The organism is Streptomyces sp. Sge12 (assembly GCF_002080455.1).
Lineage (GTDB): Bacteria > Actinomycetota > Actinomycetes > Streptomycetales > Streptomycetaceae > Streptomyces.
In genome coordinates this window covers 1,191,334-1,306,676 of record NZ_CP020555.1, presented here as the reverse complement: position 1 = coordinate 1,306,676, position 115,343 = coordinate 1,191,334, and the positions used below count along the sequence as shown (strand labels likewise).

At 73.7% G+C, this 115,343-nt stretch carries 76 protein-coding genes and 1 pseudogene; 40 read left to right on the top strand and 37 right to left on the bottom strand.

The genetic code is table 11. The features are described from left to right. Window positions 1-61 precede the first annotated feature (61 nt). The 3 genes from B6R96_RS05925 to B6R96_RS05915 all read left to right on the top strand — a co-directional run bounded on the left by B6R96_RS05925 (window position 62) and on the right by B6R96_RS05915 (window position 4,926). Window positions 62-955 (top strand): carbohydrate ABC transporter permease, encoded by an 894-nt coding sequence (locus tag B6R96_RS05925; protein WP_203351596.1) that lies wholly within the window; start codon window positions 62-64, stop codon window positions 953-955. Next, window positions 952-1,797, top strand: a complete 846-nt coding sequence (locus tag B6R96_RS05920; RefSeq protein ID WP_053168617.1) for a carbohydrate ABC transporter permease — start codon at window positions 952-954, stop codon at window positions 1,795-1,797. The genes B6R96_RS05925 and B6R96_RS05920 overlap by 4 nt, the downstream gene beginning before the upstream one ends. A gap of 105 nt (window positions 1,798-1,902) precedes the next feature. Continuing rightward, window positions 1,903-4,926, top strand: coding sequence for an alpha-mannosidase (locus B6R96_RS05915; RefSeq protein WP_081521848.1), 3,024 nt, complete (start codon window positions 1,903-1,905; stop codon window positions 4,924-4,926). Here B6R96_RS05915 and B6R96_RS05910 read toward each other — a convergent pair. Beyond that, on the bottom strand, window positions 4,901-5,758 hold the full coding sequence (locus B6R96_RS05910; protein ID WP_203351595.1) for a hypothetical protein: 858 nt from the start codon (window positions 5,756-5,758) through the stop codon (window positions 4,901-4,903). The genes B6R96_RS05915 and B6R96_RS05910 overlap by 26 nt on opposite strands. A gap of 182 nt (window positions 5,759-5,940) precedes the next feature. Between B6R96_RS05910 and B6R96_RS05905 the strand changes: the two genes are divergently transcribed. Both B6R96_RS05905 and B6R96_RS05900 read left to right on the top strand, forming a co-directional pair. Continuing rightward, window positions 5,941-7,965: an NADPH-dependent 2,4-dienoyl-CoA reductase gene (locus B6R96_RS05905; protein ID WP_081521847.1), complete on the top strand. Its 2,025-nt coding sequence runs from the start codon at window positions 5,941-5,943 to the stop codon at window positions 7,963-7,965. 46 nt (window positions 7,966-8,011) lie between these two features. Continuing rightward, complete coding sequence (locus B6R96_RS05900; protein ID WP_030388782.1) at window positions 8,012-8,425, top strand: PaaI family thioesterase; 414 nt, start codon at window positions 8,012-8,014, stop codon at window positions 8,423-8,425. Window positions 8,426-8,433: 8 nt separating this feature from the next. Here B6R96_RS05900 and B6R96_RS05895 read toward each other — a convergent pair whose 3' ends face one another. Continuing rightward, window positions 8,434-9,615 carry a serine hydrolase domain-containing protein gene (locus B6R96_RS05895; protein ID WP_237291341.1) on the bottom strand — a complete coding sequence of 394 codons (1,182 nt, stop codon included), beginning with the start codon at window positions 9,613-9,615 and terminating at the stop codon, window positions 8,434-8,436. Between the two features lie 139 nt (window positions 9,616-9,754). Here B6R96_RS05895 and B6R96_RS05890 point away from each other — a divergent pair, with 139 nt between their 5' ends. Continuing rightward, window positions 9,755-11,149 (top strand): MFS transporter, encoded by a 1,395-nt coding sequence (locus B6R96_RS05890; protein WP_081521845.1) that lies wholly within the window; start codon window positions 9,755-9,757, stop codon window positions 11,147-11,149. A 21-nt stretch (window positions 11,150-11,170) separates the two neighbouring features. Further along, complete coding sequence (locus B6R96_RS05885) at window positions 11,171-11,623, top strand: SRPBCC family protein (RefSeq protein WP_030388785.1); 453 nt, start codon at window positions 11,171-11,173, stop codon at window positions 11,621-11,623. A gap of 134 nt (window positions 11,624-11,757) precedes the next feature. Here the strand turns inward: B6R96_RS05885 and B6R96_RS05880 are convergent, their stop codons facing one another. The 5 genes from B6R96_RS05880 to B6R96_RS37640 form a co-directional block, all read right to left on the bottom strand. After that, on the bottom strand, window positions 11,758-13,332 hold the full coding sequence (locus B6R96_RS05880; RefSeq protein ID WP_081521844.1) for an alpha/beta hydrolase: 1,575 nt from the start codon (window positions 13,330-13,332) through the stop codon (window positions 11,758-11,760). A 196-nt stretch (window positions 13,333-13,528) separates the two neighbouring features. After that, the gene (locus tag B6R96_RS05875; RefSeq protein WP_081521843.1) at window positions 13,529-14,095 is read right to left on the bottom strand and encodes a hypothetical protein; all 567 of its coding nucleotides are present in this window, start codon (window positions 14,093-14,095) and stop codon (window positions 13,529-13,531) included. A gap of 102 nt (window positions 14,096-14,197) precedes the next feature. Continuing rightward, window positions 14,198-15,187, bottom strand: a complete 990-nt coding sequence (locus B6R96_RS05870; protein ID WP_081521842.1) for an SCO0930 family lipoprotein — start codon at window positions 15,185-15,187, stop codon at window positions 14,198-14,200. 136 nt (window positions 15,188-15,323) lie between these two features. Continuing rightward, a complete protein-coding gene (locus tag B6R96_RS05865) occupies window positions 15,324-16,775 on the bottom strand; it encodes an NADH-quinone oxidoreductase subunit NuoF family protein (protein ID WP_030388789.1) in 1,452 nt (483 codons plus the stop codon). Further along, a complete protein-coding gene (locus B6R96_RS37640; RefSeq protein WP_203351594.1) occupies window positions 16,772-17,584 on the bottom strand; it encodes a hypothetical protein in 813 nt (270 codons plus the stop codon). Before B6R96_RS37640 ends, B6R96_RS05865 begins: the two co-directional genes overlap by 4 nt. 597 nt (window positions 17,585-18,181) lie before the next feature. On the opposite strand from B6R96_RS37640, the gene B6R96_RS37950 reads away from it, so the two are divergent. Further along, entirely contained in the window at window positions 18,182-19,525 is a 1,344-nt protein-coding gene (locus tag B6R96_RS37950; RefSeq protein ID WP_234437649.1) for a PucR family transcriptional regulator, read from the top strand. A 251-nt stretch (window positions 19,526-19,776) separates the two neighbouring features. Here B6R96_RS37950 and B6R96_RS05850 read toward each other — a convergent pair whose 3' ends face one another. The 4 genes from B6R96_RS05850 to B6R96_RS05835 form a co-directional block, all read right to left on the bottom strand. Beyond that, a complete protein-coding gene (locus B6R96_RS05850; protein WP_030388792.1) occupies window positions 19,777-21,159 on the bottom strand; it encodes a DUF1996 domain-containing protein in 1,383 nt (460 codons plus the stop codon). Between the two features lie 9 nt (window positions 21,160-21,168). Then, window positions 21,169-21,807 carry a DUF4142 domain-containing protein gene (locus B6R96_RS05845; RefSeq protein WP_234431918.1) on the bottom strand — a complete coding sequence of 213 codons (639 nt, stop codon included), beginning with the start codon at window positions 21,805-21,807 and terminating at the stop codon, window positions 21,169-21,171. A 567-nt stretch (window positions 21,808-22,374) separates the two neighbouring features. Continuing rightward, window positions 22,375-23,085, bottom strand: a complete 711-nt coding sequence (locus B6R96_RS05840) for a sigma-70 family RNA polymerase sigma factor (protein WP_107475472.1) — start codon at window positions 23,083-23,085, stop codon at window positions 22,375-22,377. Between the two features lie 150 nt (window positions 23,086-23,235). After that, a complete protein-coding gene (locus tag B6R96_RS05835) occupies window positions 23,236-23,937 on the bottom strand; it encodes a hypothetical protein (RefSeq protein WP_237291340.1) in 702 nt (233 codons plus the stop codon). A gap of 244 nt (window positions 23,938-24,181) precedes the next feature. On the opposite strand from B6R96_RS05835, the gene B6R96_RS05830 reads away from it, so the two are divergent. The 3 genes from B6R96_RS05830 to B6R96_RS05820 all read left to right on the top strand — a co-directional run bounded on the left by B6R96_RS05830 (window position 24,182) and on the right by B6R96_RS05820 (window position 27,229). Beyond that, window positions 24,182-25,387 (top strand): MFS transporter, encoded by a 1,206-nt coding sequence (locus B6R96_RS05830; protein WP_237291339.1) that lies wholly within the window; start codon window positions 24,182-24,184, stop codon window positions 25,385-25,387. Next, window positions 25,384-26,514, top strand: coding sequence for a sugar ABC transporter permease (locus B6R96_RS05825; RefSeq protein ID WP_081524996.1), 1,131 nt, complete (start codon window positions 25,384-25,386; stop codon window positions 26,512-26,514). Before B6R96_RS05830 ends, B6R96_RS05825 begins: the two co-directional genes overlap by 4 nt. Before the next feature lie 91 nt (window positions 26,515-26,605). After that, entirely contained in the window at window positions 26,606-27,229 is a 624-nt protein-coding gene (locus tag B6R96_RS05820; protein ID WP_081521840.1) for a histidine phosphatase family protein, read from the top strand. A gap of 20 nt (window positions 27,230-27,249) precedes the next feature. Here B6R96_RS05820 and B6R96_RS05815 read toward each other — a convergent pair whose 3' ends face one another. The 3 genes from B6R96_RS05815 to B6R96_RS05805 all read right to left on the bottom strand — a co-directional run bounded on the left by B6R96_RS05815 (window position 27,250) and on the right by B6R96_RS05805 (window position 30,354). Beyond that, window positions 27,250-28,752: a hypothetical protein gene (locus tag B6R96_RS05815; RefSeq protein WP_203351593.1), complete on the bottom strand. Its 1,503-nt coding sequence runs from the start codon at window positions 28,750-28,752 to the stop codon at window positions 27,250-27,252. Window positions 28,753-28,820: 68 nt separating this feature from the next. Then, window positions 28,821-29,210, bottom strand: a complete 390-nt coding sequence (locus B6R96_RS05810) for an ASCH domain-containing protein (RefSeq protein ID WP_081521838.1) — start codon at window positions 29,208-29,210, stop codon at window positions 28,821-28,823. Between the two features lie 10 nt (window positions 29,211-29,220). Continuing rightward, window positions 29,221-30,354 (bottom strand): acyl-CoA dehydrogenase family protein, encoded by a 1,134-nt coding sequence (locus tag B6R96_RS05805; RefSeq protein WP_237291338.1) that lies wholly within the window; start codon window positions 30,352-30,354, stop codon window positions 29,221-29,223. Between the two features lie 144 nt (window positions 30,355-30,498). Between B6R96_RS05805 and B6R96_RS05800 the strand changes: the two genes are divergently transcribed. The 4 genes from B6R96_RS05800 (at window position 30,499) to B6R96_RS05785 (ending at window position 35,491) form a co-directional block, all read left to right on the top strand. Continuing rightward, complete coding sequence (locus B6R96_RS05800) at window positions 30,499-32,385, top strand: CoA transferase (protein WP_081521836.1); 1,887 nt, start codon at window positions 30,499-30,501, stop codon at window positions 32,383-32,385. Next, window positions 32,382-34,043, top strand: coding sequence for a class I adenylate-forming enzyme family protein (locus tag B6R96_RS05795; RefSeq protein WP_081521835.1), 1,662 nt, complete (start codon window positions 32,382-32,384; stop codon window positions 34,041-34,043). The genes B6R96_RS05800 and B6R96_RS05795 overlap by 4 nt, the downstream gene beginning before the upstream one ends. 114 nt (window positions 34,044-34,157) lie before the next feature. Beyond that, window positions 34,158-35,129, top strand: a complete 972-nt coding sequence (locus B6R96_RS05790; RefSeq protein ID WP_081521834.1) for a MerR family transcriptional regulator — start codon at window positions 34,158-34,160, stop codon at window positions 35,127-35,129. Further along, window positions 35,126-35,491: a hypothetical protein gene (locus tag B6R96_RS05785; protein ID WP_081521833.1), complete on the top strand. Its 366-nt coding sequence runs from the start codon at window positions 35,126-35,128 to the stop codon at window positions 35,489-35,491. Before B6R96_RS05790 ends, B6R96_RS05785 begins: the two co-directional genes overlap by 4 nt. A 78-nt stretch (window positions 35,492-35,569) precedes the next feature. Here the strand turns inward: B6R96_RS05785 and B6R96_RS05780 are convergent, their stop codons facing one another. The 3 genes from B6R96_RS05780 to B6R96_RS05770 are packed head-to-tail and all read right to left on the bottom strand — an operon-like array spanning window position 35,570 to window position 37,838. Continuing rightward, complete coding sequence (locus B6R96_RS05780; protein ID WP_081521832.1) at window positions 35,570-36,370, bottom strand: metal ABC transporter solute-binding protein, Zn/Mn family; 801 nt, start codon at window positions 36,368-36,370, stop codon at window positions 35,570-35,572. Continuing rightward, a complete protein-coding gene (locus B6R96_RS05775; protein WP_237291337.1) occupies window positions 36,328-37,206 on the bottom strand; it encodes a metal ABC transporter permease in 879 nt (292 codons plus the stop codon). Before B6R96_RS05775 ends, B6R96_RS05780 begins: the two co-directional genes overlap by 43 nt. Further along, complete coding sequence (locus B6R96_RS05770) at window positions 37,203-37,838, bottom strand: metal ABC transporter ATP-binding protein (RefSeq protein WP_030388808.1); 636 nt, start codon at window positions 37,836-37,838, stop codon at window positions 37,203-37,205. The genes B6R96_RS05775 and B6R96_RS05770 overlap by 4 nt, the downstream gene beginning before the upstream one ends. A 286-nt stretch (window positions 37,839-38,124) precedes the next feature. Here B6R96_RS05770 and B6R96_RS05765 point away from each other — a divergent pair, with 286 nt between their 5' ends. Further along, entirely contained in the window at window positions 38,125-38,544 is a 420-nt protein-coding gene (locus B6R96_RS05765; RefSeq protein ID WP_053168651.1) for a TOBE domain-containing protein, read from the top strand. Window positions 38,545-38,558: 14 nt separating this feature from the next. On the opposite strand, the pseudogene B6R96_RS05760 reads toward B6R96_RS05765, so the two are convergent. The 3 genes and pseudogenes from B6R96_RS05760 to B6R96_RS05750 form a co-directional block, all read right to left on the bottom strand. Beyond that, window positions 38,559-38,885 (bottom strand): annotated as a pseudogene (locus B6R96_RS05760) (molybdopterin-dependent oxidoreductase); the annotation flags it as partial. A gap of 11 nt (window positions 38,886-38,896) precedes the next feature. Beyond that, window positions 38,897-41,665, bottom strand: coding sequence for a molybdopterin-dependent oxidoreductase (locus B6R96_RS05755; protein WP_081521831.1), 2,769 nt, complete (start codon window positions 41,663-41,665; stop codon window positions 38,897-38,899). Beyond that, window positions 41,662-42,486, bottom strand: a complete 825-nt coding sequence (locus B6R96_RS05750; protein ID WP_053701710.1) for an FAD binding domain-containing protein — start codon at window positions 42,484-42,486, stop codon at window positions 41,662-41,664. Before B6R96_RS05750 ends, B6R96_RS05755 begins: the two co-directional genes overlap by 4 nt. A gap of 235 nt (window positions 42,487-42,721) precedes the next feature. On the opposite strand from B6R96_RS05750, the gene B6R96_RS05745 reads away from it, so the two are divergent. Further along, a complete protein-coding gene (locus B6R96_RS05745) occupies window positions 42,722-44,191 on the top strand; it encodes a PucR family transcriptional regulator (RefSeq protein WP_081521830.1) in 1,470 nt (489 codons plus the stop codon). 27 nt (window positions 44,192-44,218) lie between these two features. On the opposite strand, the gene B6R96_RS05740 is transcribed toward B6R96_RS05745, so the two are convergent. Then, window positions 44,219-44,617, bottom strand: coding sequence for a TOBE domain-containing protein (locus tag B6R96_RS05740; protein WP_081521829.1), 399 nt, complete (start codon window positions 44,615-44,617; stop codon window positions 44,219-44,221). 166 nt (window positions 44,618-44,783) lie between these two features. Here B6R96_RS05740 and B6R96_RS05735 point away from each other — a divergent pair, with 166 nt between their 5' ends. Genes B6R96_RS05735 through B6R96_RS05725 form a run of 3 tightly spaced genes read left to right on the top strand, consistent with a single transcriptional unit; the run spans window position 44,784 to window position 46,515 of the window. Then, window positions 44,784-45,134 carry a hypothetical protein gene (locus B6R96_RS05735; RefSeq protein ID WP_037861092.1) on the top strand — a complete coding sequence of 117 codons (351 nt, stop codon included), beginning with the start codon at window positions 44,784-44,786 and terminating at the stop codon, window positions 45,132-45,134. Continuing rightward, a complete protein-coding gene (gene sigK / locus B6R96_RS05730) occupies window positions 45,128-45,766 on the top strand; it encodes an ECF RNA polymerase sigma factor SigK (protein ID WP_257789487.1) in 639 nt (212 codons plus the stop codon). Before B6R96_RS05735 ends, sigK begins: the two co-directional genes overlap by 7 nt. After that, the gene (locus B6R96_RS05725; RefSeq protein WP_081521827.1) at window positions 45,763-46,515 is read left to right on the top strand and encodes an anti-sigma factor; all 753 of its coding nucleotides are present in this window, start codon (window positions 45,763-45,765) and stop codon (window positions 46,513-46,515) included. Before sigK ends, B6R96_RS05725 begins: the two co-directional genes overlap by 4 nt. 81 nt (window positions 46,516-46,596) lie before the next feature. On the opposite strand, the gene B6R96_RS05720 is transcribed toward B6R96_RS05725, so the two are convergent. Together B6R96_RS05720 and B6R96_RS05715 are read right to left on the bottom strand one after the other, a co-directional pair. Beyond that, a complete protein-coding gene (locus B6R96_RS05720) occupies window positions 46,597-47,061 on the bottom strand; it encodes a GNAT family N-acetyltransferase (protein ID WP_030388818.1) in 465 nt (154 codons plus the stop codon). A 422-nt stretch (window positions 47,062-47,483) separates the two neighbouring features. After that, complete coding sequence (locus B6R96_RS05715; protein WP_237291336.1) at window positions 47,484-48,995, bottom strand: hypothetical protein; 1,512 nt, start codon at window positions 48,993-48,995, stop codon at window positions 47,484-47,486. A gap of 205 nt (window positions 48,996-49,200) precedes the next feature. Between B6R96_RS05715 and B6R96_RS05710 the strand changes: the two genes are divergently transcribed. Continuing rightward, window positions 49,201-51,267, top strand: coding sequence for a SpoIIE family protein phosphatase (locus B6R96_RS05710; RefSeq protein ID WP_081521825.1), 2,067 nt, complete (start codon window positions 49,201-49,203; stop codon window positions 51,265-51,267). 7 nt (window positions 51,268-51,274) lie between these two features. Here B6R96_RS05710 and B6R96_RS05705 read toward each other — a convergent pair whose 3' ends face one another. Beyond that, the gene (locus B6R96_RS05705; RefSeq protein ID WP_081521824.1) at window positions 51,275-52,030 is read right to left on the bottom strand and encodes a DUF4118 domain-containing protein; all 756 of its coding nucleotides are present in this window, start codon (window positions 52,028-52,030) and stop codon (window positions 51,275-51,277) included. Window positions 52,031-52,395: 365 nt separating this feature from the next. On the opposite strand from B6R96_RS05705, the gene B6R96_RS05700 reads away from it, so the two are divergent. Further along, entirely contained in the window at window positions 52,396-54,333 is a 1,938-nt protein-coding gene (locus B6R96_RS05700; RefSeq protein WP_081521823.1) for an APC family permease, read from the top strand. 30 nt (window positions 54,334-54,363) lie between these two features. On the opposite strand, the gene B6R96_RS05695 is transcribed toward B6R96_RS05700, so the two are convergent. The 4 genes from B6R96_RS05695 to B6R96_RS05680 all read right to left on the bottom strand — a co-directional run bounded on the left by B6R96_RS05695 (window position 54,364) and on the right by B6R96_RS05680 (window position 58,672). Beyond that, window positions 54,364-55,476, bottom strand: a complete 1,113-nt coding sequence (locus tag B6R96_RS05695; RefSeq protein WP_107475471.1) for a mechanosensitive ion channel family protein — start codon at window positions 55,474-55,476, stop codon at window positions 54,364-54,366. 194 nt (window positions 55,477-55,670) lie between these two features. Beyond that, entirely contained in the window at window positions 55,671-56,945 is a 1,275-nt protein-coding gene (locus tag B6R96_RS05690; protein WP_081521822.1) for a hypothetical protein, read from the bottom strand. 133 nt (window positions 56,946-57,078) lie between these two features. Beyond that, complete coding sequence (locus B6R96_RS05685; RefSeq protein WP_081521821.1) at window positions 57,079-58,476, bottom strand: Asp-tRNA(Asn)/Glu-tRNA(Gln) amidotransferase GatCAB subunit A; 1,398 nt, start codon at window positions 58,474-58,476, stop codon at window positions 57,079-57,081. Further along, on the bottom strand, window positions 58,463-58,672 hold the full coding sequence (locus B6R96_RS05680; protein ID WP_081521820.1) for a hypothetical protein: 210 nt from the start codon (window positions 58,670-58,672) through the stop codon (window positions 58,463-58,465). The genes B6R96_RS05685 and B6R96_RS05680 overlap by 14 nt, the downstream gene beginning before the upstream one ends. Window positions 58,673-58,842: 170 nt before the next feature. On the opposite strand from B6R96_RS05680, the gene B6R96_RS05675 reads away from it, so the two are divergent. Then, the gene (locus B6R96_RS05675; protein ID WP_081521819.1) at window positions 58,843-59,772 is read left to right on the top strand and encodes an MBL fold metallo-hydrolase; all 930 of its coding nucleotides are present in this window, start codon (window positions 58,843-58,845) and stop codon (window positions 59,770-59,772) included. A gap of 47 nt (window positions 59,773-59,819) precedes the next feature. On the opposite strand, the gene B6R96_RS05670 is transcribed toward B6R96_RS05675, so the two are convergent. Together B6R96_RS05670 and B6R96_RS05665 are read right to left on the bottom strand one after the other, a co-directional pair. Continuing rightward, window positions 59,820-60,392 carry a TetR/AcrR family transcriptional regulator gene (locus B6R96_RS05670; protein WP_081521818.1) on the bottom strand — a complete coding sequence of 191 codons (573 nt, stop codon included), beginning with the start codon at window positions 60,390-60,392 and terminating at the stop codon, window positions 59,820-59,822. A gap of 76 nt (window positions 60,393-60,468) precedes the next feature. Then, the gene (locus tag B6R96_RS05665) at window positions 60,469-61,302 is read right to left on the bottom strand and encodes an alpha/beta fold hydrolase (protein ID WP_053168686.1); all 834 of its coding nucleotides are present in this window, start codon (window positions 61,300-61,302) and stop codon (window positions 60,469-60,471) included. Window positions 61,303-61,630: 328 nt separating this feature from the next. On the opposite strand from B6R96_RS05665, the gene B6R96_RS05660 reads away from it, so the two are divergent. The 10 genes from B6R96_RS05660 (at window position 61,631) to B6R96_RS05615 (ending at window position 85,622) form a co-directional block, all read left to right on the top strand. Then, window positions 61,631-69,040: an amino acid adenylation domain-containing protein gene (locus B6R96_RS05660; RefSeq protein WP_159396289.1), complete on the top strand. Its 7,410-nt coding sequence runs from the start codon at window positions 61,631-61,633 to the stop codon at window positions 69,038-69,040. A gap of 163 nt (window positions 69,041-69,203) precedes the next feature. Beyond that, window positions 69,204-70,772: an argininosuccinate lyase gene (locus B6R96_RS05655; protein ID WP_237291335.1), complete on the top strand. Its 1,569-nt coding sequence runs from the start codon at window positions 69,204-69,206 to the stop codon at window positions 70,770-70,772. Next, window positions 70,738-71,712, top strand: coding sequence for a GHMP family kinase ATP-binding protein (locus B6R96_RS05650; protein WP_081521815.1), 975 nt, complete (start codon window positions 70,738-70,740; stop codon window positions 71,710-71,712). The genes B6R96_RS05655 and B6R96_RS05650 overlap by 35 nt, the downstream gene beginning before the upstream one ends. 2 nt (window positions 71,713-71,714) lie before the next feature. Continuing rightward, window positions 71,715-73,982 carry a pyridoxal-phosphate dependent enzyme gene (locus B6R96_RS05645; RefSeq protein ID WP_081521814.1) on the top strand — a complete coding sequence of 756 codons (2,268 nt, stop codon included), beginning with the start codon at window positions 71,715-71,717 and terminating at the stop codon, window positions 73,980-73,982. Between the two features lie 74 nt (window positions 73,983-74,056). After that, a complete protein-coding gene (locus B6R96_RS05640; RefSeq protein ID WP_030388971.1) occupies window positions 74,057-74,281 on the top strand; it encodes an MbtH family protein in 225 nt (74 codons plus the stop codon). Continuing rightward, window positions 74,274-76,076, top strand: a complete 1,803-nt coding sequence (locus B6R96_RS05635) for a condensation domain-containing protein (protein WP_081521813.1) — start codon at window positions 74,274-74,276, stop codon at window positions 76,074-76,076. The genes B6R96_RS05640 and B6R96_RS05635 overlap by 8 nt, the downstream gene beginning before the upstream one ends. After that, window positions 76,073-79,297 (top strand): non-ribosomal peptide synthetase, encoded by a 3,225-nt coding sequence (locus B6R96_RS05630; RefSeq protein WP_107475470.1) that lies wholly within the window; start codon window positions 76,073-76,075, stop codon window positions 79,295-79,297. The genes B6R96_RS05635 and B6R96_RS05630 overlap by 4 nt, the downstream gene beginning before the upstream one ends. Window positions 79,298-79,319: 22 nt before the next feature. Continuing rightward, on the top strand, window positions 79,320-82,586 hold the full coding sequence (locus B6R96_RS05625; RefSeq protein ID WP_081521811.1) for a non-ribosomal peptide synthetase: 3,267 nt from the start codon (window positions 79,320-79,322) through the stop codon (window positions 82,584-82,586). A 145-nt stretch (window positions 82,587-82,731) separates the two neighbouring features. Then, on the top strand, window positions 82,732-84,273 hold the full coding sequence (locus B6R96_RS05620) for an amino acid adenylation domain-containing protein (protein ID WP_081521810.1): 1,542 nt from the start codon (window positions 82,732-82,734) through the stop codon (window positions 84,271-84,273). Window positions 84,274-84,320: 47 nt separating this feature from the next. Further along, window positions 84,321-85,622 (top strand): MFS transporter, encoded by a 1,302-nt coding sequence (locus B6R96_RS05615; RefSeq protein ID WP_199829342.1) that lies wholly within the window; start codon window positions 84,321-84,323, stop codon window positions 85,620-85,622. Here B6R96_RS05615 and B6R96_RS05610 read toward each other — a convergent pair. After that, window positions 85,616-85,843, bottom strand: a complete 228-nt coding sequence (locus tag B6R96_RS05610; protein WP_030388977.1) for a response regulator transcription factor — start codon at window positions 85,841-85,843, stop codon at window positions 85,616-85,618. The two genes, B6R96_RS05615 and B6R96_RS05610, sit on opposite strands and share 7 nt — an antisense overlap. Before the next feature lie 244 nt (window positions 85,844-86,087). On the opposite strand from B6R96_RS05610, the gene B6R96_RS05605 reads away from it, so the two are divergent. Both B6R96_RS05605 and B6R96_RS05600 read left to right on the top strand, forming a co-directional pair. Continuing rightward, complete coding sequence (locus B6R96_RS05605) at window positions 86,088-87,149, top strand: response regulator transcription factor (RefSeq protein ID WP_081521809.1); 1,062 nt, start codon at window positions 86,088-86,090, stop codon at window positions 87,147-87,149. A gap of 104 nt (window positions 87,150-87,253) precedes the next feature. Then, entirely contained in the window at window positions 87,254-87,769 is a 516-nt protein-coding gene (locus tag B6R96_RS05600) for a hypothetical protein (protein WP_159396288.1), read from the top strand. Window positions 87,770-87,876: 107 nt separating this feature from the next. Here B6R96_RS05600 and B6R96_RS05595 read toward each other — a convergent pair whose 3' ends face one another. The 5 genes from B6R96_RS05595 to B6R96_RS05575 form a co-directional block, all read right to left on the bottom strand. Next, on the bottom strand, window positions 87,877-88,128 hold the full coding sequence (locus tag B6R96_RS05595) for a hypothetical protein (RefSeq protein ID WP_053169753.1): 252 nt from the start codon (window positions 88,126-88,128) through the stop codon (window positions 87,877-87,879). A 169-nt stretch (window positions 88,129-88,297) separates the two neighbouring features. Then, window positions 88,298-89,650, bottom strand: a complete 1,353-nt coding sequence (locus B6R96_RS05590; RefSeq protein ID WP_081521807.1) for an MFS transporter — start codon at window positions 89,648-89,650, stop codon at window positions 88,298-88,300. Window positions 89,651-89,735: 85 nt separating this feature from the next. Beyond that, window positions 89,736-89,936 carry an MbtH family protein gene (locus B6R96_RS05585; protein ID WP_237291334.1) on the bottom strand — a complete coding sequence of 67 codons (201 nt, stop codon included), beginning with the start codon at window positions 89,934-89,936 and terminating at the stop codon, window positions 89,736-89,738. A gap of 62 nt (window positions 89,937-89,998) precedes the next feature. Continuing rightward, complete coding sequence (locus B6R96_RS05580; RefSeq protein ID WP_081521805.1) at window positions 89,999-100,537, bottom strand: amino acid adenylation domain-containing protein; 10,539 nt, start codon at window positions 100,535-100,537, stop codon at window positions 89,999-90,001. Then, window positions 100,534-108,459, bottom strand: coding sequence for a non-ribosomal peptide synthetase (locus B6R96_RS05575; protein ID WP_081521804.1), 7,926 nt, complete (start codon window positions 108,457-108,459; stop codon window positions 100,534-100,536). Before B6R96_RS05575 ends, B6R96_RS05580 begins: the two co-directional genes overlap by 4 nt. Before the next feature lie 298 nt (window positions 108,460-108,757). Between B6R96_RS05575 and B6R96_RS05570 the strand changes: the two genes are divergently transcribed. The 5 genes from B6R96_RS05570 to B6R96_RS05550 all read left to right on the top strand — a co-directional run bounded on the left by B6R96_RS05570 (window position 108,758) and on the right by B6R96_RS05550 (window position 113,657). Next, window positions 108,758-110,323, top strand: coding sequence for an alpha/beta fold hydrolase (locus B6R96_RS05570; protein WP_081521803.1), 1,566 nt, complete (start codon window positions 108,758-108,760; stop codon window positions 110,321-110,323). A gap of 472 nt (window positions 110,324-110,795) precedes the next feature. Beyond that, on the top strand, window positions 110,796-110,999 hold the full coding sequence (locus tag B6R96_RS05565; protein ID WP_008734853.1) for a cold-shock protein: 204 nt from the start codon (window positions 110,796-110,798) through the stop codon (window positions 110,997-110,999). A 315-nt stretch (window positions 111,000-111,314) separates the two neighbouring features. Further along, a complete protein-coding gene (locus tag B6R96_RS05560) occupies window positions 111,315-112,829 on the top strand; it encodes a DEAD/DEAH box helicase (protein ID WP_081521802.1) in 1,515 nt (504 codons plus the stop codon). Window positions 112,830-112,875: 46 nt separating this feature from the next. Continuing rightward, on the top strand, window positions 112,876-113,292 hold the full coding sequence (locus B6R96_RS05555) for a CBS domain-containing protein (protein ID WP_053169839.1): 417 nt from the start codon (window positions 112,876-112,878) through the stop codon (window positions 113,290-113,292). A gap of 50 nt (window positions 113,293-113,342) precedes the next feature. Then, window positions 113,343-113,657 (top strand): SCO5918 family protein, encoded by a 315-nt coding sequence (locus B6R96_RS05550; RefSeq protein ID WP_053169764.1) that lies wholly within the window; start codon window positions 113,343-113,345, stop codon window positions 113,655-113,657. On the opposite strand, the gene B6R96_RS05545 is transcribed toward B6R96_RS05550, so the two are convergent. Next, window positions 113,647-114,966 (bottom strand): PP2C family protein-serine/threonine phosphatase, encoded by a 1,320-nt coding sequence (locus B6R96_RS05545; protein ID WP_081521801.1) that lies wholly within the window; start codon window positions 114,964-114,966, stop codon window positions 113,647-113,649. The genes B6R96_RS05550 and B6R96_RS05545 overlap by 11 nt on opposite strands. Window positions 114,967-115,343 lie beyond the last annotated feature (377 nt).

Sequence of the window (115,343 nt, the reverse complement as noted above, 5' to 3'; positions counted from 1 at the left end):
CGGCGCCGCGGCACACCGGCGGCGACATGGAGCAGCGCAGCGGCGGCGCGCCCTGCGGGCCATGGAGACCGATACCGGGCTGGTCCACCGCAGTTGGTGGACCCCCTACCTGTTCCTCGCCCCGGGCCTCGCGATGGTGGCGCTGTTCAGCCTCTGGCCGTTCGTCAACACCGTCATCCTCTCCTTCACCGACGCCCAGATCCTGCGCGGCGGCAGCTTCGTGGGACTCGACAACTACCGGCGCGCCTTCGCCGACCCCGACTTCTGGGTCGCGACCGGCAACAGCGTGCTCTACCTCGTGGTCGTCGTCCCCTGCCTGGTGCTGCTGCCGCTGGCCCTCGCGGTCCTGGTCCGCACGAACATCCCCGGCATCGGCTTCTTCCGTTCCGCCTTCTACACCCCGGTGATCGCCTCCGCCGTGGTCGTCGGGCTGATCTGGCAGTGGGTGCTGCGCAGCGACGGCCTGGTCAACACCGTCTTCCAGCGGCTGCACCTCGTCTCCGAGCCGGTCCCGTTCCTCACGGACTCCACGATGCTGCTCGTCTCCGCGATGATCGTCACCGTGTGGAAGGGCCTCGGCTACTACATGGTCTTCTACCTGGCGGCCCTCGGGAACGTCCCGGCCACCCTCTACGAAGCGGCCGCGCTCGACGGGGCCGGACCCGTCCGCCGCTTCTTCAGCATCACCGTCCCCCAGGTGAAGCCGATGATGCTGCTCGTCGGCACCCTCTCCGCCATCTCGGCGCTGCGCGTCTTCACCGAGATCTACATCCTCGGCGGAGAGAGCGGCGGCCCCGGCGGCGGCTCCCGCACCCTGCCCTTCCTGATCCGCCAGGTCGGCCTCGGCTTCTCCGGCGAGACCGGCTACGCCTCGGCCATCTCCATCCTGCTGTTCCTGCTGACGCTGGTCTTCAGCCTGATGGGCCGCCGTCTGTCGAAGGGAGACGAGAGGTGAGCACCTCCTCCGCCGCCGCCCGCCGGCGGCACCGGATCGGCCTCGCCGGGCGGTACGCCACCCTGGTGCTGATGCTCGTGGTCATGCTGGGCCCGATCGTCTGGCAGTTCCTGACCTCGATACGCGGCCGCACCGAGAACGTGTACGACGGCGTGCTGCCCTCGCAGCCCACCCTCGACAACTACGTCCGGGTCGCCGAGTCCTTCCCGCTGCTGCAGTACGTCGGCAACACCCTCACCGTCGCCGTCCTGGCGGTCACCTCGAACCTGCTCTTCGCGGCGATGGGGGGCTACGCCCTCTCCCGGGCCGCCTGGAAGGGCCGCCGGGTCGTCTTCACCGTGCTCGTGGCGACCCTGATGTTCCCCTTCGAGTCCGTGATGATCTCGATGTTCCTCACGGTCCGCGAAATGGGGCTGGTCGACACCCTCATCGGCGTCTGGCTCCCCGGCGCGGTCTCCGTGCTCAACATCATGGTGATGCGGGCGGCCTTCCTCGCCGTACCCAAGGAGATCGAGGAGGCCGCCGTGCTGGACGGGGCGGGCGAATGGACGCGCTTCACCCGGGTCTTCCTCCCCGCCGCCAAGGGTGCCCTCGCCGTCGTCTGCATCACCAGCTTCATGGGGGCCTGGGACGACTTCCTCTGGCCCCTGCTGGTCCTCACCGACAGCGACAACTACACCCTGCAACTGGGCCTGAAGACCCTGGCCGGCGCCACCACCGTCAACGACCAGCGCCTCGTCGCCGCCGGCGCGATGGCCGCGCTCCTGCCGATGATGCTCCTCTTCTTCGCCCTCCAGCGTTTCTTCTTCAAGGGCGTGGGCGAGGGAGCCGTCAAGATCTGAGTCCACCCGGTCCATCCCGGCCCCTCCCGGCCCCTCCCGGTCCCTCCGGGTCCGCCCGGGTCCCCTGCCCGTCCGTACCGACCACCCTCCCCTGGAGCAGCCGTCATGCACGACGACCGCAGCATCACCGAACACCGCCTCCGCCGGGTTCTCAAGGAGCGGGTCAAGCCAGCCGTCCACTCCCGCGCGATCCCGCTGACCGTCGAGCGCTGGGAGGCTCCCGGCGAGCCCGTGCCCGTCGCCGAGGGCCTCGCGGCGAGCTACGGGCCCTGCGCCGTCGGCGACCCGTGGGGCCCGGCCTGGGGCACCACCTGGTTCAAGGTCACCGGCACCGTCCCCGCTGACTGGGCCGGCCGTACCGTGGAAGCCGTCCTCGACCTCGGCTTCGACCGGATGATGCCCGGATTCCAGTGCGAGGGCCTGGTCCACCGGGCCGACGGCGGCGAGATCAAGGCGCTCAACCCGTACAACGACTGGGTGCGCGTGGCCGACCGCGCCGAGGGCGGCGAGCAGGTCGAGTGGTACGTCGAGGCCGCCTCCAACCCGGTCCTGGTCGACCACGCGGTCACGTACGAGGGGGACCTGCCGACCAGCGGCGACCAGCCCCTGTACCGGCTCGCCCGGATGGAGCTCACCGTCTTCGAGACACAGGTCTGGGAACTGGTCCAGGACCTGGAGGTGCTCTACGACCTGATGGTCCAGCTCGACACCGCGGACGCCCGCCGGTACGAGATCCTGCGGGCCATCGGCGCCGCCCTGGACGCGCTCGACCTCTGCGACGTACCCGGCACCGCGCCCGCGGCCCGCGCCGCGCTCGCCGGGGTGCTCGCCGCCCCGGCCAACGCCTCCGCGCACCGCGTCAGCGCGGTCGGCCACGCCCACATCGACTCCGCGTGGCTGTGGCCGCTGCGCGAGACGGTGCGCAAGGTCTCGCGCACCGCCTCCAACATGGTCAACCTGATGGACGATCACCCGGAGTTCGTCTTCGCGATGTCGCAGGCCCAGCAGCTCGACTGGATCAAGACGTACCGGCCCGAGCTCTTCGAGCGGATCAAGAAGAAGATCGCGGACGGGCAGTTCGTGCCCGTCGGCGGCATGTGGGTGGAGTCCGACACCAACATGGTCGGCGGCGAGGCCATGGCCCGCCAGTTCCTCTACGGCAAGAAGTTCTTCCTCGACGAGTTCGGCATCGAGACGCAGAACGTCTGGCTCCCCGACTCCTTCGGCTACACCGCCGCGATGCCGCAGATCGTCAAGCTCTCCGGCTCCAAGTGGTTCCTCACCCAGAAGATCTCCTGGTCCCAGATCAACAGGTTCCCGCACCACACCTTCTGGTGGGAGGGCATCGACGGCACCCGGGTCTTCACCCACTTCCCGCCCGTCGACACCTACAACTGCGATCTCGGCGGCGCCCAGTTGGCCCACGCCGCACGCAACTACCGCGAGAAGGGGCACGGTTCGCGCTCGCTCGCCCCCTTCGGCTGGGGCGACGGCGGCGGCGGCCCCACCCGCGAACACCTCGCCCGGGCCCGCCGCCAGCGGGACCTGGAGGGCTCCCCGAAGGTCCGGATCGAGCGCCCGGACGCCTTCTTCGAGAAGGCCCACGCCGAGTACCAGGACGCGCCGGTCTGGGCCGGCGAGCTCTACCTGGAGCTGCACCGCGGTACGTACACCTCCCAGGCCAAGACCAAGCAGGGCAACCGGCGCAGCGAATCCCTGCTGCGCGAGGCCGAGTTGTGGGCGGCGACCGCCGCGGTGCGGATCGCGGGGTACGCGTACCCGTACGAGGACCTGGAGCGGATCTGGAAGACGGTCCTGCTCCACCAGTTCCACGACATCCTGCCGGGCTCCTCCATCGCCTGGGTGCACCGGGAGGCGCGCGAGACGTACGCGGCGCTGGGGGAGGAGCTGCGGGCCGTCACCCTCGCCGCGCAGCAGGCGCTCGCCGGCCAGGGCGGCGAGGAGCTCGTCTTCAACTGCGCCCCGCACGCCCGCCGGGGCGTCCCGGCCGGCGGAGCGGGCCGCCCGGTCGCGCCCCGGGAGCCGGTCACGGTGGAGGAGCGGCACGGCGGCGGGCACGTCCTGGCCAACGGCCGCCTGCTCGTGCAGATCGACGGCCGGGGGCTGATCGTCTCCGTCTACGACCTGGAGGCGCGGCGGGAGTCGGTCGCCCCGGGCGCCGCGGCCAACCTGCTCCAGATCCACCCCGACTTCCCGAACATGTGGGACGCCTGGGACGTCGACGCGTTCTACCGCAACCGGGTCACCGACCTCGTGGAACTGGACCGGCTGGAGGTCACCGAGGGCGGCCCGCGGGCCGCGACCGTCCGCGTGACCCGCTCCTTCGGGCGGTCCGAGGCGGTCCAGCAGATCACCCTGCGAGCCGGGGCCAAGACGGTCGACATCGTCACGGACGTGGACTGGCACGAGACGGAGAAGTTCCTCAAGGCGGCCTTCCCGCTGGACGTGAAGGCCGAACGGACCGCTACCGAGACCCAGTTCGGGCATGTTCACCGGGCCACCCACACCAACACCTCCTGGGAGGCGGCCAAGTTCGAGATCTGCGCCCACCGCTGGATCCACGCCGAGGAGCCCGGCTGGGGAGTGGCGCTGCTGAACGACTCCACGTACGGGCACGACGTGACCCGGGACGTCCGGGCCGACGGCGGCCAGACCACCACGGTCCGGCTGTCGCTGCTTCGCGCGCCGCGCTACCCCGACCCGGAGACCGACCAGGGGTCCCACACCCTGCGGTTCTCGCTCGCGCCCGGCGCCGGGATCGGCGACGCCGTCCGCGAGGGCCACGCGCTGAACCTGCCCGAACGAGTGGTCCGCGGCGCGGGCCCGGTCGCCCCGCTGGTCGCCGTCGACGAGGACGCGGTGGTGGTGGAGGCGGTCAAGCTGGCCGAGGACCGCAGCGGCGATGTGATCGTCCGGCTCTACGAGTCCCGCGGCGGCCGCGCCCGGGCCACCCTCAGCGCCGATTTCCCCGTGGCGGCGGCCGTGGAGAGCGACCTGCTGGAGCGCCCCCTGCCGGGCACGGCGGTGGGGGTCGCCACCCCGGAGGGCCTCGTCCCGCTCACCCTGCGCCCCTTCCAGATCGTCACGCTCCGCCTGCGCCGTCCCTGACCACCCCGCCCCCGGCCCCCGCCCCGGCTCCCCGGGGCGGGGGCCCTGCCGCCAGCGCGGTGCGCAGTGCGGCCAGGCGCTCGGTGCCCGGCGGGAGTTCCAGGGAGGCGAGGAGGGCGAGCCCGTCGGCGGGGTCGACGCTCCCGTAGGTGTCGTGGTGGCTGCGCAGGACGGCGCGGAAGACGGCGTGGTGGAGGGCGGGTACGCGGGCTGCGGCCCGGTAGGTGTCGATCTTGGTGGCCCAGGGCACGGGGCCCGAGTGCTCCAGTACCCGCCGGGCCCTGCGCAGCAGCGGTTCGGGAGCGTCCGGCAGCAGCCGTGCGCGATCGTTGCCGAGGACCTCGGCGAAGGCCTCGGCCGCGGTCGGGGCGTACTCGAACCAGTCGAACCAGAGCGAGCAGGTGACCGCCTCGTGCTCCGGCACGGCCTCGAGCCGCCGGCGGTAGCCGCCCCACAGCAGGTCCGGCGGGAGCGGGCCCTGCGGTCCCAGGTGCGCGGTGTGGATCTGATCCGTCACCAGGGGGTGCCATCCCAGGAGGTCCATCAGCCCGAGGGCCACCCGCAGCCGGCCGGCGACGTCGAGCCTTTCGTCGGTGAAGGCCATCGAGCCGAGTCCGTTGCACAGGTCCTGCGTGGTGAGGACCTGTGCGGGCGGCTCGGCGTCGTACCAGGTGCCGGGGCCGGTCTGCGTGATGCCGTCCTCGGCGAGCCAGCGCCGGGCCCGTTCGCTGTCGGGCAGCTCGCCGGGGAACGGCCGATCGCCGTCGGCGCTCCCGGACGGTGGGTGGGTCGGCCGGACGCCGTCCACGGGCGGGGTACGGTGCTCGGTCATCCGGCCGACGGTACGGGGGACGGCGTGAACTCCGCCACAGGGTTGCGGGGTGCCCGCGCCCCCGCCCCGGGATTTCGGGGGCGGATGGTCCCCGGCCGTCCGCTTTGGTTATGCACTTAGTTGCAAAACCTGCCTCCCCTCGCTAGAACAGGTTCATCACCCCCGCGCGAGGAGGCGCCCCCATGAGTTCCCAGAGCCGGTACCCGCACCTGTTGAGCCCCCTGGACCTCGGCTTCACCACCCTGCCGAACCGCGTGATCATGGGCTCGATGCACACCGGCCTCGAAGAGCACCAGGGCGGCTTCGAGCGGCTCGCCGCCTTCTACGCCGAGCGCGCCCGCGGCGGCGCCGGCCTGATCGTCACCGGCGGCATCTCCCCGAACGACGCCGGCCGCCCCTTCGAGGGAGGGTCCCGCCTCACCACCGAGGACGAGGCCGCCGAGCACCGGGTGATCACCGAGGCCGTGCACGCCGAGGGCGGGAAGATCGCAATGCAGATCCTCCACTTCGGCCGCTACGCCTACCACAAGGACCTGGTCGCGCCGAGCGCCATCCAGGCCCCCATCAGCCCCTTCGTCCCCAACGAGCTCACCGACGCCGAGGTCGAGGGCACCGTCGAGGACTTCGTCCGCGCCGCCCGCCTCGCCAAGCTCGCCGGCTACGACGGCGTCGAGATCATGGGCTCCGAGGGCTACCTCGTCAACGAGTTCATCGCCGCCGCGACGAACAAGCGCACCGACCGCTGGGGCGGCGCCTACGAGAACCGCGTCCGCTTCCCGCTGGAGATCGTCCGGCGCACCCGCGAGGCCGTCGGCGAGGACTTCATCATCGTCTACCGGCTCTCGATGCTCGACCTGATCCCCGGTGGCTCCACCCTCGACGAGGTCGTCCACCTCGCCAAGGAGATCGAGGCGGCCGGCGCCACCATCATCAACACCGGCATCGGCTGGCACGAGGCCCGCATCCCCACCATCGCCACCTCCGTCCCGCGCGGCGCGTACACCTGGGTCACCAAGCGGCTGATGGGTGCGGTGAGCGTCCCCCTCGTCACCAGCAACCGCATCAACACCCCGGAGATCGCCGAGGAACTGCTCGCCGACGGCCGCGCCGACCTGGTCTCCCTGGCCCGCCCCTTCCTGGCCGACGCCGACTTCGTCGCCAAGGCCGCGGCCGGCCGCTCCGAGACGATCAACACCTGCATCGGCTGCAACCAGGCCTGCCTCGACCACACCTTCAGCGGCAAGATCACCAGCTGCCTGGTCAATCCGCGGGCCTGCCACGAGACCGAGCTCGTCCTGTCCCCGACGCGGACGAAGAAGCGCGTCGCCGTCGTCGGCGCCGGTCCGGCCGGCCTCGCCTGCTCCGTCTCCGCCGCCGGCCGCGGCCACGCCGTCACCCTCTTCGAGGCCTCCGGCCACATCGGCGGCCAGCTCGACGTCGCCCGCCGCATCCCCGGCAAGGAGGAGTTCGAGGAGACCATCCGCTACTTCGGCACCCAGCTGGTGGAGTCCGGCGTGGAGGTCCGCCTGAACACCCGCGCCGACGTGGAGACCCTCCAGGGCTACGACGAGGTCGTCATCGCCACCGGCGTCACCCCCCGCACCCCCGACATCGAGGGCGTCGACCACGCCAATGTCGTCAGCTACCTCGACGTGCTGCGCGACGGGGCCCCCGTCGGCGAGCGCGTCGCCGTCGTCGGCGCCGGCGGCATCGGCTTCGACGTGGCCGAGTTCCTCACCGACAGCGGCGAGGGCGCCTCCCAGGACCCCGACGTCTACTTCCGCCACTGGGGCGTGGACACCACGTACGCCGGCCCCGGCGGGCTCACCGCCCCCGAGCGCCCCGCGCCGCCGCGCCGGGTCCACCTCCTCCAGCGCAAGGCCACCAAGGTCGGCAAGGACCTGGGTACCACCACCGGCTGGATCCACCGCGCGGAGCTCAAGCACCGGGGCGTCGTCTCCGTCGCCGGGGCCACGTACGACCGCATCGACGACCAGGGCCTGCACATCACCGTCGGCGGCGAACAGCACCTCGTGCCCGCCGACACGGTGGTCCTGTGCACGGGCCAGGAGCCGCGCCGCGACCTGTACGAGGCGCTGCGCGAGGCGGGCATCCCGGCCCACCTGATCGGCGGCGCCGACGTGGCGGCCGAGCTCGACGCCAAGCGGGCCATCCGGCAGGGCACGGAACTGGCCGCCGCTCTCTGACCGAAAGGGGATTGTGGCGGTCCGGCCGGACCGCCACAATCGCCCGGTGACGATCTCACCGGCAGACGCAGACAAGATCCTTTCCGACAACTTCGCCCCCTGGGTGCTCGCCCTCGGACTGACCGTCCAGGAGACCGGGGAGCGGCACGCCGTACTGCGGCTGCCCTGGTCCGACGAGCTGGCCCGGGACGGCGGCGGCCTCTCGGGCCAGGCCATGATGGCGGCCGCCGACACGGCCACCGTCATCGCGATCTCCGCCGCCCGCGGGACCTACGGGCCGATGACCACCGTCCAGCAGTCGACCAGCTTCCAGCGGCCGGTGGTCGGGGCCGACGTGCTGATCCACGTACGGGTGACCAAGCTCGGCAAGCGGATGGCCTTCGCGGACATCACCCTCACCCCCGAGGGCTCCCCGGACCCGGCGGCCACCGCCTCCACGGTGTACGCCCTGCTCGGCTAGGCCGCCCGCTACTTCCGGCTCGCGCCGCACAGGGCCGTGTCCACGACGTCGTCGACGCGCTTCGCGGTCTGCGCGTCGGCGGGGACGGCGGTCACCGTGACGTTCGCCGCCGCGCGGCCGTCCTCGGTGATCCCGCCGCGGGTCTCGTACCCCATGATGTCGCCGCCGTGGCCCCAGTAGACGCCGCCGCACGACAGCGGCCTGCTCATGATCCCCAGTCCGTAGCCCGCGCCGGTGTCCCCGAGGGGGACCGTGGTGCGCATCTCGGCGAGCTGCGCGGCCGGCAGCAGCTTGCCGGCCAGGAGTGCGGTGAAGAACCGGTTGAGGTCGGAGTTGGTGGAGATCATCTGGCCCGCCGCCCAGGCCGCGGACGGGTCGATGTCCGTGACGTCGCGCCAGGGCCCGCCCGCCGGCTCCTGGCGGTAGCCGCGGGGATGCCGTTCCCTGATGCTCGTGTCACCGGCGGCCGGGAAGTAGGTGTGGCGCAGTCCGGCGGGCCGGACCACGCGCCTGTCGATCTCCTCGGCGAGCGGCCGGCCGGTGACCTTCTGGACGATCAGGCCGGCCAGCACGTAGTTGGTGTTGCTGTAGCCCCAGTCCGTCCCGGGGGCGAAGACGGCCTTGTTCCGCAGGGCCTTGTCCAGGATGTCGCGGGGCTCCAGGTACCGGCGCTGGAGCAGGTCGTCGTCGACGTCCTTCTCGTAGTCCGGAACGCCGCTGGTGTGCTGGAGCAGTTGACGTACGGTGATGTTGCGGCCGTCGATCCCCTCACCGCGGACGAGGCCGGGCAGATGGGTGTCGACCTTGTCCTTGAGGGCGACCTTGCCCTCGGCCACCAGTTGCAGGACGACCACCGCGGTGAAGGTCTTGGTGGTGCTGCCGATCCGCACCTGCCCGTCGGCCGGCACCTTCGCCCCGGTGGCCAGGTCACCCACGCCCGCCGTGTAGGTGCGGGTGCGGCCCGTGCCGTCCTGGACGCTCGCCAGTGCGGCGGGCAGGCCGTCGGAGCGCACCAGCGCGGTCAGACCCTGCTGGACCGCCTCGGGCCGGGCGCCGGCCGTCGCGGGCGGCGCCAGGGCGCCGAACGCCAGCGCGCACAGGGCCGTCGCGGCCGCTGCCGTCGCGGCTCTGCGCCCGCCGCCCTGCGGTCGACGGGAGGAACGAAGCGTGTGCCGGGTCTGTGCGTGCACGGGCCAACTCCAAAGAAGACGTCGGGAATCCATCGGTGTGTTCCGCACCCAGCCTCTCCGGGGACGCCCGTCCGCCGCGATCATGCCTCCCGGCCCGTTCCGGGTGGGGACAACCCCCGGGACCAGGGGGCGGGCCGAAATGTGTTGGCGGGAGGCGGACCGGGTCTCCTACGCTCGCAGCCGTCCACCGGCCGCGAGGGCGGCCGCACGGAAACGGGGGAGCGGGACCATCGGCGGAGCCATCCCGGCGCAATCCGGAACCGACGGCGCGAGGCCGCCGCTGCGGCGGAACAAGGACTTCAACGTCTTCTGGCTCAGCCAGGCGCTGTCCGTCCTGGGCGGGTCCGTATCGCTGATCGCACTGCCCCTGCTCGTCCTCGACGCCACCGGGTCCCTCGTCCAGCTGGGCCTGGTCACCGTGGTCTCCGGGGCCACCGCCATCGGCACGGGAGTGTTCGCGGGGTACGTGGTCGACCGGGCGGACCGCCGCAGGCTCATGATCGCCTGCGATCTGGCGCGGGCCGTGCTGCTCGGCGCGGTCCCGCTGGTCTGGTGGGCCGCGGGGCCGCAGATCTGGCTGCTGTACGTGCTGACCGCACTGGTCGCCGTACTGAAGACGCTGTTCGACGTCGCGTACGTGACGGCCATCCCCAACCTGGTGCGTACGCAGGACCTCACGGCCGCCAACGGACGGCTGATGGGAACCTTCGCCCTCGGGAGCCTGCTCGGGCCCATGGTGGCCGGTTTCCTGACGGCCGCAGCGGGCGCCGACCGGGCGCTGGCCGTGGACGGGGCGACCTTCCTGATCTCCGCCGTCGGCCTCGCCCGGGTGCGGTTCACCTCCCGGCGCGCCGGACAGCACACCGGCACCGGCGGCGCCGGGGTGTTGCGTGAGATGTTCGTCGTCGGCTTCCGCTTCCTGTGGAGCCACCCGCTGCTGCGCCCGCTGACCGTCCAGCTCACCCTGCTGACCTTCGTCACCATGGGCGCCACCGACCTGCTGATCTACCGGGTCCGGCACGACCTCGGCCGGGACGCGGCCACCCTCGGCTACGTGATCGCCGTCGGCGGGGCCGGCTCCGTCGCCGCGGCGCTCGCAGCGGGGCGGCTGCGCCGGATCCTCGGTTTCGGCACGTGCTGGCTCGCCTCGATCGCGATGGTCGCCGTCGGGGTGACCGTGACCGGCGTCAGCGGCAGCGTTCCGGTGATCGCCGCGCTGTCCGCCGTGTTCATGTTCGGGATCACCCTGGGCGGGATCTGCACCATGACCCTGCGCCAGGAGGTGACCCCGGACCACCTGCTCGGCCGGGTCACGTCCGCCTTCTGGACCGTGCACAACGCCTCGGGCCCGGTGGGCGTGGCCGTCCTCACGCTGCTGGCCGCCCGCCACGGCGTGCCGGCCGTCAGCCTGGCGGGCGGAGCGCTGTGCCTGCTGGTCCTCGTCGGCGGGCTGCTGACCCCGCTGCGCGGCAGCGGCCGTACGGCTCCCGACGCGCGCCCGGAGTCCGCGTCTGAGATCGTGGATCACAGGTAGCCCGCCGCCCGAGGAGCCGACATGTCCGGACAGTTCGAGTCGAGCATCGAGATCGACCGGCCGGTGGAGGCGGTCTTCGCCTATCTCGCGGACGGGCGGCACGACCCCGAGTTCAGCCCCCGGGTCCAGGAGATCACCAAGACCCCGGACGGTCCCACGGCCCTCGGCACGGTCTTCCGCAGCACGGTCAAGGACGCCGGGATGAAGACCGGGCGTGAGTTCCGCATCGTCGGCTTCGACCCGCCGCAGCTGATCCGGTGGACGGAGCAGACCCGCAACCTCGTCACCGCGGAGGGCGGCTACGACCTCGAAGCCCTCCCCGGCGGCCGCACCCGTGTCCGGATCTTCAACACGCTCGAAGGCCACGGCATCGGCAAACTGCTCGTCGGCCTCGCGGCCGGCGCCGCCCGCAAGGACGCCCCCGACTTCGGCCGCCGCATCAAGGCGGCCGCGGAGGCCGCGCTCCCGGCGTAGCCGAGCCCTCGGCAGACCTGACGCGACCGACCAACCGACCGACCGGCCGGCCGGACGGACGGACGGACGGACGGCCCGGCCCGTATCCGCGCGGCGGCGGTTCGGGCCGGGCCGTCCGTCGGCCACCGGGCGGTTCAGAACCGGGCGGGACCGGACGGGAGGGGCAGCGGCCTCGACGGCGCCGCCGCATCACGCCGCTCGGCAGCAGCCGGCGGGTTCTGGCAGGTCACGTCCTGGGCGGGCAGCCGGCCCGTGGTCAGATAGGCGTTGACCGGGGCGTTGGCGCACGAGGTGGTGTCGAAGAGGTACACGCCGTGGCCCTCACCGCCCGCCGCCAGCACCATCCGCGAGCCCTTGAGGGCGCGGTGCAGGCCCTGGCCGCTGACCAGCGGGGTCTGCGAGTCCCACTCGTTCTGCACCGTCAGTACGTTCGCCTTCTTGTTCATCGGCGTGGCCGCCTCGGCCGGCCGGTCCCAGAACGCGCACGGCTTGATGTTGGACGCGAAGTCCCCGTACAGCGGGTACCTGGCCTTGTCCTTCGCCGCGTCCCGCTCGTACTGCTCCGTGTACCGGGGCCAGCTGCCGGTGTCCCCGCACACCACGGCCCAGAACACGGCGGTGGTGTTGTCCGTGGGCTCGGGCTCCTCGCCGCCCGTCAGCAGCCGCTTCAGCTGGGTCACGGTCATGCCGGCGGGCAGCGGCCGGCCCTCGGCCGCATCCTTCAGGGCCACGACCATCGGGGTGGCCTGCGCCGGGTAGAAGAACACCCCGCGCGCGGCGCGGATCATGTCCCCGTCGACCTTCAAGCCGTCGAGCTCGATCGGCTCCTTGTCGGCGCGCGCCACCAGCCCCCAGAAGGTCTCGGACACGGCCTTCGGGGTGTCGCCCAGCCCGTACTCCGCGGACCGCTGCGCCGCCCACTGCGTCCAGCGCGCGAAGGCCGGCTCGGCCTCGGTGGCCCAGACCTGGATCATGCCGCGCCAGATCCGCTGCGGATCCACACCGCTGTCGAGCACGAAGCGGTCCGTGCGGTCCGGGAACATCTGCGAGTAGACCGCGCCGAGGTAGGTCCCGTACGAGTAGCCCAGGTACGAGAGCTTGCGCTCGCCCAGCACCGCGCGGATGGTGTCCATGTCCCGGGCCGTGTTGCGGGTGGTGATGTGCGGCAGTACCGAACCGGCCTTCTCACGGCACTTGTCGGCGACGGTTCGCGCCCAGGTCACGTCGGAGCCGAAGGTCTCCGGGCGGTAGGCGCGGTTGAAGTTCTGCTCGGTGTCGGTCAGTCCGCAGGTGAGCGGGCTGCTGGCGCCGACCCCGCGCGGATCGAAGCCGATGAGGTCGTACTGCTCCCGTACGTCCTTCGGCATCGCCTCGTTCATCACCAGCGGCAGATCGAGCCCCGAACCGCCCGGGCCGCCCGGGTTCAGCAGCATGGCCCCGTGCCGTTTGGCCGGATTCTCGCTCTTCATCCGGGATATGGCGAGGTCGATGGTGCTCCCGTCGGGACGCCGGTAGTCGAGCGGGACCTTGAGCGTCGCGCACTCGTACGAGGCCGGCAGCTCGGGACTGCAGCGGTGCCAGGCAGGTTTCTGCCGCAGGTGGTCCGAGGCCGGGGCGGCCGAGGCCTGGGTGGCGGACAGCAGGGGCACGGTGGTGGCGAGGAGTCCGGCAGCGGCGAGCAGTGGTGCGAGGCGTCGTTTCAGGCGCACTGAGCCGTTCCTTTCGGTGAAGTCACTGACGCGTCCACCTTGTTGCACGCCGAGCCCCGCCGAATCATCCCGAAGGTCGTACCTTGTGCTCCTCACGAACGAGCCGATAACAGGACAAGTGGCCGACACGCCGCAGTCGGCCCCCGGTGGTGTACCGGGGGCCGACTGCGGCGTGTGGAGGGGGTGGGGAGACGGCCTATTGGCCGGAGTGGCCGCCTTCGTGGGTCTCGCCGCCGGTCCCGCCCTCGGGCTTGCCGTCCGTCTTGCCGTCGGTCCCGCCGTGGGTCCCGCCGTGGGTCTCACCGGTCTGCAGTTCGCCGCCGAGCCGTCCGCGCAGCGTGGTCAGGGCTTCCTGCGTCTGCGCGGTGACCACCCAGCGGTCGCCGACCAGATAGATGCCGCCGTACATGCGGGCCTCGGTCAGCCAGGAGTGCAGTCCCTGCTCCGCCGCGAAGGTGACCATGCGGTAGATGACCTGGCCGGCCTCACAGCCGCCCTGGCGCAATTCCTCGGCCTCCACGTTCACTTCGGCGGTGCAGCCGATAGCCGTGGCGATCTGCTCGATCGAGGTTGCGGGTCCCGCCGCCGCGGCCCCCTTGGCCGTGTCCGCGGCCGTTTCCTTCGCACCGGCCGGGGTGTGGTGCGCCGAGGCCTTCGCGGCGCAGCCACCGCACAGCAGGGCGGCGACGCACACCGCGGCAACGGCCGGAAGGGACGGGCGGATCCGCCGGGCGCGGCGGGTGCGGCGTTCGGTGGACGGCATGACGACCTCTCAGGCTGATCGGGAAGGGGTCGTGGCGCCCGGGCGGGGAGGTACCCGGGCACCACGCGTTTTCGGGGCAGGACCGGTGCGCCGCGGAATTCCCTAGTTGACGACCTTCGCCTTCTTGCCCTTGTCGGTGATGGCGAACCAGAGACCCTTGTTGTTGTGCCCGGTGGTGTCCCCGGGCTCCTTGTCGCCGGTAAATGTGTAAACCGGCCAGCAGTCGATGGTCAATTGCTCGGTGCCGTCGGGGCGCTTCACCTTCCCGATCAATTCGGGAGCGACTCCGTTCACATTCGCCTTGTCGACGGGCTTGGCGGGCTTCCAGGTGTCCGTGCAGGCGTCCACACAGCCGATCTTCATCGGCCACGCGCTGTCCTTGTCGAACCGGTAGAGGGTCTTGCCCTCCGCGTCCTCGACGAGCGTGCCGAGCTCCGGGTTCTGCACGGCGGTGAGTCCGGAGGCCTTCGCCTCCTCCGCGGGCTTCTCCTCCTTCTTCTCCTCCTTCTCCTTCTCGGCACCGGCGGCCGCGCCCTTGCCCGCGGGCTTGCCGCCGGGACCCAGTGCGTGCCAGGTGCCGCCGACGCCCTCGCCGAGCGCGTCGCCCGCCTTGGCGTCCTTGGCGTAGCGGTACACGGGCCAGCCGGCGACCGTGAGCTGCTTCGTACCGTCCGACCGTTCGACGGAGCCGAGGAGGGCCGCGTCGATCCCCGCGCTGACCGAGGCGCCTTCCGCGGCCACCGCGGGCCAGGTCGCCGCGCAGTCGCCCTCGCAGTTGGACTTGGGGGGCTTGGGCGTGTCCTTGTCGAACCGGTAGAGCGTGAAGCCCTCGCTGTCGGTGACCGCGGCGCCCAGGCCCTGGATCTCGCTCACCTTCATCTGGCCGGCCGGCCCGGTCTTGCCGAGCTGGCCCGCGGGTACCGCGCCGCCTCCGGCGCCGCCTCCGTAGATGTCGTCGGCGGATCCGGCCTGTTTGCTGTCGCCCACCGGCTGAACTGCGGGTGCCTTTCCCCCGTAATTGTCCGAGCTTCCGCATGCGGCCGTCATCATCAGTACCGCGACTGCCGACACGGCGAATATCTCGCGACGCATTTTCTTCACGATCTCTCCTTCAGGTTCGGTTCCGCGTTTCCTTGCCCCCGGTAATTGATACGGGGCCCGCACCGGCGGAAGCGAATATCCCCGGGAATTTGTCAGATCGCGCCAACATTGAACCCGGGGCATTGGTTCAGTCCTGGATGCGCAGCGCGAGGGCCGGGCAGCGGCGCACCGCGCGCAGCGCCTTCTGCCGCAGCTGGCGGGGTACGGCCATGGACGCCTCCGCAGGGAAGCCGTCCACGTCGAGCCGGACCACATCGGGCAGGACGTCCACGCACAGCCCGTGGCCCTTGCACAGGGTCCAGTCGACCAGCAGCCGTTCCGGGCTCTCGTCGTCCTCGGGCAGCGGAAGGGCGCCCAGGACCCGTCGGCCGCAGCCGCTGCCGAGCGCGTGGTCCCTGAACTCGTCCGGGAAGGTCCTCAGCGCCGAGGCGACGAAGGCCGAGGTTCCGTCGGGGTGGCTGCACGCGCCGCGCCGCAGGACGGCCTTCATCCGGATCTCCAACATCTCGAGGGCGGGTCTGCCCCCGCCCCGGATGGCGTCATCCAGTACGTCGGCGATCGCGGGCAGCCCCCGCACGCAGGGACCGCACTGGCCGGCCGACTCCTTCGCCATCCAGCGGGTCACCCGTGCCACTTCGCCGGCCGGGCAGGTGTCCATGGGCAGCGGCAGCACCGCCCCCGCCCCCAGCCGCGCGCCCAGCCTGTCGAGGGACTCGCGTGAGATCTCGGCGGCACGTGCGGACGCCGGATCGAGCCATTTGCCGTGATAGCCGCCGACCAGGACGCCCTGGCCCGGATCGGTGCCGCACAGCTCCAGGATGTAGGAGAGCGCGGCTCCGCTCGGCGTCTCGACGACCGTGGTGCCCGCGACGGTCAGCAGGACGGTGCCCGGCTCGCTGGGCAGGCCGGTCGTCCGGTAGTCCAGCGCGCCGAGCCGGGCGGCGACGGCGAGCTGGGCGAAGGTCTCGGTGTTGGAGAACAGGGTGGGCATGCCGTTCAGGCCCCGGTCACTGGTGCGCACCTTCTGTCCGGACGGCAGCGTCGGTCCGCCGTTCAGGCCGTTCACGTGCGCCGTTCCCTCGCCGGTGACGAAGCGTTCGGGCAGCCGGGTGATCTGGACCCGGCGCCCTGCCGGGCCGCGTTCCGCGACGGCCTGGCGCAGCGACTGCTCCACGTCCCCCCGGGTGACGCCCACCACGACGTCCTCCGAGTTCAGCGCGGCGGCGGCGAGCAGGGCCCCGTCGAGCACCAGATGGGGGGCGTGCAGCAGCAGTGCGGTGTCCTTGAGGCAACTCGGCTCGCCCTCGCTGCCATTGACGACGACTGCGGTCTGCCCGTCCCCGGCGCGTGCCGCGCGCATGACGGCGCGGAGCTTGCGGGTGAAGGGGAAGCCCGCACCTCCGCGGCCGCGCAGGTCGATGTTGTCGGCGAGGTCGACGAGTTCCTCCGGCCGGTAGCGGGGCATCTGGCCGTGTGTCGTCAAATGGGCCACGCGGTCGAGCCGCGCGGCCTGGTCGAGTCCGGCCAGCAGCCGGGGGGCGCCCACGCAGCCGAGGCTGGGGCGCGGGTCGCCGCTCACATCTGCCGCCCTCGGGTGGCGAAGTCCTCGCCGTCGGCGGGACCACCGGCCCGGATGGGCGCGTACACAGCGGTACGCGGTGGCTCTTCGGACAGGGGTGGCGGAGCCGGTGCGGCGGTCACGGCCGCTGCTGCCGGCCGCGTCGAGCGCCTCGGCCGGGGGACGGTGGCCTTGACGGGTGTCTGCGGCACGGGCGCGGGTACCGGCGGCAGGGAGGCCGCGTACTGGATCCGGGTCCTGACGCGCAGTACGAGCACACCGACGATGCCGAGCAGGGCCAGCCCGTAGGCGGCCGTGACCCAGGTGTCGGCGGCGCGGCCCGACTTCAGGCCGTGCACCAGTGAGGCGCCCCATGCCGGATAGGCGCCGAAGTGCAGGGCGCGCCACAACACCGAGCGGCGGTTGGTGGCGAATGCGCTGCGCGCCGCGCCTGAAATGGCCACCGCTATGAAGAGGTATCCGGCCAAGGTGCCGAGTCCGACCAGAACGGGCCGGGCTTGGTCCGTGAAGGGGACGAGCGCGGACGAAGCGGTCGTCCGCTGGCCGGCGATCTTGACCCAGATGTGCAGGGCGAGGAAACCGAGGCCCGACACGGCGAGGCCGCGGTGTGCCGCCTGGGCGACCAGCCGGTGGCCCGAGCCCAGGATCACCCGGTCGGTCGCGGCCAGTCCCCACAGGACGGTGGCGGTGAGCGAGACGAGCGACAGTACGCCCGCCCCGAAGTCGAGGAACTCCCATAGCTTGCTGAAGGCGCCTGCGCGGGCAGCCACGGTGATGGCCACGATGGCCGCGCCCGCGGCGCAGAGCACGCCGGGACTCAGCCGTCCGGGCGTGGAAAGGAGGGAGGGCCGCCTGACGGCCCTCCTTCCGGCCGCCGGAGCCGCAGCCGCGTGGCGGCTTCTGCGGCGGGCTCTGTGTGAGCTGGGCATGTGAGGCTGGGGCAGGGGCATCCAGTTCTCCTGTGCGCCTGGGCTCCGAGCACTCCACCTGGCGCTCGGCACCCGGGGGTCGATGTCGTCGTGCCCGGCAGCGCTGTGAAACTCCGCGCCGGCCGAGGGAACTTGGGGCAGCCGGAGTGCAGCAGCATCGTGGAGCTGCACAGCAGCTCCACAGGATTTATCGAAACGTGATAATTTCTCGCACCGCGTCTACGGCGCATCGAACAACACCGGAAGATTCCCCTCCAGCGGAGGTTGCGACAGGCCACCGCGCCGCCCGCCACCTACGCGTCCCCGACGGCAAAAACAAGGCAAAGGAACGGGACCGTAAGTGGCTGGACCTCTCCAGGAGGGAGTACGAGGGCCGCAACTCTCGTGTCAGACAAGGATGTTGACACGGGGGGCAACCTCGGCGGGCTTGTCGCTCTTCCCCGGACAAGCCTCACCCCGGCACGAACGAGGAAAACGATGTGCGAACTTCTGAACCGCATCTGGTCCCGCCCACGTGGCGAGTGGACGCGCGTCCTGCGCAGGGAACTCCCCGCGCTGGCCGCCGAGATAGTGGAGGAGCTTCTGCATGGAATTCCGGAATTTTCCGCACTTATCGATGACAACGATGCCATTGATGACGAGTTGTTCCGGCAGCGGGTGGAAGAGGCACTCCTCACCGTCCTCGGCTACCAGGAACAACCCCGGGAACAAGCACCGGACGGGCACGATGAACAGGCCGAGAGCGAGGACGAGATCGAGAACCACGTCAAGGTCGAGAACAAGTTCGAGAGCAAGGCTCGGCACGGGACCGCATCCGGGTCCGCATCCGGGATCGAGCCCGGACTCGCGGCCCGGGAGGAGTGCGAGGTCACGCACGAGGGCCGGCACGAGGGCCTCCGCGAGGTCCGCGCCGACGGCGTTCGCGAGGTCCGCCCCGTCGGCCTCCGCGAAGCACGACTCGAAGCCCGGCACGACGCCCGGCACGAGGGCCGCCACGACGGTCGCCGCGATGGCGTCCGTGGGAGCGAGCAGGCACGCCAGGACCTCTTCAAGACCCTCACCGATGACAGGGCCGCGTCCGAGATGTCCCTCAGCGAGCTCGCGGAGGCGGCCGGCTGGCCCCTCCCGCCGGCCGTGCGGGCCATCGTGCCGGCCACGCCCGGCGAGACCCAACAGCTCGCCGCCGTACTGGACCACGCACTGGTCGGCATGTTCGCGGGCCGTCCGTGCCTGCTCGTCCCCAGCACCGACCCGGACAACCGCGCCCCATTGGAACACCTGCTGCGCGGCCGGTTCGCGGCCGTGGGCCACGCCGTGCCGCTCCGCGACACGGCCTCCTCGCTGCGCTGGGCCCTGCGCCTGTCCGCACTGACACCCGCCCGCCCGGGTGTCGAGGTCAGGCCCGTCTTCGTGGACGACCACCTCTCGACCCTCCTGCTTCTCCAGGACGAGCCCCTGGCCCACGCGCTCGCCGCCCGCTGGCTGCGCCCGCTGGCCGACCTCACCCCCCGCCAGAGCGAGCGGCTGGAGGTGACCCTGCTCGCCTGGCTGGAAGGCGGCGGGGCGCCCGAGGCCGCCAAGGCACTGAGTGTGCACCCGCAGACGGTCCGGTACCGGATGCGTCAGCTGGAGAAGCTCTTCGGCACCGGCCTGCGGGACCCCCGTACCCGCTTCGAGCTGGAGATGGCCCTGCGCAGCCGCCGGCTGATGGCCCAGGTGCGCCGTCAGCACTCGCGGGTGGGCCGCAGGGCCGCCCGCGTGATCCAGGCCGACTTCACCCCCCTGGTAGTCGGCCGGATGGCCCGCGTCAACGGTCTGTAGTACCGAAGGCAACAGCGGCCCACCACACCCTCGCACCGCACACAGTCCGGCCCGGCCCCGTATCACGGGGCCGGGCCGGACTGTTCTGTGTGTGCGGTGGCCGGGACGCGGTCAGGACGCCGGGGCTCCGTACACACCTGCGGTGTTGGCCCGAAGTCGGCTCCGGGCCAACACCTGTCCCGGACCGGACGCGGTGGTGGAGGAGGGGGAGCGTCCGGCCCGGGAGTGGAGGGGGTGTAATGCCGCCGGTATCAGCGGCAGTTGCGTCCTTCGTTGATGCAGCCGACGGCCTTGTTCATCAGGCCGTTCGACATCACGTTGATGAAGTCGTCGTGGTCGGTCACCGGCTTGTGCAACTGCTCGGGGAAGCTGTCGACGGCGAAGCGGGCACCCGGCGCCACCCCGTAGGTGAGGCGCATCACCAGCTGCGGAATGGCCTTGAAGCCGTTCTGGCAGCGGCCGTTCTTGTCGGGGAAGGCCACGTGCGTCCGGTGGTTGGCGCTGTCGATGTTCTTGCCGTCCCAGCAGCTCTGGAAGGTGAACGAGCGCACGACGTCGCTGCCCTTGGGGCAGACCGGGTACTTGTCCTTCAGCTGGCGGTTCTCGAATCCGGTGCAGCTCCACGAGGCGTTGGCGTTGGCCGTGCCGTTGGTGAAGGCCTTGGCGTCACCGGTGATGATGCGCAGGAAGCGGGGCATGGCCGTGACCTTGCCGGCGGGGCTGCCCTTGAAGGTGATCGACACCTGCTTCGGCTGGAGGATGGTGCCGACGTTGCCGTCCTGGCCGCCGCCGGGAGCCTTGGCGTCGCGTTCCACCTTGCCGTCGCGCAACCGCAGCACGGGCCAGTAGTAGCTGGACTGGTCGCCGTTGCCGCAGGTGGTGCCGGACTTGGCGAGGCTGTCGTTGGTGGAGAAGGCGTCGGTGGAGTTGTTGCCCACGTAGTCGTGCATGTGGTGGGCGCCGTTGGAGACACCGGGGGCGACGATGACGTTGTCGGGGTTGAAGTGGCCGTTCTCGTTGCGGCCGCACTGTGAGGTGAAGGATCCCTTCGAGGCGTTCCCCCCGGCCGCGGGGGTCTTCACGTTCGGCCGGATCTTGGTGATGTTGACGAAGTCGTTCTTGGCCGGACCGCCCTTCTGCCCGGCGGCCTGGGCGGCGACGCCCTGCTCGCCCTTGCTCGCGGCCGCGGCAGCGGCGTCGTCCGCCGCGGGAGCCTGTTTGACCGTGCACGCGCTCAACTTCTGCAGCTCCGCCGGAGCCTGGCCGGCACCGCCCATCGCATCGGTCATGCCCTTGATCGTCTTGTCGCGCTGCTGTTTCAGATCGCCGAGGAGGGCGGCGTCGCCCTTGGCCTTGCCCGCGGCGAGCCTCTTGTAGGCGTCGGCCACCTGGTTGTCCAGCTTGGCGAGGTTCTCGTCGACCGCGGGCTTGGCCTGATCGGGGACCGCGGTGAGCTTCTCTCCCACGTCGGGGCAGTCGATGGTGGTGGTCATCTCTTGCGCACGATTGCCCCCTTGGCCGGCGGACGCGTTTCCGGCGACGACGGCGACCCCGCCACCGCCCAGTACGAGCGCGGATATCACGCCCAGGACCTTGTTCGACAGCCGTGGGCGTTTGTGGCCCTTTTTACTCATGCGATCACTTCACTTCGTCGGTTGGACATTGTCGGAAAGCGCGTCGAAGTCGACGAGTCCGGTGTCTTCGAGGACCGTGATGTGGTCCAGAACCGTGGCATTGGCGGACGTGGCGAGGGCCCGGACCATCGAGTTCTTGGTCTGTGACCGGATTCCGGCCAGCAGGGCGAACACCTTTCCGTGAGCTCGGCGCAGCAGTTGGACGAACAGTCGTTCGTACTCCTCTCCGCGTGCGCGGTTCATCTGGCCCAGCCAGTCCTGCTGTTGCGCGGACGGCTGGTTGGGCAGATCGACACCGAGGGCCTGACCGACCTGGATGACCTGTCGGTCCAGTTCGGTGTGACCGTCGATGAGGTGCTGGCCGGCCGTCTTGATCGCGGGTCGGGACCCTCGCTGCTGGGCCTGGCGGCCGGCGGGCAGCTCCCACAGTCCCGCGAGCCGGACCTTGCGGACGAAGTCGCGGTCCGCGGCCGTCAGCGGGCCGTAGGCGGTGCTCACGGTGCCACCGCCGTCGTCATCGCCCGCCGGACCCGTGACGGCGGCCGAGGCACGGCTGCCGAAACTGTCCACGGGTATCAGCAACGCGATCAGCGTGAGGGCAAGGGCGCTGATGACGAGGCCGCTTCCGATCGTGTATCTCGTCGCCATCGACAAGCTGCTGATGGATCTCCGCCGCATTGACAGCACAGTGCCTCCTCGCTCCAGGGGCCGGGAGGGGGTGGCGGGGCAGGAGGGGCCGCACTTGCCGTGCGGTGCACACCCGCATTCCCGGGGTGTGACGGGACGCTAGTGCCGGGCGCGCCGCCGCTGCCGGAGGACATCACCATCGGACAAACATCCCGGCGACTCCGCGGAAGGCTGATATCTTGCCGCGCGTCCGCCCATGTGGCCGGGCGCCGCCGCGGCATGTCTGCGTGCCGCGCCGTCATGCCGCCGCACCGCCCGTGTGGCGCATGCATGCCCCACATGTGCGCGCGGTGGCCGAAGGCCAGGTCAGCGTGCGCGCCCCTGCCCGACGACTACCTGCCCGGACGCCGCTCCGCGCGGCCGCGGACCACTGCCGGCCGGCCCCGCCCGGCGCCCCGGACGGCCGTCGCGTTGTGCCCGCGCGCCCGTGCCGGGCCGGGAAACGGTGCGCGAAGACGCGGGAGGGGCTGCGGAGCGCCGTGTGCGCCCCGCAGCCCCTCCCACCCTCCCGCCCGTCCGTACGGAGGATCAGGTGGGGGCCACCGCCGTGAGCGTGCGCTCGACCGCAGTCCGGGTGGTTCCGGAGGCGGTGCGGTCGGGCCGCGGAGCCGGCGGCTCCGGCACGGGATCGGACGTACGGGTGTCCGTCAGCAGCGCGATGAGCGACGTGCGGGCACGGGCCACGCGGGAGCGGACCGTACCGATCGGGCAGCCGACGGCCGTGGCCGCCTCCGCGTAGGACAGCCCCAGCAACTGGGTCAGTACCAGGGCCTCCCGGCGCTCGGACGGGATCAGGGCGAGCAGCTCCGCCAGGGCGATGCCGTCCTCGAAGCCCGGCACGTCGTACGGCTGGGTCTGCTCGGCGGCCGTCTGCCAGTCGCATCGGTCCGAGAGTCTGGGCCGGGCCGCCGCGTGCCGGAGGCTGTCCACCACCGTGCGGCGGGCTATGGACAACAACCAGGTCCGCGCGGAGGAACGGCCCTCGAAGCGGTGCAGGCTCGCCAGCGCGCGCAGGAACACGTCCTGGGTGAGGTCGTCGGCGGCCTGGGTGTCCGCGCTCAGGTAGGCCACGTAGCGCCAGACGTCACGCTGGAGCGCGCGGACGAAGCGGTCCGTCTTCACCGGATCGCCGTCCCGGGCTTCCAGCGCCAGCCGGGTCACCTCCGCGTCGGAGTCGGGGGTGCGCCGGGCCGGCCGGTCGCCGGCGGTACAGGAAGGGGTCGTCAGGGCAGCAGTCATCGCCACAAGGTCCTTACGGGCAAGGGGTGTCCGGCGCCCGCGAGCGGGCGGGGCCGGTGGGGGAGCGGCCTGCCGGAGGGCATGGCCGAGGCCCGAGGCGCGGCATACGGGTGCGGTAGCGGTCGCGGACGCGGCTCGGGGAACCAGCTGTCAGAGGACAGCGGTTCCCACGGGCGGACCGCGTGAGGTGATGGCGTGGGCGAGGAACAGCCGGCGCGGTGCGCGGTGGGCCCGCCGCCGGCTCATCCGGCCGGCCGGCCGGCGTACGGGTACGGCCGTACGGAGCAGCAGGCGCAGCGGAGTCCAGAGGCGGGCGGCGACGGCGCGCACCACGCGGAAGGCGGCCCGCTCGCCGTGGGCGAGCCACAGCCCGCACAGCACGGCGGCCAGCACGTGGGCCGCGAGCATGCCGGTCGGTGACATGGCGGCCGCTTCGTGCATACCGCCCGGCAGCGGCCCGCCGGTTGCGGCGGTCGCACCGGTCGCACCGGTCGTCACGGTCAGGGAGGTCAGGGAGGACGCGGTGTCCGCGGTCCCGTGCATCGCATGGTGCGCGTGAGCAGCGGCTTCCGGCATTCCGACGCCGGACGGCGGCTGCGGCATCTGCCCGGATCCGGCCGTCGGGGCGGCCGGCACGAGGGACTGGGCGAGGGTGAAACCGGTGTGGAGCACGGCCTGGACGGCGACGGCCGCCGCCGTGACGGCCGGCAGCCCGCGCTCCCGCCCGGCGAGGGCCCACGCGGTGGCCGCCGTGCCGGGGAGGGCGACGGCCAGGGCCCACCAGGGCACTGCCGCGCCCGACATGAGCAGGTGGCCGGTGGCCGCGAGCAGCACACAGAGGGCTGCGAACATCGCAGCCCTCACGGCACGTAAACAGCGGACCGGGTTCATGGAGGGCTCATCCTTGCACCGGCCGCTCGAGCCACACATCAGGGTGCGCACTTCCGGACAAGTTCCCGCGTCCTGCCGTGTCATGGCGGGGGCCGCCCGCCTCGTGTGGTGCAGGGCACAAGGGACCGGGGGAACCGCCCCGCCGGTCCATCCGACTGCCTACCCGCTCGGTCGAAGAGTTCAACGTCCTGGGAAGGGAGACTTCGTGGCCGCGGAGGGGACGGCGACCGCATCGCCGACGGAGGAAGAGGACGGGGCGGGACGGCAGTTGACCGTACTCCTCACCTGCGCCATGGCGTTCTCCATGCTCCAGCTGTTCCTCCTGGGGGCGTTGGGCCCGCGCCTGGTGACCGAACTCGGCGTGTCACCCGCGGTCCTGGGCCTGACCACCACGATCGGATTCGGTACGGCCGCCGTGCTGTCCCCGGCGGGCGGCCGCATCGTGGACCGGATCGGCCCGCGACGCTCGCTGGTGGTCCTGTTGCTGCTGTCCGCGGCGGCGCTCGCCCTGATCGGCGCCGCCCCCGGCGCCGGTCTGCTGCTCGGCGCCGTCGCACTGGGCGGCGTACCCCAGGCACTGGCCAACCCGGCCACCAACAAGGCGGTGCTGCGCGCCGTCCCGCCCGCCCGGCGGGGCGCGGTGACCGGGCTCAAGCAGTCCGGTGTGCAACTGGGCGCCTTCGCGGCCGGCCTGCCGCTCGCCCTGCTCGCGGGCGGCATCGGCTGGCGCGGCGCCGTCTGGACCGGCTCCGGCGCCGCCCTGCTCGCCGGGCTGTGGGCCCTGCGCGTCCTGCCGGCCGACCCGCCCCCGCCGCCCGCCGGGCCCCGGACGGCGCTCGTGCCGCACGGCATGGTGGCCTGGCTGGCAGTGTTCTCGCTGTTCCTCGGCGCCGGCATCGCCTCGGTCAACACCTACCTGGCCCTCTTCGGCGCGCAGCGGCTGGGCATGGGGCCGACGGCGGCGGCCGCCCTGGTCGCCGTACTCGGCGTGGCGGGGATCGTGGGCCGGGTGGGATGGTCGAAGGCGGCCCGGCCCGGGCGGGCCGAATGGCTCCCCGGCTGGCTGGCCTGCGGGGCCCTGGCCGCGGCGGCCCTGCTGGCGGCCGCCGTGGTGGCGGGCCCGCTGGTGTGGGTCGGGGCGATCGCCGTGGGCGTGTTCGCCGTATCGGGCAACGCCGTCTCGATGGTGCTCGTCATGCAGCGGGCCGCGCCCGGCCGGGCCGGGCAGGACTCGGCGCTGGTCGCGGCCGGGTTCTTCGGCGGATTCGCCGTGGGCCCGCCCCTGTTCGGACTGCTCGCGCAGAGCGGCCGGTACGGTCCGGGCTGGCTGCTGGTGGCGGCGGAGTTCGCGGCGGCGGGCGCCGTCGCGTTCCTGTGGGCCGTACGGGACCGGCGCGAGGGCGCGGCATGAGCGCCGCCGGGGCCGGGCTCGGCCCGGCCCTCGAAGCCGTCATGGAACGGGTGGCGGTGACCGCGGAGGCCGTGGGACCCCGCTTCCCGCTGTACGCCGCACCGGACGACGGGCGCTGGACGACCACCGGACGGGGCTCGTGGACCGGCGGGTTCTGGGCGGGCCTCCTCTGGCTGCGGGCGCGGTACACCGGCGCGGAGGCCGACCGGCGCGCCGCGGCCGCGTGCACGGCTCGGATCGAACCGTGGGTCGCGGCCGACACCGCCACCCGCGGCCTGATCCTCTGGTACGGGACCGCACCCGCCGGCGACGACGCCGGGGCCGCCGCCCTCCGGACCCGGGCCGCCCGGGCGGTACTTGCGGCCCACGACCGTGAACTGGGGCTCGTTCCCTGGGGGGACGCCCTCGGCGGGCCGCGCCTGCTGGCCCGCGTCGACGGCGTGCCGGGTACGGTGCCGCTGCTGGCCGGGGCCGGACCGCAGGGCGTCGCCGCCGCGGCCGAGCACCTCCACCGCCACCTCGACCTCTGCCTCGGAGCGAACCCGGCGGCGAAGGCTCCCGCAGCCAAGACTCCCGGGGCGCCGGCTCCTGCGGTGCTCACCCCCGCCCTGCGCTTCGACGCGGGCACGGGCTGGCAGCCCTGCGCCGACCCGCCACCGGGCTGGAGCCGCGGACGGGCCTGGCTGCTCCTGGCGGTGGCCGACGCCCGGGTGCGCCCGGAGCTCGCGGCGGCCGGCCCCGCCCGCGCCGCCGACCGGCTCGACACGGTTTCCGAACTCCTGCTCGCGCAGGGGGCGTTCCCGGTCCCGGCGGCCGACGACGCCCGGCCGGGCGGGCCGCTCGACACCTCGGCCGCCGCGATCACCGCGGTCGCCCTGCTGAAACTCGCCCGGGTGCCCGGTCCCCGTGCGGCGCAGTACGCGGACCGCGCCGGGGTGATCCTCGACCGGCTCGTGGCGCGCCATGTCAGCGGCCCGGGCTCCGGGCGCCCGCCCGGAATGCTGCTGGACGGCTGCTACGACGCGGGCAAGGACCTGGCGGTCCGGCACGAACTCGTCTGGGGCGACTTCTTCCTGGCCCTCGCCCTCGCCGCCCTGCACGGCGTCGTCGACATCACCCGTATCTAGCCCGTCTCTCGGACGGGCGGAGGGAACCGGCGCCGTAAGCGGCGGCGTCCATCGATGCACAAGATCGTCAGTGGGCGCAGAGGAGTGTGTGATGACCGGCACGGCTACCCGTTACCTCTATCTGGTGCGGCACGGCGAGGCAGCCTCGGAGGAGGGCGGGCTGACGGAAGGCGGCCGTCGGCAAGCGGTGCTGCTCGGCCAACGCCTCCGGGGCGTCCCTCTCGCAGCTGTTCACCATGGCCCGCTGCCCCGGGCGGAACAGACCGCACGGCTGATCGGCGAGCAGCTGGAGGACATTCCCCTGCGTGTTTCGGACGTTGCCGGCGACTACGTTCCCCACATGCCCATGAGAGAGGAACTCCCGGCAGAATCAGCGGACTTCTTCCTCCGCTTCCTCGCCGGCGCCACCGCGGAGGAGCGGGAGCAGGGACCTGCGCTGGCCCGGCAGGCGCTGGACATGTTCACCGGGCCGGTGGACGGCGAGGAGGACCGGCACGAACTGGTCGTCACCCACAACTTCCTCGTCGCCTGGCTCGTCCGGGACGCCATGCATGCGCCGCAATGGCGCTGGCTCGGTCTCAACCACGCCAACGCCGCTCTCACGGTCATCCGATACGCGCCCGGCCGGCCGGCCTCCGTCCTCATCTCCAACGACATGCGGCACCTGCCCCCCGAGCTGCGCTGGACGGGCTTTCCCCCCGAGGTGCACGTCTAGGCCGTCTCTTCGGGGGGTGTCTATCGGCGTCCGGCCGCCGCCTGCGCGGTGGCGGCGCCGTTCAGGCAGTGGTCGAGGAGTGCGTGCATGCGGTCGGCCGGGAGGGACGGGTTGGCCGCGGCGCCCTCTGCGGTGCGGAGGTCGGTGAGGAGGGTCTCCAGAGTCTCCGGTGCCAGGGACGGGTTGGCGGCGGCCGCCCGGCGTACCGACTCGTCCGGGTCGTCCACCGGCGGTCTGCGCAGGTCGGGATCGGCCGCGGCCAGGGCGCGTACCTCGGGGTCCGGGTGGCCGATGAGGTGGGTCAGGCCGGTGCGGGGGAACGCGGACAGGGTCAGCAGGTGCGGGCGGTGGGCGGGGCGGGTCACGAAGACGTCCAGCAGGAGGTGCGGCGGAGCCAGGGGGTGGTGGCAGGCCAGCCGGATCCGTACCCCCTCGTCCTCGTCCTGCGCGAGTGCCTCGACGAGATCTGCGGGCAGGCCGGGCCGGCTCGCCGCAACGCGGCGGAGCACCGGTTCCCCGGACGCCGCGCAGGCGGCGAACCAGTCGGGCGACGGCTCGGTGGCCGGCTTCGTGATCGGGCAGGTGCAGTCGCGACCGTGGTCGACCACACGCTGGACCGCGTCGAATTCGACCCAGGTCCGGATGGAGGGCTGGAGGCGGGCACGCATCCGCACGTCCGCGTCCGGATCCTGCCTCAGCTCCGCCGCCGCCGGTCCCAGGTCGGGCCGGGTGGCGATCAGCCTGCGGATCTCCGTATCGGGGTGGCGGGCGAGCCGGGCCAGGGCGTCGGCCGGGGTATGGCGGTTCCGGGCCAGCGGGTTCACCAAGTCGTGCGCGAAGCACAGCTCGACGACTGCCGGTGACAGGGCGTAGCTGCAGAGCACGGACACCGCGTGGCGTGATCCGATGGGAGGCAGCCTGGCCTCCACCGCCTCCGGGTCCAGCACCCAGCTGCTCTCCCGCGCCGCCTTCCGCACCCCGGGGTCGGGGTCGTCGAGCAGGGCGTCCCGCTGCGCAGCGCTGAGCGACTGCCACTGGTAGGCGGCGCTCGTGCGGAGTGCGGGGTGGTCGTGACCGGCCATGTCCTGAGCGAAGGACAGCGGGATCTGCCGGGAGCACCAGAGCTCCCCGATGATGTCCTGTTCGCTGAGCCTGCCGTCCTCGCCTCCTTCCCGGGCGGTCAGGAAGGTGGCGAGGATGTCGTACGGCAGGGGCCGGACCCACCGGGGCTGGTGCCGGCTGCCGCGGGCGAAATTCGCGCGGACGAGTCCCGAAGGGTCCGATGCCAGGGGAGCCAGCCGTGCGGGGTCGACGTGCAGGTTGTGGGCGAGGGCGCGGCGGATCCGCTCGACGGGGTGGTGGAGGGCTTCGTCGACGACGGCGTCGGGCAGGTCGCGCCCCTCGCACATCAGCAGGCCGGCCTCACCGGCTGCTTCCTCCAGGAGACGTACGAGCACGTCGGCGGGCGCCGCGTCGTTGAAGGCGAGGCCGCGCAGCCACAGTTCACGCAGAGTTTCGGGCACCACGTCATCCTGCCACCCCGCCTCCCGAGCCGGGCCGCCGCACGCAGCCCTGCCGGCCCGCCGGACGATCAACCCGTCAGACGGAAGTGGACGATGGTGGCGTCGTCGGTCGCCTCGATGCGGGGGTAGTGGAACCGCAGCCTGTCCTGCAGCTCGGCCAGATCGCGGAATCCGTCCGCGACGGCGTCCGCGTCGGTCAACTCGCCGACGCGCTTGGAGGTGACCCGAGTGACCTCGCCGGGCAGCACCATCTCGTCGTCCAACTCGAACACCAGGTCCACCGGGCCCGTCCCCACCGTGTTCCGGAGCCGGACGGTGGTCGTCTTCCGCCCGGTGCGAACAGCATCGAGATAGCTGTGATGGAAAGGCAGGGACTGCGTCGCGGCAGGGGCGGCAGGCGCGGCACGCCCGGCCGGCTCCAGGTCTTCTTCCGTCGGCTGATACATCGCGTCGTCCATTCAACCGACCCTACTCGTACGGGCGCAGGACGCGGCGGGCCACGGAGGTGATGTGGAGTTCGTCCGGGCCGTCCAGGATGCGGGCGGCGCCGTGGACCTGGATGGCCGAGTCCGCCACCTGCTGGAGCATGCGCGCGGCCGCGACCTTGGCGAGCCCCACCTCCGTACGCGCGTCCCGCCCGGCGTCGATCAGGGCCACGGCCTCGTGGACGAGGGGGCGGGTGGTGCGCAGGGCCAGTAGCGCGTCGAAGACGTGACTCTGGATCAACTGCTGGTCGGCGAGGGGCCCGCGGGATCCGCTGCGGGCGGCCGCCCGCGCGCACATGAGGTCGAAGGCGCGCTGCGCCTGGCCGAGCCAGCGCAGGCAGCGCAGCGTACGGCCGAGCGCCAGCCGCTCCCCGGCGATGGCGAGGGCGTCCCCGGGTGCGCCGAGGAGGTGGTCGGCCGGGACGCGCACCCGGTCCAGTTCGATCTCGTACTGGCCCCCCGCCCCGAGGACGGGGAGTTCGCGCACGACGCGGAAGCCGGGCGACGCGGTGGGTACGAGCAGCAGCGACAGCCCCTCGCGGTCACCGGGGCTCCCACCGGTGCGGGCCATGACCGTCACCAGGTCGGCCCCGGCGGCGCCGGAGGTGAACCACTTGCGGCCGGTGACGGTCCAGCTTCCGTCCGGCCCGGGCTCGGCGCGCGTGCCGGTCCCGAACGGGTCGGTGCCGGGGACGTCCGGTTCGGTCATCGCGTAGCAGGTCCGCACCTCCCCGGCGACCAGCGGTTTCAGGTACGCCTCGCGGACCGCGGCCCCACCGTGCCGCGCCAGCATCGTCACATCGAGGAGCGGGGCGGACCCCAGCGCGGCCGGACCGTGGTCGCTGGCCCCCTCCACCTCGGCCAGGCCGGCGTACGTACGGAAGTCCAGCCCGCCGCCGCCCAGTTCCACGGGTAGCGGCAGCGCCCACAGCCCCTCCTCCCGGGCCCGGCACCGCAGTTCGGCCAGTGCGGCGGCGGCGGCCGGGCCGCCCCCGTCCAGCACCGCCTCGCGGGGGACCACCCGGGAGCGGACGAACCGGTCGATCCGGCCCTTCACATCGCCTCCATCAGACACCTGTTGTGTGTGCGAGGTGTGGTCCGTGGCTGGATCCGTCACTTCTTTCCTCCTCATTGCCGGGAACTCGCGGGAACGGCCGCCCGACTCCCTGTCCGTGGAACTGGTCGGGCGCGGACGCTCCCGGGTTCCCCGCATTCGGTAAGACCCGGGCGCCGGCCACCGCCGGGCCAGGAGAGGAGAGGCATGGCGTCACCAGCAACCACGCAGACGGTCCGGCCGCTCGACACACTGCGCTTCGACACCTCGGGGCCCCCGCAGATCACGAGCGTCGTCGCCGACCACCTGCGGCTGCTCGGCGCACGGACGGACCGCCCCGTACCGGGGGAGGTGCCCACCGGCACCGGCACCGTCACGGGCGGCACCACCGGCGGCACCACCGTCACCGGAGGCGGCTTCGCCCCGGCGCACGCGACCGCCAGCTGGGCCGATCACGCCGGTGGCCTTGCCGGCGGCCGCGTCGGCGGGCTCGTCGACGAGGCCACCGTGCAGGCCGCCACCGGCGTCATGGCCGTGCACGGCCGCCGCGACGGCAGCCCGCGCGGCCTCGCCGCCGACTACGCGGCCACCGCCACCGGCATCCTCGCCGTGCAGGGGCTGCTCGCGTCCCTCGTGGGCCAGGCCCGCGGCGGACCCGTCCGGGCGGTCAGCACCGGCGCGGACCGGGCGGGCCTGCTCGCCGTCTCCCAGTACCTCGCCGCCGCCGGGGCCGAGGAGGGCGAGGCGGCCGAACTCGCCGCCGGAGGGCCGCCGTTCACCTCCGCCGACGGAGTCCACTTCGAACTGGAGACGCTCGATCCGGAAGTCTGGGCGGCCTTCTGGAAGGCGCTGGAGGCGCCCGTGGAGGCCCTGCGGGCCGGCTGGCGGCCCTTCCAGTTCCGCTACGCCACCGCCTGCGCGCCCTTCCCGGCCGCCCTCCACCTCACGGCGCGCAGCCACACGTGGGAGCGGATCCGCCGGGCCGCGGCCGCCTACGGCGCCCAGGTGTGCGCCCTGCACTCCCTCGCGGAGCGGGCCGCCGAACACGACGGCGCCGCTCCCTGGTCCCTGGTGCCGACAGCCACCGGGCGGCTGGCCACCGGGCGCCTGGCCCTCGGGCCGGGCCGGCCGGCTCCCGGCGCCCCGCCGGGTGCTGCCTCGCCCGGTGTAACGGCCGGCGGGCCGCTGGCCGGGCTGACCGTGCTGGAGGCCGGCCGGCGCATCCAGGCACCGCTCGCGGCGCATCTGCTGGGGCTCCTGGGCGCCGAGGTGATCCGGATCGAACCGCCGGGCGGCGACCCGCTGCGCGGCATGCCCCCGGCCTGTTCCGGGATCTCGGCGCGCTGGCTCGCCCTCAACCGGGGCAAGCAGGCCGTCGAGATCGACATCAAGAGCGAGTCCGACCGGCGACGGCTGCGGGAGATGGCCGCCGGGGCCGACGTCTTCCTGCACAACTGGGCGCCGGGCAAGGCCGCCGAGCTCGGCCTCGACGCCGAGGACCTCGCCCGGGTCAACCCCGCGCTCGTCTACGCCTACACCAGCGGCTGGGCTGACCGGATCGAACACGCCCCCATGGGAACCGACTTCATGGTCCAGGCCCGTACCGGCGTCGGCGAGGCCGTCCGCCCCGAGGGCGAGGCCCCGGCGCCCTCCCTGATGACCCTGCTCGACGTGCTGGGCGGACTGCTCGGCGCCGAGGCCGTCCTCGCGGGCCTGCTGCTGCGCGAGCGCACCGGTCGCGGCGCACGGGTGGACTCCTCCCTGCTCGGCGCGGCCGACACGCTGACCGCCCCGGCCCTGCGCCGGGCGGCCCGCGGCGAGAACCCCCGGCGGCCCGCCGGGTTCCGGGTGCCGCGGCGGACGGCGGACGGCTGGCTCGCGCCCGCCGACGCCGATGCCCGCGCCACGGCCGCCCACGACCTGAGCGGCCTGACCACGACCGAGGCCTTGGCCCGGCTGCACGAGCACGGATTGACCGCCACCGCGGTCACCACCGAGCTGTCCGACCTGCACCACGATCCGCGCTTCACCGGTTCGATCAGCCGCGACGCGCACGGCGCCCCCGCAGTCCCCGACCCCTGGAGCTTCGTATGACCGCCGACAGGCTCGTACTGCACGATCTGCTGCCCGCCGAACTCCGCCGCTCCTGGGTGGTCGACGGGACCTGCCCCGACCTCGACCTCTACAGCCTCTTCCGGGCACGTCAGATCGCCGACCTGCACCGGACGGCCGTGATCGATGCCAAGGGCAAGCTCTGCTACACCGCGCTGGACCGCAAGGTCCGATGTCTGGCCACCGGCCTGCGGGAGCTCGGGATCGGCCCGGGCGACGTGGTCGGCGTACAACTGCCCAACAACCGGACCGCCGTCATCGCCGATCTGGCGCTGGCCGCGCTCGGCGCGATCGCGCTCCCCTTCCCGGTCGGCCGGGGCGTCCTGGAGGCCGAGTGCCTGCTGCGCCGCGCCGAGGCCGTCGCCGTGATCGCGGCGACCGAGCACCGGGAGTTCCGGCACGCCGCCGATCTGAGCACGCTCGCGGGGTCGCTCCCCGCGCTGCGCCACGTCATCGCCGCGGGGCCCGGGACCGCACCCGAAGGAACGGTTCTGCTCTCGGGGCTGCTGCGTTCCGACCCCAGCGGATTCGTCCCCGCCCGGCCCGACCCCGACAGCGCCGCCCGCATCCTCGTCTCCTCCGGCTCCGAGGCCGAGCCGAAGATGATCGCTTACTCCCACAACGCGCTCGCCGGCGGACGGGGCAACTTCCTCGCCTCGCTCATCCCGGACCGCACCCCGCCGAGCTGTCTCTTCCTCGTACCGCTGGCCTCCGCCTTCGGGTCCAACGGCACCGCCGTCACCCTCGCCCGGCACGGCGGCACGCTCGTCCTGCTCGACCACTTCACCGCGGAAGCGGCGATCGAGGCGGTACGCGCACACCGGCCGACGCACATCCTCGGCGTGCCCACCATGGTCCGCATGATGCTCGAACGCCTCGAGGGGACGGACGAGAAACCGCCCGCGCCCACCGCGCTCGTCCTCGGCGGCGCGCCGCTCGACGAGACCACCGCTGCCGCCGCGGCCGAGGCCTTCGGCTGCGCAGTGGTCAACCTCTACGGCTCCGCCGACGGCGTCAACTGCCACACCGGGCTGGGCCGTACGGTGCCGCCCACCGACGGGACCGGCGTCGTCGCCGGGCATCCCGACCCCCGGGTCGCCGAGATCCGGATCGCCGACCCGCAGACGCACGAACCACTGCCCGACGGCGCCGTCGGCGAGATCATCTCCCGCGGCCCGATGACCCCGCTGTGCTACGTGGGCGCCCCCGACCTCGACGCCCGCTACCGGACGCCCGACGGCTGGGTCCGCACCGGGGACCTCGGCTACCTCGACTCCGACAGCGTCCTGCACGTCGTCGGCCGTCTCAAGGACATCGTCATCCGCGGCGGCTCCAACATCAGCCCGGCCGAGGTGGAACGCGAACTCACCGCGCACCCCCAGATCCGCGACGTGGCCTGCGTGGGCATCCCGGACCCGCTGATGGGGGAGCGGCTGGCCGCCTGCGTGGTGCCCCGGGCCGGCATGCACCCCACCCTCGCCTCCCTCGGCGAACACCTCACGAAGCGCGGGCTGGAGCGGCGCAAACACCCCGAGCGGCTCCTGCTGGTCGCGGAACTGCCGCTGACGGCGGCCGGCAAACCCGACCGGGCGGCGCTGCGCGAACGCCTGACCGAGGCCCCGCTCGCCCAGGCGGGCTGACGTCCACATCCCGACGGGAGACTCAACCGGCCGCCGGGAACCCACCGCGCCACTGCGCGGCAGGCTCCCGGGCCCGGTTGAGTCTCCCGTCGGGGGAGACACCAAGCTGGGGTCATGGACAGCGACAGCAGAGGCGACACGCTCCATTCCATCGGAGACCTGTCCCGCCGGACCGGCCTGACCGTGAAGACCATCCGGTTCTACTCCGACCGGGGCATCGTCCCACCGGCCGGCCGCAGCCCGGCGGGCTACCGCCGCTACGGCCCCGACGCGCTCGCCCGCCTGGACCTCGTCCGCACCCTGCGCGCCCTCGGCCTCGATCTCGCGACCGTGCGCAAGGTCCTGGACCGGGAGGTGTCCCTGCCGGACGTGGCCACAGCACACGCCAACGCCCTGGACGTGCAGATCCGCACCCTGCGCCTGCGCCGGGCAGTACTCCGCGCGGTCGCCCGGCGCGGCTCCACACCCATGGAAATGGAACTCATGCACCGACTCGCCACGCTCTCCCAGGCCGAACGACACCGACTCGTCTCCGGATTCATCGACGACGCCTTCGAAGTCCCGCACGAAAACCCCGAGTTCGAGATGCTGATGCGCTCCGTCACGCCCGAGCTGCCCGACGATCCCACGCCCGAACAGGTCGAGGCCTGGGTGGAACTCGCCGGACTCTGCCAGAGCGAGGACTTCCGTGCCGCGCTGCGCCGCATGGCCGAGGACCAGGCACAGGAGCCCGCCCGGCACGACGTCGCCGCCTTGCACGACGCCCTCAACCGGGCGATGCGCGAACGGATCGCCGAGGCCGTCTCCGCCGGCCTCGTGCCGGCCTCGGCGGGCGGCGTGTTCCTCACCGATTCACTGGGAGGCCTCTACGCCCATGCCTTCGAGTGTGCCGACGAGGGCGATCTGCGCCGCTGGCTCCTCGCCCGGCTGCGGACGACCGCCGATCCCCGGTCCGAGCGCTACTGGCAGCTCCTGGCCACGGTCAACGGCTGGCCCCCGTCACCGACGCTCGCCCCCGTGTACTCCTGGTTCTCCGCCGTGTTCGCCAAGGGCGACGCCGACCACCAGGGAGGCCTGACGCGATGAGGACGCGCGCACTGACCTTCGGCCTGTACGCGGACGAGCAGGGGCTGGACTGGGTCAAGAGCCTGGTCGCGGACGCCGTGCACGCGCGCAACGCCCGCGGCACCCGGATCGTGGGCGCGACCGTCGCGCACACCGTCCCCGGGAGCGAGCTGCCGACCGCCGATCTGTACGACTTCCTCGCCGAGCAGTGGGCCGTGGAACATCCCGGGCGGAGCAGCGGGGAACGGCGGGCAGTCGAGCTGCGGGTGCGCCTCGTGTGTTCCGCGCGGACGCGCCGGGCGGTCCGCCGCGCGGTGATCAGTGCCTTGTGTCCCGAGGGGACGGCCTCCCACGCCTGCCGTGTGCCGTGGATGGCCGGCTGAACGCCCGAACGCCCCACGCCCCACGCCCCACGGCACGCCGAGTGCTCGGCGTGCCGTGGGGCGGTCCGGGCCGCAGGATCAGGAGGCGCCCATGGCCTTCTTCAGCTCGGCCGCCGCGTTGCGGTACACCGTCAGCAGGTCCAGGTCCTCACCCGGGTAGTTGACGATCTTGACCTGCTTGGCGCCGGAGTCGGGCAGTACCGTGCCGGTGGACATGTGCGCGTTGTCCAGCACCAGCTCCGGCTTCTTCGCCCCGAGCTCGGCCAGTTGCGCCGGGGTCACGGCCTCGGGTCCGTACGTCCCCACGGGGGTGGCGCCGGCGAGCTTCGCGGCCCAGGTCGTGAAGACCTGGGAGACGACGGAGGGGCTCCTGCCGCCGGGCCAGGCCGCCTGGACGTCCTTGTTCAGCTTCCCGTACTCCGTGTCGAAGCCGGTCTTCCACTGCGTGGCGGCCTCCGCCGTGCCGAACAGCCCGGCCAGCCGGCCGACTTCGGCGGACACCTTGGTGGGATCGTTGTCGAGCTCCACCTCGACCAGCTTCGCCTTGGAGCCCGCCGCCTCCTTGATCTTCGCCGCGTACGGCTCGAAGGGCGCGTACAGCACGAAGTCGGCCTTGGCCACGGCCGCGAGGTCGGAGGGCTTGGGGTCGTAGTCCGGGGCGTGGTGGACGGACTGCGGCACGATGACCTTGATGTCCTCGGCGCCCGCGGCCTTGGCGAAGGCGCCCTCCCAGGTGGTGGTGACGACCACGGACGGCTTGCCGTCCTGCGGGCGCACGGCGTCCACGGGCGAGGGGTCGTTGTTCCCGCAGGCGGCGCTCAGGAGGAGCGCCGCGCTCAGTGCGAGGAGGGAAGGGATTCGGACGCGGGTGCGCGCCATGAGCTGATTCTCCGTTCGGGTATGAAATGCACCGCGAGGACCAGTGCCCCCGCGGTCAGGACGAGGACCGGGCCGGGCGGCCAGTCCAGCCACAGGGCCAGCAGGAACCCCGTCAGATTCACCGCGACGCCGATGCCGATCGCCCACAGGGTGATCGACTTGAGCGAGCTGCCCAGACGGCGTGCGGCGAGTGCGGGCAGCAGGGTCAGGGCGTCGACGAGCAGCGCGCCGGTGAGCTTGATCGCCCCGGCGACGGCGATGGCGACGAGCACCAGCAGCGCGGCCGTCAGCGCCCGCACCGGCACGCCGGAACACAGGGCGAGCTCACGGTCGTACAGCAGCAGGCCGATCTCGCGCCGCCGCCACCAGAACAGGCCAGGGACGACGACGGCCAGTACGCCGAGCACGATCAGGTCGGCGGTGCCCACCGACAGGATCGAACCCCACAACAGGGCGAACGCGCCGGAGGCGTTGACCCCCGACACGGCCAGCAGCAGCAGGGCCGCGGCGATGGCCAGGCTCATCAGCAGGCCCATCGCCCCCGACAGCCCGTCCGGGGTCCGGGCGAGCGGGGCCACGCCCGCACCGGCCAGCGCGCAGGCCACCAGGGCGCACAGCATCGGGTCGAGCCCGGTGAGCAGGCCGACGGCGATGCCCAGCAGCGCGACGTGCATCATCGCGAACCGGACCGGCATGATGTCGAGCCCGACGATGACCACACCGATGACCGGGAGCCCGATCGCGGCCAGCAGCAGGGCCGCACCGGCCCGTTGGACGGGCAGCAGCCGGAGCAGTTCGCCGAGGTCGGCGGTGGCCAGGTGCACGGCCGCGGTCACCGGACCTCCCGCAGGCGGCCCGCGGCCATTTCCAGTACGCGGTCGCAGCGGTCCGCCAGCGCCCGGTCGTGCGTCACCACGATGAGGGTCACCGGCAGGGAGGTCAGGACGTCGGCGGCCTCGGACTGCCCGTCGAAGTCGAGGGCGGCGGTCGGTTCGTCCGCCAGCAGCAACTCGGCCCCCGCGGCGATGCAGCCGATCGCGCGGGCCAGGTACATCCGCTGCAACTGGCCGCCGGAGAGGGTGTGCAGGGGCCGTCCGACGAGCGGACCCACCCCGAGGCGCTCGGCGGCCCCGGCGGCATCCGCCGGAGCGCCGCTGCCGGCCAGCAGTTCGGAGCCGAGCAGCGGGAAGCGGCCGGCGGCCGGCTTCTGCGGGATCCAGGCGCAGGCGCGCCGCCGCCAGGCCCACTCGGCGGGTGACCGGCCCTCCCGGCCGCCGACCCGGATCGAGCCCGTGGTCTGCCGGTGCAGGCCGAGGACGGCGCGCAGCAGCGTCGTCTTGCCCGAGCCGTTGGTGCCGGTCAGGGCCACGCGTTCACCGGCGGCGATCTCCAGATCGACGTCGGCGACGGCCTCCGTCCGGCCGTGCCGGCACACGACGTCCCGCATCCGCACATCCAGCCCGCCCATCACACACTCCCGGCGATCGTCCTCCGCTGCGAGGGAAGGCGAGACTGCGCCTCCCACGTGGCAGTAGTCGGATGCCGGGCGCCCGCAGTTCCCGGCCGCCCGGAATCCGTGCCGGCCGCCCCGAATCACTCCCGGGCGGGCGGGCCCGTACGGGGGCCAGCCGGTCGGGTGGTTCTGGCGCGGTGCCGCGCGAGCGTCGGCGCGGGCCGCATCGGGCGGGTCCTACGGTCGGTCCGTGCGGCCCCTTCGGACCGTGCGCGGCATCGAGACGCGAGGTCGAACCGTCATGAGTCTGAGCATCCGCAACCAGCTCGCGGGCACCGTCACCACCGTCACCGTCGGGGAGGCCATGGCGACGGTCAAGGTCCGGCTGGCCGGCGGCCAGGAGATCACCGCGGCCGTCACCGCGGAGGCCGTCAAGGAGCTGGGCATCATTCCGGGCTCGGCGGTGAACGCGCTCGTCAAGGCCACCGAGGTGGCCCTGGCCACCGCCCCGGTGGCGAACCTCTCCATCCGCAACCAGCTCACGGGCACGGTGGCCGAGGTCACCGCCGGCCCGGCCATGGCCGCCGTGAAGGTCAACGTGAGCGGAGGCGGCCTGACCGCGGCGATCACCGCCGACGCCGTGGCGGCGCTGGGGCTGTCCGCCGGCTCCTCCGTCGTGGCGCTGATCAAGTCGACCGAGATCTCCCTCGCCACCGCCTGAGCCGCGGGCGGTTCTCAGCGGACCGGCGCCGCCAGGGAGCCGAACCACACGTGCGTGACGGCGCTGACGTAGCGTGCGCCGCACCGGTCCGAGGGGACCACCAGCTGGGCTCCCGAGGCGTCCAGGTCCTGCCCGTCCAGGCGGGTGGCGAGCAGCACCGGGCTGTCGCCGAAGTCGGCGTCCAGCTCGGCCCAGGCGAGGACGGTGTGGTGGCCGTCCCCGCCGCTGACGGCGAGCAGGAAACGCGAGCGGTCCTTGCGGCGCCGGGCGTCGAAGGCCGGCCCCGCGCTCGTGACCACGTCGCGCAGCAGCACGCCCTCGAAGACGTGCTGCTGCGGTCCGTCGGCCACTTCTACTTGCTCGTGGCTTGCATCTTCTGCCAGACGGCGTCCCGCGTCACCGGCAGCTCGGTGAAGCGCACCCCGGTCGCGTCGCGCAGGGCGTTGGCGAAGGCCGGGGCCACCGGGTTGAAGGGGCTCTCGCTCATCGACTTGGCGCCGAGCGGGCCGATCGCGTCCGAGGTCTCCATGAAGTGGACCTCGGTGCGCGGGACGTCCGCGTACTGCGGGAGCCGGTAGCGCCGGAACGCTGCCGTGGTCACCTCCCCGCGCTCGTCCACCCGTACCGTCTCGAAGAGGGTGGCGCCCAGGGCCTGGGCCACGCCGCCCTCCACCTGGCCGCGGCACTGCATCGGGTTCATGACCTTGCCCGCGTCCGCCGCGTGCACGCTGCGCAGGATCTTCATCTCCCCGGTGTGCGGGTCGACCGCCAGGCGGAACCACTGGGCGTTGAAGGCGACCGAGCGCGGTGAGCCGGTCCAGTGGCCGTCCGCCGCGACCTCCTCCAGCCTGCCCTTGTCGTACGCGGCCTCGTACAGCTCCTTGAGGGGCACGATGCGGCCGGCGCAGTCGAAGGACTCGGGGCCCGGCGTGCACAGGTGCCGGGCCACGCCCGTGTGGCGGGCCGCGAAGGTCTTGAGGCGCTCGGCGAGCGAGTCGGCGGCCAGCATCACGGCCTTGCCCGCCACCACCGTGCCGGCCGAGCCGAAGGCGCCGGTGTCGTGGCGGACGACGTCCGTGTCCGACTGGCGGACCGTGATCCGGTCGACGGTGGTGTTCAGAGCACCGGCGGTGATCTGCTTGTGGACGGTGGTGGTGCCGTTGCCGAACTCGGCCGTGCCGACGGCTATGTCGTACGTCCCGTCGCGCAGCAGGCTGACCCGCGCGTCGGCGAAGTGGCCGCCCGGGGGACCGGTCGCGATCATCGCGACCGCCGAGCCCGTGCCGGTGAGCCAGCCCTCCGGCACGTCCTCGTGGCTGCGGTCCTCGGCGATGGCCTTGCGGACGACGTCCATGCACTGCTTCATGCCGTACGAGGCGATGAAGAGGTCGGGCTCGTGGCCGATCGGGGTGACCATGTGGTCGCCGGCGCCGATGACGTTCTTCTCGCGCAGTTCCAGCGGGTCCATGCCGAGCCTGATGGCGAGTTCGTCCATCACCGATTCGAGGGCGAAGAGGACCTGGCCCAGGCCGTAGCCGCGGAAGGCGCCGGCCGGGACGGTGTTGGTGTAGACGGAGTAGGCCTCGACCTCCTTGTTCGGCGCCCGGTAGACGGCGAAGGACTCGCCCACGCTGTGGAACATGACCGCCGGTCCGTGGTTGCCGTAGGCGCCGGTGTTGGAGACGACGCGGATGCGCAGGGCGGTGAGGGTGCCGTCGGCCTTGGCACCGATCTTGATGGTGATCTTGAAGGGGTGGCGGGTGGTGGCCCCGTAGAACTGCTCGGCCCGGGTGAATTCGAGTTTCACCGGCCGGCGCAGCTTCAGGGCGGCGAGGACGGCGATGTCCTCGGTCAGCATCTCCTGCTTGCCGCCGAACCCGCCGCCCACGCGGCCCGCGACGACGCGGACCTCGTCCTCGCCCAGGTCGTAGAGGGCGCACAGCGCCCGCCGGGTCAGGAAGGGCGCCTGCGTGGAGGAGCGGACGGTGATGCGCTCCCCGTCGCCCTCCTCCTTGGGCTCGAAGTAGGCGACGCAGCCGTGGGTCTCCAGGCTGGCGTGCTGCACGCGCTGCGTCCGGAAGGTCTCCTCGTGGACGACGTCCGCCTCCGCATACCCCTGCTCCATGTCGCCGAGGGTGTTGTGGACCTCTCCGCACACGTTGTTCTCGGCGCGGAAGATCCCCGACTCCGGGCCCTTGCGGTGCAGGACGGGGGCGCCCGGGAGCATGGCCTCCTCCGGGTCGATCACGTACGGGAGCTCCTCGTACGTCACGACCACGCGCCGGCAGCCCTCCTCGGCGGCCTGCTCGCTGTCGGCGACGACGGCCGCCACCCGCTGGCCGACGAAGCGGACCACGTCGTCCAGGACCCGGGTGTCCATCGGGTCCTCGGTGGGGTGCTCGTGACGGGCGGACGAATACAGCCGGTCGGGGGCGTCGTGGTGGGTGAGGACGGCGTGCACGCCGGGGACCCGGAGGGCGTCCCTGATGTCGATGTCGACAATCCGGGCGTGCGGGTGCGGCGAGCGCAGCAGCTTCATGTGCAGCAGCCCGGGCACCTCGACGTCGAAGGTGTAGCGGGCGGCGCCGGTGACGACGAGCGGCCCCGCGGGGGCGCCCGGGGACCTGCCCACGGCCTGCCCGGCCTCGGGGCTCTCCGTGTGCTTGACCCCGCGGACCGCGTCCTCGATGGCCCGGTAGCCCGTACAGCGGCAGATGTTGCCCTTGAAGGCGCGCGGCAGGTCCTGGAGCTTGCCGTCGTCGTGGGCGGTGCCCTCCTCCGCCTGGAGCGCGGCGGTCGTCATCAGGAAGCCCGCCGTGCAGAAGCCGCACTGGAAGCCCTGGGCGTCCAGGAACTGCTGCTGCGCCGGGTGGAGTTCGCCGCCCGCGCAGGCGAGTCCCTCGACGGTGGTGACGGAGCGGCCCTCGGCGCGGACGGCCGGGTAGAGGCAGCTGTGCACCGGCTGTCCGTCGACGTGGACGGTGCACGCCCCGCAGTCGCCCTGGTCGCACCCCTTCTTCACGCCGAACCAGCCGCGTTCGCGCAGGTACGTGCGCAGGCACTGGCCGGCCCGCGGCTCGGTGTCGAAGCGCCGCTTGTTGATCTCGATCTCGTACGTCATCGGTCGTCCTCGGTGGTGAGCTCGCGGCGGATCTCCTCGGCCAGGCGCAGGGCCATGTGGCGGCGCCATTCGGGCAGTCCGTGGATGTCGTCGTACCACTCGTCGGGGCGGACGGCGCCGTCGATCGCCGCGCGCAGTTCGGCGGCGGTGGGCGGCAGCGCGAACCAGAGGCGGAAGGGGCGGGTGGTGGCGGCGCTGACCGTGACGGCGAGGGAGCCGTCGGCGGGGTCGCAGGCGCCGATGACGAGGGCGCCGGAGCGCCCGAGTCCGTAGAGGGACGCCTGGCGGAAGGCCGTACGGGAGTCCAGCGCGTTCGGGGGCAGCCGCACGGACCGCAGCAGCTCGCCCTCGCGCAGGTCCTTCACCCCGGCGCCGAGGATGAATTCGGTGACGGGCATCCGGCGGGTCACGCCGTCCTGACCCTGGAGGAACACGGTGCCGTCGAGGCCGGCCGTGAGGGAGACCATCGGGCCGGCGGGGAGGCCGTTGCAGAGGTTCCCGCCGACCGTGGCCATGTTCCAGATCTTGAAGCTGGCCAGGAAGGCCCGGCAGCACTGCTCGAAGAGCGGGGCGGCCGTGGTCGGCAGGGTCCGGGCGAACCGCGAGAGCTCGGTGATGGTGCAGGTCGCGGCGATGTCGAGGGAGCCGTCGGGCTGCCAGGACAGGGGCGGCCAGCCCATGCGGGAGAGGTCGACCAGGCGGCGGATGTGCGGCTGCGGCTCGGAGAAGAGGTACGTGCCGCCGCCGAGCCAGGCGTCGCCGGGACGCCAGGGTTCACGGCGGCGCGCGTCGCGCACGTCGAGCACCGTGTTGAGGTCCAATTCGCGCCACCAGCCTTTCCGGCCTGACAGGGGTACCGAGGGGTTTCCGCCAGTGAAGCAACGGGGGCGGTGCCGGGACGACTGGTCCCGGCCACGGAAACGGACGAGTCCGGGACCTCCCCTCATGGAGGATCAACCAAGAGGCGTACCGGGTTTTTCACCTAGCATTTACGATGACTCAGCCTCTATTCACCTCGCGAATGTGGGCACTCGCCCACCGCAAGGAGTCCCCGCCATGCACGTCCTCGACCTGCTCCAGCTCGACAGCCTCGGTCTCAACCTGCTCTGGGGCGAGGAAGCGCTTCTCGGCCAGGAGGTCGCCGGGGTCACCGCCACCGACCTGGAGGAGCCCGGCCGGTTCCTGGGGCCGGGGGAGCTCGTGCTGAGCGGGCTGGTGTGGTGGGCCGAGGGCGATGTGGCCAAGGCCGACCGGTTCGTCGGCGCGCTCGCCGACGCCGGCGCCACCGCGCTGCTGGCGGGGGAGGAGACCCACGGCAGGGTCCCCGACGAGCTCGTCGCCGCCTGCCGGGCCCACCGGGTGCCGATCGTGGCGGTCCCCGCGCGCACCAGCTTCCGTGCGGTGACCGAGGCCGTGTACCTGCGCCAGTGGGGCGACCTGAGCCGCCGCCCCACCCGGCTCTTCGCGCTCCCCGAGAACGTGCGCGGCGAGCTGAGCCGCCTCGTGGAGGAGGGTGCCGGGCCGGACCAACTGCTGGACCGGGCCTGCGCGCACCTGGGCCGGGTCTCCTGCTACCTGCTCACCGCCAGCGGCCGCACGGTGGCCCGCACGCCGTCCGCCCCCGAGCTGCCCGCCCGGCAGGCGTCGGCAGCATCCGCACGGGGCGGGGTCTGGCTGCGCATCGAGGCCGAGAGCTCCCCGTACGACGCCTGGCAGCTGCACGTCCCCGACCCGGACGCGGCGCCGCCGCGGGTGCTCCACGAGATCGCCGAGGTGCTCGCGCAGTGCCGCAACGGGCAGACCCGCCGGCTCGCCGCCGACCGGCTGGCCGGACAGGAGCTGATCGGCGTGCTGGAGGGGGCCGCGTCCGGCCCCGCCCCCGCCGACACCGGGGCCCTGGACGAGGCGATCGCGGCCGCCGGGCTGCCGGTGGGCGGCTCGTACCGGGTCCTGGCGGCGACCTCGGGCGACGCCCTGGCCGAGGCACTCAGCCACCTGGACGGCGCCGCCTGCGCCGTGGGGCGGTCGGCGGCGGTGCTGTACGAGGATCCGGCCACCGGAACCGGGGTGGCGGACCGGCTCCGCGCGGTGTGGCCCGTGCTCCAGCAGTGCGCGGGGCCGCAGACCGATCTCAGGCTGGGCCTCGGGACGCGGGCCGAGGGCCTGGAGGGTCTGCGCGCCTCGCTCGGTCAGGCCCGGTTCGCGCTGACCGCCGCGGACGAGGCGGTCCCGGTGCGCGGGGTCGAGCAGCTGGACACCCTCGGGGAGCTGATGGCGGGGATCCCGCCGGAGGTGCGGGCCGTGTACGGGACGCGGACACTGGGGGTGCTCGGCGACGGCATGCTCCGGGAGACCCTGGAGGTCTTCCTGGCCAACAACTGCTCCTGGGCGCGCACGGCGGAGGCCCTCCACCTGCACGTGAACACCGTGCACTACCGGATCGAGCGGGTGGAGGTCCTGACGGGCCGTGACCTGTCGCGCCTCGACCACAAGTTGGACCTGTACGCGGCGCTGCGCTGCGGATGACGCTGACCGGGTGCGATGGGCACGCCGCTACGGCAGTTCGATGTGGACCTCGGTGGACTTCACGCGAGCCGTCAGGGTCGACCCGACCGTGATGCCGAGTTCCTCGACCGACTCCCGGGTCACCAGGGACACCACACGGTGCGGACCGGACTGGATCTCCACCTGGGTCGCCACGTCGTCGAGCCGTACGGCGGTGACGATCCCGGCGAAGGAGTTCCGTACGGAGGTCACGACGGCGCCCGCCGGCAACGGATGCGGCCCGATCGCCCGCTCCTTGGCGAAGGCGGCCAGGGCCGCGCCGTCCACGGCCCGCGACCCGTCCGGGGCGCGGTGGGCGGGCAACCGGCCCGTCTCGGTCCATCGGCGGACGGTCTCGGGACTCACGCGCAGGACTCGGGCGGCCTGCCCCAGGGAGTACGACGGCACGTCCGCAGCATAGGCGGTGCCGGGCCGACAGTGACGGTGAGGCGTTTTATGGTGATATGAGGTTTTTCCAATCCCTCGCCCCGTCGGTGGCGAATCCCTCATGAGGCCCCTGAGGCAGAAGGGGCCGCCGAACCGACCGCCCGAGGGAAGGAAGGAGGTGAGTGCGATGACCGGTTCACTGACCGCCCGGCGTCTGATCGTCGGGGCCGCGTCGGCCGGGCTCCTGGCCGGTGGGTCGCTGCTGGGCCTCTCCGGCACCGCGAACGCCGCACCGGCGGCTTCCACCGCGGTGAGTTCGACGCTCACCGGTGACCACGACCGGGACCGCGACCGCGACCATCGCCAGAACCGCTGGGACCGATGGGACCGGTGGGACCGCCATGACCGGTGCACCTGGGTGAAGGGCCACTGGGAGTCGAAGTGGAACCACGGCAACTGGCACGACGGCTGGTGGGGCAGGGGCTACGAGAAGAACCACTGGGTTTCGGGCCACTGGAACTGCCACAGCAGGTGGTAGCGACGAACGGGCACCGCGGGGTTCCGGGGCCTTCTCCCCGGAACCCCGTCCGATCCCGGCGCGATGAGGAGAGCCGTCGCACCGGCCCCGCCGAACTGTCCGAGGCCATGCGGCAGGTGGCCCGGGGCGACACCCAGGCGTTCTCCGCCCTGTACGAGGCCCTCGCACCCCTCGTCCTCGGAATCGTGGTCGCCGTCGTACGGGACCGGGCCCAGTCCGAGGAGGTCGCCCAGGAGGTCATGATCGACCTGTGGCGGCAGGCCGCCCGCTACCGGCCCGACTCCGGCAGCGTCACCACCTGGGCGGCGACCATCGCCCACCGGCGGGCCGTGGACCGGGTCCGCTCCGCCCAGGCCTCCACCGACCGGGAGTGCACCCGGGCCGCCCACGAGCACCACACGCCGTTCGACGAGGTCGCCGAGCAGGTCGAGACCCGCCTGGACGGCGAACAGGTCCGCCGCTGCCTGAGCGGTCTCACCGAACTCCAGCGCCAGGCGGTGACCCTGGCCTACTACCGGGGCCTGACCTACCGCGAGGTCGCCGAGGTCCTGCACACCCCGGTCCCCACCATCAAGACACGCATGCGGGACGGACTGATCCGGCTCCGCGACTGCATGGGGGTGAACCTATGAACCGGCGTCGGCCCGACCTCCACGCCCTCGCCGCGGCCTACGCGCTGGACGCCCTGGAGGCCGGTGAACGCGAGGAATTCGCCGCCCACCTCGAGCAGTGCGAGGAGTGCAGCCGGGAAGTGGCCGAGTTCCGGGCCACCGCCGCGCGTCTCGCCGCCGCCGTGAGCCGCCCGCCGCCCGCCGGCATGCGGCAGCGGACCCTGGCGGCCATCGAGAGCGTCCGCCAGCTCCCGCCCCGCAGCCCCGTGGCCCGGGTCCCGGTCCGGACGCGCGGGGCGCTGCGCCGCAGGGCCGCGCGCCTCGTCGTGGCCGCGAGCCTGGCCACCGCCGTGCTGTTCGCCGGCCTGGCCGCCTGGCAGAGCCAGGAGGGCCACCGCTACGAGCTGCAGGCCCGGCAGATCGAGCAGCGCCTCGACACCGTCGGCGCGGTCCTGGCCGCCCCCGACGCCCGCGCGACGTACGGCCGGACCAGCAACGGGGCCTCCACCGCCATCGTCACCTCGGCCCTGCGCAAGCAGGCCCTCTTCTACGCCAGCGGCCTGCCGGCGCCCGTCCCCGGTACCACCTACCAGCTCTGGCTGGACCAGGACGGAACCATGCGCCCGGCCGGACTCCTCCACCAGGACGGCACCGTCCTCCTCGACGGCGACGCCGCGGACGCCGGCGCGGTCGGCCTCACCCTCGAACCCACCGGCGGATCCACCCGGCCCACCACGGCCCCCCTCCTCCTGCTGGACCTCCCGGCCTGACCACGGCAGCGGCGGACGGGGCGGCGCGGGTGCGGACTCAGGGGGTCAGGACTCGGGGGGCAGGACTCAGGACTCAGGGGCTCAGGACTCAGGGCTCGGGGGAGCCATGTCGTAGGTGACCCACATGGTCCGCGTGGCCACCTGGTCGTACTTGGCCCGCGCCCGGTGGTTGTCGTCGGCCGTGATCCAGCGGACCACGCTCCAGCCGCGCTCGGCCGCGAGCGCGCGCAGGGCGCCGAGCAGCAGGTCGGCGGCGCCCGAGCCGCGGTGCTCGGGTGCCACGAACAGGTCGTCGAGGAAGCAGCCGACCGTCGCGGAGAGGGGGCGCGCGAACGGACGGTAGTGGGCGAGGCCCAGCAGCCGGCCCTCGGCGTCCTCGGCCACCAGGGCCTCGACCTCGTGCCCGGGGTCGGTCACCCACGACCACACGGTGGCGGCCGCCTCCTCGGTCTGCTCGACCCGGTAGAAGTCGGCGTAGCCGCGGTAGAGGGCGCGCCACTGCGCGAAATCCCCGGCCCGCACGGAACGCACGCTGATGTCGGACATAGGACTGGACTCCCGTGGTCGAAGGTTCGGTGCAGAGCATCGATCATGCGGGAGTCCGGTGGGCCGGGCAGGTGCCGGGGTGTCGAAAACGGGGGCCCGCGCCCCGCCACGATGGAGCGCGGCCGGGCCGGCGAAGCCCTGCGCGCCGAACACCGCGATCGGCGCGCAGGGGCTTCCTGCACCAGGCCCCTCCACGACCACGAGAGCCGCCAAGCGGTCCGGAGGGTGGTGGCCACGGCCAGTCAACCAGGAACCGGCCCGGGGCGGCTCCTGGTTCCGGGCACGGAATCCGGCCACCCCGGACCGATTCTGCACGGTGGATCATCCAAGAGGCAGACCTGCCCCTCAGGTACGCATCTGCGAGGGGATTCGCTTCCTTCGTCTCGCTGATGCCGTCCTGGGTCGCGCGCTGCGGATCCCGGTCAGCCGGCCTTCAGGCGGCGGCCGATCTCCTCGGTCATACGGCGCTGGAGCTCGGCCAGTTGCTCGTTCGTATAGGCCTTCAGGTCACCGGGATCCCCCGGGTTCTTCGCGCCCGCCTGCTGCTGTTTCTCCTGTTCACGGCGTTTGAGCTCCGCTTCCTCCGGTGAGCCGGGCGCTGCGAACGCACACCGGATGAGCGCCCCGTCGGCCGCCTTCAGACAGGTCGCCTCACGGCCGCCGACCTGGCCCCTGCCCTCCACCCGGTAGCGGACGTTCTGCTCGCTGCCGACGGTGGCCGTCCACGTTCCGCCCCCGGTGGGGACCACTTCGAACACCTCGTCGTCGTTGTAGCAGCAGACGTCCCGGTACTCGGCCTTGATCAGGGCGACCAGAGCCTTCGGGGACGACCACGCCGGATCCAGGCGGTGGACGGTCATCGGGGCGAGCCCCCCGCCCCGGTGGCGGGTGGGAATCGTCGAGACTGCGACGACCGAGCTGGCCTCGCCCTGCGGCGTGAGCGGGGTGACGTACGCACTGCGCCCGGCCTCTTCGCGGTACCGGAGGGTGAACTCGGACTCGTTGCCCTCGTTGGCGCCGTCCTCGGAGGCGTCCCAGCCGTTGCGCTCGAACCACCAGTCGCTGAAGCCGCCGACCGCGGCCGTGCCCTCCCGCTGACGGGCCGCGAGGCTGATCGGATAGGAGGGGCCGGGAACGGCGGAGGTGTCGGTGGTGACGGTGAGCTTCCCGGTCCGCCCGTCGTAGAGCGCGACCCCGGCGGGGCGCTCGGTGACGACGAGCAGCCCGGTCTGCCGCTTGAGCGGGACGACGACGACGGGCGTGCCGGCCGAGCAGGTCACGTACGCGTCGTCGGCCTCGAACCGGACCCAGCGCTTCTGGGCCGAGATCTTCCTGCCGAGGTTGTGGGTGAACCAGCCGCTGATCCGCGCGTCCGCCACCGACACGTCGAACGCGCAGCGCTCCTGGCTGCGGCTCTCGCCGCCGAGGGGCACGTCCTGGACGAGGCCCACCTCGTACCCGGCCAGCCAGCCCCGCCGCTCCACCAGGGTGGCGAACCGATCCGAGTCGGGCAGGTAGGTGATGTCGGAGATCTCGCCGGTGACGTCGCCCAGGTGCGGGGCGGCCTGCGCCTTGCCGGCCACGTACGGCACCCGGGCCGTCAGGGCGGGCACCGGGTCGGTCACGACCTGCGCCGTGGCCATGTACGCACGGTCCTGGAGGTACGAGCCGTAGACGAGCCAGCCGACGGTGAGCACCAGCCCGACGACAGCACCCAGGCACCCGAGGACGACCCCCGCGTCCCCGGTGCCCGAGCCGCGCCCGGCACGCCGCCGCAGCAGCGCCACCACCAGCCAGCCCAGCGCGGTTCCGGCCACCGCCAGCAGGGGCACGGCGAACCAGGCGAACAGCTTCCGCAGCTCCCAGACCGCGATCGTGGTGTAGTACGAGGCGTACCAGAGCCCGAACCCCACCAGCAGAACCACGAACCCCACGCGCAATGCCCGACCCATCAGCGCCCCCGCCCCCTCGGCCCCACGACAGTCCGTCCGATTCTCCACCCCGGAGACGGCCGTGTCACCGGTGTTCCGGGGGCTTCCCGGACCGGGCGGGAGGCCGGGCAGCTCCGCTCCTGCCGCGCGAGAACGGGGGTGTCGGCGTCATGATGTGGAGGGAACGGCCTGCGGAAGGGGACGTCTCGTGCCAGCGGCCCGGCCGGGGGGCGAGGAGACCCACGGCCCGATCTATGCCGAGCCGGGGTCGCTGCTGGAGCGCGTGCCCGTGGCCGTCCTCGGCATCGACGAAGACGACCGCGTCTGCTTCTGGGGGCCCGGCGCCCGCGACCTCTTCGGGTACGAGCCCGGCGCCGTCCTCACCCGGCCCGGCGCCGTCCTCTTCGCCGACGCCTCCCGCGGCAGGTCCCCGTCGTGCGCCCGGCTGACGGAACAGGGCCGTACGCAGGGCTACTGGCGGGGCCGGCTGACGGCCCGGCACCGCGACGGCACGGCCTTCGACTGCGGCTTCCGGTCCTTCTCCGTGACCGGATCCGGCGGCCCCTCGGTGGTGATGGTCCTGTCGAGCCGCAGCGACGAGCTCGACCGGGTCAAGACCAACCTCGCCTTCCTCGACGCGCTCTTCGAGACCTGCCCCATCGGCCTGGTCATGATCGACCAGGACCTCCGGTACATCCACCTCAACCAGGCGCTCGCCGACATGGACGGGCTGGGGATCGAGGCGCACCTGGGGCGGCGCATGGACGAAATCATGATCATGTCCGACGGCGGTGAGTACGAGCGCATGCTCCGGGCCGTCGCCCGGGGCGGAGCCCCCGTCGTCGGGACGCTCGTCGGCGTGCGCCCGCACGGGCATCCGGACCGCGACCAGGTCCGGTCCGTCAGCTTCTTCCCCCTGAGCCGGGCGGTCGGCACCAGCTCCGGCGTGGGCGGACTGATGATCGACGTGACGGACCGGGAACGGGCCATCCTGGAGGCGACCGCCAGCCGGCGCCGCCTCGCCCTCCTCGACGGGGCCTCCACCCGGATCGGGACCACCCTGGACGTCAACCTCACCGCCCAGGAGCTCGTCGACGCGTCGATGCCGGACTTCTGCGACGGCTCCGTGGTCGAGATCGTGGAATGGATGGACGAGACCGAGGACTTCGACCCGGGGCGACCGCTGTTCACCCGCCGGATCGCCTCCGGGACGACGCTGCCCGCACCGGCCACCGAGCTCGTCAGCGGGGTGGAGCGGGTGCGGTACCCGCCGGGCTCGGTCATCCACGAGATGCTGCGCACCGGCCGCGCCATCTCGGCCGTGGTGGACGAGGAGTTCCTGGCCCGGACCGTCGTCACCGAGTCACGGACCAGGATCATGGGTGAGAGCGGCGTGGCCTGCATTCTCGTCGCCCCGCTCATCGCCCGGGGCACCGTCCAGGGCATCGCCATGTTCGGCCGGTCCGCCGCCCGTCCGCCCTTCAGCGAGGAGGACGTCAGCCTCGCCGGAGAGCTCGCCTCGCGCGCCGCGATCTGCCTGGACAACGCCCGCCTGTACAGCCGGGTCCAGGACATCGCCCTCACCCTCCAGCGGGCCCTGCTGCCCACGACGCTGGCGGCCACCCCGTACGTGGACGTCGCCCACCGGTACGTGCCCGGCAGCCGGATCACCGAGGTCGGTGGCGACTGGTACGACATGATCAACCTGCCCGACGGCCGGGTCTCCCTCGTCGTGGGCGACGTGATGGGCCACGGGGTGTCCGCGGCCGCCGCCATGGGCCACCTCCGCATCACCACCAAGGCCCTGGCCCGGCACGGCAGCGAGCCCGCCGACCTGCTCACCGAACTCGACGCGTGCGCCCAGGAGGTCGGCATCGAGCTCGCGACCTGCCTGTACCTCGTCTACGACCCGCGCAGCGGACGTGCCACCATGGCCAGCGCCGGCCACCCCCCGCCCCTGGTGCTCCGGCCGGACGGCACGGTGCAGACCGTCGACGAGGTCCTCGGGGTCCCGCTGGGCGTCGGCGGCTGCGCGTTCCGGACCACCGTGATCGAACTGCCCGAGAACGCGACGCTGGCCCTGTACACCGACGGCCTCATCGAGGCCCGGGGTCGGGACATCGAAGTGGGACTGAACGCCCTGCGCGCCCAACTGGGCGACAGCACGGAGCCGTTGGAGGACATGGCGGACCGCATCCTCGCCGGCCTGCTGCCCGAACCGCCCACCGACGACACGGTCCTGATCCTCGCCCGGGTCCGCCGCGGTGCTCCGTGAGCCGCACTCAGCCCCGGTGGGGCACTCCGGCCGTGTCCAGCGCCGCGCCCGCCAGCGCGGCCAGGGCGACCGCCACCGAGCGGGCGTCCTCGGGCGGCAGCGGGCGGCCGGGGAAGGGGTCGAGGAGGAAACGGCCGTAGTAGTGCCCGCCTCCGACGGCCCTCAGCTCGGTCTCGCCGTCCGGCCAGGCGGCGTACCCGGTGACTTCGCCGCCCCGGCGCAGCCACAGGCCGCCGTCGTGCTCCAGCCGCGGCCGGTGCCCGATCAGGGTCCCGTACTCGAAGCGGCAGCCGCGCAGTCCCAGCACGCCGATCAGCTCGCGGCGGACGAATTCGACCACCGCATCCGGTGCGCCGCCCCGCTCGGCCAGCCGGGCCGTGCCCTGAAGGCTGGACAGGTGCGCGGCGCCGGTGACCACGACCGCCTCCAGCCGTCGTGCGCGGACGGCCGACTGCGACACGATCAGCCCGACGACAAGCAGCAGGACGGCCGTCTGGATCTCGTCCCGGTCGGCGAGGGTGAACGGCCGGTAGGGGCGGGCGAGGAGGAGGACGCCGAACCAGGCCGCCGAGGAGAGCGCGGCCAGGGCCGCGGCGACGCGCGTGCCCGAGGCGGCGATCAGGACCACGGCGACGACCAGGACCAGCGCCTCGTTCGTCGTGGACAGGTGCGTGCGGAAGGGGACGAGCGCCAGTGCCACGAGGAGCGGTACGACGAGGGCCCCGAACAGGGCAGTGCGGTCGTGCAGTCGGTACCCGGGCATGTGATGCCTCCCGTCCGAGGTGACGATCTCAACCAGAGCCGGATGTCCGAGGGCAGACTGCCCACGGCGAAGGACGGAGCCACCCGCCCTGGCGAGGTCTTGACGTACCGCACGCGGATTTTGCCCTCGGGACCCGGGCCGGCGGCTGCTTCCGGCCACCGGGGCCCGCCGCCCGGCGTGTTCCCGTGCCCAGGCGGTGCCCGCGGGTCCCGGCCGGGTCCCGGCCGGGTCCGGAGAGAAGGTGCACGTTAAGGACGCGTCAGGATTGGGTCGCTCACGTGCACAAACGATCTGGCTGCGTACGCTGGCTCCGCCGTCGGTGTGTCGATGGCTGATTCTTTTCCGTACGACGGGAGCCCCCGAAGATGGCCACCCCTGTCCGCTCCCCGCGCCTGCGCGCGTGGCTGCTGGAAGGCCTGACCGCCGAGAACGCCTCGCCGGCCGCCAAGGAGGCGGCGGCCCAGCCGCACGGCCGGCCCTGGTGGCGGGTCATGTGCCTGACGGGCCTCGACTACTTCTCCACCCTCGGCTACCAGCCCGGCATCGCGTTCCTCGCGGCCGGGCTGCTGTCACCGCTGGCGACCGTCGTGCTCGTGCTCCTGACCCTCTTCGGAGCGCTGCCCGTCTACCGGCGGGTGGCGGAGGAGAGCCCGCACGGCGAGGGCTCCATCGCGATGCTGGAACGGCTGCTGACGTTCTGGAAGGGGAAGCTGTTCGTCCTGACCCTGCTCGGGTTCGCGGCGACCGATTTCCTCATCACCATCACCCTCTCCGCCGCCGACGCGACCGCCCACATGGTCGAGAACCCGCACCTGACGAGCACTCTGCACGGCCACGAGGTACTGATCACCCTGATCCTCATCGCGCTGCTCGGCGGCGTCTTCCTCAAGGGGTTCAGCGAGGCCATCGGCGTGGCGGTGGTCCTGGTCCTCACGTATCTGGGCCTGAACGTCGTGGTGGTGGCCGTCGGGCTGTGGCACGTGTTCACCGCACCGCAGGTCATCACCGACTGGACCCAGGCGCTGACCACGGAGCACGGCAACGTCTTCATGATGATCGCCATCGCGCTCGTCGTGTTCCCGAAGCTCGCGCTGGGCCTGTCCGGCTTCGAGACCGGCGTGGCGGTCATGCCGCACGTCAAGGGCGGTCCCGAGGACACCCCCGAGAAGCCGGCGGGCCGGATCCGCGGCGCCAAGAAGCTGCTGACCACGGCCGCCGTGATCATGAGCATCTTCCTGATCTGCTCCAGCCTGATCACGACCCTGCTGATCCCGGCCGCCCAGTTCGAACCGGGCGGCGAGGCCAACGGGCGCGCGCTCGCCTACCTCGCGCACGAGTACCTGGGCTCCGCCTTCGGCACGGTCTACGACATCTCCACGATCCTGATCCTGTGGTTCGCCGGCTCCTCGGCGATGGCGGGACTGCTGAACCTGATGCCGCGCTACCTGCCCCGGTACGGCATGGCCCCGCAGTGGGCCCGCGCCCTGCGGCCGATGGTCATCGTGTTCACCCTCGTGGCCTTCCTGGTGACCTGGATCTTCGACGCCGACGTCGACGCCCAGGGCGGCGCGTACGCCACCGGTGTCCTCGTCCTGATCACCTCGGCCGCGGTCGCCGTGACCATCGCCGCACGGCGGGCGGGGGAGCGCGGCTGGACCATCGGCTTCGGGATCATCTCCGCCGTCTTCATCTACACGACCGCCGTCAACGTCGTCGAACGCCCCGACGGCGTGAAGATCGGCGCCTGCTTCATCGCCGGCATCATGGCCCTCTCCCTGCTCTCGCGTCTCGCCCGGGTCTTCGAACTGCGCGTCACCCACGTGGAGCTGGACGAGATGGCGCAGCGGTTCGTCCGCGACACCGCCAACCGCACGATCCGGTTCATCGCCAACGAGCCCGACAACAGGGACCGGACCGAATACCGCGAGAAGGTCGAGCAGATCCGCGCGGACAACGACATCCCCGCCGGGGACGACGTCATGTTCGTCGAGGTCACGGTCCTCGACGCGTCCGAGTTCGAGTCCGGTATGCGGGTGCGCGGCGAAGTGCTGCACGAGCGCTACCGCGTCCTGACCCTGGAGAGCTCCAGCATCCCCAACGCCCTCGCCGCGCTCCTGCTGCACGTCCGCGACGAGACCGGACAGCGCCCGCACATCTACTTCGAGTGGACCGAGGGCAACCCGATGGCCAACTTCCTGCGCTTCTTCCTCTTCGGCCAGGGCGAGGTGGCCCCCGTCACCCGCGAGGTGATCCGCGAGGCCGAGCCCGACCGCAGCCGCCGCCCCCACGTCCACGCCGGCTGACGTCGACGCGGGGGCCGCGGCGGCACGGGGCTACCGGCCGCTGCCGTCCGGGAGCAGCGAGGACGCCTCGCGCTGGTGCGGGACCGGTGCGTGCGGGGGCGACGGCTGCCGCGCGTCGTCGCGGTGGAGTGCGACCGTACGGGTCGGGGCGGGGATCGAGATGCCCTCCGTACGGAACCGCTCGTGCAGGCGCTTGATGAACTCGTGCTTGATCCGGTACTGGTCGCTGAACTCGCCGACGCCCAGGATCACCGTGAAGTTGATCCGGGAGTCCGCGAACGTGTGGAAGCGGACGGCCGCTTCGTGGTCGGGGACCGCCCCGTTGATGTCGGCCATCACACTGTCGACGACATCGAGGGTCACCCGCTCGACGTGCTCCAGATCGCTCTCGTAGCCCACTCCCACCTGGACCAGGATCGAGAACTTGGCCTCCGGCTGGGTGAAGTTGGTCATGTTCGTGCGCGCCAGACGCCCGTTGGGGATGATGACCAGGTTGTTCGACAGGTTGCGCACCACGGTGTTGCGCCAGTTGATGTCGACGACGTACCCCTCCTCGCCGCTGGTCAGCCGGATGTAGTCACCGGGCTGCACGGTCTTGGAGGCGAGGATGTGCACCCCGGCGAAGAGGTTGGCGAGGGTGTCCTGGAGGGCCAGCGCCACCGCCAGACCACCCACTCCGAGGGCCGTGACCAGCGGCGCGATGGACACACCGAGGGTCTCCAGGGCCACCAGCACGCCCATCACGAGGACCACGATCCGGGTGATGTTGACGAAGATGGACGCCGAGGCGGCCACCCCGGTGCGTGTTCCCGCCACCGACTGGACCAGGCCCGCCACGACCCGCGCCGCGCTGAGCGTGGCGATCAGGATGAGCAGCGCCGTCAGGGACTGGTTCACGAAGCCGGAGACCCGCGCGGTGAGCGGCAGGGTGGTCCCGGCCACCGCGGCGCCCGCGATGAGGGCGGCCCCGGGGGCGATGGTGCGCAGCGCGTCGACGATGATGTCGTCGCCCCGCCACCGGGTCCGCTCGGCGTGCCGGCCCAGCCACCGCAGGAGGGCGCGCAGCAGCAGGCCGGCCGCGGCGCCCGCCCCCAGCGCGATCCCGGCGACCAGCCAGTCGTGCAGGACGAGATCCCGGTTCAACGGACACCCGCCCTTCCGCGGCGCCGGCCCCAGGGAGTGGCGGCGGACGCTGCCGACCGTCGTATGAGGTGTGTCGTCACCTTGTCACCTGTCAGTTCGTCGTGCGTGGAGCCCCGTTCGGGCGCGTGTGCGCATCCGGAACGGGCTGCCATCCTGCCCCATGGCAGGTGCACGCACCGCAGGCGGGGCGGCCGCTACCGCCGGACGGCGGCGTGTTCGAGGACTGCGCGGACCTCGGCGGTGATCGCGCTCTCGTTGCGTTCGAACTCGGGGCCGGTCAGCTGCTGCGGGTCGGCCGGCAGGCCGGTGAGCACCGGCGTGTGGAGGTGGCCGCCGGGCAGCTGCGGGGCGAGTTCGGCGCGCAGCCGGTTGGAGCGGTAGGCCACCTCGTTGGACAGGTAGCCGCCCCCGCCGCCCGCCACGGCCCGCGAGCCGGGCGTCGGCCCGTCGGTCCGGTCGACGGGAGCCGTGCCGCCCGCCGGGATCTCCGTCACTTCGGAGTTGAGGAGGACGGGGTACGGGCTCTGCACGGCGCCGGTCACGGCGTCGGCGGGGAGCGTGGTCCGGATGAACTCCGGGCCCGGGCCGAGCCCCGGGGCGGTCACCGGCCGCTCCCGGGTGCCGCCGGAGAGGGCGCGTACGTTGTCGGGGTACGGGTCGGCGGACCGCGCCCGCCCCGCCCAGTCCTCCAGGGTGAAGATGCCGGGGTAGCCCTGGCTGACGCTGGTGATGATGTCCGCCGGGGCCGGGCCGCCGGCCATGCGCGGGGCGAACGCCCGCTCCACGATGCCGGCGTCGAAGTCGGCGTAGCGGACGGGGAGGACGACGGCGCGGATCTCGGCGGGGCTGCCGTCGGCGAGGGTCACGTGCCGTCCGTTGAGTTGGAGGGCGGCCGACCCGGAGGGGTTGGCGCGGCGTATCTCGGCGTCGAGCCCGAAGGGGTCGAACCCGCTGATGAACACGCGCCGTACGCCGGGTGCGGCGCGGAAGGCGTTGTCGGTGAGCCCGCGGGAGGCGTCCTCGAAGCGGGCGCGGAGCGCGGCCCGGTCGACGGTGAACTCCGGCTGCCAGCGCGCGAGTACGGTGGTCATGCCGAGCCGCGCCCAGTACAGCGGGCGGTCGTCGCCGGCGGCGAGGGCGCCGCCGGGCCGCCGGTCCTGGGCCCGCCGCACGGAGGCCTGCCAGAGGGCCTCGCCCCAGTCGTCGACCAGCCGGTCGGCCTCCGCGCGGCCGCGGGTCGCGCACAGCGCGGCGGGGAACCGCCGTACGAAGTCCGCGAATCCGGCGCCCTCGACGAGGGCGGTGGTGCGCGGGTCGGCGAGCCGCGCCTGTTCGGCGTCGAGCGGCACGGACGGGGAGGTGCGGCAGGCGGACGGGCCGTCGGCCGCGTGCGCGGGCGGGGCGACGGTCAGGGGGAGGGCGAGGGCGACAAGGGCTGCGGCCGATGCCGCGCGCCGTAAGAGCATCATGTGATGTGACATTACATAGCCCCCTGGACGCCCACCGGACACACCGGACACGGCCGCCGTGACTGTCTGAACTCCGCCGCGAAAGCGGCTGGTTCGGCACACGGACAGCGCCGTGGCGCCCCCGCCCGCACGGCTACGCGGCCGGTTCCGGGGGCGGACCGAGTGCGGTGCCCGTCCGTTCGTAGGCATGTCCGGCGCGCAGCAGCGTGGCCTCGCCGAAGGGCCTGCCCATGAGCTGCATGCCGATCGGCAGGCCCGCCGCGTCCAGGCCGACGGGGACGCTCAGCGAGGGAACGCCCGTCAGGTTGGCGGGGGCCGACAGCCGTACGTACGCCTCCGGGACGCTCTCCACGCTGCCGTCGCCCCAGGTCACGTCCGTCCGTCCGGCCTCCACGGCGGTGAGCGGCACGGTCGGCGCGGCGATCAGGTCGACCGGCTCCATCATCTCCTGCCAGGCCCCGCGCATGAGGGTGCGGGCGCGCTGGGCCCGCAGGTAGTCCCCCGCGGTCATCAGCTCGCCCGCCTCCAGGAGGGCGCGGACGTCGGTGCCGTACAGGTCGGGCACCGCCCGCAGGGTCCGCTCGTGGTAGGCGGTGGCCTCGGGCACCATCAGGCCCCATTGGGCCGCCCGGATGTAGCGCGTCATCGGGATCTCGACGTCGACGAGCCGGGCGCCGAGCTCCTCCAGTCGGCCGATCGCCCGGCGGACGGCGGCCTCGACCTCGGGATCGACGTGGTCGAAGTAGTAGTTGTCCGGCACCCCGACCCGCAGTCCCGTCAGATCCGTGCCGGGGCCCGGCCGGTAGTCGGCCGCCGGGGCCGTGACGGAGGCCGGGTCGCGGGGGTCGTGCCCGACCAGGGCGGCCAGGACCAGGGCCGCGTCCTCCACGGTGCGGGTGAGGGGGCCCACGTGGTCGAGCGACCAGGACAGTGAGGTCACCCCGTGGCGGGGCACCAGCCCGTACGTCGGTTTCAGTCCGACGATCCCGTTGAGGGCGGCGGGCACCCGGATCGATCCACCGGTGTCGGTTCCCAGCGCGAAGGCGGCCGCCCCGGCGGCGACGGCGACGGCCGACCCGCCGCTGGAGCCGCCGGCCACCCGCTCCGGATGCCAGGCGTTGGCCGTCTGAGGGGTGGTCAGGCCGTAGGCGAACTCGTGGGTGTGGGTCTTGCCCACGAGGGCCGTTCCGGCCGAGGCGAGCCGCGCGGCGACGGTGCTGTCGGCCTGCGCCCGGTGCCCCGTACGGACCCGGGAGCTCGCCGTGGTGGCCAGCCCGGCCACGTCGATGAGGTCCTTCAGCCCGGCGGGTATCCCGTGCAGCGGCCCGCGGTGGCTGCCGTCGGCGAGCTCGGTCTCCAACTCCCGGGCCGACGCGCGCGCACGGTCCGCCGTCACGGCGGTGAAGGCCTGCAGGCGCGGTTCGACCCGCGCGATGCGCTCCAGCGCCGACTCCACCAGTTCGACCGGTGAGATCGTGCGGGTGCGTACGGCCTCGGCCGCTTCGGCCACGGTCAGCTCATACGGCTGCATCGTGCTGCTCCCCTCCCGCGCGGTACGCGGCGGCGGGCGGTGTATCGCCGAAGTCCAGTTCCCGCAGGAGCGATACGGCGGCGTGGATGTGGCCGGCGGTGCTCGCCACTTCCGCGTGGCGGTCGGGTGCGAGCGGAAGCCCGGACCGTGCGGCCCAGCGGGCGGCTTCGGGCGGGGTGAGGTCTGCGGCGGACATGTGCTGCCTTCCTTCAGGGTGCGCGGTGCGACGATGATCGCCGCCTTAAAGCTAACGGCTTGCGTTAGTCCACGGTAGGGCCTACGGTCGCTTAAAGCGAATGAATCGCTTTTGTCGCTCGTCGCCCGCCGTGGACGCCCGTGGGCGCCCGTAGACGAAGGAACACGCACATGCGCACCGCCCAGTTCACCGAACCGGCCCCGGCCGGCGCCCCCGCCCACTGGTCCGTCGGCGGGCTCACGGTCCACCGCATCGACGAGATGCCCCTGCCGCCCGCGACCGGACCGTGGCTGCTGCCCGCCGCCACCCCGGACGTGGTGGCCGAACACGCCTGGCTGCGACCCGACTACGCCGGCCCGGACGGCGTCCTGCACCTCGACAGCCACAGCTTCGCGCTGGTCGTGGACGGTCTGCGGGTCATCGTCGACACCGGGATCGGCAACGGCAAGACCAGGGCCAACCCGGCCTGGCACAACCTCCGCACCGACTACCTCGAACGCCTCGCGGCCATCGGATTCACCCCCGAGAACGTCGACCTGGTGATCCTCACCCACCTGCACACCGACCACGTCGGCTGGAACACCCGGAAGGTCGACGGTGCGTGGGTGCCGACCTTCCCGAACGCCCGCTACCTCACCTCGCGGGCGGAGCACGAGTTCTGGGCCGCGTACGACATGGACGAGGCGCGCAGCGGCATGTTCCGCGATTCCGTCGTGCCGGTCGAGGAGGCGGGCCTGCTCGACCTGGTGGACGTACCGGCCGACGGCGTCGACGTGGCCGACGGGCTGCGCCTGCTGCCCGCCCCGGGCCACACCCCCGGACAGATCGCCGTAGGGGTGGGCGGCGCGGGCGCGGCGGCCCTCATCACCGGGGACGCGGTCCACCACCCCGTACAGCTGGCGCACCCGGAGATCGGCAGCTGCGTCGACATCGACCCCGTCCGGGCCGAGGCCACCCGCCGGGCGCTGCTCGCCGGGCTCGCCGAAACCGGCGCCCTGGTCCTCGGGACGCACTTCCCCGCGCCGACCGCGGGTCGCGTGATCGTCGAGGGGGACGGCTACCGGCTCGAACCCGTCGCCGGCCTCCCGGAGGACCGCTGAGCGCGACCGCAGGCGCGGGCTGTCGTACGGGGTGTCGGCGCGGGGTGTCAGCGGGGGGTGCCGAAGCCCCGTACGGCCTCCCGCACCAGAGCGTGCGCGTACGCGTCGGTGAGGCCGCCGGGGCGGAAGAGGATGCGGTACATCATCGGAGCCACGACGCGGTCGAGCACCGTCTCGACGTCCGGGGCCTCCTCGCCGCGCTCCTCGGCGCGGGCGAGCACGATCGCGATCTGATCCGCCGCGTAGGCCGAGCACTGGCCCGCGTTGTCGCCGTCCGGGTCCCCCAGCAGGGCGTCGCGGATGTAGGCGCGCCCCGTGGGCGAGGCCATCTCCTCCAGGAACTGCTCGGCCCAGCCGCGCAGGTCCGCCGCGAGATCGCCGTGGTCCTCCGGCGGAGCCTCCGGGCGCAGGTGCTCGACGGCGACGTCCGACAGCAGTTCCTGGAGGTCGCCCCAGCGGCGGTAGATCGTCGACGGGGTGACGCCGGCCCGCGCCGCGACCAGCGGGATCGTCAGTTCCGGACGCCCCACCTCGGCCTGCAGCTCCCGCACGGCGGTGTGGACCGCCTGCTGGACCCGTGCGCTGCGGCCTCCGGGGCGGACCATCGCTCTTCGGCTCATGCGACCAGCTTAAAGCAAATTTGTTGCATCAGGGTCGCGCCTGCGTCGACGGACCGCCCCGGTACCCGCGGCGGCGCTACTTCCGCAGGAAGGCCAGGAGCGCGCTGTTGACCTCGTCGGCGTGCGTCCACAGGAGACCGTGCGGGGCGCCCTCGAGGACGACGTAGTCGGCGTGGGGGAGGGCCTTGTGGAAGGGCTCCGCGGTGGCACCGATGGGCAGGATGCGGTCCTCGGTGCCGTGGAGGATCAGGGTGGGGACGTCGATCCGGGGGATGTCGCCGCGGAAGTCCGTGGTCCAGGTCAGGACGGCGGCGCGGGAGGCGTACGCGGAGGCGCCGGCGGCGGTGGCCCAGCTCGCCCGGACGGCCTCCTCGCTGATGCGCGTGCCGAGGTTCTCGTCGAGGTTGTAGAAGCCCTGGTAGAAGTCGGTGAAGTAGGCGTAGCGGTCCTTCGTGACGGCCGCGAGGATGCCCTCGAAGACGCTGCCGTCGACACCCGTGGGGTTGTCGTCGGTCTTGAGGAGGTACGGCTCCAGGCCCGCCAGGAACGCGGCCTTGGCGACGCGCGCGGACCCGTGGGTGCCGAGGTAGCGCCCGACCTCGCCGGTGCCCATCGAGAAGCCGACGAGGACTGCGTCCGTGAGGTCGAGGGTCTCCATCAGGGTGTGCAGGTCGGCGGCGAAGGTGTCGTAGTCGTAGCCGGTGGTGGGCTGGCTGGACTGTCCGAAACCCCGCCGGTCGTAAGTGATGACGCGGTGGCCCGCGTCGAGGAGGACGGGGACCTGCTTCTCCCAGGAGTGCCCGTCCAGGGGGTAGCCGTGGATGAGGACCACGGGCTGTCCGGTGCCGTGGTCCTCGTAGTAGAGGTCGATGTCGGTGGTGTTCTCCCGGCCGACGGTGATGAACGGCATGGTGTTATCTCCTGTTGTGATTGCGGTTGCGGTTGCGGTGGCGCGCCGACGGCGTCCCGGGACGTTCCGGGACCCGTAGGAGTGTCGCGCCCCGGGACCGCCGAAGGCCGCCGGAACACGGGCTTGCGTCCGTATTCCCCCGGGTCGTCGGCCGATCGTGGCCGTCGGCGGACCGTCCGCCGCCCCGTGCACCGACGGCCCGGTCACGTGAATCGGGGACCGCGAAGAGGCGACTTCACCCCGATCCGCACCGTTCCTAGGCTGAGCGGGCAATCAAGCGGAGCATGCGCCGCGTACCAGGCACCGGTGCGGCGTCGAGGGAGTTGTCTTGGCCAGTCACGTTCCGATCGAACGCCCTGCGGAGCCGTCGTTCAGCGCGTTCCGCGCATCGGCAGCCCAGCAGCGCATGTACTTCCTCCAGCAGATGGAGGAGGGCCGGCCGACCTACCACATGCCGGTCTTCTACGGCCTGGAAGGGCCCGTGGACGAGACCGCGCTCCGCAGCTGCGCACAGGAACTGATCGACCGGCACGAGGCGCTGCGCACCCGCTTCGTCCTGCGGGACGGCGAGCTGTGGCAGCACATCGACACCCGGGCCGCGCTCGCCTGGTCCTCGGCCACCGCGGCCGGGGACCGGGACGTCGAGGAGTGGACGGCCGCCGAACACCACCGGCCCTTCGACCTGGAGGCCGGACCGCTCTTCCGCGCGGCCCTGCTGCACACCCCCGACGGGGCCGTCCTCGCGCTCGCCATGCACCACATCGTCGCCGACGGCTGGTCCGTCGGGATCCTCGCCCGTGAACTCCTCTCCGCCTACGCCCGGTGCGCCGGCGGTCCTCGGCCGGAACCGGCCGAGGAGGGCCCGGAGTACCAGTACGCCGATTTCTCCGAATGGCAGGAGGAATGGCTCCGGGGCGAGGCTGCCGGGCGCCAGCTCGCCCACTGGGAACGGCAGTTGAGCGGCGAACTGCCTGACGCACCCCTGCCCCGGGACGGTCGCCCCGGCGCCGGAGCGGCCCGCGGCGCGGCGGCGCTGCACTCCTTCGACGTGCCGGCCCCGGTGCTCGCCCGGATGGAGCGCCTGTGCCGCGACACGCACAGCACCCCCTACACGCTGATGCTGGCGGCCTTCCAGATCGTGCTGGGCCGGTACACGGGTACCGACGACGTGCTGGTCGGGACGCCGGTGGCGGGCCGCAACCGCAAGGAGTTCCAGGACACCGTCGGCCTGTTCGTCAATACGCTGGTGATCCGCGCGGACCTGTCCGAGAACCCCGCGTTCCGGGTCCACCTGGAACGCGTACGGGACACCGTGCTCGACGCCCAGGACCACCAGGACCTGCCCTTCGAGCGGGTCGTCGACCGGATCGCCCCGGGCCGCACCGGCGAGGACGCGCCCCTGTTCCACGTCATGTTCGGCCTGCACGACGAGGACGGCATGACCGACGGCCTGCCCGGACCGAGGGCCAGGATGCTCGAAGGGCCCGCCGGAACCGCCAAGTTCGACCTCACCTTCGACGTCGTACGCACCGGCGGGGCGATGAGCTGCCGACTGGAGTACCGCGCCGACCTGTTCGCGGCCGCCACGATCGAGCAGTTCGGCCGGCACTTCGCCCGACTTCTCGACGCCGCCACCGACCACCCCGAACTACCGCTGGACGCCCTGGCGATGCTGTCGGACGACGAGCGCGGCGGCATCGGCTCCCCGCTCCCCGGCGATGCTCCGCACCCGCCCCACGGCGTCCTCCCGCACGCCCCGGGCGGACCCCGCTGCGTCCACGAGATCTTCGCGGCCCACGCCGCCCGCACCCCCGATTCCGTCGCCCTCGTCCACGAGGGGACGTCCCTCACCTACCGCGAGCTCGACACCCGGGCCAACCGGCTCGCCCACCGGCTGCGCGCCCTCGGCGTGGGGCCCGACACCCTCGTCGGACTGTGCCTGCCCCGCTCCGCCGACCTCGTCGTCGCTCTGCTCGGCATCCTCAAGGCCGGCGGCGCCTACCTGCCGCTCGACCCCGACAACCCGCCCGAGCGGCTGCGCCACATCATCGGCGACGCCCGCCTGGCGCACGTCGTCGGCACCACCTCCACCCGGCACCTGTGGGACGCCCCCGCCACCGCCCCTGCCGCCACCGACCCGCACGCCACCGACCCGCACGCCGAAGACCCGCACGCCCCCGCCGCCGCCCTGCACACCGTCGACCTGCTCGCCGACGCCCCGCTGCTGGCCGCCCAGCCGGACACCGCCCCCGAGACCGGCGTGACCCCGGACCACCTGGCCTACGTCATCTACACCTCCGGCTCCACCGGCCTGCCCAAGGGCACCCTCGTGCCCCACTCCAACGTCACCCGGCTGTTCTCCGCCACCGACCACTGGTTCGGCTTCGGTCCCGACGACGTGTGGACCCTCTTCCACTCCATCGCCTTCGACTTCTCCGTCTGGGAGCTCTGGGGAGCCCTCGCCCACGGCGGCCGCCTCGTCGTCGTCCCGTACGGGACGAGCCGCTCGCCCGAGGAGTTCCACCGGCTGCTGCGCGCGGAACGCGTCACCGTGCTCAACCAGACCCCCTCCGCCTTCTACCAGTTGGCCCGCGCCGACGAGGAACACCACCGCACGGCCGGGGCGGCAGGGGCGGCCGGGTCCGGACTGAGCCTGCGCCACGTCGTCTTCGGCGGGGAGGCCCTCGATGTCGCAGCCCTCGCCGGCTGGTTCGCCCGGCACGGCGACACCGCACCCCGCCTGGTCAACATGTACGGCATCACCGAGACCACCGTGCACGTCACCTACCGGCCGCTGACCGCCCGCGACGCCGAGGAGGGCCGCGGCAGCGTCATCGGCGTGCCCATCCCCGACCTGCGCCTGCACCTGCTCGACGCGCGCGGCCGGACCGTCCCGCGCGGAGCCGTCGGGGAGTTGTACGTCGCCGGCGCGGGCCTGGCCCGCGGCTACCTGCGCCGGCCCGAACTCACCGCCGAGCGCTTCCCCACCCCCCTCGCCGACGGCTCCGCGGTCGCCGACGCCCCCACCGGGCTCTCCGCCGGCGAGCGGCTCTACCGCACCGGCGACCTGGCGCGCGCCCTGCCCGACGGCGACCTGGAGTACCTCGGCCGCATCGACCACCAGGTCAAACTGCGCGGCTTCCGGATAGAACTCGGAGAGGTCGAGGCGGCCCTGGCCGCCCACCCCCTCGTCGACGCCGCGGTCGCACTCGTCGCACCCGATCCCGCGGGGACCGACGTCCTCGTCGGCTACCTCGCCGTGACCGGGGCCGAGGACGGTGCCGGTCCCACCGTGGAGGAGCTGCGCGCCCACCTCGCGCGGCGGCTGCCCGGCTACATGATCCCCGGCGCGTTCGTCACCCTGCCCGCCTTCCCGCTGACCGCCAACGGCAAGACCGACCGCCGCCGCCTGCCCGCCCCCGGCTCGGCCGCCAGGACCCCCACGGCCGGCTACGAGGCGCCCGACGGGCCGGTCGAGACCGCGCTCACCGAGGTCTTCGCGCAGGTCCTCGGACACGAACGGGTCGGCGCCCTCGACAACTGGTTCGCCCTCGGCGGGGACTCCATCCGCTCCCTCCAGGTGCTCGCCCGGATCCGGGAACGCGGCCTCGACCTCACCGTCGCCGACCTCATGCGCCGCCAGTCGGCCCGCGCCCTCGCCCCCGCCGTGACCCGGCTGGAGGCGGCGCCCGGCGGCGCGGCCCCGTACGAGCCGTTCGCGCTGCTCACCCCCGAGGACCGCGCCGCCCTGCCCGAGGGGCTGGAGGACGCCTACCCGATGACCCGGCTCCAGGCCGGCATGCTCTACCACAGCGACCTGCCGTCGGCCGGCGGACGCGTCTACCACAACGTGGCCTCCTACCTGGTCGAAGCGCCCTTCTCCGAAGCCGCCTGGCGGACCACCGTCGAGGTCCTCGCGGCCCGGCACGAGATGCTGCGCACCTCCTTCGACCCGCACGGATTCAGCGAACCCCTCCAGCTCGTGCACCGCGGCGCCCGCCCGGAGATCACCTTCGAGGACCTGCACGGACTCGACCCCGAGGCGCAGGACACCGCCGTCGCAGCCCGCTACGCCGCCGAGCGCGACCGGCCGTTCGCGTGGGAGCGTCCCCCGCTCATCCGCTTCCACGTGCAGCGGCTCTCGGGCACCCGGCTGCGCCTGTTCGTCGCCGAGCACCACGCGGTCCTCGACGGCTGGAGCGAACGGTCGCTCCTGACCGAACTGGCCTCCTGCTACACCGAGGCGCTCGCCGCCCGCACCCCCGGGGACGGCCCCTCGCCGGACGCGGGCCCCCGCTCCCGGTTCGCCTCCTTCGTCGCCCTCGAACGGGCCGCCCTGGCCGACCCCGGGCAGCGCGCGTTCTGGACCGGCAAGGCCGCCGACGCCCCCGCGACCCGGCTGCCCCGCCCGGCGGCGACCGGCGGACCCGCCCGCATGTCCTGGTACCTGGCGCCGCTCCCGCAGGGGCTGCACGCCCGGCTGACCAGCCTGGCCGCCGAGTGCGGCGTACCGCTGCGCACGGTCCTGCTCGCCGCCCACCTGCGGGTCATGGCCCTGCTGGGCGGCGGCGACGCGGTCACCACCGGAGTGGTCCACAACGGGCGGGCCGAGGAGACCGACGGCGACAAGGTCGTCGGCGCCTTCCTCAACACCCTGCCGCTGAGCGCCGACGTCACCGGGACGCCCTGGCGCGGCCTCGTCGCACACGTCGCCGAGCTGGAGGCCGAGCTGCACGCGTACCGGCGCTTCCCGCTCGCCGAGATCCAGCGCCTGTCCGGGGGCGGCCCGCTCTTCGAGACCTTCTTCAACTACACCCACTTCCACGTGGAGCAGGACGGGCCCGCCGACGGCACGTTCACCGTGCTGGAGGAGACCGGGGAGGCCGGCACCGACTTCGCCTTCGGCGCCGAGTTCTCCCGCAGCCCCGACGGCACCCTGCTCGAACTCGGCCTGCGCTTCGATGCCGCCCAGTTCTCCGAGGAGCAGATGGAGAGCGCGCACGCCTCCTACCGGGCCGCCCTGCGCGACCTGTCCGAGGCCCCGGACCGCGACTGCACGGCTGCCGACCTCCTCCCGGAGGCCGAGCACCGCCGCTACGCCGAGTGGAACCGGACCGCCGTCCACTACCCGCGGCCGCACGTCCTGACCCGGCTGATCGACGAGCAGTGCGAGCGGACGCCCGACGCCCCCGCCGTCCGCTTCGAGGGCGCGGAACTGACCTACCGCGCCCTCGACACCGAGGCCGAGCGGCTGTGCGCGGTCCTGCGCGAACGGGGCGCCGGCCCCGGTGCCTTCGTCGGCCTGCTGATGGAACGCTCCCTCGCCCTGCCCGTCGTCCTGCTCGCCGTCCTCAAGTCCGGCGCCGCCTACGTCCCGCTCGACCCGGAGCACCCGGCGCCGCGCGTGCGCTCCCTGCTCGCCGAGTCCGGCATCGGCCTGGTGGTCACCGACGGAGCGTGGGCGGACCGGCTGGCGGACTCCGGGGTCACGGTCGTACGGCCGCAGGACGCCCCGACGGGCGCCCCGACGGACTCTGCGATTGGCACGGGCCCCGGGCCCGCCGACCCGGCGTACATGATCTTCACCTCGGGATCCACCGGCAAGCCCAAGGGCGTCGTGGTCTCCCACCGCGCCATCGCCAACCGGCTGCTGTGGATGCAGGACGAGTACGGCCTGACACCGGGGGAGCGGGTGCTCCACAAGACGCCCTACACCTTCGACGTCTCCGTGTGGGAGCTCTTCTGGCCGCTGCTCACCGGCGCCACCCTGGTCCTCGCCCGCCCCGGCGGCCAGCGCGACCCCGGCTACCTCGCCGGACTGATCCACGACGAAGGCGTCACCACCGTGCACTTCGTCCCGTCGATGCTCAGCGTCTTCCTCGACGACCCCGCGGCCGTGACCGGTGCGGCCGGCCTCACCCGGGTGGTGTGCAGCGGCGAGGCCCTCCCGTACGAGGTGCAGCGCAGGTTCTTCGAGCGGCTGCCCGGCGTGGAACTGCACAACCTCTACGGGCCCACCGAGGCGGCCGTCGACGTCACGTACTGGCAGTGCCGGCCCGACGGCGGCGACACCGTGCCCATCGGCCGGCCCATCGCCAACATGCGCACCCACGTCCTCGACCGGCGCCTCGCCGAGGTCCCCCTCGGCGTCACCGGAGAACTCTTCCTCGAAGGCATCGGCCTCGCCGACGGCTACCACGGACGACCGGAACTGACGGCCGAGCGCTTCATCGAGCACACCGGCCCCGACGGCGCCACCCGCCGCCTCTACCGGACCGGCGACCTGGCCCGGCACCGCCCCGACGGAGCCCTGGAGTACGCCGGCCGCACCGACCACCAGCTCAAGATCCGCGGCTTCCGCGTCGAGCCGGGGGAGATCGAAGCGGTCCTCGCCGAACACCCCGGCGTCCGCGACTGCGCGGTCCTGCCCCGCGGCGAACGACTCGTCGCCTACGTCGTCCCCGGCGCCACCGGCCCCGACGGCGCCCCGGCCCCCGCCCCCGAACCGGGCGAACTGGCCCGGCACGCCCGCGAGCGGCTCCCCGAGTACATGGTCCCGTCCGCCTGGGTGTGCCTGGACACCCTCCCGCTCACCGCCAACGGCAAACTGGACCGGGCCGCCCTGCCCGACCCGGACCCCGCCGACCTGCGCGGCGGCGTCGAACAGACGCCGCCCCGCGACGCACTCGAATCCCGCCTCGCCGGGATCTGGGAGCGGCTCCTGGCCGCCGGCCCGGTCGGCGTCCACGACGACTTCTTCGAGTCCGGCGGGCACTCCATCGACGCGCTGCGCCTGATCGGCCGGATCAACCAGGCCTTCGGTGAACGGCTCGGCGTCTCGGCCGTCATGGAACACCCGACCGTCGCCCGGCAGGCCGACCTGCTGCGCGGCCGCCACGCCGAGGCGGCACCGGACCCCGTGGTCCGTATCCGGACCGGGGGCACGCTCGACCCGCTCTTCCTCGTCCACCCGATCGGCGGCAACGTCTTCTGCTACCGGACCCTGGCCGCCGAACTGGACGCCGACCGACCGGTGTTCGGCCTGACGGCGCCCGGGCTGACCGCCCCCGACCCGGTGTCCGGGGCCGGCGTGGAAGAGCTGGCCGCCGCCCACGTGGAGGCCCTGCGCCGGATCCGCCCCGAGGGCCCCTACCACCTGGCCGGCTGGTCCTTCGGCGGGCTCCTCGCCTACGCGATGGCCGTACGGCTGCGGGCCGCCGGGCAGGAGGTGGCGACCCTCGCCCTGCTGGACACCGGCTACCCGGAGCCCGCACACGTCCCCGCGGACGAGAGCGACCTGCTGGAGTGGTTCCACGAGGACCTGGCCCGCTCCGCCGGCTTCGACCCCTCCGACGAGGGCGTGGCGGCCCTGCGCAGCGCACTGCGGAGCGTCGCCGACACCACGGCCCGGCTCGCCGTCCTCGCCGAGCAGGTGGAACGCGAGGGCTTCGCGCCCGGACTGGACCCGCGGGACCTCGCCCGGCACTACGCGGTTTTCCGCACGGGGATCCGCGCCGCCGCCGCGTACGAGCCGCCGGCCGCCCCCTGCCCGGTCCTGTTCCTCCAGACCGCCACCGGGGCCCGCGAGCACGCCGCCGACCGGTGGGCCGGGCGGGCCGAGGCCGGCTTCACCCGCCACGACCTCGCCACCGACCACTACGGGCTGATGCGGCCGCCGCACAGCACCCGGGCCGCCGCCCTGCTGCGCACCGCCCTCGCCGCGGCCGACCACCGCTGAACCGGGGCCCCGTAGGCCCACTTGCCCCGCCACCGCCACCGCCCCCCACCGCCCCCCGCCCCGCCCTCCCCGTGCCATGCCCTCGCGCGCCGCGCGCCGACGAGGCATGCGCCGACGCGCCCGCGCCCTGCGCCCCGCACCAGAACAGGAACGGAAACACCACGTGACGAGCGATACCCCGGGGCCCGCCCCCGAGCTGAGCGGCCGCATCCGCGGCGGCCCCGCGGAACTCCTCCACGACGAAGTGCTCGCCCCGCAGTTCGCATTCGAGTCCCGCCACCTGCTGCGCCACTACGTCGCCATCGAGAAGACCCTGGCCGCCGAGTACGTCCGCATGGACCTGATCACCGCCGAGGAGGCCCACCGGATCGCCGCCCTGCTGGACTCCGTCGGCCCCGACACCCTCAGCGCGCAGCCCGGCGCCAACATGTCGGACATCGCCTTCGCCCTCGAACGGCACGTCGAGGCGGGGCTGCCCCACCCGGTCACCGCATGGCACGCCGACCGCAGCCGCAACGACCTCCAGGCCTGCGCCCAGGTGATGTACGGACGCGACCAGCTCACCCGGTTCGCCGCAGCCCTCCTCGAACTCGGCTCCGTCGTACACCGGTTGGCCGAGAAGACCTGCGACCTGCCCATGCCGGGCTACACCCACTTCCAGGCCGCCCAGATCATCACCCCCGGCTTCCACCTCGCCGCGCTCTCCGAGCACCTGCTGCACACCCACGCCCGGCTGCTGAACGCCTACGACGGCATCGACGCCTCCCCGCTGGGCGCCGGCGCCATGGCCGGTCAGGAACTGCCCTGGGACCGCGACCGGATGGCACGGCTGCTCGGCTTCTCCCGGCCGCAGCCCCACGCCCTGACCGCCGTGGCCTCGCGCCGCTGGAGCGCCGAACTGACCGCGGAACTCAGCCTGCTGGGCACCGCCCTGAGCCGCTTCACCACCGACCTGCTCACCTGGGGTGGCAGCGAGTACGGCTTCATCGAACTGCCCGACGAACTGTCCGGCATCTCCTCCGCCATGCCGCAGAAGAAGAACTACCCCGTCCTGGAACGGATCCGCGGGCGCACCGCCCACCTGACCGCCTTCCACCTCGACGTGCTCCTGGGCCAGCGCAACACCCCCTTCTGCAACCTCGTCGAGGTCTCCAAGGAGGCGGGCACCCACCTGCTGAACGCCTTCGACTCGGCGCACGGCACCGTCCGCCTCCTCACCGAGGTGCTGCGCCGGCTCACCTTCCGCGCCGACCGCATGCGCCAGGTGTGCGAGCGCGAGTTCCTCGGCGGCTTCAGCCTGGCCAACGCCCTCTGCCTCACCGAGGGGGTGCCCTGGCGCACCGCCCAGGTCGTCGCCGGCAAGTACGTCGTACTCGCCGCGACGGCGGGCGCCGCCCCCGCCCCGGGCGAGCCCGCCCTGCTGGCCGAGGCGGCCGCCGGACACGGCATCACCCTCACCGACCCCGCCCGGCTCCTCGCCGAGGCCTTCGACGTCGACCGGGGACTGGAACGCATGGTGTCCGCCGGTTCGGCCCGCCCCGAGGCCGTGCGCGCGGTACTGCGCACCCAGCAGGAGACGTACGAACGGCTCACCGCCGACTGGGACCGGCGCGCCGCGGCGATCCGCGCGGGCGCCGAGGAGGGCGACCGCGCCCTGTACGGCGCGACCGGCACCGAGACCGAGCAGGAGGAAGGCGATGGCACCCGCACCCGCGTACGGCACGCGCACTGACACCGCCGGGGGGACCGCCACCGCCCCCGCCGGATCCGGCAGCGCCTTCGGCACCTTCGGCGAACTGCTCCAGGGCGCCCTGCCCCACCCGCAGGGCGACTTCCTGGTCACCTTCCCGCTGGCACGCTGGGCCACCGCCGTCTTCCACCCCGTGCCCGGCCGGCACGGCGTCCAGGTGCGGCCGGCGCACAAGGCCAAGTCCCGGCGGGTCGCCGAAGCCGTCCTGGCCGCCCTCGGCAGCACGGACGGCGGCCTGCTGGAGGTGGCCGGGGACCTGCCCGAGGGGAAGGGCCTCGCCAGCTCCTCCGCCGACCTCGTCGCCACCGTACGGGCCGTCGGCGCCGCCCACGGCCGCGCCTTCACCCCGGCCGAGACGGAGGACTTCCTGCGCGGCATCGAACCGGCCGACGGGGTCATGTACGACGAGATCGTCGCCTTCCACCACCGCGAGGTGCGCCTCGGCCGCCGCCTCGGCGTGCTCCCCCCGCTCACCGTCGTCGCCCACGACGAGGGCGGGCAGGTGGACACCGTCGCGCACAACCGTGTCGCCCGGGCCATCGGCGCCGCGGACCGCGCCGAGTACGCGCTCCTGCTGGACCGGCTCACCGCCGCCGTGGCCCGCGGCGACCTCCAGGAGGTCGGCGCCGTCGCCACCCGCAGCGCCGAGATGAACGCCCACCGCCGCCGGCGCGCCGGATTCGCGCAACTGCACGCCCTGTGCCGCGAGGTCGACGGCCTGGGCCTGGTGCTCGCCCACAGCGGCACCATGCTCGGCGTCCTCCTGGAGGCGGGCGACCCGGCCCTCGCCGGCAAGACCGAGCACATCCGGGCCGGCTGCGCCGCCCTCGGCGGAGAGGTGTCCGTACACCGCTCCCTGGGCGGCGGCGACAGCTGGAGCCCGACGGGCGTGCCCGCCCACCCCACCGAGCTGGAGATCTGAGCATGCTGTTCGACACCGTGACGGACGCGATCGGGGCGACCCCGCTGGTGCGGCTGCGCCTGGGCGAGGCCCGCGGCGTGGAGGTCTACGCCAAGCTGGAGCTGCAGAACCTCTTCGCGATGAAGGACCGCGTCGCCCGCAACATCCTGCTGGAGGCCCGGCGGCTGGGCACCCTGAAGCCGGGCGACCCCGTCATCGAGAGCTCCTCGGGCACCATGGCCCTCGGCGTGGCCCTCGTCGGCCGCTCCCTCGGCCACGAGGTCCACATCGTCACCGACCCGCGCATCGACCCCGTCACCCTCGCCAAACTCCGCGCCCTGGGCTGCCGGGTGCACATCGTCGAGGCCATGACCAGCCACGGCTGGCAGAGCGCCCGCCTGGAGCGGCTCGCGGAGCTGCGGGGCGAACTGCCCGGCGCCTTCTGGCCGCAGCAGTACACCAACCCCGACAACCCCGGCGCCTACCGCACCCTCGCCGGTGAACTCCTCGAGGACCTGGGCCGGTTCGACACCCTCGTCGGCGCCGTCGGCAGCGGCGGCTCCCTCTGCGGCACCGCCCGCGCCCTGCGCGCCGCCCTGCCCGCCCTGCACGTCGTCGGCGTCGACTGCGTGGGCAGCGCCCTCTTCGGCCAGCCCGACGTACCGCAGCGCCTGCAGAGCGGACTGGGCAACAGCCTGCTGCCCAAGAACCTGGACCGCACCCTCGTCGACGAGGTGCACTGGCTCAACGACCACGAGGCCTTCGCCGCCACCTGGGACCTCGCCCGCGAGCAGCAGATCTTCGGCGGCAACACCTCGGGCTCCGTCTACCGGGTCCTCACCGGCCTCGCCGAGCGCGCCGAACCCGGCACCCGCATCGTCGGCATCCTGCCCGACCGGGGCGACCGCTACGCCGACACCGTCTACAACGACGAGCACTGGGACGCGAACCGGCTGCGCGAAGTGCCCACCGCCACCGCCCCGGCCGCCCTCGGCACCGACGGGACCGCCCGCACCTGGTCCGCCCTCGCCTACAGCCCGCCCGCCGGGATCCGCCGGCACCTGCTGTTCGTGGAGTCCAACACCACCGGCACCGGAATGCTGGCGCTGGAGCGGGCACGCGAACTGGGCACCGTACCCGTCCTGCTGACCGGCGACCCCGACCGCTACCGGGGTCTCGCGGACACCGGCGCCGAGGTGGTGCGTTGCGACACCAACTCCGACGCCGCCCTGCGCGAGGCCGTACAGGAGCGCTTCCGCCGCGAGGAGATCGCCGGCGTCACGACCACCAGCGACTTCTACGTACCGGCCGCCGCCCGGATCGCCCAGTGGCTCGGCCTGCCCGGCAACCCGCCCGAAGCGGTGGCCGTCTGCCGGGACAAGTCGGCGCTGCGCGAGAGGCTGCGGGCCGCGGGCGTCCGCCAGCCCCGGTACGCCCTGGTACGCGAGCCGGACGGGGCCGCGGCCGCCGTCGCCCGCACCGGACTGCCCTGCGTGGTCAAGCCGGCCGACGACTCGGGCTCCACGAACGTCCTGCTCTGCGCGGACGAGGCCGAGGTCCGCGCCCAGATCGAGCGGATCCTCGCGATCGACACCAACGTGCGGGGCATGCCCACCGCACGCACCGTCCTCGTCGAGGAGTACCTGGAGGCGCCCGAGTACAGCGTCGAGATGTTCAGCCAGGACGGGCAGGCCCAGTGCGTCGGCATCACCGCCAAGTCGGTGACCGCGACCCCGTACTTCGTCGAGCACCGGCACCTCTTCCCCGCCCCACTGCCCGCCACCACCGCACAGCGGATCACCGAGACGGTGACGGCGGCCCTGGACGCGGCCGGGATCCGGCTCGGAGCCACCCACACCGAGGTCAAACTGACCGCCGGCGGACCCGCCCTCATCGAGATCAACCCCCGCCCGGCCGGCGGCATGATCCCCGAACTGATCCGGCTCGCCACCGGCGTCGACCTGCTCGGCGAGCAGCTCCGCGCCGCCCTCGGCCTGCCCCCGCACCTGAAGGCCGAGGACGCCGGCCACGCCGGCATCCAGTTCCTCCTCGCCGACACCGACGGCACCCTCACCGCCGCCCACGGCACCCGGGCCGCCGAAACCGTCGACGGGGTCGAGTCGGTGCTGGTCACCGCCGCCCCCGGCACGCCCGTGCACAGCCCCCGCAGTGCCTCCGACCGGCTCGGGCACGTGATCGCCCGCCACGCGGAGCCCGAAGGCGTGCACGCGGCCCTCGACGCGGCACGCGCCCTGATCCGCCTCGACATCGAGGCCGCACCCCGCTCCTGATCCACCACCACCGCCCGTCCCACGAGGCGCCGTACCACCCGTACGCGCCCACCCCAACCGAAAGGCGCACCGCCATGAGCAACCCCTTCGAGAACGACAACGCCGCCTACGTCGTGGTCCGCAACGACGAGCTCCAGCACTCCCTGTGGCCCGCCGCCAACCCCGTCCCGGCCGGCTGGCACGTGGTGCACGGCCCCGACGGCCGCCAGGCCTGCCTGGACCACGTGGAGCGCGTCTGGACCGACATGCGCCCCGCCTCCCTGGTGGCCGCCCTCGCCGGGAACACGGCCCGTGGCTGAGCCCGCCCACCGCACCGAGCAGCCCGCCGGGGCCGACCCCGTACGGACCCTGCGCACCCTCTTCGCCGAGGTACTCGGCCGCGGCGAGGTCGACGCGGACCACAGCTTCACCGGGCTGGGCGGGGACAGCATCCAGGCGATCCAGGTCGTCAGCCGCGCCCGCACGGCCGGCCTCGTCCTCACCACCCGCGACGTGCTCCGCGCCGAGAGCGTGAACGCGCTCGCCGCCACCGCCCGCGCCCACGGCCGGGTACGGGCCGGCGCGGGCCCGGCCGTGCCCCCGCGCCGGCTGGGGCCGCTGACCCCCACCCCCATCATGGGCTGGCTCGCCGAACTCGGCGGTCCCGTCGACACCTACAACCAGTCGCTCGTGGTGCGCACCCCGCCGGGCTTCGGGGCGGCCGACGCCGAACGCACCGTCCAGGCCCTCCTCGACACCCACGAGATGCTCCGGCTGCGGCTGCCCGACGGGATCGCCGCGGCCGGCGCCGAGCCGGTCGTACCCCCCGCGGGCTCCGTCACCGCGGCGGACCTGCTGGACCAGGTGGACGCCCGCGGCAGGGACGACGCGGAACTGCCCGCCCTGACCCGGGAGCGGATGCGGGCCGCACGCCGGTTGCTCTCGCCCCGCGACGGCCGCATGCTGCGCGCCGTCCTGATGGACCGGGGAGCCGGACAGCAGGGACGCCTCGCGCTCGTCATCCACCACCTGGTCGTCGACGGCGTGTCCTGGCGCATCCTCCACGACGACCTGCGGACCTGCGCGGCGGCCCTCGCCGAGGGCCGCGAGCCCGTCCTGGAACCGGCGCACACCCCCTTCGCGCACTGGGCCGACCTGCTGCGCGCGGAGGCCACCTCCGGCCGCCGGACCGCCGAGGCCGACCGCTGGGCCGCGGCCCTGCGCGAGGCCCCGCAGGCCCTCGCCGGGGTCCGCGCACCCGGCGGCCTCGACCCCGAGAGCCCGGAGCACACCCTCACCCTCACCCTCGGCCCGGACGTGGCGGGCCCCCTGCTCACCACCGCGCCCGGCCTCGTCAACGGCACCGTCAACGACGTCCTGCTGACCGCCCTCGCGCTGGCCGTCCTCGGCCGGCGCAACGCCGACGGCCAGGTCCCCCAGGTCCCCGAGGACATGGAGGGAGCCGTCCTCGTCGACGTCGAGGGCCACGGCCGGGAGGACATCGCCGACGGAACCGACCTGTCCCGCACCGTCGGCTGGTTCACCACCGTCTTTCCCGTCCGCCTCGCCCTCGGCCGCCCCGACCTCGAAGAGGCCCGGGCCGGCGGACCGGCGATCGGAGCCGCCCTGCGCCTCGTCAAGGAGGAACTGCGCGCCGTACCGGACAAGGGCATCGGCTTCGGCCTGCTGCGCCACCTCAACTCCCGCACCCGGGGGGACCTCGCCGCGCGCGGCATACCCCAGATCGGCTTCAACTACCTCGGCCGGTTCCCGATGGGCGGCGACGCGCCGTGGGACGCCGCCCCCGGGCACGACTTCGCCCTGGACGACGCCGAAGAGGGACTTCCGATGGCGCACGCCGTCGAGGTGAACGCGGCCGCCCACGAGGGCCCCGACGGCCTCACCCTCAGCGCCACCTGGACCTGGGCGGGCAACGCCCTCCCCGGGCCGTGGGTCCACGACCTGGCCCAGGAGTGGTTCACCATGCTGCGCTCCGTCGTCACCCACGCCGCACGCCCGGACGCCGGCGGACTGACCCCCTCCGACGTGTCCCTCACCCGGGTCAGCCAGGCCGACCTCGACACCTTCGAATCCCAGCTCGGAGCCCTGCTGTGATCCCTCTGTCCCACGCCCAGCAGCGGTTGTGGTTCCACGCCCGCGACGGCGCCGACGGCGCGCTCTACCACATCCCCGTCGGGCTCCGGCTGAACGGCGTCCTGGACCGCGCCGCCCTGCGCGCCGCCCTCGCGGACGTGAGCGCCCGCCACGAAGCGCTGCGCACCGTCTTCCCCGACGAGGCGGGCCGCCCGTACCAGCGGGTCCTGGAGCCCGCGGACGCCGCCCCGGCGCTCGCCGTCACCGACTGCCCGCCCGCCGAACGCGCCGGGCGGGCCGCGCAGGCCTCGTCCCGCCCCTTCGACCTGCGCACCGAACCGCCGCTGCGCGCCGACCTCTTCACCGACGGGGACGAGGACCACTACCTGCTCCTGGTCCTGCACCACATCGCGGGCGACGGCCACTCCGTCAACATCCTCGTGCGCGACCTGGCCGCCGCCTACACCGCCCGGACCGCCGGCCGGCCGCCCGAGTGGCCCGAACTGCCCGTCCAGTACCCGGATTACGCCCTGTGGCAGCGCGAACTCCTCGGCCCGGCCCAGGATTCCGACTCCCTGCACGCCCGGCTGCTCACCCACTGGGCGGAGGTCCTCGACGGCCTGCCCGACGAACTGGCGCTGCCCGCCGACCGGCCGCGCCCGGCCGTCGCCGCGCACCGGGGCGCGGTGGTGGAGGCACGGACCGACGCCGCCGCCCACGCGGGCCTGGCCGCACTGGCCCGGGACGGCCGCGCCACACCGTTCATGGCCGTCCAGGCAGCCTTCGCGGTCCTGCTCACCCGCCTCGGCGCCGGCACGGACCTGCCGCTCGGCTGCCCCGTCGACGGCCGCGACGACGAAGCCCTCACCGACCTCGTGGGGCTCTTCGTCAACACCCTGATCGTGCGCGCCGACACCTCCGGCGACCCGGCCTTCACGGAGGTGCTCGACCGGGTGCGCGCCGCCGCCCTGGCCACGTACGCCCACCAGGAACTGCCCTTCGAATCGCTGGTCGAACGCCTCAACCCGGCCCGCTCGGCGGCCCGGCACCCGCTCTTCCAGGTGGCCGTCGCCGCCCAGCGCACCGAGCCGCAGATCCCCGCCTTCGCGGGCCTGACCGCGCAGGTGGAGGCGGTGCGCACCGACACCGCCAAGTTCGACCTCACCCTGGAGGTCGAGGAACTCCACGACCCGGCCACCGGAGAACCCCGCGGCCTGGCCCTCGGCCTGGAGTACGCGAGCGACCTGTTCGACGAGGGAACGGCCCGGCGCCTGCTGGACCGGCTCGTCCATCTGATCGGCGCCGTCGTCCGCGAACCGGGGATCCCGCTCTCCGCGCTCGACGTCCTGCTGCCGGGGGAGCGCGCCGACCTCCTGGAGCACTGGCAGGGCGCGCCCGTCGCCACCGACGCCCGCACCGTCCACGAGGCCTTCGCGGAACGGGCCGCCGCCCACCCGGACCGGCCCGCCGTGCTCTGCGCCGGCCGCGGGACCACGTATGCCGAACTCGACGCGGCGGCCCAGCTGTTCGCCGGTCGCCTGCGCACCCTCGGCGTCCGCCCCGGCGAGGCCGTCGCCGTCCTCATGGACCGCTCGGCCGACCTGGTGGCCGCCTGCCTGGGCATCCTCAAGGCCGGGGCCGCCTACCTGCCGCTGGACGCCCGGGCCCCCGGTGCCCGTACCGAGGCCGTGATCGCCGCGTCCGGCGCCGCCGTCCTCGTCACCGACCTCCCGGAGGGCGAGCCGGTACCGGCGGGACCGCGCCACGTACTGCGCCCGGCCGAACCCACTGCCGAACGGGCCGCCGAAGGAGCCGGCGAAGCGGCTGCGACGGCCGGGCCGGCCGGACAACCCGACGCGCTCGCCTACCTGATGTACACCTCCGGCTCCACCGGCGCCCCCAAGGGCGTGGCCGTCTCCCACCGCGAGGTCGTCGCCCTCGCCACCGACCGCCGCTGGCGCGGCGGCGCGCACGAGCGGGTCCTGTTCCGCTCCCCGCACGCCTTCGACGCCTCCACCTACGAGCTGTGGGTGCCGCTGCTGAACGGCGGGCTCGTCGTCGTGGCACCCCCCGGCGACCTCGACGTCGACGCGCTGGCCCGGCTGATGACGGAGGAGAAGGTCACCGGGACCTTCCTCACCGCCACCCTCTTCAACGTCCTCGCCGACCGCTGCCTGCCCGCACTCGGCTCCCTGCACGAGGTGATGACCGGCGGCGAGGCCGCCTCCCCGTCCATGGTCCGCCGGGTCCGCGAGGCCTGCCCCCGCACCACCGTCACCAACGCCTACGGCCCCACCGAGGCCACCACCTTCGCCGCGACCTTCGCCGTGGGCCCCGGCCAGGAGGCACCCGACGGGCAGGTCCCCATCGGCCGCCCGCTCGACGGCACGCAGCTCCACGTCCTCGACGAACGGCTCGGCCTCGCCGCGCCCGGCGTCATCGGCGAGCTCTACATCGCCGGCGCCGGACTCGCGCAGGGCTACCTCGGCCGGGCCGCGCTGACCGCCGAACGCTTCGTCGCCTGCCCGTACGGCCCCCCGGGCGCCCGGATGTACCGCACCGGCGACCTCGCCCGCTGGAACGCCGACGGCCAGGTCGAGTACCTCGGCCGCGCCGACCGGCAGGTCAAGATCCGCGGGCTGCGCATCGAACCGGGGGAGATCGAGCACGCCCTGGCCGGCCACCCGGCGGTGGGCCAGGCCGCCGTCACCGTCGTGGACACGGCGGCCGGACCCGCGCTCGCGGGTTACGCGGTCCCGGCCGAGGGAGCCCCCGCGCCCACCCCGGCGGAACTGCGCGAGCACCTGCGCGCCCGGCTCCCCGACTACATGGTCCCCACCACCTTGACCCTGCTCGACGCCTTCCCCGTGACGGCCAACGGCAAGACCGACCTCGCCGCACTGCCCGTACCGGACCCGGCGGCGTCCGGCGCCCCAGGGGCCCACCAGGAGCCGCGCACCGACGAGGAGCGCGCCCTGTGCGCGATCTGGGAGCAGGTCCTCGGCCTTCCCCGGATCGGCGTCCACGACAGCTTCTTCGACCTGGGCGGGCACTCCCTGCTCGCCACCCAGCTGCTCGCCGAGGTCCGGGCACGGTTCGGGGCCGCCGTCGGCATCCGCCAGTTCTTCACCGGCCCCACCGTCGCCGAACTCGCCGCGGCCCTGCCCGCCGCGGCGGCCGCGGGCGCCGCCGCGCAGGACCCGCCGATCGTCCGCCGGGCCCGCCGCACCCAGACCGCCTGACCCCAGAAGGAACACCACCACCATGAACCACCCGCCGTCCACGCCCGCTCCCACACCCGCTCTCACCGCCGCGCCCACCCCCGCTCCCGCCGCCCGCTCGCTGGTCGAGGACGTCCTGCCGCTCTCCCCGCTCCAGGACGGCATCCTCTTCCACGCCCTCTTCGACGAGGACGAACGCGACGTCTACGTGGCCCAGTTGATCCTCGACCTCGACGGCCCCCTCGACCCGGACCGGCTGCGCGCCGCCGCCGACACCGTCCTGGAACGGCACGCCAACCTGCGCGCCGGCTTCCTGCGCCGCGCCACCGGCGAACCCGCCCAGGTCGTCCGGCGCGGCGTACGGACCCCCTGGCAGGAGGTGGACCTGACCGGGCTCGACGCGATCGAGCGCGCCGCCGCCGTCGACACCCTCCTCGCCGAGGACCGGGCCACCCGCTTCGACCTCGCCCGGCCTCCGCTGCTGCGCTTCACCCTCATCCGCACCGGCGCGCTCTCCCACCGGCTGCTGCTGACCTACCACCACATCCTGATGGACGGCTGGTCCTGGCCGGTCCTGGTGCGCGAACTCCTCGCCCTGCACCACGCCGACGACGCGCCGCTGGGCCCGGTCACCCCGTACTCCGCCTTCCTGAGCCGGCTCCACGGCCGCGACACCCTCGCCGCCCAGGACGCCTGGACCCGCGCGCTCGACGGCCTCGCGGGCGGCACCCGCACCGCGCCCGTGTCCCCGCCGCCCGGCACGGTCCTGCCCGACCGCGTCGAGACGTACCTCCCCGCATCCCTGACCGAGCGGCTGGGCGCCCTCGCGCGCGCCCACCGGATCACCTCCGGGACCCTCCTCCAGGGCGCCTGGGCGCTGCTGCTCGGCCGCCAGATCCGCTCCGAGGACGTGGTCTTCGGCGCCATCGTCAGCGGCCGCGACCCCGAACTGCCCGGCGTCGCCGACATCGTGGGCCTGTGCATCAACACCGTGCCGGTCCGCGTCCGCATCGATCCCGCCGAGTCGCTCGTCGCACTGTTCGAGCGGCTCCAGGACGAGCAGGCACGGCTGATCGACCACCACCACCTGGGACTGGTCGAGATCCAGCGGCTCGCCGGAGCGGGGGAGCTCTTCGACTCCTGCGTCGCCTTCCAGAACTATCCGGTGGACGCGGCCGGCCTCGCCGCCCTCGGCGCGGGCGGGCTCGAGGTCACCGGAGTCGACCCCCACGACGCCGCCCACTACCCGCTCTCGCTGACCGCGATCCCCGGCGACCGGCTGCGCCTGCAGATCGACTACCGGCCGGACGTCTTCGAACGGGACACCGCCCAGGCCCTGCTGGAACGCCTCGCCCGGCTCCTCCAAGCCGTCGCCGACGACCCGTCGTGCCCGGTGGGTACCGTGGACCTGCTCTCCCCGGCCGAACGCCACCGCGTCCTGGTCGAATGGAACGACACCGCCTGCGACGAGCAGTACGCGGAGGTCGTCGAGCGGGTACGCCAACAGGCCGAGCGCCGCCCCGAAGCCGTCGCCACCACCGACGACACCGGCCGCGAGCTGAGCTACGCGGCCCTCGTCGCCCGCGCCGACGCCCTCTCCCTGGCCCTGCTCGCCGACGGGGTCCGCCCCGGCGACCTGGTCGCCGTACTCAGCGAGCCCACCGCCCGCGTCCCCGTCGCGATGCTCGGCATCCTCGGCTCCGGAGCGGCGTACGTCCCCCTCGACCCCGAGGGCCCGGTCACCCGTACCGCCGACCTCCTCGCGAGCGGCGGGATCGCCCGGCTGCTCGCCGCCCCCGAACAGCGCGCCCGCGCCGAGGAGATCGCCGCCGCCGTCCCCGGCGGGCTGCCCGTCCTCGTGATCGACGACGCGGCCGCCGCCCCGGGCGAGCGGCCGGCACCGGCCGGCGGTCCCGACGCCCTCGCCTACGTCTGCTTCACCTCCGGCTCCACCGGCAAGCCCAAGGGCGCCATGGTCCACCGCCGGGGCATGAACAACCACCTCCTGGCCAAGGTCGAGGACCTCACCCTCGACGAGGGCGACCGCGTGGTGATGAACGCCCCGCTGACCTTCGACATCTCCGTGTGGCAGATGCTCGCCCCGCTGATCACCGGCGGACAGGTCCACCTCGTCTCCCGGGACACCGCCCGCGACCCCGCCGCCCTCTTCGGCGACGCCGCCCACCGGGGGATCACCGTTCTGGAGACCGTGCCGTCCTTCGTCCGCGCCGCCGTCGACCTGTGGGACACCGGGGTGCGCCCGCCGGCCCTGCCCGACCTGCGCTGGTTCATCGTCAACGGCGAGGTGCTGCCGCCCGAACTGTGCACCCGCTGGTACGCGCGCCACCCGCAGGCCGCGATCGTCAACGCCTACGGCCTCACCGAGTGCTCCGACGACAACACCCACGCCTTCATCCGGCCCGACGTGCACGCCCAGCTGGAACACGGCCGGCTGCCCGTCGGCCGCCCGCTGCGCAACAACACCCTCTACCTGCTGGACGCCGCGCTCGCGCCCGTACCGCCCGGCGTGCCCGGCGAGCTCTTCATCGGCGGCACCGGCGTGGGCCCCGGATACCTGCGCGACCCCCGCCGCAGCAGCGAGCGCTACGTCCCCGACCCCTTCAGTGCCGAGCCGGGCAGCCGCATGTACCGCACCGGCGACCTCGCCCGGATGCGGGCCGACGGCCAACTCGACTTCCTCGGGCGCCAGGACCACCAGGTCAAGGTCCGCGGCAACCGCATCGAACTCGGCGAGGTGGAGACCGCGCTGCGCGCCGTGCCCGGCGTGGGCGAGGCCGTCGTCGCCGTCGACCGGGACCACGCGGGCCAGCAGCGGCTCGTCTGCTACTTCACCGGAACGCCCACCGCCGAGGAGGTCCGCACGGAACTGGGCCGCAACCTGCCCAACTACATGGTCCCGTCGCTCTTCCTGCACCTGCCGCACTTCCCCCTGACCGTCAACGGCAAGCTCGACCGCAAGGCGCTTCCCGACCCGGCCACCGTGCACCGCCCGGTCGGCCGGCTGCCCTCGACCCCCGAGGAGAAGGCGGTCTGCGAGATCTTCGCTTCCGTCCTCGGCCTCCAGGAGGCGGGCATGGACGACGACTTCTTCTCCCACGGCGGCCACTCCCTCCTCGCCACCCGGCTGACCGGCCGCATCGGCACCGAGCTCGGGGTACACCTGGGCATCCGCGACCTCTTCGAGACGCCCACCCCGGCGGGCATCTCCGCCCGCCTGGCCGAGGCCGCGACCGCCCCCGCCGCCCCCGCCCGCCCCGCCCTGCGCCCCCGCTCCCGCGACGGGGCCTGACCGCACCCGACCGGGCCCGGTCGCACCCGACGGGGCCCGGCCGCGTCCCGACCGGGCCCGGTCGCACCCGACGGCGCCTGACCGCACCCGACCGGGCCGTGCCCCCGCGAAGAGCCCGCCCGCACCCCCAGGAGACACCACCACCATGAGCCCCACCGAGACCACCCCCGTGCCCCTGCGCATCGCGCACCGGGCCCGGATCGCACCCGAGGCCACCGCGGTCCGCGCAGCCGAGGGCGAGCTGACCTACCGCCAGTTCGACCGGCGGGCCCGGGCGGTGGCCGAGGAGCTGCGCGCCGCCGGCGCCGGACCGGAGGACACCGTGCTCCTGGGGGTGCGCCGGGGCATCCACTGGGCGGTGGGGCTGCTGGGCATCTGGTACGCGGGCGCGGCCGCCCTCCTCGTGGACCTCGACGCCCCCGACGAGCGGCTGCGCACCCTGCTGGAGGCCGCCGGCACCCGGCACGCCGTCGCCCCGGACACGTACGCGGCCGCGATGCTGCAACGCCGCACCGGACGCGCGTTGTTCTGGGCCTCCACGACCAGCGCCGCCCCCACGGCGGCGGCCGAACCGCCCGCCGGCATCGCCCCGGGCTCCCTCGCCTACGTGCTCTTCACCTCCGGCTCCACCGGGCTGCCCAAGCCCGTCGCGGTCGGCCACGCCGGACTCGCCGCGCAGGTCCGCACCCTGGCCGAGCGCTACGCGCTGACCGCCGAGGACGCGGTGCTGCAGTTCGCGGCCCCGGCCTTCGACGTCTGCCTGGAGGAGGCGCTGCCCACCTGGTGCACGGGCGGCACGGCGGTCTTCGTCACCGACAACGTCCTCTCGCCCGCCGAACTGGAGCCGTTCCTCGCCGAACAGCGGATCGGCGTCGTCAACCTGCCCACCCCCTACTGGACGCAGTGGGCCAAGGACCTGGAGCGCACCCCGCGGGCCCTGCCGGGCACCCTGCGCCGCGTGGTGATCGGCAGCGACGCGGGCCGGACCGCGGACCTGGTGAACTGGGCGGCCGCCGGCCACCCCCCGGTGGTCAGCTGCTACGGCCTCACCGAGTCCACGATCACCGCCACCTCCTACGAGCCCGGACCGGCGGAACTGGCCGGCTTCGCGGGCGACGAACTGATCCCGCTCGGCGAACCGCTGGCGGGCGTACGCGCCTACGTCCTCGACGAGGAGCTGCGCGAGGCGCCCCCCGGCGCCCCGGGCGAGCTGTACCTGGCGGGCTCCTGCCTGGCCCGCGGCTACCACGGCCGGCCGGCGCTGACCTCCGAGCGGTTCGTCGCCGACCCGTTCGCCGGCGTCCCGGGCGAGCGCATGTACCGCACGGGCGACCGGGTCACGCGGGCCCCCGGCGGCCCGCTCGTCTTCCTCGGGCGCGCCGACGACCAGGTCAAGATCCGCGGCCACCGCGTCGAACTCAAGGAGGTGGAGGCGGCCGTGGCCGCCCACCCGGACGTGGTGGACGTGGTCGCCCGCGCCGTCGCGGCGGCCGACGGACCGCAGCTGGCCGCCTGGGCCGCCGTCACCCCCGGCAGCGACCTGACCCCGGACGCCCTGCGCCGTCACCTTCTGGCCAAGGTGCCCGGATACCTGGTGCCGGCCGCCGTGACACTGATGGAGCGGCTGCCGCGGACCCCCGGCGGCAAGCTCGACCCGCGGGCGCTTCCCGCGCCCGCCCCCCGATGAACCAGCGACCCGCGGACCCCGTCCGCACCCAGACAAGGAACGCACCCGTGTCCGTCACCACCGACGAGCCCACCGATTCCGAGCAGAGCGTGCAGCGCCGCCGGCGCAGGGACTTCCGCCTCTTCATGTCCTCGCACATCTGCAACGAGCTGGGCGGCAGCATCACCTACGTCGCCCTCCCGCTGATGGCGGTGCTCACCCTGGACGCCTCGGCGATGCAGGCGGGCCTGCTGGCCGCCGCGGAACACGCGGCCTTCCTGGTACTGGGCCTGCCGGCGGGGGCCTGGGTCGACCGGATGCGCAGGCGCCGCGTGATGATGGCCGCCGACCTGGCGCGCACCGTCCTGCTGACGGCGCTGCCGGTGGCCTACCTGCTCGACCTGCACTCGATGCCGCTGCTGTACGCGGTCGCCCTGCTGCTGGGCTGCGCCCGGCTGTTCGGTGACGTGGCAGACCAGAGCTACCTGCCGACGCTCATCGGCAAGGACACCCTGATCGCGGGCAACTCGAAGCTGGAGACGGTGCGGTCGGGCGCGGAGTTCGCCGGCCCCGGTATCGCCGGCTTCCTGGTGCAACTGCTCGGCGCCGCCGGGACGCTGGCCGGCCAAGCCGTCACCTCGCTGGTCTCCGTGGTGCTGCTGGGGCGGATCGGCGCCCGCGAGGAGAAGCCCGAGCCCGCCCCCCGCCGCCACCTGCTGCGGGACATCCGCGAGGGGCTGGGCTACGTCCTGGGCCACCGCATCCTGCGGCTCATCGCCCTCAACACCGCCGCCGTGAACCTGTTCCTCAGTGCGGTGATGGCCATCGAGGTGCTCTTCCTGACCCGGACCGTGGGGCTGCCGCCCGCGGCCGTCGGCTGGGTGTTGACGACGGCCACGATCGGTTCGGTGCTCGCGGCGACGGTCGCCGACCGGGTGACCCGGGCCGTCGGCGCGGCCCGGCTCACGTGGCTGTCCCTCCTGGTGACCATGCCCTTCGGGCTCCTGCTCCCGCTCGCCGACAAGGACTGGAGGATCGGCCTGTTCGTCCTGGGCTCGTTCGTCCAGTCGGCCGGTGTCACCCTCTACAACATCTGCCAGGTCACCTACCGGCAGACCGTCTGCCCGCCGCACCTGCTCGGCCGGATGACCGCCACGATGCGCTTCCTCGTGTGGGGCGTCCTGCCGCTGAGCGGTCTGCTGGCGGGGCTCCTCGGTGAACTGCTGGGCGTGCGGAACGCGCTGTGGCTGTGCGCCGCGGCCCTGTCGGTGGCCCCGCTGGTCCTGCTGTGCTCCCCGCTGCGCCGGATGCGCGAGTTCGAGGACGCGGCCCCGGGTGCCGGGGCCACGGCCGGGCGACCGGCTCAGTAGCCCAGCCGGAAGGCGATGTGGGTGAGCTGGGTCCGGTTCACCGCACCGGTCTTGCTGCGCAGCCGCCGCAGGTACGTGTCGACCGTGTGCGGGCTCAGCCCCATCCGGCAGGCGATCATCCGGTACGTGTGCCCCTGCGCGAGGTAGGCGAGGACCTCCTGCTCGCGGGGGGTCAGGGCGGGCAGTTCCGGTGCGGGGGCGGTGAGGGTGCTGTCCAGCATGTGGGGCTCCGGATTCCGGATCGATGGTGAAGGGGAGCGGCGGGGCGCCACCCCGGGCGACGGTGCGATCACGCTGTGTGTGATCGCACCGTTTCGGTCGTCCCGGGTCCTGAAGTGGCCGGATGCCCGCCGCTGTTCGTCCCGCTCAGCCTTTCGTGCTGCATATCCTGGCGCCAGGGGGCGGGCACCTCACCAAGGTGCCTGGCAGCAAAGCGACCCGGGGTGAAAAGTGCAAAGTGGGGCAATGCAAACATCTGATGTGGTGCCGGATCCGAAGAATGCCGATGTTGACATCGATGTCTACGGCTGGGTGCTCGAACACCGCACGGTGGACGTGGACGCGGTGGCCGCCGGTACGGGGCGCGACCCGGACGAGGTCCGCGGCAGCGTGGCGCGTCTACGCGCGTCACGCCTGCTGCACGTGAGCCCGGTGGACCCGTCGGTCGCCTTCGCGGTGGCCCCCGACACCGCGGCCGAGCAGCTCGTCGCGCCCCTGGAGGCGCAGATCCGTGACCAGCAGCGGGAGATCAGCGGGATCCGCGAGGACCTCGGGCGTTTCCTGCCGCACTACTTGGGCCGCCGCTCCACGGGGGAGTCGCTGGAGGTCCTGGAGAGCCTGGAGGACGTGCGCGGGGCACTGAACCGGGCCTCGCTCAACTGCACCACCGAGATGCTCAGCTCGCAGCCCGGGGGCGGCAGCAGGGTGCCGGAGGCGATGCAGGAGGCGCTGCGGCGGGACGAGACGATGCTCCAGCGGGGCATCTCGATCCGCACCCTCTACCACCACACGGCCCGGTTCAACGGGCCGAGCCAGGCCTATGTCGCGGCCACGTCCGTCCTGGGGGCGCAGTACCGCACGGCGCACGAACTCTTCGGCCGGCTCATCGCCTTCGACCGGGAACTGGCCTTCATTCCGGTCGCCGACGGCAGCTGGGGCGCCGTGGTGATCCGCGAGCCCTCGACCGTCGCCTACCTGTGCAACATCTTCGACCAGACCTGGGACCTGGCCTCGCCCTTCTCGGCCGCGGCCGGCCAGGGGCTGGAGGAGGTCGCCCGGGAGATCCATGAAACGATCATCCGGTTGCTCGCGGCCGGGCTGAAGGACGAGGCCATCGCCCGGCGCCTGGGCATGTCGCTGCGCACGGCCCGGCGCCACATCGCCGACATCATGCAGGAGCTCGGTGCGGGCAGTCGCTTCCAGGCGGGTGTGGCGGCCGCCGCGCGCGGCCTGCTGGACCGGGGCGCCGAGGCCGAGCAGGCGGCCGAGGCCGTGGCGGGGGCGGACGGCACGGTAGCGCCCTCCTGACCTCGGTGTCACGCGTTCTCGTGGCTGTCGCAGGTGGCGGGCGTGTCGCATGCTGCTGGGATGGGAGCTGTCGAGTCGCCGAACAAGAGGGGCACGTAATGGACATGACGGACGCAGGCTGCGAGCGGGGGACCCCGCACCTGCGGGAGATCGTCCTGTTCCTCTCGGTCCACTTGGACCGGGCACCGGGTGTGCTGTGGCCCGAGTACGACAATCCGGCGTTCGGCGACGCCGACGACGCCGACGACGCGGGCGCGCTCCCGGCGGAGGGCGGTGTACGGCCGGCCCAGGCGGACCGGTTCACCGCCGAACTGGGCGCCCTGACCGGCCTGTCCGTCCGGCTGGACCGGGTGGAGACGCCCGGATCCACCCAGGGCGGGGGCGCCGACGCCGTCTGGACCGCGCAGCCCGAGGGCCGGGAGCACCTCCTGGTCCACCAGATCGCCGGCGCCGTGACCTGGCAGCTGACGGGGACCGGTGAGAGCGGCCGGCCGGAGTCCTTCCAGTGCCGGCTGCTGCCGGGCGAGTTGCTGTACGTACCGGCGGGCTGGTCGCGCCGGTACATCGACGCGCAGGGAGCCCAGTACGCCGTCGTCTGCCTCGGCCCCCGGGGCGGCTGAGGGCGGCCGCGCCGCGGCGGGCGGGCAGGACGGCAAAAGGGGGGAGGGAGGATCGCGACGGCGATCCTCCCTCCCCCCTTTCGGCAGGCCCTGACGGGCCGGCCGGGTCAGCCGCCCCAGGAGCTGTCGGCCGTGTCGCGGTTGCGGTGGCCGAGCGTGCCCGTCCCGATCGTGACCACCCGTCCGTCGGCCGTCACGATCTGGCGCGTCGTCGGGGCCGTGGTGGTGTTCTCCCCGCCGGTGGTGGTCGTCGCGGTGGTCGTGGCCGAGGTGTCGTCGGCGGCCTGCGCGACGCCGGCCGCGGGCAGCAGCAGGGCGGACGCGGTCACGGACAGGGCGATGACATAACGCTTGAGCATGGGATCCCCAGGAAGACGAGCGGTCTGGTGTGGGCGCGGAGTGCTTCGTGGGCCGTCCGCGCCGGTCGGTGCAGGACCAACCTTGCCGTGCCCCGGGCGCTCCGGCGGCCGATCCGACAGCTCATCAAGCTGCCTGGCCCGATGGTGAGGGGCCGCAAAAATGGACGAACTATGCCTGTTCGGTCAGGATTTTGGCCCCCGATGCGGCCGGTGCGTCGTGCGCGCGCCCGGCCGGCTCCTTCGAAGCCTCCGCGATCCCCGAAGTCCCCGCGCCGCTGCGGGCGTCGAGCCCCCGCCACACCGGGAAGACCAGCGGCGCCAGAGTGACCGCGAGGTACAGCGCCCCCGTACCCAGCAGCGCCGCCACCAGCCCCGAGGCGTCGAGGACCAGCCCCGCACCCAGCATGCCCAGCGGGGTCGCCGCCAGCGCGGCGGCCACCAGCAGGCCGAACACCCGCCCCCGCACCTCCTCGGGCACCCGCTCGTAGGCCACCGACATCATCAGCGGCCCCACCACCCCCGACCCGATACCGGACACGGCCAGCACCGCCAGCAGCACCGGCACCCGCGGCTCGGCCGCCAGTACCGCACAGCGCACCGCCCCGACCAGGACGAAGGCCCCGACGAAGACCGCGCGCCGCGGCAGCCGGTGGCCCGCCCAGCCGTACAGGGCCGCCCCGAGCAGGGCGCCCGCCCCCATCGCCGTGATCATCGCCCCGAACAGGGCGCTGCTGCGCAGCACCTGGGTTCCGTAGGCCGGGTAGAGGACCCCGTTCAGCGCCCCGTCCAGGGCGTTGGTCAGCATCAAGACCCCCACCATCGCCCCCAGGAGCCGGTCCCGGCGCAACTGCGCCAGCCCGAAACGCAGTTCCCCGGCGTACGAGCCGCCCGGCGCCCCGTCGGCCGGACGGGACCGCGGCACCACCGCAACCAGGGCAGCCACCAGCAGGGCGCACAGCGCCATCGCCGCCATGTCCGCGTACAGGGTGCGTACGGGGCCGGCGGTCGCGATGAGCAGACCGGCCAGCGGAGCCCCCGCCATCATGCCGATCCGGCGGGCCCCCTCGACGCATCCGGTGGCCCGCTCCGCCGTCACCCCGGCGCGCTGCATCGCAGCGGGCAGCAGCAGCTGCTTGGAGGTGTCGGACGGCCCGCGGGCCGCCCCCACCAGGAAGACCAAGGCGGTCAGGACGGGCAGGTTCAGGGCGTCCCAGGCGTGCAGGAGCGGGATCAGGCTGATCGCCGCGGCCGTCAGCAGGTCCGCCCCCACGCTCGTCGCGCGTACCGGCAGCCGGTCGACCACCGGACCCGCGAGCACGGCGGAACACAGCAGGCCCAGCACCTCGGCGGTGGCGACGAGCCCCGTCCGGGTGCCGCTGCCGGTGCTGTGCAGGACGAACCAGGGCACGGCGACCAGGGTCGCCGCCATGCCGAGCGAGGAGATCCCGGAGGCCGCCACCAGGGCGGCCAGCGGGGTGAGGCGGCGCGACGATGCGGAGCCGCCCGGATACGAGCCGGTCATAGGGGTTCCTTCCGGCACCGCCGCGCCGCCCCGGCGGCCCGCGATGCGGACCGCCGGAGCGGCGTGGTGCCCGGGGATCGTCGGGTCAGCCGGCCATGTTCATGCGGAGGCTGAGCGGGCGCATGTCGGTCCACACCCGCTCGATGTGCTCCAGGCACGCCTCCTTGGTGCCGCGCACGCCCTGGTCGTGCCAGCCCAGCGGGACGGGCCGGCCGGCCTCCCAGAGGGAGCACTGCTCCTCGTCGTTGGCCACGACCAGGTACTGCTGCGGGGACGCGTCGTTCACGGTGTTCTCCAGGACGGATCGGTGATGCGGAAGGGCCATCGGGGTGGGTGGAGTGGGGTGGGTCAGCGGGGCAGGGCCGCGGCGAGCAGCTGCGCCAGAGCGGCGCAGTGCGGGGGGTCCACCAGGTCGTGGTGGTTGCCCGGGACCGCGGCCCGTACGACGGCCCCCGCGGTGCGCGGCCGCCAGGCCGCCGGGTCCACCAGCGGGGTCGCGAGCTCGGGGTGCCGCTCGTCGACCGTGAACAGGTGCAGGTCGACACCGAGTACGGCGTCGGTGCGGTAGGCGGCGGAGGCCGCGCCGTTCGCCTCGGCGACCCGCAGCAGCCTGCGCAGGGCCTCCGTGGGGGACGTACGCGGGAGGGTGCCCTCCTCGCGGCCGCGGCGCACCAGGACGTCGAGCAGTTCCTCCTCGTCCAGTTCGCGCGCCGAGCCGGCGTCGAGGCCCGCCGCGATGCCGTACCGCAACAGGTCCGGATCGCCCGGCCCGGCCGCAGCGGACCGGCTGCCGGCAGCGGCACCCGGCGCGGCCGCGTCGATCAGCCCGAGGAAGGCCACCTCCTCACCTGCGGCCTCCAGCCGGGCGGCCATCTCGTAGGCCACCATCCCGCCGAACGACCAGCCGGCGAGGAGGTACGGGCCCTGCGGCTGCTCCTCGCGGAGCGCGGCCAGGTAGCGCTCGGCCATCTCGGGCACCCGCTCCAGCGGCGTCTCACCGGTGTTGTAGCCCACGGACTCCAGGCCGAGGACCCGCCGGGCGCCCCCGGGACGGGCGGACAGGTCCCGCACCAGGTCCCGGTAGCAGACGACGTCGCCGCCCCGCGGATGGACCAGGACCAGCGGCGGCCTGGACGGGTCCCCGTCGGCGAGCGGGACCAGCAGCCTGGCTGCGGCCGCCCCCGCCTGCGGCAGCGCCTCGCAGAGCAGCTCGACGGTACGCCGGCGGAAGACCATGTTCAGCGGCAGCTCCACCCCGAACTCCCGGCGCACGGCCGCCATCAGGGCGAAGGCCTTGAGCGAGTGGCCGCCGAGCGCGAAGAAGTCGTCGCGCACCCCGATCGGGGACATGCCGAGGGTCTGCTCCCACAGCCGCGCCATCCGCAGCTCGGTGGTGTCGCGCGGGGCGATCCGCCCCGCGCCCCCGCCGCGCACCGCGTCCGCCGAAGGAGCGGGCAGCGCCTTGCGGTCGAGCTTGCCGTTCGGGGTGAGCGGGAGCCGGTCCAGCGCCGTGAGGACGGCCGGCACCATGTACTCGGGGAGGTCCTGGCGCAGGAAGTCGCCGAGCTCCTGGAGCTCGCCCGTCCCCTCCCGCCAGGTCACGTAGCCGGCCAGCACGGCGTCCACTCCCGTGCCGTGGACGGCCACGGCGGCCGCCGCCACCCGCGGGTGGCGGGCGAGCGCGGACTCGATCTCGCCGAGCTCCATCCGGTGGCCGCGCACCTTGACCTGGCCGTCGGCCCGGCCGCGGTACTCCAGGCCGCCGTCCGCGAGGCGGCGTACGAGGTCACCGGTGCGGTACAGCCGCTCGCCCGCCGCGTACGGGTCGGGTACGAACCGGTCCGCGGTCAGCGCCGGCCGCCCGTGGTAGCCGCGGGCCACCCCGTCACCGCCGATGTAGAGCTCGCCGAAGACGCCGACCGGTACCGGCCTCAGGTTCGCGTCCAGCACGTGCAGCCGGGTGTTGGCGAGCGCCGAGCCGATGGGCACCGGCCCGTCACCGACCGGACCGGACAGCCGGTGGGCCGTGGACCAGACGGTGGTCTCCGTCGGCCCGTACACGTTGCGGACCGTGCCCAGCGCCGTGCGCATCCGCTCGGCCAGGGCCGGCGGCAGCGCCTCGCCGCCGCACAGGGCCCGTACGCGGGGCGCCTGCCAGCCGGACTCCATCAGCTGGTGCCAGGTCGCCGGGGTGGCCTGGACGACCGTGACCGGCGCCGCGTCCAGCTCCTTCGCGAGGAGGGTGCCGTCCCGGGCGGTGTCCCGGTCGACGACCCGTACGGTCGCACCGCACACGAGCGGGACCAGCAGCTCCAGCACGGCGATGTCGAAGGAGGCGGTGGTGACGGCCGCGACCGTGTCACCGGCCGTCAGCTCCAGCCTGCGCACCATGTCCCGGGTGAAGTTGGCCAGCGCCCGGTGCGGGACGGTCACCCCCTTCGGGCGTCCCGTGGAGCCCGAGGTGTACAGGGCGTACGCCAGCTGCTCCGGCTCCGGGGCCTGCTCCGGCCGCACGGGTCCGAGGTCGCCGCCCGCGGGGGCGGCGGCCCCGGCCAGGGCGTCGAGGTCCACCACGGCGACCCCGTCCGGCGCCCCGGGAGCGCCGGGCAGACCCGACACCACCAGGACCCGGGCGCCGCTGTCCGCGAGCATGTAGCCGATCCGGTCGGCCGGATACCCGGGGTCCACGGGCACGTACATGCCGCCGGAACGCAGCACGCCCAGCAGCGCCGCCGGAAGCAGCACGGAGCGCTCCGCGCACACGGCCACCGCCGTCTCCGGACCCACGCCCAGGCGGGCCAGCTCCCGGGCCAGCCGACCCGATGCCTCCCACAACCCGGCGTACGTCAGGGCCCGTTCACCGTCGTCCACGGCGACGGCCCCCGGCGTACGGGAGACCTGCTCGCCGACGAGCACGGGGAGCGCCCGGCCGGCGCCCGGCTCGGCGACCCCGCGGCCCGCGTCCAGCAGCCGGGCCTCCTCGGCCGCACCCATCAGGGGCAGGGCGCCCAACGGGGTGGCGGGATCGGCCACCGCGGCCGCGAGCAGCTCGGCCAGCGCCGACGTCATCCGCTCGACGCTCGCCCGGTCGAAGAGGTCGGTGGCGAACACCGCCTCGCCGCGCAGCGCTCCCTCCTCCTCGACGAAGTACAGCGACAGGTCGAACTTCGAGGCGCCACTGGCCAGCGAGAGCGGTTCCACGTCCAGTCCGGGCAGGGCGGGCGGCTTCGAGGCCTCCTCGTCGAGCACCAGCATCACCTGGAACAGCGGGTTGCGGCTCAGGTCGCGTTCTGGCCGCACTTCCTCCACCAGGCGCTCGAAGGGCACTTCCTGGTGGGCGTACGCACCCAGGGCCGTCTCACGGGCCCGGTCCAGCAGCTCGCCGAAGCCGGGATCGCCGGACAGGTCGGTGCGCAGCACCAGGCTGTTGACGAAGAAGCCGATGAGCGGCTCCAGTTCGGTGCGGTCGCGACCGGCGATGGGGGAGCCCACCGCCACGTCCTCGCCGCCCGACCAGCGGGCCAGGAGGGCCTGGAAGCCTGCCAGCAGGACCATGAACAGGGTCGCGTCGTGCCGGCGGCCCAGGTCGCGCAGGTCCCGCAGCAGCGGCTCGGGCAGTTCGAAGGAGAACTGCTCGCCGCGCCCGGACGGGGTGGCCGGCCGGGGCCGGTCGGTGGGCAGGTCCAGCGGGGCGAGCCCGTCGAGCCGCCCCCGCCAGTAGTCCAGGGTGCCCGCGAGGGCGTCACCGCTCAGCCGTTCGCGCTGCCAGGACGCGAAATCGCGGTAGGAGACGGCGAGTTCCGGCAGCGGCTCGGCCCCTTCGAGGGTGCGGGCCCGGTAGGCGGCGAAGAACTCCCGCCAGAACACCCCCACCGACCAGCCGTCGAAAGCGATGTGGTGGGCGACGATCACCAACAGGTGCTCCTGCGGGGCGATCCGCACCAGCCGGGCCCGCAGCGGGCCCGCCGCGGCCAGGTCGAAGGGAAGCGCGGCGTCCTGCGCCGCCAGCTCCCGTGCCCGCTCCCCGGCCGCCGCCCCCAGCTCCGACAGGTCGGTGAACAGCGGGGTGAACATCGAGGCCGGACCGGGCACGACACGGGCCGCGAAGAGCCCCTCGCCGCCGCTCTCCCCGCTCTCCTCGATCCGCGAGCGCAGCACCTCGTGCCGGGCCACGACGTCCGCCAGCGCGCCCAGCGCGGCGGCGCGGTCCAGCTCCCCGGTCAACCGCACGGCGCCGGGCATGTTGTAGTCGGGCCGGCCCGGCTGGAGCCGGTCCAGCAGCCACAGCCGCTGCTGCCCGAAGGACAGTGGGCCCGGCCCCACGGGCAGCGCGGGGATCACCGGCTCCGACGCGTCCGCCGCACCCAGCGAGGCCAGCGCCCGGGCCAGGTCCTCGGCCACCGGGTGCCGGAAGAGCAGCTGCATGGGGATGTCCAGCTCCAGCAGGGCGCGCAGCCGGGAGATGACCCGGGTGGCGCGCAGCGAGTGCCCGCCGCGCTCGAAGAAGTGGTCGCGGACCCCGATGGGGCCCTCCCCGAGCACCTCCTCCCAGACCTCGACGACCGTCCGCTCCAGCGCGGTGCGCGGGGCGACGTGCGCGCGGTGGCCGCCGGCGGTGCCGGCCTCCGGCGCGGGCAGCGCCCTGCGGTCGGTCTTCCCGTTCGGCGTCAGCGGCAGCGCGTCCAGCACCACCAGCGCGGACGGCACCATCGCGGCCGGCAGGGCCGCGCGTACGAAGTCCAGTACGGCGGCCGGATCGCCGCCCCCGTCCCGCCAGACGACGTACGCGGCGAGCATCCGGTCGGCTCCCTCGCCGTGCGCGGCGGCCACGGCCCGGGCGACGTCCGGGTGGCGCAGCAGGGCGGCCTCGACCTCGCCGAGTTCGATGCGGTGGCCCCGGACCTTGACCTGGTTGTCCCGGCGGCCGTGGAACTCCAGCACCCCGTCGGAGCGCAGCCGCGCCAGGTCACCGGTGCGGTACATGCGCGCGCCGGGCGGACCGTACGGGTCCGGCGGATACGCCTCGGCGGTGCGGGCGGGATCGCCGAGGTAGCCGCGGGCCACCCCGCGTCCGGCGATGAAGAGTTCACCGATCGCTCCCCGGGGCAGCGGTTCGAGGTGTTCGCCGAGCACCAGCACGCGGGCGCCGGGCAGCGGCCGCCCGATGGGGATGCGGCCCGCCTCGATGTCGGCGTCCGTCACCTCGTGGTAGGTGGTGGTGTTGGTGCACTCCGTCGGGCCGTACTGGTTGACCAGCCGCAGCCGGCCGGGCGTGCCCAGGGCGTGCGCGGCCCGGGCCAGCCCGGGCGTCAGCGCCTCACCGGTGGTCATCACCAGCCGCAGGGCCGGCGAGGGCCCCTGTCCCGCGGCCACGGCGCCGACCAGCGGCTCCAGCATCGACGGGACGATCGACAGCAGCGCCGTCACGTCCTCGGCGTGCAGCAGCCGGGCCAGGGCGTCCGGATCCCCGGACTCGTCCTGGGAGGCGAGGACGATCCGGCCGCCGGTGGTCAGGGGGGCGAACAGGTCACGGACCGACGGGTCGAAGGTCAGCGCCGTACGGGCGAGCACCGCGTCGTCGGGCCCGAGCCCGAAGGTGGAGGTGAGCGCCGCCAGATAGCCGGTGATCGCGGCGTGCGTGACGGCCACGCCCTTGGGGCGGCCCGTGGACCCCGAGGTGTACAGCAGGTAGGCGAGGTGTGCGGGGGAGGCCGTGGCGGGCGGCTCCGTGGCGGGCAGGGCGTCCACCCGGTGCTGCTCGGCGTCCAGGTCGAGGTCCAGGACCGGTACGGCGCCGGCCAGGTCCGCGGGCAGCCCGCCGGGCAGGCCCGCCGTCAGCACCAGCCGGGCGCCGCTGTCGGCCAGGACCGTGCGGAGCCGCTCGGCCGGGTGCCCCGCGTCGAGGGGCAGGTAGGCACCGCCGGCCTTCAGGACCGCGAGGACACAGACCAGCATGCGCAGGTCGCGCCCGGCCAGCACGGCCACCGTGGTCTCCGGGCCGGTCCCGAGCTGCCGCAGCCGGTGGGCCAGCCGGTTGGCGGCCGCGTCGAGCTCCGCGTAGCTGGTGGTGCGGCCCGCGCAGGTCACGGCGGGGGCGTCCGGCCGCAGCCGGGCCGCTTCCGCCACCAGGGAGTGCAGGGTCCGGTCCGCCGGCCGGTCCGCGCGCGGCCCCGGCTCCTCCCCGAGCAGGGCGGCGTGCTCCTGCGGGGACAGGACGTCCAGCCGGGACAGCGGCGCGTCGGGCTCCTCGGCGGCGCCGGCCAGCAGCCGCAGGTAGTGCGCGCCGAACCGCTCGACCGTGGCCCGGTCGAAGAGGTCCGTCGCGTACTGCACCGTGCCCGTCAGACCGCCCGCGTGCTCCGTCATGGCGAGGCTGAGGTCGAACTTGGCCGTCCCGTTGGAGGTGTCGAGGTCCTCGACCTCCACACCGTCCAGCGGCAGGGCGGCGAGCTGTTCGGGATGCAGCTGGAACAGCACGTCGAACAGCGGGTTGCGGCTGAGGTCGCGCTCCGGCCGCAGCTCCTCCACCAGCCGGTCGAAGGGGACGTCCTGGTGCTCGTACGCGGCGAGTGCGGTGCGGCGCACCCGGCCCAGCAGTTCGCCGAAGGCCGGGTCGCCGGACAGGTCGGTGCGCAGGACGAGGGTGTTGACGAAGAAGCCGATGAGCGGCTCCAGTTCGGTGCGGTCGCGGCCGGCGATGGGCGAGCCCACCGCGATGTCGGCCTGGCCCGTGTAGCGGGCCAGCAACGCCTGGAAGCCGGCCAGCAGCACCATGAACAGGGTGGCGCCGCGCTCCCGGGCCAGCGCGCCGAGCCGCTCGGCGAGTTCGGCCGGGACCTCGAAGACGAAGGAGTCGCCCGCGCCGGAGCGCACCTGCGGCCGCGGCCGGTCCGTGGGCAGTTCCAGCGCCGGGAGCCCGGCCAGGGCCTCCCGCCAGTGGGCGATCCCCGCGTCGGCCCCGCCGTTCGCCAGCCGGCTCTGCTGCCAGTGGGCGAAGTCCCCGTACTGGACGCTCAGTTCCGGCAGTACGGCTTGCTCGCCGCGGCGCAGCGCCGCGTAGGCGCCGGACAGCTCCCGCCACAGCACCGGCATCGACCAGCCGTCGCCGACCGTGTGGTGCAGGACCAGGACGAGGAGGTGCTCGTCGTCCGCGACCCGCACCACGCGGGCCCGCAGCAGGGGAGCGGAGCCCAGGTCGAAGGGGGTGGCGGCATCCGCGTGGGCCAGGCCGAGCGCCCGCGAGCGGGCCTCCTCCGGGGGCAGGTCCCCCAGGTCGGTGCGGACGGGGGCGAAGACCTCCGGCGCCTCCACGGTCTGTACGGGGCCTAGCGGGCCCTCGGTGATCCGGGAGCGCAACACCTCGTGCCGGGTCACCACCGTGCTCAGCGCGGCGGCCAGCGCGTCGGCGTCGAGCGGGCCCCGCAGCCGGGCCGCGACGGGGATGTTGTAGTCGGGGCGGCCGGGCTGGAGCTGGTCCAGGAACCACAGGCGCTGCTGGGCGAAGGACAGCGGCGCGGGCTCCCCGGCGGGCCGGGCGCCGATCGCCGTGACGGCGGTCGCGGTCGAGGCCGTGCCGGCCGCGTCCGTACGCAGGGCGTCCAGCGCCGCGGCGAACCGTTCCAGCGTCGGGTGCTCGAAGAGCAGCCGCAGCGGCACCCCGGTGCCCAGGCGGGCGCCGAGCCGCGAGACGGCGCGGGTGGCCCGCAGGGAGTGTCCGCCGAGCGCGAAGAAGTCGTCGTGGCGGCCGATCCGCTCGGTGCCCAGCACCTCGCCCCACACCGACGCGGCGAGTTCCTCCATCGGCGTCGCCGGTGCGGCGAACTCGGCCCGGCGCACCCCCTCCTCGGGCGGAGCGGGCAGCGCGCGCCGGTCCAGTTTTCCGTTCGGGGTGAACGGCAGCGCGTCGAGCGGCACGATCGCCGAGGGCAGCATGTACGCGGGCAGCCGTACGGCGAGTACCCGGTGCAGCTCGGCCGGCTCGGCCGCCCGCCCCTCCGTGGGCACCACGTAGGCGACGAGCCGCTGCTCGCCGGGGGCGTCCTCGCGGACCACCACCGCGGCGTGCCCGACCTGCGGGCAGCGGGTCAGCTCGGCCTCGATCTCGCCCGGCTCGATGCGGTGGCCGCGGATCTTGACCTGCTGGTCGCTCCGGCCGAGGTAGTCGACGGCGCCGTCGGGGCGCCGCCGGGCGAGGTCGCCCGTCCGGTACATGCGGGCGCCCGGGGCGCCGTACGGATCGGGGGTGAACTGCCGCGCGGTCAGGCCCGGCCGGCCCAGGTAGCCGCGGGCCACGCCGGTGCCGCCGATGCACAGCTCGCCGACGGCGCCCTGCGGCACCGGGCGACCGCGCTCGTCCAGGACGTAGAGGCGGGTGTCGTCCAGCGCGGTGCCGATGGGGATCCGGCCGTCCACGACGGCTCCGGCGCGCGGGTCCAGCCGGTGCCGCGTGGCGAAGGTGGTCGTCTCGGTGGGCCCGTAGACGTTGACGAGGACGGTCTCGGGCGCCTGCTCCAGGGCGCGGGCGAAGGAGTGCGGGGAGGCGGCCTCACCGCCCGTCCACACCTCCCGCACGTGCGTCAGGAGCTCCACGCACTCCTCGACCACCAGGTTGAAGAGGGCGGCCGTGAGGAACAGCGATGTGATCCGGTGCTCCTGCACCAGCCGGGTCAGGGCCGCGGTGTCCACCCGGCCGGGCGGCGCCATGACCACCTGTCCGCCGGACAGCAGCGGCACCCACAGTTCGTACGTCGAGGCGTCGAACGACAGCGGGGAGTGCGCCAGCACCCGGCGGTGCGCGGCGCCGAAGGAGGTGTCCCGGGCGAGCGCCGCGACGTTGGCGTGCGTGACGCCGATGCCCTTCGGCTCGCCCGTGGAACCGGAGGTGTACATCACGTACGCCAACTGGTCCGGCGAGCAGGGCGGGTACGGACCCGGTGCGGCGGCCGGGGCCCCGGCCACCGGGCCGGTCGCGTCGAGCACCGGCACCGGCGAGGTACTAACGGCCTCGTGGCCGGCCGTCGCCGCATCGGCGAGCAGCAGGCGGGCGCCGGTCCGCTCCAGCATCCAGTGCAGCCGGGCGACGGGGAACCCCTCGCCGAGCGGGACGTAGAGCCCGCCGGCCTTCAGGACGGCCAGGATCGCCACCGGGAGGTGGACCGAGCGCTCCATCAGCAGGGCCACCGGCGATTCGCGCACCACCCCGGCGTCGGCCAGTCGGGCCGCCAACAGGTCCGAGCGGCGGTCGAGTTCGGCGAAGGTCAGGCGGTCGGCGCCGCAGACCACGGCCTCGGCCGCGGGGGTGCGCCGGGCCTGCTCGGCGAACAGCTCGACCAGGGAGGCCGGGGCGAGATCGGAGCGGGCCGCGCCGTGGCCCTCGGCGGTGAGCCGGGCGGCGGTCGGGGCGGAGGGCAGCAGTTCGGCCAGGGGCCGGTCGGGCTCCTCGGCGGCGGAGGCCAGCAGCTCCAGGTAGTGGCCGAGGACGAGTTCGGCGGTGGCCCGGTCGAACAGGTCGGTGTCGAAGACGAGCGAGCCGGAGCAGGTCTCGGCGCCCTCGGAGACGAAGACGCTCAGGTCGAAGAGGGATCCGCCGAAGTCGGTCCGCACGGCCTGTGCCTCCAGGCCCGGCAGCCGCAGCCCGGCCGTCTCGTCCGGCGCCGACGCGAACATCACCTGCACGAGCGGGTTGCGGTCGCCGACGCGCTCGGGGCTCAGGTGCTCCACCAGGCGGTCGAAGGGCACCTCCTGGTGGTCGTACGCGTCCACGGTCGCCCGGCGGACCCGGCCGAGCAGCTCGCGGAACCCCACCTCGCCCGACAGGTCGGCGCGCAGCACCACGGTGTTGACGAAGAACCCGACGAGGGGCTCCAGCTCCACCCGGTCGCGCCCGGCGACCGGAGTGCCGACGGCGATGTCGGTGCGGCCGGAGAACCGGGCCAGGGCGGCCTGGAAGCCGGCCAGCAGCGTCATGAACAGGGTGGCGCCGCCGCTCTCGGCGATCCCGCGCAGCCGTGCGGTGAGGCGGGCGTCGAGGGTGAAGTCCAGGCTCGCGCCGTCGCCGCTGCGGCGGGTGGGCCGGGGCCGGTCCGTGGGCAGTTCGAGGGGTTCCAGACCTGCGAGGGACTTCTCCCACCAGCGCAGCTGCCCGTTCATCGCACCCGAGGCGAAGCGGTCGCGCTGGGTGCGGGCGTACGCCTGGTAGTCCAGGGGGAGCGCTGCCCGTACGGGCGGCCGGTCCGCGAGCAGGGCCGCGTAGCCCTCGGAGAGCTCCTGCCAGAGCAGCCCCATGGACCAGCCGTCGGTCGCGATGTGGTGGACCACCAGCACCAGCAGGTGGTCCTCGGCGCCGAGCCGGATCAGCAGGGCGCGCAGCAGCGGGCCCGCCGCGAGGTCGAAGGCCCCGCGGACCTCCTCCCGGGCCAGGGCGTGGGCCCGCTCCTCCAGCTCCGAGAGGGGGGCGTCGCCCAGGTCCAGCACCGGCAGCGGGAAGGCCTCCGGCGCGGGCAGGACCACCGGGTGCGGGGCGCCGTCGCGCTCCTCGAAGACGGTGCGCAGCGGTGCGTGGCGGGCCACGACGGCGGTCAGGCTCCGGCGCAGCAGGTCGGGCCGGACGGGGCCGCGCAGCCGGACGACCTCGGGGATCGCATAGCCGGGGGTGCCGTCCATCATCCGGTCCACCAGCCACATCCGCTCCTGGGCGAAGGAGGCGACGGGCGCGAGGTCGGGGCCGCCGTCGTCGGCGGTGGCGTCGGTGGCCGCGGTGGGGGCCGACGGGGTGGCGGTGCCGGCCGCCGAGTCGTCCAGTGCGGCGCGCACACGGCGGCGCAGCAGCTCGCGGGCGGCGGCCAGCCGGCCGTCCACGCCGGCGGGCAGGCTCTCCTGGGTGGTCACGAGGTCTCTCCCTGAAGTACGAGTGAAGGAACGCCATCGATGGCGGGGGCCGTGGCGGTGCCGCCGGCGGTCTCGGCGTGTGCGTCGAACGGGGCCGCCTCGGCCTCCAGTTCGGCCAGCAGCACCGTTTCGACGGCGGTGGCGAGGGCGGCGACGGTCCGCTGTTCGAAGAGGGTGTGCAGGGGCAGGTCGAGCCCGAGGGACTGGCGCAGCCGGGCCGCCACCCGGGTGGCGCTCAGCGAATGGCCCCCGAGGGCGAAGAAGTCGTCGTGGCGGCCGATCCGCGGGGCGTCCAGGACGGAGGCCCACACCATGGCGACCAGTTCCTCGGTCTCCCCGGCGGGCGGCTCGTACCCGGTGGCGGCGGCCGCCGCGGCGGGCGCCGGGAGCGCCCTGCGGTCGAGCTTGCCGTTCGCCGTGACGGGCAGCCCGTCCACGACGACCAGTAGCGGCACCATGTACTCCGGCAGGGAGCGGGCCAGTTCGGCGCGCATCGCCTCCGCATCCAGGGCCGTTCCGGCCTCCGGGACGAAGTACCCGACGAGCCTGCGCTCGCCCGGGACGTCCTCGCGGACGACGACCGCGGCCCGTCCCACCCCGGGAAGCCGACCCAGCGCCGTCTCGATCTCGCCGAGTTCGATCCGGAAGCCGTGGATCTTGACCTGGTCGTCGGTGCGGCCGAGGTACTCCACCGAGCCGTCGGCCCGGTGCCGGGCCAGGTCGCCGGTGCGGTACATGCGCGAGCCCGGCGGCCCGAACGGGTCCAGCGGGAAGCGCTCCGCGGTCAGCGCCGGACGGCGCAGGTACCCGCGGGCCAGGCCCGCGCCCGCGAGGAACAGCTCGCCCGCCACGCCCACCGGGACGGGCCGCCCGCGCGGGTCGAGCACGTACAGCGAGGTGTTCCAGATCGGCCGGCCGATCGGCACGGGCCCGGTCTCCTCGCGGAGGCAGTCCCAGTGCGTGACGTCCACGGCCGCCTCGGTGGGCCCGTACAGGTTGTGCAGGGGCACGTCGAGCACATCGAGGAAGCGGTTCTTCAGCTCCTCCGGCAGGGCCTCGCCACTGCACACGACCCGCCGCAGCGACCGGCAGCGGCCCGCCTGCGGGTCCTCCACGAACGCCGCCAGCATGGACGGCACGAAGTGGACGGTGGTGACCGCCTCCTCCTGGATCACCCGCGTGAGGTAGGCGGGGTCCCTGTGCCCGCCGGGCTCGGCGACGACCAGGGCCGCACCGGTCAGCAGCGGCCAGAAGAACTCCCACACCGATACGTCGAAGCCGAACGGGGTCTTCTGGAGCACCCGGTCGTCCGCGCCCAGCCGGTACCGGTCCTGCATCCACAGCAGCCGGTTGACGATGGCCGAGTGCTCGACGACGACGGCCTTGGGCCGTCCCGTCGACCCGGACGTGTAGATCACGTACGCGGGGTGCGCGGGCAGCGGCGCCCGCAGCAGCGCACCGCCGCCCCCGCCGTGGACGGCCCCCGGATCCAGCCGCGGCAGGTCCGCGGCAGCCGGCAGCGCGTCCGCCACGGCGTCGTCGGCGAGCAGCAGGACGGGCTCGGCGTCGGACAGCAGGTACGCGATCCGGTCCGCCGGGAGCGAGGGGTCCACCGGAAGGTAGGCCGCCCCCGACTTCAGCACGGCCAGCAGCGAGACCACCATCTCGGTGGAGCGGTGCAGGGCGACCGCGACGATCCGCTCCGGACCGGCGCCCCGGGCGCACAGCTCCCGCGCCAGCCGCTCGGCGCGGGCGTCGAGTTCGGCGTACGTCAGGCGCTCGCCGCGGAAGACGGTCGCCGGGGCGTCCGGGGTCCGCGCCACCTGCTGCGCGAACAGCTCCACCAGCGTGGTGCGGGGGACGGGCACGGCCGTGCCGTTCCACTCCCGGATCAGCCGGTGCTGCTCGTCGGAGAGCAGGTCCACCTCCCCGACCGGGGTGGAGGGGGCGTCGGCGACGGCCGTCAGCAGCCGCTCCAGCGCCTCGCCCAGACTGCGCGCCGTCCGCGCGTCGAGGACGTCCGTACGGTGGTCCAGGTGCAGCCGCAGCCGCTCCCCGGGCAGCACGATGAGGTTGACCGTGTAGTGGGTGGCGTCCGAGCCCTCCACCCCGGTCAGCCGCGGCCCGCCGGCCAGGTCCCGCATCGACTCCAGGTCGAGCGGATAGTTCTCGACGACGACCGTGGTGTCGAAGAGGGTGCCCAGCCCGGCCGCCCGCTGGATGCCGGCCAGTCCGACGTGCTGGTGGTCCATCAGGTCCGCCTGCTCGTCCTGGAACCGGGCGAGCGCGGCCAGCAGCGGCTCGTCCTCCCGGATCCGGAACCGCACGGGCAGCGTGTTGATCAGCAGCCCGACCATCTCCTCGATGCCCGTGACGTCCGCGGTGCGCCCGGAGACGGTCCCGCCGAACACCACGTCGTCCCGCCCGGTCACCCGGCCCAGCAGCACCGCCCAGAGGCCCTGGACCACGCTGTTGAGGGTGACCCCTGCGCTGCGGGCCCGCGCGGTGAGCCGCGCCGTCAACTCCGCCGACAGCTCCACCGCGGCCCGCTCGGGCAGGGCGTCGATCCGGTGGGGGTCGGCCGCGCCCAGCAGGGTCGGCTCCTCCAGCCCGGCCAGCGCACCGCTCCAGGCGGCCTCGGCGGCGCGGTGGTCCTGGCGGGCCAGCCAGTCCAGGTGCGAGCGGTACGGAACCCCTTCCGCGAGCGGGCCGGTGCCGCCCGGGTCGGGGGACCCGGCGCATGCGGCGTACTCGGCCCGTTCGGCGTGCTCCGCGTACTCGGCGTATCCGGCGAGCAGTTCGCGCAGCAGGACCGCCGAGGACCAGCCGTCCCACAGGATGTGGTGGTTCGTCATGACCAGCCGGTGCTCGTCGGCGCCGAACCGGACCAGGGTGAAGCGCACCAGCGGGGGCCGCTCCAGGTCGAAGCGGCGGGCCCGGTCGGCCGCCAGCAGCCGCTCCCACTCCCGCTGCCGGTCCGCGGAGCCGGGCCCGCCGAGGTCCACCGTCTCCCAGGGCGCCTCGGCGGATTCGAGGACGACCTGCACCGGGCGGTCCAGGCCCTGGTCGGTGAAGGCGGAGCGCAGTGCGCTGTGGCGGCGCAGCAGCCGGTCCCCCGCTGCCCGCAGGGCGCGCTCGTCGACCGGGCCCTCCAGGGTGAGGACGAGCTGGCCGGTGTAGGCGTCCATCGCGCCCGTGTCGAAGGCGGAGTGGAAGAAGAGCCCCTCCTGGAGCGGCGAGAGCGGCAGCACGTCGACGAGCCCGGCGTGGCGTGCGGACAGGGCGTCCGTCTCCGGCTGCGTCAGCCGGACCAGCGGCAGGTCCCGGGGGGTGAGGCGGCGCGGCCGGGCGGCGCCCGTCCAGCCGGCCAGCAGGCGCAGCGCCTCGCCCCAGGCCGCCACCAGGGCGTCCGCCTCGGCGTCGGTCAGCAGGGCCCGCGGATGGGTGACGACCGCGGTGAAGGCGGGACCGTCGGCGCCGTCCACGGCCATGGCGTCGATCTGCAGGGCGTGCTCGACGGGCATCGCCGGGTCCACGTCGGCCCGCAGCCCGCCCGCCCCGGGGGCGGGGCTCCAGGGCGTCTCGTCCCCGCCGGAGAACCGGCCGAGGTAGTTGAACAGGACCCGGGGGCGCGGGAGATCGGACAGCTCCGCGGCGGTCCCCGGATTGAGTCGGCTCAGCAGGCCGAAGCCCGTGCCGTGGTCCGGTACGGAGGCGACCACCGTGTGGATCCGGGCGACCAGTTCGGCGAGCGCCTCGCCGCCCCGGGCCGCCGCGTCCAGGTCGAGGCCGTCCAGGTCCAGGCGGACCGGGTACTGGGTGGTGAACCAGCCCACGGTGCGTGCCAGGTCGTGGCGGCCGGTGCGGTCGACACGGCCGTGGCCCTCCAGGTCGACCAGCAGCGGCCCGGCGGCGGTCCTGGGGGACCGCAGGCGGTGGGCCGCCAGGACCAGTCCGGCGAGCAGCACCTCGGTCGGCCCGGTGCGCAGCGCACCGGGCACCCCGGCCAGCAGCGGGCCGGCGACCTCGCGGGGCAGGTCGAGCGTCAGCGTGCGGGTGGTGCCCGCGGTGTCCCGCACCGGGTCGGGGACCCGGTTCCACGGCGCCTGCGGGTCCGCTTCCGCCCCGGGGGTCTCCAGCGTCGAGCGCCAGAAGGGGAGTTCGTCGAGCACCTCCGGGGCCTGCGCGAGGAGTTCGAGGTGCCGGGCCCAGGCGCGGAAGGAGACCTCGCCGTCGGCGGCCGGCAGCGGACGCCCGGCGACGGCGGCCTCCCAGGCGGCGGCCAGGTCGGCCGTCAGGATCCGCCAGGACACCCCGTCCACGGCCAGGTGGTGCACGCACAGCAGCAGCCGGTCCGGCGCGGCCCCACCGGCGTCGAAGCGCACCGCCCGCAGCATCACCGAGGCCGCGGGGTCCAGTTGCCCGGCCGCCTTCCGCGCCGCCTCGGCCATGGTTTCGGCGCGGGCGGACTCGTCCAGCCCCGCCACGCTCACGGTGCGGTAGAGCCGGGACACGTCGACCACGCCGGGCTCGCCGATCGTGCACAGCGGTCCCCCGGGGCCGGCGGCCACGCCGAGGCGCAGCGCCGCATGCCGGTCCACGACCGACTGCAGGACCCGTACGAGCGTCGCGTCGTCCGCGCCCCCGGGCAGCGCCAGCACCATGGACTGGCTGAACCGCCCGATGGGGCCCGGTCCGTCCAGCAGCCATCGCATGACCGGCGTCGCGGGCAGCGGACCGCACGCGTCGGGGGCCGGAGCGGCGGCCGGGGACGCAGCGGCGGCCGGCTCGCCGACGGCCGCGGCGAGGGCGGCCGCCGTCTTGTGCGCGAACACGTCGCGCAACGTGAAGGAGAAGCCGTGCGCCCGCGCCCGGCTGGTCAGGGTGAGGGCGGTGATGCTGTCACCGCCGAGCTCGAAGAAGTTGTCGTCGGGGGCGGCGGTGACGCCGAGGGCCTCGGAGAACAGCGCCGCGAGGGTCGACTCCACGGCTCCGTACGGGCGCTCGGGGCGCTCCGGACGCGCCGCGGCCTGCGGTACGCGCAGCCGCGCGCGGTCCACCTTGCCGCCCGGGGTGAGCGGCAGCCGGTCCACGGCCACGATGGTGCGGGGCACCATGTAGCCGGGCAGGACCCGGCCCAACTCCGCAGTCAGCTCCTCCGGTTCGGGCGCCGGACCACCGTCCTGCGGCGGCGCCACGAAGGCGACCAGCCGCCGGGCGGCGCCGACCGGCGCGTGCACGATCACCGCGGCCTGCCCCACCGAGGGCTGCCGGCCGAGCACGGCCTCGATCTCGCCCAGTTCGATCCGGTGGCCGTTGATCTTGACCTGGCGGTCCACCCGCCCGAGGAACTCCAGTTCGCCGCGCACCGACCAGCGCACCAGGTCGCCCGTCCGGTACATCCGCGCACCGGGAACACCGGAGAACGGGTCGGGCACGAAACGGTCGGCCGTCATGGCCGCGCGCCCCGCGTACCCCTGGGCGAGCCCCGCACCGGCCACGCACAGCTCACCGGTCGCCCCCGGCGGCAGCAGCCGCAGGTCCCGGTCCACCACGTACGCGCGGTGGTGGGCCATCGGCCGCCCGATCGGCGGGATCCGGCCGTGCGAGGGCGGAACCACCCGGTGCATGGTGACCGACACGGCCGCCTCGGTCGGACCGTAGGCGTTCCAGACCTCGCGGCCGTCCACCGCCCAGCGGTCGACGGCGTCCCCGGACGGGGCCTCGCCGCCCGTGGACAGGAACCGCAGCTCGGGAAGGGCGGCCGGGTCCAGCAGCGGCAGGAGCGCCGGCGGGAGGTCGGCGACCGTCACCGCGTGCTCGGCGAGCAGCGCCTGGAGCCGGTCGACGTCGACCCGCTCGGCGTCGGTGGCGAGCACCAGGGTGGAACCGCTCAGCAGGGAGCCGAAGACGTCCAGGACCGACACGTCGAAGGAGAGCGAGGCGAAGCCGAGGAACCGCTCCGTACGCCCGGCTCCGGCTCCGGCGCCCGCTCCTGCTCCCGCTGCGGAGCCGGCGGGGCCGCCCGCCCCGCACAGCGCGAGGTGGCCGCGTACGAAGTCGACGGCCGCCGCGTGCGGGACGACGACGCCCTTCGGCTCACCCGTACTGCCCGAGGTGTACAGCAGGTACGCGGCGGAGGCCGACGGCACCTCCGCGCCCCCGCGGCCCCCGCGGACCGGATCGCCCACCGCTCCCGCGAAGACCACGGACGGTAGGTCGTGCGGCAGCCGGTCGTGGGCGCCGGCCCCCGCGACGACCGTGCGCAGTCCCGCGTCGCGCACGATGTACGCGATCCGCTCCGGCGGCAGGCCGGGGTCCAGCGGTACGTAGCAGCCGCCCGCCTTCAGGACCCCGAGCAGGGCCGCGACCATCGCGGGGGAGCGCTCCACGCACACGCCGACCGCAGTGCCCGGATCCACGGCCGGCCGCAGCCGGTCCGCGATGTCCTGCGCCCAGGCGTCGAGTTCGCGGTAGGTGACCTCCTCGCCGGCGCAGACCACGGCGACCGACTCGGGTGCGCGCGCCGCCGCCTCCTCGAACAGCGTGTGCAGCAGCCCGCCGCGGGGAGCGCGGTCGCCACCGCCCTCGGCGAAGCCGGCGAGGCGCTCGGTGTCCTCGGCGGTCAGGAAGGGCAGCGAGCCGACCGGAGTCTCGTCCTCGGCCGCGGCGAGCGCGACCAGGAAGCGGGTGAACCGCACGCGCAGCGCCTCGAGTTCGTCCGCGCCGATATCGGCGGCGTCGCCCTCGGCCTGCACGGTCAGCGGGCTGTCGCCGCCGCGGTCGTAGACGTTCAGGGAGACGTGCTCCACGGGTCCGACCGCGAGGTTGTGCGCCGACGCGGGCGCGCCGGCGAAGGACAGCTCGTAGTCGAAGGACATGAGGTTGACCGCGGCGTCCCACAGCCGCGGACCGCTCCCGGTGTACTCCTCGATCCGGTACCGCTGGTGGCGCAGGGCCTCCTTGATGCCGGCGGAGGTGTTCCGTACCAGTGCGCCGACCGTGGTGTCCCCGGTCACCGTCAGCCGCAGCGGCAGGACCTTGGAGAACATCCCCGGCGTCCGGCGGGCGTCCTGGGTGGTGCGGCCGGTGACCGGCAGGCCGAGGACCACGTCCTCGGTGCTGCCCGCGCGGTGCAGGTGGGCGGCGGCCGCGGCCATCACCAGCGCCGACCAGCGCGTCCCGTGCCGGCGCGCGGCCTCGCGCAGGGTGCGGGCGTCGGCGGGGTCGAGCTCGCCGCTCACCCGCACCGCCGTACCGGACGCGGGCGCCGGGGCGCTCCCGGTGAAGGAGACGGGCTCGGGGGCGCCCTCCAGCCGGGCCCGCCAGAACTCCCGGTCCGCCGCGCACCGCTCGGAGCGGGCGTACTCCTCCTCCCCGGCCACGATCCGCTCCCACGGCGTGCTCTCGAGGGCCGGTACGGGCTCTCCCGCCACCAGCGCCGAGTACACCTCGGCGGTCCACCGCGCGAGGATCGAGCCGGTGACCCCGTCGGCCACGAGGTGGTGGTAGGCCTGCATCCAGCGGTACGCCCGCGGACCGGTCCGCACCAGCAGCTGGCGGCACACGTCCCCGGTCGCCAGGTCCGTCGGCCGGGCCAGCTCGGCGCGCATCAGCCGCTCGGACTCGCCGTCCGGGTGGGGGTGAGCGCTCACGTCGACGGTGTCCATCCGCAGCGGCGGAGGCCCGGCCGGTATCTGCTGCACCACCCCGTCCACCTCGGCGAACCGCACGCAGAGCGTCTCGGTTCCGGCCACCACGGTGCGCACCGCCTCGGCGAGCAGCTCCGGATCCACCGCCCCGCGGATCTCCAGGTACTCGCCGATGGTGTAGTCGAGGCGGGTGGGGTCGAGCTGCTGCGCGAACCAGACGCCGTTCTGCGGCGGGGTCAGGGGCAGCGGCCCGCGGTCGTGAGTGGCCATGCGGTGGTCAGTCTCCTCAGTCGGATCGGTCGATCAACGACGACGTAACGCCACTGTCCGCGACGGCCGGACGGTCCCGAAAGTCCCACTAATACGCCTCTTGACGAGCCCCGATCCGCCCGGGGAAGTCCCCGGTACCGCATTCCCGTGACCACCCCGCCGCCCCGCGCCGCACCCGCCGGCGGCCCGTGTGCGGGCGGCCGGACCGCCTGCTAGCGTCGAAATGTGTGAGGTACGCCCGTAGCCCCGCGGCCTCGCCCTGCGGGGCGGCCGTCGATCGGCGCAGGAACGGGGTCGCATGGCACAGCACAGCTTCCGCAGCGGGGCAGCAGCGGCCGGGGTGGCCCTGGGCCTCCTGGCGGTACCGGCCGCGAGCGCGGCGGGCGCCGTATCGCCCCACACCGGAACCACCGGAACCCCCGGCCCCGGCCGGGTCGTCGCGTCACGCTTCGTCCCGGGGCCCTGTCCCAAGACCCCCGAGCCGATCGAAGCGCTGGCCACCGCCCGGTGCGGATATCTGGAGGTCCCCGAGAACCGCTCCCGTCCCGGCGGCCGGACCATCCGGCTGGCCGTCGCCGTCATCCCGGCCGCCTCGGCGAAGCCCGCCCAGGACCCCGTGGTGTTCATGTCGGGCGGCCCCGGGGGCGAGACCTTCGACGACATCCCGTTCCTGGTCTCCTCCGGCCTGAACCGGGACCGCGAACTGATCGTCATGGCCCAGCGCGGCAATCTCTACGACGAGCCGAACCTCGCCTGCCCGGAGCTGGACCGCTTCAACTCCGCATCCGTGGGGCTGCCTTCCTACGCACCGCAGACGGAACGGCTCATGCTCGACGCGGTGAAGCGGTGCCGAGAGCGCCTGACGGCCGACGGAATCGACCTGAGCGCCTACAACAGCACCGAGAACGCCGCCGACTTCGCCGACCTGCGCACCGCCCTCGGCATCAAGCAGTGGAACGTCTACGGCCACTCCTACGGCAGCAACCTGGCCATGACCTACCTGCGCCTGCACCCCCAGGGGATCCGCGCGGTGGCGCTCGACTCGATCGCCCCTTCGCAGTACGTCTCCCTGCCCTTCGCCTGGGCCGGCGCCCGGGAGGGGCTCGACCACCTCTTCAAGGCATGTGCGGCGGATCCCCGCTGCAAGAGCCGCTACCCGGACATCGAGCGGACCCTGAACGAGCAGGTGCGCAAGCTGGACGCCCACCCGCTGACGCTGAACGTCCGGCCGCCGCAGGGCGGAGACCCGGTGAAGGTCGTCCTCGACGGCGGCGCGCTGGTGAACCTGCTGGTGGCCAAGGCGATTCCGTTCGCCGAGGTCCCGGCGGCGATCGACGAACTCGGCCGCGGACGTCCGGAGCGCTTCGCCCGGGCCCGCGCCGCCGGCGCCGCCCAGGTCGTCGGCCAGACCGCCCACGGCCTGACGAATTCGGTGGTGTGCAGCGAGTGGGTGCCGGACCATTCGGCGTCCGACGTACTGAACGCGGGCCGCCGCGCCTTCCCCGACTGGCCGGACCCGGTCCTGGCCCAGGCCCCCCAACTCGCCTTCCAGGAGCAGGTGTGCCGGGTCTGGAACGTCCCGGACCGCACCGCCGCGATGCGGGTGGACCCCGTCAGCTCGGTGCCGACCCTCTTCTTCAACGGGACGGGGGACATGAAGACCGGGGCGAGCTGGGCGCAGAAGACGGCCCGTGCGCTGCCCCACGCGACCACCGTGCAGGTCCCCGGCATCGGACACTGGGTGGTCCCGCAGTCGCCCTGCGCCCAGAAGGTGCTGGCGTCCTTCCTCGCCCGTCCGACCGCGCCCGACACCGGGTGCGTGGCGGGCCTCGGGTGGGCCCCGTTTTTCACTTCGGCAGGCTGACGCCGAGCAGGGTGCCGACGCAGAGTGCTGCCGGCCCGGCCCGGCCCGGCCCGGTGACGCACCGATGCTTCCCGAGTTCCGCTCCACCGGGGCCGGAGAGCACTCCGAATCCGACCACCTCCCCGACGACCTCGCTGCCGCATCCTGCAGCCGACGGCGAGCACTTGAGAACGCTGCGCTCGGGGTGAATCAATATCTGTCACCGCGACCTCAGGATTTAACGGGTCCTGCGGGGAGAGTTTCTGCCGCCACACGGCAGCCAGAAATATCTGGCGCACACAAGCCGCTGCAGCGTGCTACTGTCGATCTCGGTTGCAGTTTTGGTACCCAAGAACTTCAAGTGCCTCCAGTCGGATTTCGGTCCGCAGGAAGCGTTTTGTATTTCCCGGTCATTTTCCGGCGGGCCATCATCGCGGCAACACGGCGTTCGCACAGTGCAGACGTTGATGTATTGCCCCAAAGGAGACATGACATGGCTGCTGGTACCGTCAAGTGGTTCAACGCGGAAAAGGGTTTCGGCTTCATCGAGCAGGACGGTGGCGGCGCTGACGTGTTCGCGCACTACTCGAACATCGCCGCCCAGGGCTTCCGCGAGCTGAACGAGGGCCAGAAGGTCACCTTCGACATCGCGCAGGGCCAGAAGGGCCCGACGGCCGAGAACATCGTTCCCGCCTGACGCTGACACGCATTCTGCAGCTGGGGCCCGCATCCCTCGGGGTGCGGGCCCCAGCTGCACGCATTTTCCGCGGTGCGTTCACCCGCGGTATCAAGCATTGAGAGATCCGGCCACTGGCCCTCTCGGAGCTGCACCCGATTTCTTCTCCTGGTTGTCGCGTCCGTCCGCATGACGCCACCTGTTTCAGCATCTGAGCCCGAACAGATTCCTGTCCGCCAGATCGCTATCGAATTCCATTCGGCCCGTTCTCGCAATTCCCTGCGCCCCTGCGCTGCGGGAATTCCTTGATGCGTGCCGTATCAAGGAAGGTTCCGCATGAACCCCACACGTACCAACGAGCGCTCTTCTCGCACCCGCGGCCGCACCAGCGGCCCCGCTTTCGGCACCGGCGCCGGTTCGGGTCGGGGCAGCCGCTTCGGCCCGTCGACCCCGAGCCGTTCCGGAAGCCCGAGCCGCTCGGGCGGATACGGCCGCCGGCCCGCCGCGATCCAGGGCGAGTTCGCACCGCCGAAGACGATCACCCCCGCGCTGGACGCCGTCGAGGCATTCGCCGACCTCGACATGCCGGCCCAGCTGCTCACCACGCTCACCCGTGAGGGCATGGCCACGCCGTTCCCGATCCAGGCCGCGACGCTGCCCAACACCCTCGCGGGCCGCGACGTCCTCGGCCGCGGCCGGACCGGCTCCGGCAAGACCCTGGCCTTCGGCCTCGCGCTGCTGGCCCGTACGGCCGGCCAGAGCGCCGAGTCGGGTCAGCCGCTCGCGCTGATCCTCGTACCGACGCGAGAGCTCGCCCAGCAGGTCACCGCCGCCCTCACCCCCTACGCCCGGGCGGTCAAGCTGCGCCTGGCCACCGTGGTCGGCGGCATGCCGATCCACCGCCAGGCCGGTGCGCTGCGTGCCGGAGCCGAAGTGGTCGTCGCCACGCCCGGCCGCCTCAAGGACCTCATCGACCGCGGTGACTGCCGCCTGAACCAGGTCGCCGTCACCGTCCTCGACGAGGCCGACCAGATGGCCGACATGGGCTTCATGCCGCAGGTCACCGCCCTCCTGGACCAGGTACGTCCCGAGGGCCAGCGGATGCTGTTCTCCGCCACCCTCGACCGCAACGTCGACCTGCTGGTCCGGCGCTACCTGACCGACCCGGTCGTGCACTCCGTCGACCCCTCGCAGGGCGCGGTCACCACGATGGAGCACCACGTCCTGCACGTCCACGGCGCCGACAAGCACCGGACGACGACGGAGATCGCGGCCCGCGACGGCCGGGTGATCATGTTCCTGGACACCAAGCACGCCGTGGACCGCCTCACCCAGGACCTCCTCGACAGCGGGGTCCGTGCCGCGGCCCTGCACGGCGGAAAGTCCCAGCCCCAGCGCACCCGGACCCTGGCCCGGTTCAAGACCGGACACGTCACCGTGCTGGTCGCCACGAACGTGGCGGCGCGCGGTATCCACGTCGACAACCTGGACCTCGTCGTCAACGTCGACCCGCCGACCGACCCGAAGGACTACCTCCACCGCGGCGGACGTACCGCCCGCGCCGGCGAGTCCGGCAGCGTCGTCACCCTCGTCACCCCCAACCAGCGCCGCGAGATGGCCCGGTTGATGCAGGCCGCGGGCATCACCCCGCTGACCACCCAGGTCCGCTCGGGCGACGAGGCCCTGAACCGCATCACCGGCGCCCAGGCCCCCTCCGGCATCCCGGTCACCATCACCGCACCGGTGTCCGAGCGGCCCAAGCGCAGCACGGCCTCCCGCGGTCGACGCGGGCCCGTGTCGGCTGCGCGGCGCGCGAGCCTGCGACGGACCGCCTTTGATGCGGCGGCCTGAGAACCACGTGATCAGGACAATGACCCATCTCTGCAGGAGGCACCTTTTGACGCTGGTCCAGATGCAGCCCCGCCCGGCGCATGCCGATGCACGTGCCGACCTCGTCCACCGGACGGTGGACGACGTCATGGAAGCGGCCGGTCCACAGGTTTGCGACGACATGACCGTTGAGGTGGCCCTGGCCGTCATGGCCGGCGCCCGCGCGGACCATCTGCTCGTCTGCGACGAGGACGGCCTGTGTACCGGGATGGTCACCCGTGCCCGGCTCACCATCGTCCGCGACAGCGCGGCGTACACGGACCGGACCCGTCTGCGCGATGTTCTCGGCGACCGCGGGCCGTTCGCCTCGCCGATGACGACGACGGCCGAGGCCGACCACGCGATGCGTTACCGCAGGCTCACCGCCCTGCCCGTCGTGGACGAACAAGGCAGCGCCATGGGCGTCCTGGCCCTCAGCCGCTGAACCACCGGCACCGTGGTCGGCCCGTTTCCCCTTCACCCTGTGAGGCATCCATGCGCTGTGTCATCGCCCGTTTCCCGTTCGACCTGACCAAGAGCGGTGTCCTGGAATCGATGAAGGGCATCAAGCCCGAGCAGGTGATCGGCGAGTCGGTGATCATCGGCCGCCGCACCTACCCCCTCAAGCAGGTCGGCCAGGTCATCACCCGCCAGGACCGCCGCGACTTCAGCGCGGGCGAAGTCCTCCGCGCCATGACCCAGCTCGGCTTCACCTGCCGCGGCGGCCTTTCCCGGCCCGCCGTGCCCACGCGCGTGCTCAGCCCCCTCCAGCGGGCCTCCGCGATGCTCGGCACCCCGGTCACCGCCTGACGGGTGGCCCGGCGATCCCGCCACCCACACGGAAGTGCAGGTGAGTGGGCGGCTCGCTGAGGGCGGTTGGTCCCGCTGTCGCGGGTGGTGAGGCGTCGGTGAGGTCGGCGCCGGTGGCGGCGTCCCGTTCGGAGTGGTGGACGCCGCGCCAGTCCAGGCACATGACAGTGGCGTCGTCGTCGAGGTGGCCGTGGCCGATGTCGACGATCGCTTTGATGAGGGTGCGGGCGGCTTCGCGGGGATGCAGTGCGCGGGTGCGGATGATCAGGTCCTGCAGGTCGAGCTTCTCGGCGTCGCGTTCCAGCATGCCGTCGGTCAGCATGACCAGCCGGTCGCCGGGCCGCAGGTCCAGTGTCTGGATCCGGTAGGTGTTGGCCACGGAGGCATGGACATTGAGGCCGAACGGCCGGTCGACTTTCGGAACGATCTCCTGGACTCTTCCGTCTCGCATCCGTAGCGGCCAGGGGTGTCCGGCGTTGACGAACTCCGTCCGGCCGTCGAGCAGGCTGATGCGCAGCAGCTGCCCGCTGACGAAGCCGCTGCGTCCGTGGCTGCGCATGGCCCGGTCGGCTTGGCGGGCCTGCTCGGCAAGGTCGGCGCCCTCTCGTCTGGCGCGTCGCAGTGCGCCCACCACCAGGGTGGCGAGCAGTGCGGCGTCGACGTCGTGGCCCATGGCATCGGTCACCGACAACTGGACGGTGTCCCGGTCGATGACATAGTCGAAGGTGTCGCCCCCGACGTGTTCCGCGGGTTCCAGGGCACCGGCGACCGCGAACTGCGCCGCCTCGCACGCCAGTGACGCGGGGAGCAGGCGGTGCTGGATCTCGGCTGCGAGGTTCAGCGGCTTGGTGCGCCGGCCCCACTGGTAGACGTCGGTGTGGGACCGGTTGGCGATGACAATGTACGCGAGCGCGTGTGCGGTCTCGCCGATCTCCCGCATCACGTGCGCGTCCGGGACCGAGGGCAGGAACAGTTCGAGGAGGCCGATGGCGTCCCCGCGGTTGGTCACGGGGACGACCACGCGCACGTGCCGGCTGTCGCCCCGGTGCTCGACCTGCTCGACCTGCGGCTGTTGGCTGCGGATCACGTCCTCGTACAGGGTGCCGCGCAGCGGGATCCGCCGGGCCGGCTCATCGGTGTCGACGCTGTCCGCGGCCCCCAGTCGTACGACCGAGCTGCCCGAGAAGTCAGTGATCAGAAACGACACCGAGACCGCCCCGAGGTGGTCCCTGAGCATGCGCGCGACCACGTCGAGCGACTCCACGGGCGCTGCGGCCTCCGCCGCCTCCAGCACTCCCGCCAAGGTCATCGCCCTGCGCCGGCGGCTTGCGCCTGCATCAGGACGAGGGGCCGGCCCGCCGGCCGGCTCTCCTGCGCTCACAGCGACCCCTTGCTGCTCGATGCCGCCCGGGGATATGCGCCCCGGACACGCGGACGCCCCGCGCCTTGGGGCACCGGACAGGCCCCATTGCACCATGGGGCCGGCAGGGTCCTGCCGCCTGGCCGGCTCGCGCGGTTCTTCCCGCCGGTCAGCGGTTCGCGGATGCGAGGATGGGCAGGTGCCTGGGTGAGGCACGCAAGTGACAGATTCGGCTGCGTGGGCACCTGTGGGGCCCAGTATTGTGCTGTGTCCGCAAGTCACGTTGGCGTTCGGAAGGGGGCGGGGTGAGATCGGTGCGGGCTTTG

Bases quoted from the DNA above. Each gene is read 5' to 3' on its own strand.
- B6R96_RS05685 (WP_081521821.1), bottom strand. From the start codon at position 58,476: ATGCAGCCGTATGAGCTGACCGTGGCCGAAGCGGCCGAGGCCGTACGC.
- B6R96_RS05735 (WP_037861092.1), top strand. From the start codon at position 44,784: ATGACCGGTTCACTGACCGCCCGGCGTCTGATCGTCGGGGCCGCGTCG.
- B6R96_RS05645 (WP_081521814.1), top strand. From the start codon at position 71,715: ATGCTGTTCGACACCGTGACGGACGCGATCGGGGCGACCCCGCTGGTG.
- B6R96_RS05575 (WP_081521804.1), bottom strand. From the start codon at position 108,459: ATGGCCACTCACGACCGCGGGCCGCTGCCCCTGACCCCGCCGCAGAAC.
- B6R96_RS05850 (WP_030388792.1), bottom strand. From the start codon at position 21,159: ATGAGTAAAAAGGGCCACAAACGCCCACGGCTGTCGAACAAGGTCCTG.
- B6R96_RS05820 (WP_081521840.1), top strand. From the start codon at position 26,606: ATGACCGGCACGGCTACCCGTTACCTCTATCTGGTGCGGCACGGCGAG.
- B6R96_RS05680 (WP_081521820.1), bottom strand. From the start codon at position 58,672: ATGTCCGCCGCAGACCTCACCCCGCCCGAAGCCGCCCGCTGGGCCGCA.
- B6R96_RS05770 (WP_030388808.1), bottom strand. From the start codon at position 37,838: ATGGGCGGGCTGGATGTGCGGATGCGGGACGTCGTGTGCCGGCACGGC.
- B6R96_RS05885 (WP_030388785.1), top strand. From the start codon at position 11,171: ATGTCCGGACAGTTCGAGTCGAGCATCGAGATCGACCGGCCGGTGGAG.
- B6R96_RS05610 (WP_030388977.1), bottom strand. From the start codon at position 85,843: ATGCTGGACAGCACCCTCACCGCCCCCGCACCGGAACTGCCCGCCCTG.
- B6R96_RS05785 (WP_081521833.1), top strand. From the start codon at position 35,126: ATGAGGACGCGCGCACTGACCTTCGGCCTGTACGCGGACGAGCAGGGG.
- B6R96_RS05690 (WP_081521822.1), bottom strand. From the start codon at position 56,945: ATGATGCTCTTACGGCGCGCGGCATCGGCCGCAGCCCTTGTCGCCCTC.
- B6R96_RS05925 (WP_203351596.1), top strand. From the start codon at position 62: ATGGAGACCGATACCGGGCTGGTCCACCGCAGTTGGTGGACCCCCTAC.
- B6R96_RS05550 (WP_053169764.1), top strand. From the start codon at position 113,343: ATGCGCTGTGTCATCGCCCGTTTCCCGTTCGACCTGACCAAGAGCGGT.
- B6R96_RS05890 (WP_081521845.1), top strand. From the start codon at position 9,755: ATGTGTTGGCGGGAGGCGGACCGGGTCTCCTACGCTCGCAGCCGTCCA.
- B6R96_RS05590 (WP_081521807.1), bottom strand. From the start codon at position 89,650: ATGACCGGCTCGTATCCGGGCGGCTCCGCATCGTCGCGCCGCCTCACC.
- B6R96_RS05675 (WP_081521819.1), top strand. From the start codon at position 58,843: ATGCGCACCGCCCAGTTCACCGAACCGGCCCCGGCCGGCGCCCCCGCC.
- B6R96_RS05640 (WP_030388971.1), top strand. From the start codon at position 74,057: ATGAGCAACCCCTTCGAGAACGACAACGCCGCCTACGTCGTGGTCCGC.
- B6R96_RS05670 (WP_081521818.1), bottom strand. From the start codon at position 60,392: ATGAGCCGAAGAGCGATGGTCCGCCCCGGAGGCCGCAGCGCACGGGTC.
- B6R96_RS05765 (WP_053168651.1), top strand. From the start codon at position 38,125: ATGAGTCTGAGCATCCGCAACCAGCTCGCGGGCACCGTCACCACCGTC.
- B6R96_RS05910 (WP_203351595.1), bottom strand. From the start codon at position 5,758: ATGACCGAGCACCGTACCCCGCCCGTGGACGGCGTCCGGCCGACCCAC.
- B6R96_RS05840 (WP_107475472.1), bottom strand. From the start codon at position 23,085: ATGACTGCTGCCCTGACGACCCCTTCCTGTACCGCCGGCGACCGGCCG.
- B6R96_RS05720 (WP_030388818.1), bottom strand. From the start codon at position 47,061: ATGTCCGACATCAGCGTGCGTTCCGTGCGGGCCGGGGATTTCGCGCAG.
- B6R96_RS05845 (WP_234431918.1), bottom strand. From the start codon at position 21,807: ATGGCGACGAGATACACGATCGGAAGCGGCCTCGTCATCAGCGCCCTT.
- B6R96_RS05625 (WP_081521811.1), top strand. From the start codon at position 79,320: ATGAACCACCCGCCGTCCACGCCCGCTCCCACACCCGCTCTCACCGCC.
- B6R96_RS05825 (WP_081524996.1), top strand. From the start codon at position 25,384: ATGAGCGCCGCCGGGGCCGGGCTCGGCCCGGCCCTCGAAGCCGTCATG.
- B6R96_RS05745 (WP_081521830.1), top strand. From the start codon at position 42,722: ATGCACGTCCTCGACCTGCTCCAGCTCGACAGCCTCGGTCTCAACCTG.
- B6R96_RS05875 (WP_081521843.1), bottom strand. From the start codon at position 14,095: ATGCCGTCCACCGAACGCCGCACCCGCCGCGCCCGGCGGATCCGCCCG.
- B6R96_RS05600 (WP_159396288.1), top strand. From the start codon at position 87,254: ATGACGGACGCAGGCTGCGAGCGGGGGACCCCGCACCTGCGGGAGATC.
- B6R96_RS05810 (WP_081521838.1), bottom strand. From the start codon at position 29,210: ATGGACGACGCGATGTATCAGCCGACGGAAGAAGACCTGGAGCCGGCC.
- B6R96_RS05915 (WP_081521848.1), top strand. From the start codon at position 1,903: ATGCACGACGACCGCAGCATCACCGAACACCGCCTCCGCCGGGTTCTC.
- B6R96_RS05790 (WP_081521834.1), top strand. From the start codon at position 34,158: ATGGACAGCGACAGCAGAGGCGACACGCTCCATTCCATCGGAGACCTG.
- B6R96_RS05595 (WP_053169753.1), bottom strand. From the start codon at position 88,128: ATGCTCAAGCGTTATGTCATCGCCCTGTCCGTGACCGCGTCCGCCCTG.
- B6R96_RS05570 (WP_081521803.1), top strand. From the start codon at position 108,758: ATGGCACAGCACAGCTTCCGCAGCGGGGCAGCAGCGGCCGGGGTGGCC.
- B6R96_RS05835 (WP_237291340.1), bottom strand. From the start codon at position 23,937: ATGTTCGCAGCCCTCTGTGTGCTGCTCGCGGCCACCGGCCACCTGCTC.
- B6R96_RS05725 (WP_081521827.1), top strand. From the start codon at position 45,763: ATGAACCGGCGTCGGCCCGACCTCCACGCCCTCGCCGCGGCCTACGCG.
- B6R96_RS05565 (WP_008734853.1), top strand. From the start codon at position 110,796: ATGGCTGCTGGTACCGTCAAGTGGTTCAACGCGGAAAAGGGTTTCGGC.
- B6R96_RS05755 (WP_081521831.1), bottom strand. From the start codon at position 41,665: ATGACGTACGAGATCGAGATCAACAAGCGGCGCTTCGACACCGAGCCG.
- B6R96_RS05700 (WP_081521823.1), top strand. From the start codon at position 52,396: ATGGCCACCCCTGTCCGCTCCCCGCGCCTGCGCGCGTGGCTGCTGGAA.
- B6R96_RS05870 (WP_081521842.1), bottom strand. From the start codon at position 15,187: ATGCGTCGCGAGATATTCGCCGTGTCGGCAGTCGCGGTACTGATGATG.
- B6R96_RS05605 (WP_081521809.1), top strand. From the start codon at position 86,088: ATGCAAACATCTGATGTGGTGCCGGATCCGAAGAATGCCGATGTTGAC.
- B6R96_RS37950 (WP_234437649.1), top strand. From the start codon at position 18,182: ATGTGCGAACTTCTGAACCGCATCTGGTCCCGCCCACGTGGCGAGTGG.
- B6R96_RS05780 (WP_081521832.1), bottom strand. From the start codon at position 36,370: ATGGCGCGCACCCGCGTCCGAATCCCTTCCCTCCTCGCACTGAGCGCG.
- B6R96_RS05665 (WP_053168686.1), bottom strand. From the start codon at position 61,302: ATGCCGTTCATCACCGTCGGCCGGGAGAACACCACCGACATCGACCTC.
- B6R96_RS05800 (WP_081521836.1), top strand. From the start codon at position 30,499: ATGGCGTCACCAGCAACCACGCAGACGGTCCGGCCGCTCGACACACTG.
- B6R96_RS05650 (WP_081521815.1), top strand. From the start codon at position 70,738: ATGGCACCCGCACCCGCGTACGGCACGCGCACTGACACCGCCGGGGGG.
- B6R96_RS05560 (WP_081521802.1), top strand. From the start codon at position 111,315: ATGAACCCCACACGTACCAACGAGCGCTCTTCTCGCACCCGCGGCCGC.
- B6R96_RS05905 (WP_081521847.1), top strand. From the start codon at position 5,941: ATGAGTTCCCAGAGCCGGTACCCGCACCTGTTGAGCCCCCTGGACCTC.
- B6R96_RS05795 (WP_081521835.1), top strand. From the start codon at position 32,382: ATGACCGCCGACAGGCTCGTACTGCACGATCTGCTGCCCGCCGAACTC.
- B6R96_RS05545 (WP_081521801.1), bottom strand. From the start codon at position 114,966: ATGACCTTGGCGGGAGTGCTGGAGGCGGCGGAGGCCGCAGCGCCCGTG.
- B6R96_RS05620 (WP_081521810.1), top strand. From the start codon at position 82,732: ATGAGCCCCACCGAGACCACCCCCGTGCCCCTGCGCATCGCGCACCGG.
- B6R96_RS05705 (WP_081521824.1), bottom strand. From the start codon at position 52,030: ATGCCCGGGTACCGACTGCACGACCGCACTGCCCTGTTCGGGGCCCTC.